Source organism: Pseudomonas spartinae (genome assembly GCF_965197125.1).
Taxonomy (GTDB): domain Bacteria; phylum Pseudomonadota; class Gammaproteobacteria; order Pseudomonadales; family Pseudomonadaceae; genus Aquipseudomonas; species Aquipseudomonas composti_A.
Genome location: NZ_CBDAMB010000017.1, coordinates 1 through 84,905, shown reverse-complemented (window position 1 = coordinate 84,905; position 84,905 = coordinate 1). Strand labels below are relative to the sequence as shown.

The window sequence follows — 84,905 nt, the reverse complement described above, 5'->3', positions numbered from 1 at the left end:
GTTTTTCGAAGAATTTTTTCTTTCTACTCAACAACTTGCGCCTTCGATCAGAACTTCTTCTCTCCAGCGGGAGGCGCATTCTACAGCGTTCAAAACCGCTGTCAACCACCTCTTTCAACCGCTTTCGGTCCATTCGACCGAAGCATCAACAGGACCTGACCAGCACCCTGTCGACCGGTGCGCATTCTACACACCGCCTCCAGCTTTGCAACCCCTCTTTTAAACTTAACTTATTGATTAACAAGAAGTTTTTGAAGAGCTTCATCGCTGAAGTGGCGCGCATTCTACCGCCAGCAGAATGCGCGTCAAGCTTTAATTGCAGTTTTGTTACTCAGCTTTGAGCGTGATGCGCGCAAAGGCCTTCTTGCCCGCCTGACAGACATGGCTCGAACCCACCTTGAACAGGAAGCCGCGATCGACCACTTCACCGTCGACGCGCACACCACCCGAACCCAGCAGGTCACGAGCGACCGCAGCGTTCTTCACCAGACCTGCCTTATTAAGGACAGAAGAGATCGGCATATCTTCAGCAGACGCCAGCTCGACCTCCGGCAGATCCTCCGGCAGCTCGCCATCTTTCATGCGATTGCCAGCGGAGCGGTGTGCATTGGCAGCCGCCTCCTCACCATGGAAACGCGCAACGAGCTCTTCAGCCAGCTTGATCTTGATGTCACGCGGATTCGCACCCTGCTCGACGTCACGTTTGAACTGCTCGATCTCTTCCATGGAACGGAAGCTGAGCAGCTCGAAGTAACGCCACATCAGCGCATCGGGCATGGAGACGAGCTTGTTGTACATCACGCCCGGCGCTTCCTGAATACCGACGTAGTTGCCCAGCGACTTGGACATCTTCTTCACGCCATCGAGACCTTCCAGCAACGGCATGGTGACGATGCACTGAGACTCCTGGCCATAGGCGCGCTGCAGCTCGCGCCCCATCAGCAGGTTGAACTTCTGATCGGTGCCACCCAGCTCGACATCAGCCTTCAGCGCCACGGAGTCGTAGCCCTGCACCAAGGGGTAGAGGAACTCATGAATAGCAATGGGTTGATTGCTGGTGTAGCGCTTGTCGAAGTCATCGCGCTCGAGCATGCGCGCCACCGTGTACTGCGAGGCCAGACGAATGAAGTCAGCCGGTTTCAGCTGATCCATCCAGGTAGAATTGAAGGCGACTTCGGTCTTGGCCGGGTCGAGGATCTTGAAGACCTGCTGTTTATAGGTCTCGGCGTTATCCAGCACCTGCTCGCGAGTCAGCGGCGGACGGGTAGCGCTCTTGCCACTCGGATCACCGATCATCCCGGTGAAGTCACCAATAAGGAAGACCACCTGGTGACCGAGCTCCTGGAACTGGCGCAGTTTATTAATAAGCACGGTGTGACCGAGATGCAGGTCCGGCGCAGTAGGGTCGAAACCCGCCTTGATCCGCAGCGGCTGACCACGCTTGAGCTTTTCGATCAGCTCAGCCTCAACCAGAACCTCTTCCGCACCGCGCTTGATCAGCGCCAGCTGCTCTTCAACCGACTTCATAAAATGACTCGCAATGACCGTATTCAAAAGGGAACCAACCATACAAGAACGCCGACAAATCACAAGTTTTGCTCAGCGTGAGGCAGACCCGGCGTCGATCATCGTCTGCAGGGTTGCCTCAGGGCGGTTTTGGTTATATTTTATACAGTTAGTGCATATTCATCATGCTCTTCTTTTAATTTTCGCCTTTTCACTTCAAAAGCAGCCCTATGACCTCTACATCTAAAGCGCCGCCACTCTATCCAAAATCCCATATTCTGGCAGCGAGCGGCGTTGCCGCGCTGCTTAGCCTGGCTCTGCTGGTGTTTCCTTCGCGTGAAGTCGAAGCGCAGAAGACCTTCCTCGACCTTGATCTGGGCAACGATGCCGAGATGGTCCTGCAGGAAAAGGACGATCTCCGAGCGGGATTGCCAGTCCCAGGTGCCGCCTCGCCATTCGCCGATATCGAGCAAGGCACCGACACCGCCGATAACAGCGCAGAAGACGCTGACGAAGCCTCCTTAGAAACAGCCGACACCACTCCTCCCTCCGATCCCAACCACCACAACATCACGGTCAGTAACGGCGACACGCTTTCTACCGTGTTTGCCAAGGTTGGCCTGAATGCCAACGACCTGCATGAAGCGCTCAATAGCAGCAAAGACGCGAAGCAGTTCAGTCGCCTCAAAGTCGGCCAGGTGCTGGACTTCGAACTGAACGAAGAAGGCAAGCTCAAGAGCCTGCAGAGCAAGCTCAGCGACCTGGAAACCATCCACCTCAGCCGCACCGACAAGGGTTTCGACTTCCAGCGCGACCAGGTCAAGCCGGAAGTGGTGACGGCCTACAGCCGCGGCGTGATCAACAGCTCGCTGTTTCTCTCGGCCAAGCGTGCCGGGCTGTCGCATAACCTGACCATGGAGCTGGCCAACGTATTCGGCTACGACATCGACTTCGCCATGGATATTCGCGAAGGCGACGAGTTCGAAGTCATTTATGAAGAGAAGGTGGTGAACGGCAAACGCGTCGGCACTGGCGACATTCTCTCCGCGCGCTTCACCAACCGCGGCAAGACCTACACCGCCGTGCGCTACACCAGCAAACAAGGCACCACCAGCTACTACAGCGCCGATGGCGAAAGCATGCGCAAGGCCTTCATTCGCACGCCAGTGGACTTCGCTCGTATCAGCTCGCGCTTTTCCACCGGTCGCAAGCACCCGATCCTGAACAAGATCCGCGCGCACAAAGGCGTCGACTATGCAGCTCCGCGCGGCACGCCGATCAAAGCGGCAGGTGATGGACGAGTAATGCTGGCAGGCCGCAATGGTGGTTACGGCAATACCGTGATCATCCAGCATGGTCAGCGCTATCGCACTCTCTACGCACACATGCAGGGCTTTGCCAAAGGTGTTCGTAACGGCGTCAACGTCAAGCAGGGGCAGATCATCGGGTACATCGGCACTACCGGCCTGTCCACCGGACCTCACCTGCACTATGAGTTCCAGGTCAATGGTGTCCACGTCGACCCACTCAGCCAGAAGCTGCCGATGGCAGATCCGATCGCTGCGAGCGAGAAGCAGCGCTTCATGCAGCTCAGCAAACCGCTGATGGCACGTATGGACCAGGAAAAAGCCACCATGCTGGCCGCCAATCAGCAGTAAGCCATGCCTTTCTATATTGGCGTGATGTCCGGTACCAGCCTGGACGGACTGGACATCGCGCTGATCGATCAGGGTCAGCGCCCCAAGCTGATCGCCACACTCTACCGCCCCATGCCAGAACAGCTGCGTTGCGAGCTGCTGGCGCTGTGCGCCTCTGGCGATGACGAGCTGGCTCGGGCGGCCATTGCCGAACAGCATTGGGTCGAGCTGGCTGCGGCCGCTATCAACGAGCTATTGCTGCAACAGAACCTGACCGCACAACAGATTCGCGCCATAGGCAGCCACGGCCAGACCGTGCGCCATGAACCCGCACGCGGCTTCACCATTCAGATCGGCAACCCGGCACTACTGGCCGAGCTCACCGGCATTTGCGTGGTCGGCGATTTTCGTCGTCGCGATGTAGCCGCTGGCGGCCAAGGCGCCCCCTTGGTGCCCGCTTTTCATCATGATCTGTTCGGCAGCAGTCAGCGCCAGGTCGCCGTGCTGAATGTCGGCGGCTTCAGCAACCTCAGCCTGCTGTCCCCCGGACAGGACGTTCTGGGATTCGACAGTGGCCCCGGTAACGTGCTGCTCGATGCCTGGATTCAGCATTGCCAGGGTCTGACCTATGACCGCGACGGCGCCTGGGGCGCCAGCGGCAAGGTGCAGCCCGAGTTGCTGGCGCGACTGCTGAGCGACCCGTTCTTCGCCACTCAGGGCCCGAAAAGTACAGGCCGCGAACTGTTCAACCTCGAGTGGCTGCTTGGCCACCTGCAAGCCCTTCCGGCGCTGCCCAGCGAGGACGTCCAGGCCACGCTGGTCGAGCTCACCGCATGCAGTATCGTCACCGCCTTGCGCAACGCGCAGGCGCATACAGACGTCCTGCTGGTGTGCGGCGGCGGCGCCCATAATGCCTGTCTGATGAAGCGCCTGAGCGAAATGCTGAGTAACACCCAGGTGAGCAGCACCGAGGCTGAAGGCGTAAATCCGGACTGGGTCGAAGCCATGGCTTTCGCCTGGCTGGCCCATTGCGCACTGGAAGGTATTGCCGGCAATCGTCCGAGCGTGACGGGCGCCAGAGGCCTGCGCGTACTCGGCGCCATCTATCCGGCCTAAAGCACTGCGCACAAACGAAAACGCCGCGCATAGTGCGCGGCGTTTCTTGCCAGGCCAGGCCTCAGATCGAGAAGGACGAGCCGCAACCACAGGTGGTGGTGGCGTTGGGGTTCTTGATCACGAAGCGCGAACCTTCCAACCCTTCCTGATAGTCGACCTCGGAGCCCGCCAGGTACTGGAAGCTCATGGCATCGACCACCAGGCTCACACCCTCGCGTTCGACGATGGTGTCATCTTCGGCCACATCCTCATCGAAGGTGAAGCCGTACTGGAAACCCGAGCAACCACCGCCCGTGACGAACACGCGCAGCTTCAGGCGCGGATTACCCTCTTCATCGACCAGATTCTTCACCTTGCTGGCCGCACCTTGGGTGAAGTGCAAGGGGGCAGGGGTGAAGGTTTCGACGCTCATGCTATAACTCCCGGCGCCATGCGCCACACTGCGTTAGCAGGGTCATGAAAACAACCTGCGTGCCTGGCCGTCGACAACGACAGCCTGCTAGACGCGCATTATCCGCTTGCCCTACAAAATTGGTCAACTATTGCTCGACTTCCAGCGCAGCCGGAAGCTCGAGCGGTCGCTCGCCATCCTTGAGGTGGCAGAGACGCCCTTCGATCTGCGCCCCCCTGGCCATTTCCATCAGGCCGTAATGCAGGTTGCCGCGTACCCGCGAACGGGCGCCCAACTCCAGATGACCACTGGCGAACACATCACCATTGACCTCTCCGTCGATCACGATATGGGGGGCACGTATCTCGCCTTCAACTACGCCACCAACACTGACGCGCACCAGCCCCTCGGTGGCCAGCAGATTACCGCTGACCCGACCATCCACCTGCACGGCGCCCTGGAAGCGCATGTCGCCTACCAGCTCGGCACCAGCGGCGATCAGGCTGGTCTTGCCGCTGAAGCGCTGCAAGTCGGGTTTGGTCTTGTCTTTACTCCACATGGGTGGCTATCGCTCCTGTTTTTATCCATTCAAATGTACGGCTCAGCGGCTTGTCGCCCTGGACCTCTGCCTGAACCTTGACCTGGCGCGGCTCGAAGCCATCAGGCAGCTGCAGTTCGCCGAAGCGGCCGGCTCCGGGGAAAGACTGGAAGTGCTTGAAGGAGAAAGGAATGCTGCTCTCGCTCACCTCCTCTGAAAGCGCCGCCAGTTCCAATGTCGCCGGTTTGCCGTTCTGCTGACCTTCCACGGTGATACGCAAGCGCCCCTGCAATGCCTCATCACTGGCACCGACTCGGCTCATCAGCAACTTGTAGCGAAAGCGCTGTGGCACGTCCGTGGCTTGCAGCTCGAAGGTGCGGATGCGCAGGCCCTCGCGACGGCTGGCAGGCGCGAGCACGCCTTTGTAGAAGGCCAGGTCCTGTTGCTGCTTGAAGATCTGTTCCTCCAGCAGCTTGATGGTCTGTCGGTTCTGCTCCATGGCCTGCTGGGTGACCTTGTCGCTACTGCCGACAACGGCCAGGCGCTGGCGCAACAGCTCCAGCTCCTGCTCCTGCTCGGCAACGCGGGTCAGCAGTGCATGTGCCTCCTCGGACGTCTGCTGCGGCTGCGCCTGCGGCCAATACCAACCCAGGGCAAAAGCCAGCGGGATGCACAGCACCAGCAGCAACAGACGCCAGCGGCGCCTGCGCTCGCTACGCGGATCGCTGAGGCGAACCTCCCAGCCCGGTGTCACGGCAACAGGGCCGCGTGCGACAGGCCGAGGCGCTCGTCGAGACCGAAGAGAATGTTCATGTTCTGCACGGCCTGACCAGAGGCGCCCTTGACCAGGTTGTCGATCACCGACAGCACCACGACCAGGTCGCCGCCCTGCGGACGGTGCACGGCGATACGGCATACGTTGCCACCGCGCACGCTACGGGTTTCCGGATGGCTGCCGGCCGGCATCACGTCGACGAAGGGCTCGCCGGCGTAGCGCTTCTCGAACAGCGCCTGCAGATCGACCGAGGTATCGGCCACGCGCGCATAGAGGGTCGCGTGGATGCCGCGAATCATTGGCGTCAGGTGTGGGACGAAGGTCAGGCCGACATCATTGCCCGCTGCCTGGCGCAGCCCCTGGCGAATTTCCGGAAGGTGGCGGTGCCCCTTGACCGAGTACGCCTTCATGCTCTCGCCGGCCTCACAGAACAGCGAGCCGACACTGGCGCCACGGCCAGCGCCGCTGACGCCGCTCTTGCAATCGGCGATCAGGCTACCTGCATCCGCCAACCCGGCCTCGAGCAGCGGGATCAGTCCGAGCTGAGCGGCAGTCGGATAGCAGCCGGGCACGGCGATCAGACGCGCCGTCTTGATCGCCTCGCGATTGACCTCGGGCAGACCATACACCGCCTCGCTCAGCAGCTCGGGCGCGCCGTGCGGCTGGCCGTACCACTTGGCCCACTCCTCGGCGTCCTGCAAGCGGAAGTCGGCGGACAGGTCGATCACTCGCGTTCCCGCAGCCAGCAGCTCGCCGGCCAGGGCATGCGCCACACCGTGCGGAGTGGCGAAGAACACCACATCGCAGGCACCCAGCGTGGCGACATCCGGGACGCTGAAGGCGAGATCCGGATAGTGGCCGCGCAGGTTGGGATACATCTCATCGACGCGCAGGCCGGCTTCGGAGCGGGAAGTGATCACCGTCACCTCTGCCTGCGGATGTTGCGCCAGCAGACGCAGCAGTTCGACACCCGTGTAGCCCGTGCCGCCGACGATACCGACCTTGATCATCACATGCCCCTTTGCAAAAGCCATTGGAAAGCTGCCGATGATAAAGCCGCATCGGCCAAGCTCCAACCACGGAGGTGACGCCAGCCATCAGCAGCCTCTACTATCGAGGCCATTTTTCCGCGTGGGAAGCGAAAATGCTCTATCTCTGGCTCAAGGCTCTGCACATCATCGCCATGGTCTGCTGGTTCGCCGGCCTGTTCTACCTGCCGCGCCTGTTCGTCTATCACGCCATGAGCAGTGACGCGGCCAGCCACGAACGTTTCTGCATCATGGAGCGCAAGCTGTATCGCGGCATCATGATCCCGTCGATGATCGCCACGCTGGGTCTGGGTATCTGGTTGCTCAGCCTCAATTCGGCGTACTACCTCACGCAAGGATGGATGCACGCCAAGCTCACGCTGGTGGTGGCACTGGTGATCTATCACCACCTGTGCGGCGCTCAGCTCAAGCGTTTTGCCCGCGGCGAGAACAGCCGCAGTCACGTGTTCTATCGTTGGTTCAACGAAGCGCCGGTCCTTGCCCTGCTGGGCATCGTCATTCTGGTCGTCGTCCGCCCCTTCTGAGGAGTTCGCCATGTCTCTGCCTGCCCTGCTCGAACAACGCCTGCGTCTGCCCCTGGTGGCTGCACCGATGTTTCTGGTGTCCAACCCGGCGCTGGTCAGCGCCTGCTGCAACAGTGGCATCGTCGGCAGTTTCCCGGCATTGAATCAACGAGACAGTGCCGGCTTCTGCGCCTGGCTCGAAGAGATCGCAGCCAGCCTCACGACTGACGCAGCGCCTTATGCCGTCAATCTGATCGTTCACCACAGCAACCCACGCCTGCAGGCGGACCTGGCCATCTGCGTGGAACGCCGCGTGCCTATCGTCATCACCAGCCTGGGCGCGGTGAAGGAAGTGGTCGACGCCGTACACAGCTATGGCGGCCTGGTGTTCCATGACGTGACCACTCGCCGCCATGCGGAAAAGGCCGCCGAAGCGGGCGTGGACGGCCTGATTGCCGTGGCCGCCGGCGCCGGCGGCCATGCCGGCACCTGGAGCCCTTTTGCGCTGCTGGCGGAAATTCGGCAGTTCTTCGACAAGACCGTGCTGCTGTCCGGCTGCCTCAACCACGGCCATGAGATTCTCGCTGCCCAACTACTCGGAGCCGATCTCGCCTATATGGGTACACGCTTCATCGCCACTACCGAGAACAATGCATCGGCCGACTACAAGGCGATGATTCTCGGTGCCCAGGCCGCCGATATCATCCACACGCCGGCAGTGTCCGGCATCCCCGCGAGCTTCATGCGCCAGAGTCTGGAGCGGGCCGGCTATGACTTGAAGCAGCTGCAGAACAAGGCCGACGTCAACTACGGCGAAAAACTCAAGCCGGTGGACGACGAGGCCAAGGCGTGGAAGACCGTCTGGTCGGCCGGCCAGGGCGTTGGCGGCATCGACGATCTGCCCTCGGTGCAAGAGCTGGTGGCGCGACTCGACCGCGAATACCGCGCCGCGCTGACACGCAGCCAGCAACTGGGACAACGCTGGCCACGATGAAACGCCGTCACCTGCTCGGTCTGGGAGCGCTGGGCCTGCTTGGCGGCTGGGCGCTGCGTCCGCATGACCGGGGGCAGGCACATGACGCCTACTTCGCCGCGCTCAATCGGCAGCTGCAACGCGACAGCGAGGGTGCACCAACCCTGCTGCTCGACCTCGACCGACTCGACGCCAATGCCGACCTGCTGGCGACTCGGCTCGCCGGCCGCCTGCAGCTGCGCCTGGTCGCCAAGTCGCTGGCCAGCACCGGCCTGCTGGAGTACCTGGCCAAGCATCTGCAAACCCAGCGTTTCATGGTCTTCAATCAGCCGCAGCTGGATCACCTGGCAAGAAACTTTCCCCAGGCCGACCTGCTGCTCGGCAAGCCCATGCCGGTCGCGGCGGCGCTGAACTTCTATCGCCAGTTGCCGCACCATTTGGATTTCGCTCCCGGCCGCCAGGTGACCTGGCTGATCGACAGCCAGCAGCGCCTGCTGCACTACGCCGAACTAGCCAAGGCGCTGGGTCGGCCGCTGCGTATCGCACTGGAAATCGACATCGGCCTCGAGCGTGGCGGCTTCGCCACGCCACAGGCTCTGACGCAGGCGCTGCATCAGCTGCGCCAACTGCCGACTCTGCAGCTGCAAGGGCTCATGGGGTATGACGCCCATGTCGCCCACAACCCAATCTGGCAAAGCCAGACCCAGGCATTCAATGAGGCGGATGCACGCTACCGCCAGTTCATCGCTAGCGCGCAGGCATTCACCGGACTCTGGCCGAAGGAAGCGCTGCTCAACGGCGGCGGCAGTCTCACCTACCCGCTGCACGTCCAGCAGAACAGCGCGCTCAATGAAGTCGCCGTCGGCTCTGCACTGCTCCAGCCGGCAGAATTTGACACGCCACTGCTGCAGGCGCATCAGCCGGCGCTATGGATCGCCAGCTCGGTGCTCAAGGCCGTCAAGGGCGCCCTGCCCTACCTGCAGCCGCTACAGCCGGTACTCGAAGCCTGGAATCCCAACCGGCAGAACGCCTACTACCTCTACGGCGGCCGCTGGCCGGCGCAGCCGATTTCCCCCGCAGGGCTCGACTACGACGAGCTATATGGGCGCAGCGCCAATCAGGAACGCCTGATCGGCAGCCGCGGCACGCAACTCAGCACTCAGGACTGGGTATTTCTGCGCCCTGCGCTCAGCGAAGGATTGCTGGGTGATTTCGGCGAAATACGTCTACTACGCCGCGGCCAGCTGGTCGGCCGCTGGAGCACAATAGGCAACGCCTGAAAATGCTCCACCACTGCGCTTCAGGCCGCTTGTATATTGGCCTCGCGGCACTCTAGGCTTACGCTTTGCCTGCTGCTGAACGGGCACTTCACTCACTCCCCTTCCGCCGACAAGGAAGCTCGCATGAATCAACCGCGCTACAAGATAGTGTTCGACGGCCAACTGATGCCCGAGGCCTCGTTGGAAACGGTCAAGACCAACCTGGCCCGCCTGTTCAAGAGCGACCTTGCTCGCATCGACAGCTTGTTCAGCGGAGCCCCGGTGGCACTCAAGCGTGATCTGGGCGAAAGCGAGGCTGAGCAGTATCTGACCGCCTTACAGAAGGCCGGTGCAAAAGTGCGCAAGGAGCTGGACCAGACAGCCAACCTCAGCCTGGTGCCGACCGAGGCTGAAACCGTGCAGGCCGAACAGGCCGCGGCCCCCACCATGACCTGCCCGAAATGCGGCCATGAACAGGCCAAGGCGGCCGAGTGTTCCGCCTGCGGCATCATCATCGAGAAATACCTCGCGCGCCAGGCGCAGCTGACCGAAACCGCGCCCGCGCCAGCCTCCGCCCCAGTTGCGGCTGCGGCATCGCCCTATGCACCGCCGCAGGCCAGCGTCGCCGAGCAGTTACCGCAATACTGCGAACTCAAGGTATTCAGCGTCAACGGCCGCATCGGCCGCGTGCGCTATCTGGGCTGGACCATGGCCATGCTGCTGTGCATGCTGCCACTGATGCTGCTGTTTGCCGGTGCCTCGGCCATGTCCAGTGTTCTGGGCACCCTGATACTGGGCGTCGCGGTGATCGCCATGATCGTGATCGGCGTGTTCATCGGCGTTCAGCGCCTGCACGATATGGGCTGGTCTGGCTGGCTGTGGCTGCTCAATTTCGTGCCATTCGTCGGTAGCGTCTTCGCCCTGCTGATGCTGATCATCCCCGGCACCCAGGGTGTCAACCGTTATGGCCCGCCGCCGCCGCCGAACAGCACTGGCGTCAAGGTACTGGCCTGGTTGTTCTTGCTGGTACCAGTGACCGGCATCGTCGCCGCCATCGCCATTCCTCAGTATCAGGGCTATGTCGAGCGCGCCAGCGAGTATCAGGAGCAGTAATCCCCCGACCATGCGCAGCTATGCACTGATCACCGGCGCCTCCAGCGGCATCGGCCTGGCCCTGGCCGAAGCCCTGGCGCGCCGGGGGCGCAATCTGATCCTGGTGGCGCGCCGACGTGACGCCCTGGAAAGCATTGCCTGCGAACTGGCTCAACGCTTCGGCGTCGAGGTGCTGTTTCGCCTCTGCGACCTGAGCGAGCCGTTGCAGTTATCTGGCCTGCTGCTGGAGCTGGAAGAAGGTCAGTGGCACATCGACCTGCTGGTGAACAACGCCGGCCAGGGTTGCGCCGGCGCCTTCCTCGAACAGGACTGGAGCCGCGAGCAGGAGCAGTTGGAAGTCAATGTACTGGCACTGACCCGCCTGAGCCACGCACTCGGCCAGCGCATGGCCGAGCACGGTGCCGGGCAGATCCTCAACGTCGCCTCGCTTGCCGCCTTCCAGCCAGGCCCCTGGATGAGCAGCTACTACGCCAGCAAGGCCTATGCGCTGCACTTTTCCGAGGGGTTGCGCGAGGAGCTGAAAGGTCGCGGCGTGCGTGTGTCGGTACTCTGCCCGGGGCCGACGCACAGCGCCTTCTTCCGCGCGGCGCAGATGGACGTCACGCGCCTGGCTGGCAGCAAGCTGATGATGAGCGCCGAGGAAGTCGCACTGATCACCGTTCGCGCGCTGGAAAAGAACCGCGCCATCATCATCCCCGGCTGGCGCAATCGCCTGCTGGCCCTGAGTCCGCGCCTGGCACCACGCTGGCTGGTGCGCAAGCTCAGCGCCCGTCTGACCCGCCCCTTTACCGGCGCCTGATCAACCCGCGTTGACCGTTCGCCCATCCGCCCACGCGCGCAACGCAGCCAGACGCTCGGCCATCACCACCGACAGCGGCGCGGTGCCCTGCAGCGCGCGCAGCACCAGCGACTGATCGACCGCCTGCTGCTGCGCCTGACCAGCGTACAGCGCACTGACCACCGCCTGCTCGATCTCAGCTCCGGAATACCCCTCACTGGCCTCTGCCAGTTGCGCCAGATCGAAACCGGCAGGCTCAAGCTCGCGGCGCTGCAGGTGGATACGAAAGATCTCGGCACGCACCTCAGCACTGGGCAGGTCGACGAAGAACAATTCATCGAAACGCCCTTTGCGCACCAGCTCCGGAGGCAGGCGGTCGATGGCGTTGGCCGTGGCGACGACGAACACCGGCGCCTTGCGCTCGGCCATCCAGGTCAGCAGCGTGCCGAGTACGCGCTGGCTGACGCCGCCGTCATGGTCACCGCTGGCCAGGCCCTTCTCCACTTCGTCCATCCACAGCACGCAGGGCGCCATCTGTTCAGCCAGACGCAGCGCCTCGCGCAGGTTGCGCTCGGTCTCGCCAAAGAACTTGTTGTACAGGCAGGCAAAATCCAGACGCAGCAGCGGCAGGCCCCAGAGCCCCGCTACGGCCTTGGCGGCCAGACTCTTGCCGCCGCCCTGCACGCCCACCAGCATTACGCCTTTCGGCGCATCCATCAGCTTGCCTTCGAGAAAACCGGCCTGGCGCTCGCCCAACCAACGCTTGAGATTGACCAGCCCGCCGACTTCGGCAAAACGCGCCGTGTCGTACTCAAAACTGAGCACGCCCTCCAGATCCAGCAGCTGGAACTTGGTCTTGTTCAGCTCGGGGATGTCCTCCTGAGTGATCGCCCCGTCATCGCAAATGACGTTGCGCGCCAGCGCTCGCGCCTCGGCATGACTAAGGCCGCGCAGGTTCTTCACCACCTGCTGCAGCGTCCGGTTGTCGGTGCGTACCCGCGCCCCGCGATTGCCCTCGCTCCAGCGCGTCGCCTCGTCACGCACGATGCTCAGCAGTTCGTCCTCCGACGGCAGCGCGAGACTGAAGCGGGCGGCGAAACGTTGCACTTCGGCCGGCAGCTTGAGCGCATGCGACACCAGCACCAGCGTCGGCTTGTGCGCGGCCTCGCTCATGGCGATTTCCTTGAGCAGGCGCACCAGCCGAGGGTTGTCATCGAGGAAAGGATGCAAGTCGCACATCACGTAGAGGTTCGGCTGCGGATCGGCCTTGATCATGCGCAGCGCCGCCTCCGGCTCCAGGGTTGGCGACTCGTCCACCGGCGCCCCACCGAAGCCCAGGCGCTGCAAACCTTCGGTGACCGACCAGGTATGCAGGCCGAGACCGCGCCTGACTGCCAGACCGGTCAGGGTTTCCAGCACGCGCAATTCATCCCAGGACTCGATGACCACCAGTTTGACCTTGGAATCTAGCACTAGGCCAAGATCATGAATATCGTTCTTCAACACCCGCTCCTTGTGAAGTTTGGCCAGCCAGGCAAGCAGGGTTACCATCCGCGGTTTAGCAGAATCGGGAGCTCACAGCATGGACCGTCTGAACACGCAGATCGTCGCCGGAGGCCTCGCGCCGTGCAAGTGCTGAAAGCGCACCGCGTGACAGTCGCCGCCATTGCCATCACTGCCAGCGTCCTACTGGCGAACCGACCGGCAGTCGCCACCGAGATCATCAGCGATCCGCTGCCCGGCGGCGGCCACGGCCCCGACATGGTGGTTATACCCGCCGGCGAGTTTCGCCTGGGCGATGCCAGCGGTCGCGGCAACGACAACGAGCGCCCACCGCGTACCATCGTCTTCGCCCAACCTTTCGCCATGGGCCGCTACGAAGTCACCTTCGCCGACTGGCAGAAATATGCCGAAGCCAACAAGCTGCCCATGCCTGACAACGAAGGTTGGGGCCTTTCCGCTCAGCGTCCGGTGATCCACGTGTCCTGGCGCGACGCTCACGCCTACGCCCAGTGGCTGTCACGCGAGACTGGCGCGCGTTATCGCCTGCCCACCGAAGCCGAATGGGAATATGCCGCACGCGGCGGCAGCCACAGCTACTACTGGTGGGGCGAGGAACTCGACAGCGATGAACGGGCACCTCGTGCTCATTGCCGTGGTTGCGCCAGCTCACGCCTGCTGCGCAACAAGACGGCGGCCGTCGGTCAGTTTCCGGCCAATGGCTTCGGCCTGTACGACACGGCAGGCAATGTCTGGGAGTGGACGGCCTCGAACTTCACCCAGCACTTCGACGGCAGCGAAACACAGAGCGCCGCCCTGCTCGACAATAGCCCGCGCGTGGTGCGCGGCGGCGCCTGGAACAGCGGCCCGGTCTACCTGCGCAGCAGCATGCGCGACCTCAAGCAACCGCATCATCGCGACTATGCCCTGGGGTTTCGCGTGCTGCGCGAGCTGCCCTGAGCGCGGACGCTCGCGCAACTTTGCAGTAGACTAGGGCGTCGTTCCACCAGGAGGTGCCCCATGGCCAGCGAACGCCAGTATTCCCCCGTCGACCGCCTGCTGCTGCAGGCCGATGCCGCCCTGCGCACCCTGCTGCCCTTCAGCGGCGCCTCGGGTCGTCCCTCGCCCGCCATCGTGCAGAACGAGAGCGAGATGAGCAGTGATGAGTCCCGTCATGTCGCCGGCCTGATGCGCATCAACCACACCGGCGAAGTCTGCGCCCAGGCCCTCTACCAAGGCCAGGCACTGACTGCCAAACTGCCGGAGGTGCGCAGCGCCATGGAGCATGCGGCCGATGAGGAAACCGACCACCTGGCCTGGTGCGAGCAACGCATTCGTGAACTCGGCAGCCACCCGAGCGTACTGAATCCGCTGTTCTACGGCCTATCGTTCGGGGTTGGTGCCGTCGCTGGTCTGGTCAGTGATCGGGTCAGCCTGGGCTTCGTCGCCGCCACCGAAGATCAGGTGTGCAAGCATCTGGACGAGCACCTGGAGCAACTGCCCGAACACGACGCCAAGTCACGCGCCATCCTCGAACAGATGCGCGTCGACGAACAGCAGCATGCCAATAGCGCAATGGCCGCTGGCGGCGTGCGCTTCCCGGCGCCCGTCAAATTTGGCATGACCTTGCTGTCGAAGATCATGACCAAGAGCACCTACCGCATCTGAAACGAACAAGGGCGCCAATCGGCGCCCTTGTCGTCTGCAGCGAAGCTGTTCAGCCCAGCTCGATGATTTCATAATCGTGGCTGATGTCGACACCAGCACGGCCCAGCATGATCGAGGCCGAGCAGTACTTCTCCGCTGAAAGCTCCACCGCGCGCTTGACCTGGGCTTCTTTCAACCCACGCCCCTTGACCACGAAGTGCAGGTGGATCTTGGTGAATACCTTGGGCTCCTCGCCAGCACGCTCGGCGTCGAGGAACACTTCGCAGCTTTCTACCGGCTGGCGGCCCTTGCGCAAAATACTCACTACATCGAAGTTGCTGCAGCCACCAAGCCCGATCAACAACATCTCCATAGGCCGAATGCCGAGGTTACGGCCACCGGCTTCGGGTGGGCCATCCATCACCACGGCATGGCCACTACCGGACTCGCCGAGGAACAGAGCTTCACCGGCCCATTGCACACGCGCTTTCATCGATCTTGGCTCCCAGAGTGGAAAAGGTCCGCAGATTAGCACAGGCGAACTGCAGGCTGATGTGCTCTCAATGGGGTAGAGTTCCCTGTGGTTATGTTACATGGGTCGCAAAAAACCCTCCGGTCATGGCCTGTCTGTTAAGCTGACGCCGGATTGCTGGCACACTTGCTGGATAACAAATAAGAAATTGCCGTTGGACAAAGGCCTTCACTTTTCATATTCGGGACTCGGGCATGGTAGCTATTACCCTCACACCTAAAATCAAGAACCTCGACAAGCTTCTCGCACACTGTCATCGCCGCCGCTACACCGCCAAAAGCACCATCATCTATGCGGGCGATCGCTGCGAAACACTGTTCTTCATCGTCAAAGGCTCGGTCACCATCCTCATCGAAGATGACGACGGCCGGGAAATGATCATTGCCTACCTCAATGCCGGGGACTTCTTCGGCGAGATGGGCCTGTTCGAAAAAGAAGGCACGGAGAAGGAACGCAGTGCCTGGGTGCGAGCCAAGACCGAATGCGAGGTCGCGGAAATCAGCTACACCAAGTTCCGCGAACTGACCCAGCAGGACCCGGACATCCTGTTCGCCCTGGGCAGTCAGATGGCCGAGCGTCTGCGCAATACCACACGCAAGGTCGGCGACCTGGCCTTCCTCGACGTCACCGGTCGCGTTGCGCGCACCCTGCTCGACCTGTGCAAACAGCCGGACGCCATGACTCACCCGGACGGCATGCAGATCAAGATCACCCGTCAGGAAATCGGCCGCATCGTCGGTTGCTCGCGCGAGATGGTCGGTCGCGTACTCAAGTCCCTGGAAGAACAGGGCCTGGTGCATGTCAAAGGCAAGACCATGGTGGTGTTCGGCACGCGCTGAACCAGCCCCACAAAAAAGCCGGCTTGATTGCCGGCTTTTTCATGCGCGTTATTCGGGATCGGTACCGATCACTGCGGGCCGGCCACGCTCGGGAAAGAACAGACGCTGCAATTCGCTGCCCGGACTTTCCGCACGCATGAAGGCTTCACCGACGAGGAAGGCATACACCTCGTTGATTTCCATCAGCTCGACATCGGCGCGATTGAGAATGCCGCTTTCGGTCACCACCATGCGATCACGCGGGATGCGCGGCAGCAGGTCGAGGGTGGTTTCCAGGCTGACATCAAAGGTGTGCAGGTTACGGTTGTTGATGCCCACCAGCGGCGTGTCCAGGGTATTGAGCGCACGTTCCAGCTCATCGCCATCATGCACCTCGACCAGCACGTCGAGGCCGAAATCCTTGGCCACCGAGGCCAGCTCGGCCATGCGCACGTCATCCAGGCAGGAGACGATCAGCAGCACGCAGTCGGCGCCAAGGGCACGAGCTTCGACGATCTGGTACGGATCGACCATGAAATCCTTGCGGATCACCGGCAACGCACAGGCGGCGCGCGCCTGCTGCAGGTACTGATCGGCGCCCTGGAAGAAATCGATGTCGGTCAGCACCGACAGGCAGGTGGCGCCACCTGCCTCGTAACTGCGGGCGATATCGGCGGGGACGAAGTCAGCACGCAGCACGCCCTTGCTCGGCGAGGCCTTCTTGATCTCGGCGATCACCGCCGGCTGCTTGCGTGCCGCCTGCTCCTGCAGCGCGCGGGCAAAACCACGCGGCGCATCGGCACTGCGCGCGGCGGCCTCGACCTCGGCCAGGCTGACCTGAACACGGCGCGCCGCCACTTCCTCGAACTTACGGGCGACGATCTTCTCCAGTACGGTTGGTACGCTCACCCTTCGTTCTCCTGTTTGAATACCGCAGTAAAGGACACCAGCTCTTCCAGCTTCTCGCGCGCCAGGCCGGTGTGCAGGGCATCATGCGCCAGCTGCACGCCTTCGCGCAGGCTGCTGGCATGATCGGCGGCATACAACGCCGCACCGGCGTTGAGCACGATCATGTCGGCGGCCTTCTGACCGTTTTCGGTCTTGCGTCGGCCCAGCGCATCACGGATCAGCTCCAGCGACTGCTCGGCGTTGTCGACGGTCAGACCGATCAGGCTCTGGCTCTTGATGCCGAAGTCCTCCGGCTGGATGCGGTACTCGGAAACCACGCCATTGTTCAGCTCGGCAATGAAGGTCGGCGCGGCCAGGCTGACCTCGTCCAGGCCATCCTGGGCGTGCACCACCAGTACATGCTCGCTGCCCAGGCGCTGCAGCACTTCGACCATGGGACGGCACAGCGCCTGACTGAATACGCCGATCACCTGATGCCTGGCGCCGGCCGGGTTGGTCATCGGGCCGAGCATGTTGAAGATGGTGCGCAAGCCCAGCTCGCGGCGCGGGCCGATGGCATGCTTCATCGCGCCATGATGGGCCGGAGCGAACATGAAACCGACACCCACGCTCTCGACGCAGCGCGCCACCTGCTCGGGCTTGAGCCCCAGGTAGACGCCGGCAGACTCGAGCAGATCGGCACTGCCGCTCTTGCCGGAGACCGCGCGGTTACCGTGCTTGGCCACCTTGCCGCCGGCCGCCGCTACGACGAAGGCCGCCGCAGTGGAGACGTTGAAGATATTCATACCGTCGCCGCCGGTGCCGCAGGTATCGACCAGACGTTCGGCATCGATCACCACAGGCGCGGCCAGCTCGCGCATGACGCTGGCAGCACCGACGATCTCGTCGATGGTCTCGCTCTTCATGCGCATGCCCATGAGGAAAGCACCGATCTGCGCGTCGGTGCACTGGCCGGTCATGATCTCGCGCATCACCGCCTGCATTTCCTCGGTGGTCAGATCGAGCTGAGCGACGATCCGATTGAGGGCTTCCTTGATATTCATGTGCGCACGCCTCCGGTCTGCTTGAGGAAGTTGGCGAACAGTTCGTGGCCCTGCTCGGTGAGGATGGACTCGGGGTGGAACTGCACGCCCTCGACGTTCAGGGTCTTGTGGCGCAGGCCCATGATCTCGTCGACCGAGCCGTCTTCATGCTGGGTCCAGGCGGTGATTTCCAGGCAATCCGGCAGGGTTTCGCGCTTGACCACCAGAGAATGATAGCGGGTCACGGTGAGCGGGTTGTTGAGGCCGACGAACACGCCCTTGTCCTCATGGAACACCGGACTGGTCTTGCCGTGCATCACCTGACGCGCACGCACCACGTCGCCGCCATAGGCCTGGCCGATGCTCTGGTGGCCAAGGCAGACGCCGAGAATCGGCAGCTTGCCGGCAAAATGCAGAATGGCCTCGATGGACACGCCTGCTTCGGTCGGCGTGCAGGGGCCGGGCGAGACAACGATGCGCTCGGGCTTGAGCGCTTCGATCTCGGCGATGCTCAGTTCGTCGTTGCGAACCACATGCACGTCGGCGCCCAGCTCCCCCAGGTACTGCACGACGTTGTAGGTGAAGGAGTCGTAGTTGTCGATCATCAAAAGCATGGTACGGCTCCTTTTATTCCTGGGCCTGGACGGCAGTTTGTTCGGCGAGCGCAACGGCGCGGAACATGGCGCGGCGCTTGTTCAGGGTTTCTTCCCACTCCAGCGCGGGCACCGAGTCGGCGACGATGCCGGCACCGGCCTGCACATGCAGCTCGCCGTCCTTGATCACCGCAGTACGGATGGCGATGGCGGTGTCCATGTTGCCGTTCCAGGCGTAGTAGCCGACCGCGCCGCCATAGACGCCGCGTTTGACCGGTTCCAGTTCGTCGATGATTTCCATGGCGCGGATCTTTGGCGCACCGGACAGGGTGCCGGCCGGCAGGATCGCGCGCAGCGCGTCCATCGCCGACAGCTCAGGCTTGAGCTGACCAGTGACGTTGGAGACGATGTGCATGACGTTGGAATAGCGCTCGATGACCATCTTCTCGGTCAGCTTCACCGAACCGATCTGCGACACGCGCCCGGTGTCGTTGCGGCCCAGGTCGATGAGCATCAGGTGTTCGGCGATTTCCTTGGCGTCGGACAGCAGATCCTCTTCCAGCGCCTTGTCCGCTTCCTCGCTGGCGCCACGCGGGCGCGTACCGGCGATGGGGCGCACGGTGACCAGACCGTCCTCGACACGCACCAGCACCTCCGGTGAACTGCCGACCACATGGAAGTCGCCGAAGTTGAAGAAGTACATGTAAGGCGTCGGATTGATGCAGCGCAGTGCACGGTACAGATCGATCGGCGCAGCCTGGAAGGGAATCGACATGCGCTGGGAGATCACCACCTGCATGCAGTCGCCGGCCAGGATGTAATCCTTGATCGAGCTGACCGCGGCCTCGTAGTCGCCCTGGCTGTAGCTGGAGCGGAACGCCGGCTCCTCGCCCAGCGGCGCGGACAGATCCACCCCCAGGCGCGGAGTGATCGGCTGACGCAGCTTGCGCAGGATTTCACGCAGGCGCGCATGGCCTTGCTCGAAGGCGTCCGCCTGGGCCGGATCGGCGAGAACGATGCCGTGCATCTTGCCGGCCAGGTTGTCGAACACCACCACGGCGTCGGAGACCATCAGCAGGATATCCGGGGTGCCCAGCGCATCGGGATTGACGCCGGCGGCCAGCTTGGGCTCGACGTAACGCACGCTGTCGTAACCGAAGTAACCCACCAGGCCGCCGTTGAAGCGCGGCAGACCGGGGATGGTCGGCACCTTGTAGCGCGCCTTGAACTGCTCGACGAACTCCAGCGGGTCGGCACATTGGTGGCGCTCGACCTCGACGCCGTCGGTGCTGACCACGACGTCATGGCCATGCACGCGCAGCACGGTGCGCGCCGGCAGGCCGATGATCGAATAGCGGCCCCATTTCTCGCCGCCCTGCACGGATTCGAGCAGGTAGGAGTTGGGCGCGTCGGCCAGTTTCAGGTAGATGGACAGCGGCGTGTCGAAATCCACCAGGGTTTCGCAGGCCAGGGGAATGCGGTTATAGCCTTCAGCGGCTAAACGCAGGAATTCTTCATGGGTCATGATCAGCCTCATGGCTCGGGGAAAACGGTCGGGTGCAAACGGGCCGCGCGCAGCGGCAGGACGAGATCAGGCGCGCCAGCGCCAACGGGCCAGGGCCTTGATCACTTTCATCCAGAGTTTGCAGCTAACCACCACGGTGCGATCTCGACAGGCGGGGGAATAAAGAGAGCGGCCAAGGTAGCAGCTACAAGCCAAGCGCTGCAAGCGGGGCAAAGCGATAGCTTGGTGGGAGCGGATCTATCCGCGATCTTCATCGCTGATTTCGCGGATAAATCCGCTCCTACAAACGCACAAAGAGCCCATCGACAGTTGAAGACTGGTCAGAGCAGCTCGGCGAGGCTATCGACCACCAGGTTCGGCTTTTCTTCGACAATCGGCCGGCCATGGTTGTAGCCATAGCTCACCGCAACGCAGGGCACGCCCGCCGCGTGAGCGGCCAGCACGTCGTTGCGCGAGTCGCCGACGAACAGCGACTGACCAGCCTCGACACCTGCCAGGTGCATCACTTGCAGCAACGCCGCCGGGTCAGGTTTCTGCTGCGGCAGGGTGTCGCCACCGATGATCCAGCGGAAATACCCCCCCAGACCGACCTGTTCCAGCAACGGCGCGACGAAGCGCTCCGGCTTGTTGGTCACCACGGCGAGTTCGACAGCCGCAGTGCTGAGAGCCTCAAGCAGTTCGTGCACGCCTGGGTAGAGCGCGGTCAGGCTGTGGCAATCGGCGTAGATATCGAGAAAACGCGCCAGCGCCTGCTCCGTCTCCGCTTCGCCCACCGCCGCGTGATCCAGGCCGCCAGCCAGAGCACGGCGCACCAACACCCGCGCGCCATTACCGACCCAGTCGCGAACCTTCTCGACACCGGCCGGCGCACGCCCCAGCTCGACCAGCATGCGGTCGACGGCCTCGGCCAGATCCGGCACCGAGTCGATCAGCGTGCCGTCGAGATCGAACATCACCAGGCGCGGTAACTCGTCGCCGCACAGCTCGCGCAGCGGTTTCATCCACGCACCTGGGCCAGTTCGGCGCGCATGGCGTCGATCACGGCCTTGTAGTCCGGCTGATTGAAGATCGCCGAGCCGGCGACGAAGGTGTCCGCGCCCGCCTCGGCGATCTCGCGGATGTTCTGCACGTTGACGCCACCGTCGATCTCCAGGCGAATCTCACGACCACTGGCGTCGATCAGCGCGCGGGCCTCGCGCAGCTTGTCGAGGGTGCCGGGGATGAACTTCTGCCCACCAAAACCGGGGTTGACGCTCATCAAGAGGATCATGTCGACCTTGTCCATCACGTACTTGAGCACGTCCAGCGGGGTGGCCGGGTTGAACACCAGGCCAGCCTTGGCGCCGCCGGCCTTGATCAGTTGCAGCGAACGGTCGATGTGCTCGGACGCTTCCGGGTGGAAGGTGATGTAGGAGGCGCCCGCCTCAATGAAGTCGCCGATGATGCGATCCACCGGCTTGACCATCAGGTGCGCGTCGATAGGCGCGGTGATGCCGTACTTGCGCAGCGCCGAGCAGACCATCGGGCCGATGGTCAGGTTGGGCACGTAATGGTTGTCCATGACATCGAAGTGGACGATGTCCGCCCCGGCGGCGAGTACGTTATCCACTTCCTCACCCAGACGGGCGAAGTCGGCGGACAGGATCGACGGGGCGATGGCGAAGGGTTGCATGGCGCACCTCTGAGTGCTTGATCACGGTGGCAGGCATTGTAACGGCTCAGAGGCTATCTGGCAGCGCCGCCTGACGACGGCGCACCAGGACAGGCAAGCCCTGCAGAGTGGGAGGCGCTTCAGCGGCGAGCGTTGGGGGGCTAGCGCCGATAGCAGTCGCGGCCAAAGCCCCTCCCACCGTGAGCCTACGGCCTCAGATACCGCCGAGACAGAGGTATTTGATCTCCAGGTACTCATCCAGCCCGTACTTGGAGCCCTCGCGACCCAGCCCCGAGGCCTTCATGCCGCCAAACGGTGCCACTTCGTTGGAGATCAACCCGGTGTTGATGCCGACCATGCCGTATTCCAGCGCCTCGCCGACGCGGAAGGCGCGGCCCAGATCGCGGGTATAGAAGTAGCCAGCCAGGCCGAACTCGGTGTCGTTGGCCTGGCGCACCACCTCGGCTTCGTCACTGAAGCGAAACAGCGGCGCCAGCGGGCCGAAGGTTTCCTCACGCGCCACACGCATGTCCGGCGTCACGTCGATCAGCACGGTGGGTTCGAAGAAGTTGCCGCCCAGCGCCTGGCCGCCCTGCAGCACCTTGGCGCCTTTATCCAGCGCATCGGCCAGATGCGCCTGCACCTTGGCCACGGCATTGGCGTCGATCAGCGGGCCGGTGGTCACGCCCGCTTCGCTGCCCTGCCCGACCTTCAACCTGGCCACCGCCGCTGCCAGCTTCTCGGCAAAGGCATCGTACACGCCATCCTGCACGTAGATGCGGTTGGCGCAGACGCAGGTCTGCCCGGCATTACGGTACTTGGCGACCATGGCGCCCTCGACCGCCGCGTCCAGGTCGGCGTCGTCGAAGACGATGAACGGCGCATTGCCACCCAGCTCCAGGGACAGCTTCTTCAGCGTCGGCGCACACTGCTCCATCAGCTTGATGCCGACGCCAGTGGAGCCGGTGAAGGACAGCTTGCGCACGATGGGGTTGGCGCACAGCTCGGAGCCGACCTCACGAGAACGCTCGGCATCGGCCGGCAGTACGCTGAACAGCCCGGCAGGAATGCCGGCGCGCTCGGCCAGCACGGCCAGCGCCAGCGCGCTGAACGGCGTCTGCGGCGCCGGTTTGAGCACCATGGCGCAGCCGGCGGCCAATGCCGGGCCGGCCTTACGGGTGATCATCGCCGCCGGGAAATTCCACGGGGTGATCGCTGCTGTCACACCCACCGGTTCCTTGGTCACGATCAGGCGCTTGTCCGGCTGATGACCGGGAATGGTGTCGCCATAGACCCGCTTACCCTCCTCGGCGAACCACTCGATGAAGGACGCGGCATACAGCACCTCGCCCCGCGCCTCGGTCAGCGGCTTGCCCTGCTCGGCGGTCATGATCTGCGCCAGGTCTTCCTGATGGGCGAGCATCAGCTCGTACCAGGTGCGCAAACGCGTGGCGCGCTCCTTGGCGGTCAGCGCACGCCAGGCCGGCTGCGCGGCCTGGGCTGCGTTGATGGCGCGGCGGGTTTCGGCCGCGCCCATGTTCGGCACACAGCCCAGGGATTGACCATTGGCCGGGTTGAAGATTTCCGTGACGCTGCCGTCAGGCGCGTCGCACCACTGGCCGTCGACATAGGCCTGATGGCGCAGCAAATCGGGGTCGATCAGTTTCATGTACAACTCCTGCAGCCGAAGGAGCGCCTCCGGCTGCTCAACTCGAAAGAATCACTCAGCCGGCGGCAGGTCCTTGGTGAAGGTCTGGTCGTTCTCGCCACGGAACATCCGCGCGCCGTAGATCAGCGCACACAGGCCGACGCCGATGGCGAAGGCCCAGCCGGCGCCCTTGATCGCCAGCACCGCACCAATCACTCCGGCGATGCCCAGGTCGCGCTGGCTGCGCGCCTCCATGATGCCCAGGCGTACGCTGACATAGCCCTGGATCAGCAGGGTCAGCGCCAGCGCCACACCGAGAATCGGCTGCAACAGGGTCACCACCGGCAGCAGCAGCAGGCCGGTGTTGGTGCCCCAGCGGAACCAGCCGACACCACCGTAGATGGACTTCATCGCCTTGGCGCCGCCCTTGAAGCGCTCGGTAATCACCACTTGCATGGCCGACCACTGCGGGCCGCACATGGCCACGTCCGGGCCGAAGATGCTCATGAAAGCGTTACGCCCCCCGAAGATCATGTGCGAACGGTTGGGGTTGAAGTCGACCTTCTCGTCACTGCGCACATGATCGGCCTCGGACAGAATCGCCCTGGCGCCGAGCACATCGCCGAACACCACCAGATAGGCGGCCAGCACGGTGGGAATGGCGGTGACGAACATCATCAGCGGCGGCATGCCGAGGCCGAACACGGTGTACTCACGCCACAGGGTGGCGAAGTCCGGCTTGCTGATGCCCCACTCGATGCTCGGCCACGGCGCCTCACCGAAGATCGGTGCGACCACCACGGCCAGCAGGATGATCGGGAAGATGCCCAGCTTGGCGAAGTTCCACCAGAAGCGGCTGCGCTTCTTCAGCTCCTGGAAGTGCATGGAGAACACCAGGTAGAAGGCGATACCGACGGCGATGGAGATGGTCCAGGGGAAGATGTCGAAGCGACCGCCCTCCTTGAACACCGTCACCACCGCACTGAGGCCGGCGCCCATGATGATGCCGGCCTTGAGCGCCGAGGGCACCAGCGACACCACCTTGCGCGCCATGCCCGTCACCCCCAGTCCGATGGAGAACGCCCCCAACATCAACTGGAAGGCAATCAATGCATGGATGCGCTCCTGCCCCTCCGGGAACTGGCTGCAGTAGGCCATCAGCAGCGGAATCGCCGGGGTGATCCAGCCCGGCACCACCGGGTCGCCGAGCAGGTGGTGAGTCAGATACAGCAGGCCATTGAGCATGACCACGGCCAGCGCCACCTCGAAGGGCATGCCGAGGAATTCGGTCATCAGCGGGATAGCCGCCAGGTCCACCGCACACATGAGCAGGCCCTGCATGTAGTCGGAGGCTTCAAAGCGGTAATGAATGAACGGCAGACGCACCTTGAACGGCCCCAGCGGCCAGTAAGGGGCTTCCACACCCAGTTCTTGTTGATGCAGTTCGGACATTTGAGTCACCCAGCTTTATTAGAGTTGTAAGCAGCAAGCCCCGGCATTAGCGGGGCTGTCCATCGGTTGTTGCAGAGAAATCAGTAGGCCGCGCGGTAGATCTGCTCGATGTCGCCGGCAGTCAGGCGACGCGGATTGTTGCGCATCAGGCGGTCGATCTTGCTGGCCTCTTCGGCCATCGCCGGGATGGCGTCCTCGGGCACGCCGAAGCTGCGCATGCCCTTGGGAATGTCGACGCTGGCGCACAGCTCGGCCATGGCCTCGACCGCCTGGTCGGCGGCCGCCTTGTCGCTCAGGCCGTGGGTTTGCACACCCAGGGCGGCGGCGATCTCGGCCATGCGCTCGACGCAAGCCAGTTTGTTCCAGGCCATCACGTAGGGCAGCAGCAAGGCATTGCTGACCCCATGGGCGATGTTGAAGCGCCCGCCCAGCGGATAGGCCAGGGCGTGCACGGCGCCAACGCCGGCATTACCGAAGGCCATGCCGCCCATCAGACTGGCGGTGGCCATGTCCTCGCGTGCGGCCAGATCCGCCGGGTTGGCATAGGCCTTGGGCAGCGCCCTGGCGATCAGCTTGATGGCGCCAATGGCCAGCGCGTCGGTAATCGGCGAGGCATTGACCGACAGGTACGACTCCACCGCATGCACCAGGGCATCGACTCCACTGGCGGCGGTGACGCCACGCGGGCAGGTCAGGGTCATCACCGGGCTGACCAGAGCCACGTCGGGCAGCAGGTAATCGCTGACGATGCCCTTTTTCAGCTGCGCCTGCTTGTCCGACAGGATCGACACGTTGGTCACTTCCGAACCGGTGCCGGCGGTAGTCGGAATGGCAATCAGCGGTGGCCCCTTGCGCTTGACCTGATCGACGCCGAACAGCTCTTCCAGCGCACCATCGTGGCCTGCGTAACCGGCCACGGCCTTGGCGATGTCGATGGCGCTGCCACCGCCCACGCCGATCAGTCCGTCGTGGCCGCCGTCACGGTAGGCCTTGGCGCAGGCTTCAACGATGGCGATTTCCGGCTCCGGCTCGACACCGTCGAAGATGCCATAAGCCCGCTCGCCCAGATGCTTGAGCACGTGATCGACCGTACCGGACTTGATCAGGATGGCGTCGGTGACGATCAGCGGGTTGGTGATATTCAGTCGAGGCAGTTCGACCGCCAGTTGCTCCACGGCGCCCTGGCCGGTCAGCAGCTTATTGGCGATCTTGAATGCGGCAATACTCATCAGCAGGCCCCTTATGCGTTGTTATGCTGAACGGGTTCGGGGCTTGCCATAGCCATTCCTGTGCCAGCTCGCTGAAAGCGGCGTGGCAGAAGGCTTGCGTCGATTTGTCACAGCGCGCTGCGGGCCGCGCTTGATCAGAAAACCAATCAGAACACCCTGATCTGATCCATTTTTCAATCAATCCTGTTCCCAGCGTTTCATCTTCTGCACCAGTGTCGCCTGGCTCAGGCCAAGCACCTTGGCCGCTTCGCGGGTGGTCTTGTACTGCATCAGCGCGCGGCGGATAAGACGCCGTTCGAGGTTTTCCACCTGCTTGCGCAGTGGCAGCAGGTCGTCGCCACCGGCATCACCGCGAGCGACGCGCATTTCCTCCGGCAGGTCGAACAGCTCTATGCGCTCGCCGCTGCTGGTGACCACCAGGCGCTCGACCAGGTTGATCAACTCGCGGATGTTGCCGGGCCAGGCATAGTCGGTCAGGGCGTCGAGCGCCTCCAGCTCCCAGCTCAGCGCCCGGCCATAGCGCTGGTTGAACTCGGCCAGGTAGAAATCCAGCAGCGGCTGAATTTCCTCGGGACGCTCGCGCAAGGCCGGAATGTGGATCGGCACGACGTTGAGCCGGTAGTAGAGGTCGGCGCGAAAACGGCCCTCGGCGACCATCTTGCGCAGGTCGTGATGGGTGGCGGTAATGATGCGCACGTCCACCTCCTTCAACTCCAGCCCACCGACCGGAATGAAGCGGCTCTCCTCGATCACCTTGAGCAGCTTGACCTGCAGCGGCAGCGGCAGATCGCCGATTTCATCGAGAAATACCGTGCCCTGGTGCGCCAGTTCGAGCAAACCACGCTTGCCCTTGCTGCCGGCGCCGGTAAAAGCCCCCGGCACATAACCGAACAGCTCGGCCTCGATCAGGTTCTCCGGCAGCGCCCCACAGTTCAGCGCCAGAAACGGCTGCGCCGCACGCGGACTGCTCTTGTGGATGTAGTGGGCGATCAGGGTCTTGCCGACGCCGGTTTCCCCTTGCAGCAACACCTTCACATCACTGCCGGCGACCTGCCGGGCCTGCATGAACACGCGCCCCGAAGCCGGCTTGTCGGCAACCGGCGAGGCATCGAGCAGATCGTCACGCTGCCCGGCATGCAGCTTGGCCGTGCTGTTGCGCAGCTGTTTCAGCTGCTGCAGCTCGTCGCGTTCATGCTTCATACGCAGCAGCTCGGTCATGTCGCGCACGGTGCTGACCACATAGCGCACCTGGCCATCGGCAGCGAAGATCGGCGTACCGCTGACCAACAGGCGTTTGCCCTGGCTGACGCTCTGCATCAACGACAGCGCCTTGCCTTCCTTGAGCACGCGCAAGGACACCGACTGCGAGATCACGCCCTGCTCCACCAGCGCCTGCATGTGCTGGCCGACCACGTCCTCGGCACGCAACCCGGTCAGGCGCTCATAGGCGCTGTTGACCTTGAGGGTAATGCCGTCGGCATCGGTGATGTAGACGCCGTCATGCAACGCGTCGATCAACTCGCGAAAACCGGGATCATCGAAGTCCATCTGGCCGCCTTGTTACGCCGGTAAAACGGAACATTCTACGCCCAGAAACGAACAAGGCCTCGCTGGTTTCCCGGCGAGGCCCTGATGATGAAGCGGCAGCGATCTATTCCGGCGTCGAGGTACGCAGCTTCTCGCTACGCCCGCGCAGCCACTCCAGGGTCAACAGCAGCAGCACCGAAAAGCCGATCAGCAGCGTGGCGGCGGCGGCGATGGTCGGCGACAGGTTCTCGCGGATGCCGCTGAACATCTGCCGTGGCAGGGTGGCCTGCTCCGGGCCGGCGAGGAACAGGGTCACCACCACTTCATCGAACGAGGTGGCGAAGGCGAACAGTGCGCCGGAAATCACCCCGGGCGCGATCAGCGGCAAGGTCACGCGGCGGAAGGTGGTGATCGGCGAGGCACCGAGGCTGGCGGCAGCGCGCACCAGGTTGTGATTGAAGCCCTGCAGGGTGGCCGACACGGTGATGATGACGAAGGGTACGCCGAGCACGGCATGCACCAGGATCAGCGACAGGTAGCTGTTGCCCAGGCCCAGCGGCGCGAAGAACAGGTAGCTGGCGACACCGATGATCACCACCGGGACGATCATCGGCGAGATCAGCAGGCTCATCACCAGCGCCTTGCCGCGAAATTCGCCACGGGTCAGGCCGATGGCCGCCAGGGTGCCGAAGCCCATAGCCAGCATCGTCGCCGCCGGGGCGATGATCAGGCTGTTCTTCAGCGAGCGCATCCAGTCGGCGGACATGAAGAAGTCCTCGTACCAGCGCAGTGAGAAGCCCTGCAGCGGGTAGACCAGAAAGGTGCCGGAGTTGAACGACAGCGGCACGATCACCAGCACCGGCAGGATCAGAAACAGCAGTACCAAGGCGCAGAAGATACGCAGGCCGTAGTACCAGAGGCGCTCGACAGGTGACATGTAGGGGCTGAGCATGGGTTTTACTCCAGTGAGCGTTTTTAGCTCCCCTCTCCCGCTTGCGGGAGAGGGGTTGGGGGCGCCCGGCGTAGGGGAGAGGGTTTGCTAAACAGCCGCCCTCTCCCGCCCTTCGGGCACCCTCTCCCGCAAGCGGGAGAAGGTCATCAGATGGCCTGCTACGCAGGCGTGTTCTATGGCCGCTTTTAGCCAAGCCTCAGCTTGCTGGCGCCGACCAGCCAGCTGTACACCACATAGAGCACCAGGGTCGCGGCCAGCAGCAGGCCGCCGAGGGCCGTGGCCATGCCCCAGTTGATGGTGGTGTTGGTGTAGAAGGCGACGAAGTAGCTGATCATCTGATCGTTCGGGCTGCCCAGCAGCGCCGGGGTGATGTAGTAGCCGATCGACAGGATGAACACCAACAGGCAACCGGCGCCAACACCGGCCAGGGTCTGCGGGAAGTACACCCGCCAGAAACTGGCGAACGGATGACAGCCGAGCGACACCGCCGCACGCATGTAGCTGGGTGAAATGCCCTTCATCACGCTGTAAATCGGCAGAATCATGAACGGCAGCATGATGTGCACCATGGCCACATACACGCCGCTGCGGTTGAACACCAGTTGCAGCGGCTGCTCGATGATCCCCAGCGACATCAACGCGCCGTTGATCAGCCCTCCCGACTGCAATAGCACGATCCAAGCGGCAACCCGCACCAGAATCGAGGTCCAGAACGGCAGCAGCACCAGAATCATCAACAGGTTGCCGGAACGGGTCGGCAGGTTGGCCAGCAGATAAGCCAGCGGATAGGCCAGTACCAGACAGATGGCGGTAATCACCAGGCTCATCCAGAAGGTGCGGGCAAAAATGTCCAGATAGATGGCCTGATCCGGCGTGGCCTTGGCCAGTTCGCCCAGATCGTCGATGCGGTGATCGAGTGCAGCCAGCAGGTAATACGGCGTCACTGACGAGGCATTGCGGCGGATAACCTGCCAGTAGGCGGGGTCACCCCAGCGCTCGTCCATATCGAGGAAGGCTTCCTGGTAGGAAGTCGGCTCCTCGCGCAACGGCAGCTTGCGTGCGGTGCTGCTGACCAGGCTGCGAAAGCCCGCCAGCTCCATGTTCAGGCGCTTGGACAGATCGCCCAGACTCTGGTTACGCCGCGCTTCGAGCATATCGCTGGCAATCGCCCGGTACGCTGCCTCATCCGGCAGGCCACGGCCATCCCAGGCAGCAATCGCCTCGACGGTGCGCGGCAGGCTGCCAACCACTTCCGGGTTGTCGACGCTGCGCATCAGCAGCGCGCCGATCGGCAGCAGGAAGGTCAGCAGGAGGAACAGCAACAGCGGCAGGATCAGCGCCTTGGATTTCAGGCGATTGAAACGCTCGGCACGAGCCAGTCGCTGCTTCAGGCTCGGCCCGGGCAAATCGTTGGCAGGCAGTACGGCGGCCATGGACAACTCCGCAAGCAAGAAAGAAATTCAGACGGCCCCGCCAGGAGGCGGGGCCGGATAGGCGACTTAGCAGGCCGTTGAAAAACGTAGACGAGGCTGGCTGGCCTAGGAAAAAACAGCCGAAAAAGCGCAGTTTACGTGCTGTAAATGAGCATTTTTAGGCTGTTTTTAACGACGGCCAGGCAACGCAGGTAGTTTTTCAACAGCCTGTTAACGCGCGGCCCAGGCGTTGAAACGCTGCTCCAATTGCTCGCCGTAGTCAGCCCAGAAGGTCACGTCGATGGCCACCTGGTTGGCGATGTTTTCCGGGGTGGTCGGCATCAGGTTCAGACGCTCCGGCGCCAGCAGCTCGATGGCCTTCTTGTTGGCCGGACCGTAGGCGATGTTTTCCGAATAGGTCTTCTGCGCTTCAGGCTTCACCGCATAGGCAATGAACGCCTTGGCCACTTCGGCGTTCTTGGCGCCACGCGGAATGGCCCAGGAATCGAAGTCGTAGATGCCGCCGTTCCACACCACCTGCAGGTTGCTCTCGGCCTGCACTGCCGCGATACGGCCGTTGTAGGCCGAGCTCATGACCACGTCACCGGAGGCGAGGTACTGCGGCGGCTGGGCACCAGCTTCCCACCACTGGATGCTGGGTTTCAGCTCGTCGAGCTTCTTGAACGCGCGATCCTGGCCTTCCTTGGTGGCCAGCACCTTGTACACGTCCTTGACCGGTACGCCGTCGGCCATCAGGGCGAATTCCAGGGTGTACTTGGCGCCCTTGCGCAGACCGCGCTTGCCCGGGAATTTCTGTACATCCCAGAAGTCGGCCCAGCTGGTCGGTGCCGTGCTCAGTTTGTCGGCGTTGTACGCCAGCACCGTGGACCAGACGAAGAAGCCCACGCCGCACGGCTGGATGGCGCCGTCGATAAAGTTGGCCTCGTCGCCGAACTGCGCCGGGTCGAGCTCCTCGAACAGGCCCTCGTCACAGCCACGGGCCAGCTCCGGCGACTCCACCTCGACCAGATCCCAGCTCACACTGCGGGTGTCGACCATGGCTTTGACCTTGGCCATTTCACCGTTGTATTCGCCGCCGATCACCTTGTTGCCGGTGTCCTTCTCGAAGGGTTCGTAGAACGCCTTGACCTGCGCCGCCTTGTTCGCGCCGCCGAAGGAAACCGCTGTCAGATCCACCGCCAGTGCCGGCATGGCACAACTAACGCCCAGGGCCAAGGCCGCGAGCTTCAGGGATTTCGTCATTCTTATCAGCTCCTCTGTGTTACGGGGTAAAGGTGAAGCACTGCGCGAAAGGCTCACTCGACGTGGAGTGGATCCAGCGCGCGGACATGCTCGACAGACCAGCCGAGCGGAACCAGGTCACCAACCGTCAGCGCCGGGTCGAGCTCGGCCACCGGTTGTTTGACGTAGAAATCGGATTGGCCGCAGACCTCCATGCGAATGCGCACGTGGTCGCCCAGGTAGATGAACTCGGCGATGCGCCCGGAGAAACGATTCGGGCAGGCCTCGCTGTGACCGTTCAGGCGAATGCGTTCGGGGCGAATCGACAGGCTCACCTGCTCGCCCACGGCACCGACGTTGACCGCCGTGGCCTTGATTTCCTCGCCACGCGCCAGGCGCACCACGCACTGCTCGCCATCGCGGCTGACCAGCTCGCCAGGCAGGCGGTTGTTCTCGCCGATGAACTGGGCGACGAAGGTGTTGTGCGGGGTTTCGTAAAGCTCGCGCGGCGGGGCGATCTGCTGGATCTCGCCCTGATGGAACACCGCCACGCGGTCGGACATGGTCAGCGCCTCGCCCTGATCGTGGGTCACGTAGACCACGGTCACGCCCAGGCTCTGGTGCAGATGCTTGATCTCCATCTGCATGTGCTCGCGCAACTGCTTGTCCAGCGCACCGAGGGGTTCGTCCATCAGCACCAGCTGCGGCTCGAACACCAGCGCACGGGCCAAGGCCACACGCTGCTGCTGACCACCGGAGAGCTGGCCCGGATAACGGTTGCGGAAGCTGTCGAGCTGCACCATCGACAGCGCACGCTTGACCCGCTCGCTGATGTCGGTGCGCGACATGCCGCGCACGCTCAAGGGGAAGGCCAGGTTCTCCGCCACGGTCATGTGCGGGAACAGCGCGTAGTTCTGGAACACCATGCCGATGTCGCGCTTGTGCGGCGGCAGTTTGTTCAGCGAGCGGCCATCGAGGAGGATTTCGCCCGCGGTGGGCGTCTCGAACCCGGCCAGCATCATCAGGCTGGTGGTCTTGCCGGAACCGGACGGGCCGAGCAGAGTCAGAAACTCACCCTTGCGGATATCCAGGTTGAGGTCTTTGACGATCAGCGTTTCGCCGTCATAGCTCTTCTGCACGCCACGGAAGCTCACCAGTACATCGTTTGCCATCACACCACACCCTTGTTCTTGTCTCAGGCCGATGGCCAAGAGTAGGCCGGCAAGCACGAGTGAAAAATCGGGCGGGATGACAAGCTGATATCAGGCGCGAGGAGAATCTTGTGTAGGGCTCGCCCTACAAATTCCGAGCGATTGCCTCGGTTATCGAAGACACCCCATGGGTAGGGTGGACATCGCTTTTCATGTCCACCGATGCGGATGTACTCGTACCGCAACGGTGGATGAAAAGAGCGTCATCCACCCTGCTGGAACAGCTGGGCGGCATTGCGCTTCAGCCGCAAAGCTCCCGCAGGCAATTCATCGCGGCTGAAGCCGCTCCTACACAAGCTGCCTCAGACCAGACGATGCTCCATGGCGTAGCGCACCAGGTCGGCCACCGAATGCGCACCGAGCTTCTGCATCAGGCGCGCCTTGTGCGTACTCACCGTCTTGTTGCTCACCGCCAGGTGCAGGGCGATATCGTTGACGCCCTCGCCACGTACCAGGCGCTCGAACACCGAGAACTCGCGCTCGGACAGTTGCGCGTGGGGCGGGCGCGAATCGGTCAGGCCGACCTCAAAGACCATGCGGTCGGCCAGCGCCGGGTCGATGTAGCGACCGCCGCTGGCCACCTTGCGGATCGCCGTGATCAGCAGCGCCGGATCGCTGTCCTTGGTCGCGTAGCCGGCGGCACCGGCCTTGAGCGCGCGCGCCGCCATCTGCGCTTCGTCGTGCATGGACAGCACCAGAATCGCAGGGGCGCCGGTCAGCGCACGGATCCGCGGAATGGCTTCCAGACCGTTGACGCCGGGCATGGAGATATCCAGCAGCACAACGTCACAGGGCGTGCGGCGCAGCACGTCGAGCAGTTGCTCGCCATTGCAGGCCTCACCCGCCACCTCGAGATCGCGGGCCATGCCAATCAGTTGCTTGATGCCTTCCCGCACGATGGTGTGGTCTTCGGCCACCAGTACCCGAATCACGCTGCGATCTCCTCATCCAGGGTTATGCGCGCGCACAGGGTAGTGCCCTCGCCCGGCTGGCTGTCAATCTGCAACTGGCCACCGAGCATGAGCATGCGCTCCTGCATGCCGACCAGGCCGAAGGATTGCCCAGGCTTGCGCAGCGCCGGATCGAAGCCCTTGCCATCGTCGGCCACCGACAGACACAGGGCGCCGCCCTCCTGCCAGAGACGCACCTCGACGCTGTGCGCGCCGGCGTGACGCATGACGTTGGTCAGCGCCTCCTGAAGGATGCGGAACAGGCCGATGGCCTGGGCATCGGGCAAACGCGGCAGATGCTCCGGCACCTCCACCAGACAGGGAATCTGCGTGCGTTCCTCGAAGCGGCGCACCTGCCATTCGATGGCCGAGGCAATGCCGGCATCGAGAATCGGCGGGCGTAGCGCCGTGGCGACATCGCGCACCAGCTGGAACAACTGGGCGATCAGGCGCTTCATGCTGGTCAGGCGCTCGTCCAGCTCGGGAATCTGCCCGGCGCAGACCAGCTCGCACATGGCGGTTTCCAGCTTGAGCACGGTCAGCACCTGGCCCAACTCGTCATGTACTTCGCGGGCGATACGCGCCTTCTCTTCCTCGCGTACGCTTTCCAGGTGCGCCGACAGTTCACGCAGACGCCCGCGCGAATCGGCCAGGGCCAGCTCGGCCAGTTTGTTCTCGGTGATGTCCCAGAGAATCCCGTCCCAGACCACCCGGCCATTGCCCAGCGGGCGCGCGGTGGTACGGATATCGGCCCACAGCACCTCCTGGTCGGCGGTGAGGATGCGCCCCTGCCAGTACCAGTCGCTCTCGCCCTGCAGCGCCAGGGTCTGGCTGTTGAGGTAGCTGCTCAGATCCTGCGGATGCACCAGGCTGCGGATACCGCGATCCTCACACTGCAGCTCGCGGGCCGGCCAGCCGACCATCTCCTGGCTGGCTTCGCTGATGTAGGCGAAATTGACCACCGCACCCGGCCCGGCACGTTCCAGACGAAACACCAGACCCGGCACGTTGCCAGCGATGCCCTTGAAGCGTGCCTCGCTCTCCTCCAGCGCGGCGCGGGCGCGGCGGCGCTCGGTGACATCGCTGAGAAACACCACCAGGTACTCGGCCTGGCGATAGCGCAGAAAACTCAGCGAGACGTCAGCCGGCATGCGGCTGCCATCGGCGCGCAGACAGTCCACCTCGAAGCTCGGTGAACCTTCATCCTGCTCACGCACGCGCTTCCACAGGTTGAGCCAGCGGTCCATGTGCAGGCCGGGCTCCAGCTGGCTCAACGGTTTGTCCACCAATTCGCCGCTGGCGTAGCCGAGCATGCGTTCGGCCGCGCGGTTGGCATACCGCAGGTGGCTGTCCCAGTTGACCCAGAGAATGCCCACGGTGCTGTGGTCAATGGAGAACTGGCTCAGGCGCAGCGCCTCGGCGGCCTGCTGGTGACGATCCAGCTCGCCGCGCGCGCCAAGCAGCCCGCGCTCGAGCAGACGGGTCTGCTGGCGCTGCCGATACAGCGCCGTGCCGATGATCAGTAACAGCAGGCAGAGGAACAGTGCCAGGGTCTTCCAGAAGCCGACGAAGTCGGTGGATTGCGGATAACGCAGCGGCATCCAGGTGTCGCGCAGCTCCTCCAGCTCGCGTGCAGGCAGTGCTTGCAGGGCCCGGTCGATAATCCCGGACAACAGCGGCTGATCGCGGCGCGTGGCCAGACGCAGCAGCTGCGGCAAGCCGATATCCCCGACGATGCTCAGGTTGGAGAAGCGCGACTCGCGCAGCAGCAGGCTGAGGCTCGCTTCATCGAGCACCGCATAGCTGACCTCCTGATTCAGCACCAGCAGCAAGGCGGCGCGATCCGAAGGCGTTGCGCGCAAACGCAGGTTGCTATGGGTGCGCGCCAGATATTCGGCCGCCTGGCTCGGTGTGCGCAACGCCACCATCTGCTCCAGCGGCAGCTGGTCGAGATCCACCGCGCCACTGCCACTGCGCTCGCCAACCACCAGATGCGGCACACGCAGATAGGGCATGGAGTAATGCCAGATACGCAGGCCGGCGGGCGTCTGCTGCAGGCCTGGCGCCAGGTCGATCTCGCCAGCGCTGGCGGCTCGCTCCAGCGCCGCCAGGTCTGGATACACACGCCAGTCGGCGGCGACGCCCATGCCTTCGAGCAAACGCTGCATCAGCTCGACATTGGCGCCGGTCAATTGCCGGTTCTGCCCACGCTGCACCCAGGGCGCCTGCTGGATCAGGCCCACGCGCAACTGCGGATGTTGCTTGAGCCAGGCGCGCTGCTCAGCATCGAAAGCCGGACGCAATGGCAGGCGCGCGCTCTCGGCCCAGACGCCGGAGGTAGCCAGTACCAACAGGAAGGAGAGGAAATGGAGAAGGGACTTCATGCACGGTGAATCCGCTGACGCGATCCCCTACCTTACTCCAGTCTTGTGCCAATGCCCTGACAAAAGCGGGGCTCGGCATTGGCAGGCCGTTGAAAAACTACCTGCGCTGGCAATACTGCGTTAAAAAACATCCTGGCGTGCGAGCCCAGGCAAAATGCTCATCCGCAGCTTGTGCACTCCGCTTGTTCGGCTGTCTTTCGGCTCTGCCATCAGTCGCCTACGCTTTTAACGGCCTGTTAGGCTCTGCAGCAGCCCCCAAGGAGCTTCATCGATGCGCCTCAACTCACTCGCACTGTTCGGTTTCTGCCTGGTCTGCGCCGCCACGAGTTGGGCACAGGAGCCGACTCAGGACACTCAGGACACTCAGGGCACTCAGGGCACTGCGCCTGGCGAGGCCGACACACCGTCATCGAACGAACGTGCGCCGCTGCCTGAGCGAAGCGTCAGCGACGCGCTTGCACTGGAGCAACGCCTGGACAAACGCGAGCAGCAGATGCTGCAGGCCGGCACCGAGAGCTTCCTCGCCCTGTGGCTTCCGGCCAACGTTGGCGAGCCCAGTGGCGCGGTGATCCTGGTGCCTGGTGACGTGGAAAACGCCGATGGCGCCGCGGCTGTCGGTCCGTTGCGGCGCAAGCTACCGGACGCTGGCTGGCACAGTCTGAGCCTGACGCTGCCGGACCCCGATGGCGACCCGCTGCCGCTGCGTGATGCCAGCGCCGAAGCTGCAGCTGCGCAAGGTGAACCTGCCACGACCGAGAACGCTCCCGCAGCCGATAGCAGGGCTCCTGCGGCGGACGGCGCACAGCCCACGGACAGCCCGGAGCAACGGCGTCAGGCCCACGTCGAGCGTGTGATGGCGCGCATCGACGCCGCCATTGCCTTCGCCAGCCAGCAGCAGGCCAAGGAAATCGTCCTGCTCGGCCACGGCAGCGGCGCCTACTGGGCCGCGCGCTACCTGAACGAACGCAAGCCCGCGAATGTGCAGAACCTGCTGATGGTGGTGGCCGAACTGCCCGCAGGCTTCGCTCCGCCGCTGGACGAGTTGGTCGCGCAACTGCCGGTGGCCACCGGCGACTTCTTCTACAAGGACCAGGCCACCGATCGCAGCGCAGCCCTGAAACGCCTGCAGGCCAGCAAGCGGGCCAAACTGCCCACTTATATACAGGTGGCGATGAAGGCGCTGCCAGGCAATCTGGATGTCCAGGAAGAGCAGCTCTACCGCCGCATACGTGGCTGGCTGAAACTGCATATACGCGCCGCCGGCAGCTAGCAGGGCAAAAAAAGATCGGCTAGCGCATCCCCCGGCGCTGACGAATCAGCGCATAAGCCTGATGCAGTTGTCGCGTGATATCGGTCGCCTCACGAATGCGCTCAGGTGAAGCGCCTGAACCCGCCAGCTTGTCCGGGTGATGACGACTGAGCAGACGCCGGTAGGCACGCTTGATCTGCTCAGGCTCACTACTTTCGTTCACGCCCAACAACCGCAGCGCCTCCTGGTAACTGCCCCCGGCAGGCGTGGGTTGCTGACTGCGGCGCGGCGCGTATTCGTCACCCAGGCCATCGAGTCGGGCACTGTCCCAACCGAGCCATTTGCCCCAGAGCAGAATCAGCTCATGCTCACTGGCCGACACCCGCCCATCGACCCAGGCCATGCGCCAACAGGCTCGCAGCATGGCATCCGCGCGTTCGCGCTGACGCTGCAGAGGAGCACGCAGATTGTCACGCCCGGTCTTGCCTCGAGCAAAAGCTTCGATGGCGCGCCGCTGAGCTGTGGCGTCCAGCCCAAGTCGCTGCATTTCCGAGCGTGCCTGCTGGATATGGCTCTGCACCACCCGGCCGTCGCTCTTGGCCAGACGCCCCAGCATCAGAAACAGCAGCTCGTCATCCGCCGGCGCAGCACGACCACCCAGACGCTCACGCAGGTTATCCCAACCGTGCAGGCGCAGTCGGCGATCCAGCACCTGGCCGAGCAATCCGCCCAGCAAGGCGCCTGGAATGCTGGCCAGAGCGAGTCCGGCCGCGGCGCCGAGCATAGTGGCCGGCCACAACACCTAGCGAGCCTCCTGCAACAGACGCTCGACCTCGGCCAGGCGCTCGTGGGTACCGACATCGACCCAACAGCCGCCGTAACGCTCACCACTGACCTGACCTGCCGCCATGGCCTCACGCAGCAGCGGCGCCAGCTTGAACGCGCCAGGCGTAGCACCAGCAAAGAGACGCGGATGCAGTACGGCGAGACCGCTGTAGGTCAACCGCTCCCCCGCCTCGTCTGCATCACTCACCTGCCCCTCTGTCACGACGAAGTCGCCCTGTGGGTGATGCGCCGGGTTATCCACCAGCACCAGGTGAGCCAGGCCGGCGAGCGGTCTGCGCAACGCAGCGAAGGGGTAGTCGGTGAAGACGTCGCCATTGACCACCAGAAACGGCTCAGCGCCCAGTAGCGGCAGCGCCTTGAAGATGCCGCCGCCGGTCTCCAGCGGCTCTCCCTCGGGTGAATAGACGATCCGTACGCCAAAGCGCGAACCGTCGCCCAGATGGTCCTCGATCTGCTGGCCCAGCCAGGCGTGGTTGATCACCAGTTCGGTAAATCCCGCCACCGCCAGTGCCCGGATGTGGTACTCGATCAACGGCACGCCGGCCGCCTTCACCAGCGGTTTCGGCGTATGCAGGGTCAGCGGGCGCATGCGCTCACCCTTGCCCGCGGCGAGGATCATCGCCTTCATGCACGCGCCCCCTCATCCATCGCCAGACTGGCCAACAGTTCACCCAGCTCGGCCAACTCCGGTCGGCGAGCCAGCACGGCCTCGATATAAGCGAAGAAACGCGGCACGTCGCCCAGGTACTTGGGCTTGCCATCGCGGTGACAGATGCGCGCGAAGATGCCGATGACCTTGAGGTGGCGCTGCACACCCATAAGGTCGCTGGCGCGCAGAAAGTCCTCGAACGATGGCTGCACCGGGATAGCCGACGCTTTCGCGCGCTGCCAGTAATCCTGCAGCCAATCCTGCACTCGCGCTTCGGGCCAACTGAGAAACGCATCCTTGAACAGGCAGGTGATGTCGTAGGTGACCGGGCCGTTGACCGCGTCCTGGAAATCCAGCACCCCAGGATTAGGCGTGCTCTGCATCAGGTTGCGCGGCATGAAGTCGCGGTGCACCACCACCTTGGGCTGCGCCAGAGCGCTGTCGATCAGCAACTGGCTGATGCGCTGCCAGGCGGCCTCTTGTTCAGGTGTAAAGGTACGCTGCAGATGGCGCTGCACATACCACTCGGGAAACAGCTGCAACTCGCGCCGCAGCAAGGCATCGTCGTAATGCGGCAGCTTGCCATCGAGCGGCAGGCGCTGCTGCTGCAGCAAGGCCTCGATGGCGTCGTCGAATAATTGATCGGCATTGCGCTCGTTTATCACGTCCAGGTAGGTCTGCTGGCCCAGATCATCGAGAATCAGGAAGCCCTGTTGCAGATCGGCAGCCAATACCTGCGGCACATGCACACCTGCACTGGCCAGCAGGGCCGCGATACGAACGAACGGCTCGCAGTTTTCCTGCGGCGGAGGTGCATCCATCAGAATCAGGCTGCGCGCACCCGCCTGCCAGCGAAAATAACGGCGAAAACTGGCGTCACTACTGGCCGCAGTGAGCTCGGCGGCAGGCACCGCCCCCCAGTCGCGCGCGGCGAACAGAAGGGGCAGTTGCTCGGCGAGCCAGGTGTGCAGCTGTTGCAGACGTACATCGTGTTCAGACATCAAGGGGTCTCCGACGGCGCTAGCCGTTGCGCGGGTCATGCTTTATTATCCAGCATCTTTTTCAGCCCATCGAGAGGCGTGCGGCCCCTGGGCCGATAACGCGCAGGAAGCCCGGACTAACAAGATGGCAGTAAAACATCCCGCGTTCCGCAAAAAATTCCCACTGCTGGTTACCGGCAGTTTCCTGGCCTTACAGCCCGTATTCAGCCTACAGTCCTTTGCCGCCGAGCAATATGATTGCCAGGCTTCGCCAACGGGCAGCTGGGCCTGCGCGCCGAAATCAGCGGCCAGCGCCCTGCCTCCGCGCCCGGTGCACAGCCGCGATGCTGTCAGCACGGGCGGTGCCACCAGCGAGGCCGTAGCCAAGCAGGACGCTGTACCGGTGCTGGTTACCGAGAGCAAGGGCCGCGCCCTCGCCTCGCGTAGCCCTGACTACAGTCACCTGGACTGGGTTCCACGCGACAAGTTGACTGCCGCGCAACTGGCCGAGGCCGGTCCGTACTGCGCAGGCGCCTATGTCGAGCCGCTGCGTCCGGGCATGGATGACACCACGCCGCTGGACGAGTCGCCAATGTTCGTTTCTGCCAAGGCCTCGCGCTTCGAGCAGGAAAAGCAGATCGCCACCCTCGCGGGCGACGTCGTGCTGCGTCAATCCGGCATGCAGGTCGAGGCCGACGAGGCCAGCCTGCATCAGACGGAAAACCGTGGCGAGCTGGTCGGCAACGTGCGCCTGCGCGACAAGGGCATGCTGGTAGTCGGCGACCGGGCCGAGCTGCAACTGGACAACGGCGAAGCCAAGATCGACAACGCCGAGTACGTCATGCACCAGGCCCACGTACGCGGCAGCGCGCTCTACGCCAAGCGTGAAGAGACCGCGATCATCCGCCTCAAGGACGGTACCTATACCCGCTGCGAACCCGGTGACAATGCCTGGCACCTGAAGGGCAACAACATCACCCTGAACCCGGCGACCGGTTTCGGCACCGCAACCAACGTGACGCTGCGGGTCAAGGACATTCCGGTGTTCTATACCCCGTACATCTATTTCCCGATCGACGACCGTCGCCAGTCCGGCTTCCTGCCGCCGAGCCTCGGTACGTCGAGCAGCAACGGTTTCTCGCTGCAAACGCCTTACTACTTCAACCTGGCGCCGAACTACGACGCCACGCTGTACCCGACCTATATGGCCAAACGCGGCCTGCTGATGGAAGGCGAGTTCCGCTACCTGACCGAAAGCAGCGAAGGCCAGGTCGGCGGTGCATGGCTGAATGACGAGGACGACGAGCGCAAACTGCAGTCCGAGTACGAAGATCAGCGCTGGATGTACAGCTGGCAGCACAAGCAGGGCCTGAACTCGCGTCTGCTCGCCGAAGTCGACTACACCGATATCAGCGACCCCTATTACTTCCAGGACCTGAATACCGACCTGGGCATCGACAAGCAAACCTACGTCGACCAACGCGGTACCCTGACCTACCGTGGCGACAGCTACACCGCACGCTTGAATCTGCATGCATACAAGCTGGCCAATATCACCGATGTAACGCCATACGACCGTCTGCCGCAGATCACTCTGGACGGCAAACTGCCCTTCAATCCGGGCGGCCTGGACTTCACCTATGGCACCGAATACGTGCGTTTCGATCGCAACCTGCGCTCGGGCTTCTTCGTCGACAAAGACGGTGTGACGGGGCGCCCGCAAGACCTCTGGTACGACGAACGACTGGTCGGCCTGGCAAGAGCCGATGGCGAGCGTCTGCACCTCGAGCCTGGTGTTAGCCTGCCGCTGGACTGGTCCTGGGGCTACATCAAGCCGCAGGTCAAGTACCTGCAGACCAACTACGACCTCAGCCTGGATCAGCAGGGCAAGAACACCCTTCTTGCCGAGCAGGAGTACAAGGGTACGCAGAGTCGTGGCGTCGGCCTGTTCAGCCTCGACAGCGGCCTGTACTTCGACCGCAACACCCAGCTGTTCGGCAAGGACTTCCGTCAGACTCTGGAACCGCGCGCCTTCTACCTCTATGTTCCGGAAGAAGACCAGACCGATATCCCGGTATTCGACACTGGCGAACCGACCTTCAGCTACGCCTCGCTGTGGCGCGAGAACCGCTTCAGCGGCAAAGATCGCATCGGCGACGAGAACAAGTTGTCGCTGGGCGTGACCAGCCGCTGGATCGAGCCGAACGGCTTCGAGCGTCAGCGTTTCAGCATTGGTCAGGCCTTCTACTTCGAAGACCGCAAGGTGCAACTGCCAGGCATCGATTACCGCACCCGCGAGGAAGCCACCGCGGACGTTTCGCCTTATGCGTTGGCGTACCTGTATCGCTTCAACCGCGACTGGCGCTTCTCGTCGACCTTCAACTGGGATCCGGACCAGCACGCCACCCGCTCGGGCAGCGCGATGTTCCACTACCAGCCAGAAGACAACCCGGGCAAGATCGTCAACTTCGGCTATCGCTATCGTAACGACACCGTGCGTTATGACCGTGACAGCGGTACCTGGACCACCAACCCGGACTACGGCAACGCGACCCTGGACAACGGGCAACCGAACCCCAACTACATCAAGAACTACTACAAGATCGACCAGCATGACTTCTCCGTCATCTGGCCGCTGGCTCCGCAGTGGAGCCTGATCTCGCGCTGGCAGTACGACTATGGCCGCAACCGCACGCTCGAAGCCTTCGGTGGTTTCGAATACGACAGTTGCTGCTGGAAGCTGCGCCTGATCAACCGCTACTGGATCGATTACGACGAAGTCAGCCTCGACCCATCGCGCAACGACGAGCCGGACCGCGGCATCTTCCTGCAGATCGTCCTCAAGGGCCTCGGCGGCGTTGTTGGCAACAAGGTGGAAACTTTCCTCGACCAAGGCATTCAAGGTTACCGTGAACGTGAAGACCAAGCTTTCTGATTGCCTGCGCCCCCTGCTGTTGGGCGCAGTCCTGCTGGCGGCAACGGCTCAGGCCCAGGTTCGCCCACTGGATCGCGTCGTGGCCATCGTCGACAACGACGTGGTCATGCAGAGCCAACTCGATGCTCGCCTGCGTGAAGTGCAACAAACCATCGACAAGCGTGGCGGCTCTCTGCCGCCCGAGCATGTACTCAGCCAACAGGTGCTCGAACGCCTGATCATCGAGAACATCCAGCTGCAGATCGGTGAACGCTCCGGCATCCGCATCACCGACGAAGAGCTGAACCAGGCCATGGGCACCATTGCCCAGCGCAACGGCATGAGTCTGGAGCAGTTCCGCGAAGCGCTGGCACGTGACGGCCTGTCCTATGCCGATGCGCGTGACCAGGTTCGCCGCGAGATGATCATCAGCCGCGTGCGCCAGCGTCGTGTGGCCGAGCGCATCCAGGTCACCGACCAGGAAGTGCAGAACTTCCTCGCCTCCGACCTGGGCAAGATGCAGCTGTCGGAAGAGTTCCGCCTGGCCAATATCCTGATTCCGGTTTCCGAGGGGGCATCCTCCAGCGAAATCCAGGCGGCCGACCGTCAGGCGCAGGAGCTGTACCAGCAACTGCAGCAGGGCGCGGACTTCGCTCAACTGGCGGTCTCCCGCTCTGCCAGCGAGAACGCCCTGGAAGGCGGCGAAATGGGCTGGCGCAAAGCCGGTCAGCTGCCGCCGCCGTTCGACACCATGATCAGTCAGCTGAACCCGGGCGAAGTCACCGAGCCAGTGCGTACACCGGGCGGTTTCATCATCCTCAAGCTGATCGAGAAGCGCGGCGGCGATACCCAGGTGCGCGACGAGGTGCATGTACGCCACATCCTGATCAAGCCCAGCGAAATTCGCAGTGAAGCAGAAACCCGCCGATTGGTGGAGCGCCTGTATCAGCGCATTCTAGCCGGGGAAGACTTCGCCGAACTGGCGAAGAATTTCTCCGAAGATCCAGGCTCTGCGCTCAATGGTGGCGACCTGAACTGGATCGACCCGAACGCATTGGTGCCCGAGTTCCGCGAGGTGATGAACAACACCGCCAGCGGCGAGCTGTCCAAACCGTTCAAGAGCCCTTACGGCTGGCATGTGCTGCAGGTTCTGGGACGCCGCGCTACGGACAACAGCGAGGAGTTCCGCAAGCAACAGGCTGCCAATCTACTGCGCAACCGCAAGTACGACGAGGAGCTGCAGGCCTGGCTGCGCCAGATCCGCGACGAAGCCTACGTCGAGACCAAGCTGTAACAGCGTTAATCGCGTAGAGAAGCCCGGCCACAGTGCCGGGCTTTTTCGTTGTTGGCCCGCCAGCGTAAACTGGCCCTCCGCGCCCATACAGACAGAGAACGACCATGACTGCGCAGCAATGCTTTGCCCTCACCCCAGGCGAGCCCGCCGGCATCGGCCCCGATCTCTGCCTGCTGCTGGCTCAGCAGGCCCAGCCCGCGCCTCTGGTCGCCATCGCCAGCCGCCAATTGCTGGCAGAGCGCGCCCAGCAGCTGGGCGTGTCCATCGAGCTGCTCGCGGTCGATGCGCAGCAATGGCCCGAGCGACCTGCAGCGGCAGGCACCCTGTACGTCTGGGATACGCCACTGGCAGCCCAGGTAACCCCAGGCCAACTGAACCCCGCCAACGCCGCTTACGTGCTGGAAACCCTCACCCGCGCGGGTCAGGGCTGCCTGGATGGCAGCTTTGCCGGAATGATCACGGCCCCCGTGCACAAAGGCGTGATCAACGAAGCGGGCATCACCTTCTCCGGCCACACCGAGTTTCTCGCCGAACTGACCCATACCCAGCAAGTGGTGATGATGCTGGCGACCCGTGGCTTGCGCGTGGCACTGGTCACCACACACTTGCCACTGAAAGATGTCGCCGCCGCCATCACCGCCGAGCGTCTGGAACGCGTCACCCGCATCCTGCATGCGGATCTGCAAGACAAATTCGGCATCGCCCAGCCGCGCATTCTGGTCTGCGGGCTCAATCCACACGCAGGCGAAGGCGGCCATCTGGGCCGCGAGGAAATCGAGATCATCGAGCCGACGCTGGAGCGCCTGCGTGCGCAAGGCATGAACCTGATCGGCCCGCTGCCAGCCGACACCCTGTTCACCCCGAAGTATCTGGAACATGCCGATGCCGTATTGGCCATGTACCACGACCAAGGCCTGCCGGTACTCAAGTTCAAGGGCTTCGGCGCCGCGCTGAACGTCACCCTGGGCCTGCCGATCATCCGCACCTCGGTGGACCATGGCACGGCGCTGGATCTGGCCGGCACCGGCAAGGTGGACATCGGCAGCCTGCAGGTCGCACTGGAAACCGCCTACCAGATGGCCGCCAGCCGCAGGCAATGACCCGCTGAGACCAAGGCCCGCGCCCGCGGGGCCATTCGCTGGTAGACTGTGCGACTTTCTTTTTTGCATCCAGCCTCGGGCACCACGCCTCGAGGCGCTGCGCGGAGCCGCACATGTCCGAATACCAACACCGCGCGCGCAAGCGCTTCGGCCAGAACTTCCTGCATGACGCCGGGGTGATCGACCGCATCCTGCGCGCCATTCGCGCCAAGGAAGGCGAGCGCCTGCTGGAGATCGGCCCTGGCCAGGGTGCCCTGACCGAAGGCCTGCTGGGCAGCGGCGCGCAACTCGACGTGATCGAACTCGACCTCGACCTGATCCCGATCCTGCAAGCCAAGTTCGGCAGCAACCCGCGCTTTCAACTCAATCAGGGCGACGCGCTGAAGTTCGACTTCTCCCGTCTCGACGCGGCGCCACGCAGCCTGCGCGTGGTGGGCAACCTGCCCTACAACATCTCCACGCCGCTGATTTTCCACCTGCTGGACAACGCAACGCTGATTCGCGACATGCACTTCATGCTGCAAAAGGAAGTGGTCGAGCGCATGGCAGCAGGCCCGGGCGGCGGCGATTGGGGCCGCCTGTCGATCATGGTGCAGTACCACTGCCGCGTGGAACACCTGTTCAACGTTGGCCCCGGTGCCTTCAACCCGGCGCCGAAGGTCGACTCGGCCATCGTGCGCCTGGTGCCACATGAGACGCTGCCACATCCGGCCAAGGACCACCGCCTGCTCGAACGTGTCGTGCGCGAAGCCTTCAACCAGCGCCGCAAGACCCTGCGCAACACGCTCAAGCAACTGATGCCGGCCGACGCCATCGAGGCAGCGGCTGTCGACGGCAGCCTGCGCCCCGAGCAGCTGGACCTGGCCGCCTTCGTTCGTCTGGCCGATCAACTGGCTCTGCAGCCTTCTGCTGCGCAGGACTAAACTGCAATCACGCCCAACGGATCATTCGCATGTCCGACCCTCGTTATCAGATCGACGTCAGCGTCACCACTCGCTACCTGGCTGCGCAATCGCAGCCGGAGCAGAACCGCTACGCGTTCTCCTACACCGTGACCATCGTCAATAACGGCGAGCTACCGGCCCAGTTGCTGTCGCGTCACTGGATCATCACCGACGGTGACGGTCGCGTGCAGGAAGTCCGCGGCGCTGGCGTAATCGGCCAGCAGCCGCACATTGAGTCCGGCGCCAGCCACACCTACAGCAGCGGCACCGTCATGGCCACCCAGGTCGGCACCATGCAGGGCAGTTACCAGATGCTCGCCGAGGACGGCAAACGCTTCGACGCGACCATCGCGCCGTTCCGCCTGGCAGTACCGGGGGCACTTCACTGATGGCGGTGTACGCCGTCGGCGACCTCCAGGGTTGCCTGAAGCCGCTCAAGTGCCTGCTTGAGCAAGTGTCTTTCGATCCGGCGCATGACCAGCTGTGGCTGGTCGGCGATCTGATCAACCGCGGCCCGCAGTCGCTGGAAACCCTGCGTTTTCTCTACGCCATTCGCCATGCAGTCACCTGCGTGCTGGGCAACCACGACCTGCACCTGCTGGCGGTGGCGCACAACATCGAGCGACTGAAGAAAGGCGATACCCTGCGCGAGATACTCGACGCCCCGGATCGCAACGACCTGCTCGACTGGCTACGCCAGCAGAAACTGGTACACCACGACGCCGAGCGCAAGGTGACCCTGGTGCATGCCGGCATCCCGCCGCAATGGACGCTGAGCAAGGCACTGCGCCGCGCCGCCGAAGTCGAAGAGGCGCTGCGTGACGATGCCCGCCTGCCACTGTTTCTCGATGGCATGTACGGCAACGAACCAGCCAAGTGGAACAAGGAACTGCACGGCGTAACCCGCCTGCGGGTGATCACCAACTATTTCACCCGTATGCGCTTCTGCAAGGCCGATGGCACGCTGGACCTCAAGAGCAAGGAAGGCGTCGGCAGCGCACCGCCCGGCTTCGCCCCCTGGTTCAGCCATCCGCAGCGCAAGATGCGCGGCGAGAAGATCATCTTCGGCCACTGGGCATCGCTGGAAGGCAACTGCGCGGAACCCGGCCTCTATGCACTGGACACCGGCTGCGTGTGGGGCGGTGCGATGACCCTGCTCGACGTCGACAGCGGAGAACTTCGCCGCTGCACCTGTCCCAAGGAATAAGCGCCCGAGGCGCACCCAAGAATCACGCAAAGGCCACGAACATGAGCGAATTCAAGCGAATCTCCCCGCAACAGGCACAAGAGTTGCGCGCCCAGGGCGCCGTGGTGGTCGACATCCGCGACCCCCACAGCTTCGCCAATGGCCATATCAGCGGCTCGCGCCACCTGGACAACCACTCGCTGCACGACTTCATCAGCCATGCCGACCTCGACGCGCCGCTGATCGTCTCCTGCTACCACGGCAACTCCAGCCAGAGCGCGGCGGCCTATCTGGTCGGCCAGGGCTTCTCCGAGGTCTACAGCCTCGACGGCGGCTTCGAGCTGTGGCGCGCTACCTACCCAAGCGAGACCGCGCAAAGTTCCGAAGAATAAATTTGTGCAGGCGGCAAGCCGCGCCCGCTCTGGCCTGCCGCCACTTCCCGACGTACGGTAACATCCAGTTATCGTTGTCCTGCCCTTGACGCTCTGCAGAACGAACTATTCTGTTACTCAGGCCATCCCACTGAAGGTAGAGCCGGCAAACCGGCATCGGGCCATCGGTAACGACTTTTAGGTTTTGGGGGATTCTTCCCGACTCATATCCGAGCCGGGGTTACCCAGCACCTGCACGCACGACCGATCCCGAGCCAGCTTTCAGCATCGAGCGAGGTGAAGTCATGAGCATTTTCAGTCACTTCCAACAACGTTTCGAGGCGACCCGCCAGGAGGAGTACTCGCTGCAGGAGTACCTCGAACTGTGCAAACAGGATCGCAGCGCCTACGCCACTGCGGCCGAACGCCTGCTGATGGCCATTGGCGAACCGGAACTGCTGGACACCTCCAGCGATTCGCGGCTGTCACGCATCTTCTCCAACAAGGTCATCCGCCGTTACCCGGCCTTTGCCGACTTCCATGGCATGGAAGAATGCATCGACCAGATCGTCTCCTACTTCCGTCATGCCGCGCAGGGTCTGGAAGAGAAGAAGCAGATCCTCTATCTGCTCGGCCCGGTAGGCGGCGGCAAATCCTCGCTGGCCGAGAAGCTCAAGCAACTGATGGAGAAGGTGCCCTTCTATGCCATCAAGGGCTCGCCGGTCTTCGAGTCGCCGCTGGGACTGTTCAACGCCACCGAGGACGGCGCGATCCTCGAAGAGGACTACGGCATCCCGCGCCGCTACCTCAGCTCGATCATGTCGCCCTGGGCCACCAAGCGCCTGCAGGAGTTCGGCGGCGACATCAGCCAGTTCCGCGTGGTCAAGCTCTACCCGTCGATCCTCAACCAGATCGCCGTGGCCAAGACCGAGCCGGGCGACGAGAACAACCAGGACATCTCCGCCCTGGTCGGCAAGGTGGATATCCGCAAGCTGGAGGAATACCCGCAGAACGATGCCGACGCCTATAGCTACTCGGGTGCGCTATGCCGGGCCAACCAGGGCCTGATGGAATTCGTCGAGATGTTCAAGGCACCGATCAAGGTGCTGCACCCCTTGCTGACCGCCACCCAGGAAGGCAACTACAACAGCACCGAAGGCCTCGGCGCGATTCCCTACAGCGGCATCCTGCTGGCCCACTCCAACGAATCGGAGTGGCACAGCTTCCGCAACAACAAGAACAACGAGGCGTTCATCGACCGTATCTACATCGTCAAGGTGCCGTACTGCCTGCGCGTGACCGATGAGATCAGGATCTACGACAAGCTGCTCATCAACAGCTCGCTGGCCAAGGCCCATTGCGCGCCCGACACCCTGAAGATGCTCGCCCAGTTCTCCACCCTGTCGCGCCTGAAGGAGCCGGAGAACTCCAACATCTACTCGAAGATGCGCGTCTACGACGGCGAAAACCTCAAGGACACCGACCCGAAAGCCAAGTCGATCCAGGAGTACCGTGACAGCGCCGGCGTCGATGAAGGCATGAACGGTCTGTCGACCCGCTTCGCCTTCAAGATCCTGTCCAAGGTGTTCAACTTCGACCCACACGAAATCGCCGCCAACCCGGTGCACCTGCTCTACGTGCTGGAGCAGCAGATCGAGCAGGAACAGTTCCCCGCCGAGGTCCGCGAGCGCTACCTGCGCTACATCAAGGAATACCTGGCTCCGCGCTACATCGAATTCATCGGCAAGGAAATCCAGACCGCTTACCTGGAGTCCTACAGCGAGTACGGGCAGAACATCTTCGACCGCTACGTGCTGTATGCCGACTTCTGGATTCAGGATCAGGAGTACCGCGACCCGGAAACCGGCGAAATCCTCAACCGCGTGGCGCTCAACGAGGAGCTGGAGAAGATCGAGAAGCCGGCCGGCATCAGCAATCCGAAGGATTTTCGCAACGAGATTGTCAACTTCGTGCTGCGCGCCCGCGCCAACAACAACGGCAAGAACCCAACCTGGCTCAGCTACGAGAAGCTGCGCGTGGTGATCGAGAAGAAAATGTTCTCCAACACCGAGGACCTGCTCCCGGTCATCAGCTTCAACGCCAAAGGCAGCAAGGAGGATCAGCAGAAACACAACGACTTCGTCAAACGCATGGTCGAGCGTGGCTACACCGAGAAGCAGGTGCGCCTGCTGTCGGAGTGGTACCTGCGGGTTCGCAAGTCTCAGTAAGCCCTGTCCGGCGCGCGCGGCGCGCTGGGTCATTCGCTGCCCGCCTGTGTTTACGGGCGGGCTAGGGAGATGTCATGAGCTACGTGATCGACCGGCGCCTCAACGGCAAGAACAAGAGCACGGTGAACCGCCAGCGTTTTTTGCGGCGTTATCGTGAACACATCAAGAAGGCGGTGGAGGACGCCGTCAGCCGACGCTCCATCACCGATATGGAGCACGGCGAGCAGATCAGCATTCCCGGACGCGATATCGACGAGCCGGTGCTGCATCATGGTCGCGGCGGCAAGCAGACCATCGTCCACCCCGGTAACAAGGAGTTCACCACCGGTGAGCGCATTCCGCGCCCGCAAGGCGGTGGCGCGGGGCGTGGCAGCGGCAAGGCGAGCAACTCCGGCGAAGGCATGGACGAGTTCGTGTTCCAGATCACCCAGGAGGAGTTCCTCGACTTCATGTTCGAGGACCTGGAACTGCCCAACCTGGTCAAGCGCCACCTGACCGGGGCAGAAACCTTCAAGACCGTGCGCGCCGGCATCAGCAACGAGGGCAATCCCTCACGCATCAACATCGTCCGCACCCTGCGCTCGGCCCATGCGCGGCGCATCGCCCTATCCGGTTCCAGCCGCGCCAAACTGCGCGAAGCCAAGGCCGAACTGGAACGCCTGCGCAGGGAAGAGCCAGATAACTTCGGCGATATCCAGGCGCTGGTAGAGGAGATCGAACGGCTCAGCGCACGCATTCACCGCGTGCCCTTCCTCGATACCTTCGACCTCAAGTACAACCTGCTGACCAAGCAGCCCAACCCCAGCTCCAAGGCGGTGATGTTCTGCCTGATGGACGTGTCCGGCTCCATGACCCAGGCCACCAAGGATGTGGCCAAGCGCTTCTTCATCCTTCTGTACCTGTTCCTCAAGCGCAACTACGACAAGATCGACGTGGTATTCATCCGCCACCACACCAGTGCCAAGGAAGTGGACGAGGAAGAGTTCTTCTACTCCCGCGAAACCGGCGGCACCATCGTCTCCAGTGCGCTGAAGCTGATGCAGGAAGTGATGGCCGAGCGCTACCCGATCAACGAGTGGAATATCTACGCTGCCCAGGCGTCGGACGGCGACAACTGGAACGACGACTCGCCGGTATGCCGGGATATATTGATCAACCAGATCATGCCGTTCGTGCAGTACTTCACCTACGTCGAGATCACCCCACGTGAGCACCAGGCGCTGTGGTTCGAGTACGAACAGGTGGCCGAGGCCTACGCCGACAGCTTCGCCCAGCAGCAACTGGTGTCCGCCGCGGACATCTACCCGGTATTCCGCGAACTGTTCCAGCGTCGCCTGGTGAGTTAATAACCTGCTCAGGACCTTGCGGGCTAGAGGCATGCAAAGCACGAGCAGGCGAGAAAGCGCAGCAGGTCGTAAATAGGTTCTGAGAGGGCCACGCCATGAGCGCCACCGCCAAGAAACGTCAACCGATCTCCACTGGGTCGGAGTGGACCTTCGACCTGATCCGCCAGTACGACAAGGAAATCGCGCGCATCGCCGAGCGCTATGCGCTGGACACCTATCCCAACCAGATCGAAGTGATCACCGCCGAGCAGATGATGGATGCCTACGCCTCGGTCGGCATGCCGCTGGGCTATCACCACTGGTCGTACGGCAAGCACTTCCTGGCCACCGAAAAAGGCTACAAGCGCGGGCAGATGGGCCTGGCCTACGAGATCGTGATCAACTCCGACCCCTGCATCGCCTACCTGATGGAGGAGAACACCATCTGCATGCAGGCACTGGTGATCGCCCACGCCTGCTACGGCCATAACAGCTTCTTCAAGGGCAACTACCTGTTCCGCACCTGGACCGACGCCAGCTCGATCATCGATTACCTGGTCTTCGCCAAGCAGTACATCATGCAGTGCGAGGAGCGTTACGGTATCGACGCGGTGGAAGAACTGCTGGATTCCTGCCATGCCCTGATGAACTACGGCGTCGACCGCTACAAGCGCCCCTATCCCATCTCCGCCGAGGAAGAGCGGCGGCGCCAGAAGGAGCGCGAGGAGCACCTGCAGAAACAGATCAACGACCTCTGGCGCACCATTCCCAAAAGTACGGACAAGGGCGGCGAGAAGGACAACAAGCGTTTCCCCGCCGAACCGCAGGAAAACATCCTCTACTTCCTGGAAAAACACGCACCCCTGCTCGAGCCCTGGCAGCGCGAAGTGATCCGCATCGTGCGCAAGATCGCCCAGTACTTCTACCCGCAGCGCCAGACCCAGGTGATGAACGAAGGCTGGGCCACCTTCTGGCACTACACCCTGATGAACGACCTGTACGACGAAGGCCTGGTTACCGACGGCTTCATGATGGAGTTCTTGCAGTCGCACACCAGCGTGGTCTACCAGCCACCGTTCGACAGCCCCTATTACAGTGGCATCAACCCCTACGCCCTGGGCTTCGCCATGTACCGCGACATCCGCCGTATCTGCGAGGAACCCACCGAAGAGGACAAACGCTGGTTCCCGGATATCGCCGGCAGTGACTGGCTGACTACGCTCAAATTCGCCATGAACAGCTTCAAGGACGAGAGCTTCATCCTGCAGTTCCTCTCACCCAAGGTGATCCGCGACTTCAAGCTGTTCGGCATCCTGGACGACGATCAGAAGGACGAACTGCTGGTGCCGGCCATTCATGACGAGCCCGGCTACCGCACCATCCGCGAGTTGCTCGCAGCACAGTACAACCTGGGTAACCGCGAGCCCAATGTGCAGATCTGGAACATCGACCGCCGTGGCGACCGCTCGCTGACCCTGCGCCACCAGCAGCACGACCGCAAGCCGCTGGGCGAGTCCACCGGCGAGGTGCTCAAGCACCTGCATCGGCTGTGGGGTTTCGATATCCACCTGGAGGTGTGTCAGGGTGACCAGTTGATCACCACCCAACATGTTCCACCGCGTAGCAACTCGGAGAACGACAGCGAATACCCCCGGCTGGATCTGATCATTCCACCCATTTGATCGGTTGCCGGGTATGGCTGAGGCCATCAGCATCGAGGCAGACTCCGCGAGATGCCGTGCATGCGCCTATTTCTTGTCATTCTCCTGTGCCTGGGGCTGGCCACCTGTACCAGCCATATCCCCCAGGCACGCATCCTCAACCCTGGCGACGCCTCACTCGCCGAGCGTCCCAGTTTCGAGCTGATCGATCCGCAGGCCAGCCTGGAGGGCGAAGCGCCCTTCCCCGAGCGCTATCACCAACTGCCACGCCTGTTGCGTCATGGTCTTTCCACCCGCGGCTATCACGAGAGCCAGCAGCCGCAACTGCGTGTCTATTACTGGCTGGCCGTGCAGGACGGCCCGCTGCTGTTCAAGGCAGACGTTCCACCGCCCAACCCGCTCGGCCCTTATCAGGCCATCCATCGCTTGCGTGACGAGACCGGCACCTTGCGCCTGCGCCTGACCGATCTCGATAGGCGCATCCTCTGGGAAGGGGTGATCAGCACTGGTCTGAGCCCAGCACGCGACAGCGCCGAGCTGCTGGGGCGTGCCGTTCAGGTGCTGACGGAACAGATCCCCCTGGCCAGGCCTTAGCGCGGCGCAACGTGCCGCGATCTTCGGTATCCTCTGCGCTCAGTGGAGGATCAGACATGCAGATCTACAAAGTCGGCGGCGCAGTGCGTGATCGCCTGCTCGGCCGCCCCATCAGCGAAGTGGATTGGGTCGTGGTCGGCGCCAGTGCCGAACAGATGCTGGAACTCGGCTACCGCCCGGTTGGCGCCGATTTCCCGGTATTCCTGCACCCGCAGACGGGCGAGGAGTACGCCCTGGCCCGCACCGAGCGTAAGAGCGGCCGTGGCTATGGTGGCTTCACCTTCCACGCCAGCCCCGACGTCACGCTGGAGCAGGACCTGATCCGCCGCGACCTGACCGTCAATGCCATGGCCGAGGACGATGCAGGCAACCTGATCGATCCCTACGGCGGCCAGCAGGACCTCGCAGCCCGCCTTCTACGCCACGTTTCCCCGGCATTCGCCGAAGACCCGCTGCGTGTTCTGCGTGTCGCCCGCTTCGCCGCGCGTTATGCGCCGCTCGGTTTCAGTGTCGCGCCAGAAACCCTCGAACTGATGCGCCAGCTGGCCGATTCCGGCGAACTGGGCCACCTCACCGCCGAGCGTAGCTGGAAGGAAATATCCCGCGCGCTGATGGAGCCGCGCCCCGAGGTATTCGTCCAGGTGCTGCGCGACTGCGGCGCATTGGCCGCCCTGCTGCCAGAAGTGAACGACCTGTTCGGCGTGCCGCAACCGCAGGCGCATCACCCGGAAGTGGATACCGGGGTGCACGTGCTGAGCGTGCTGCACCAGTGCGCAGAGCACGACCAACCGCTGAACGTGCGCTGGGCGTGCCTGCTGCATGACGTGGGCAAAGGCCTGACGCCAGAGGACGAGTGGCCACGTCATATCGCCCACGAGCACAGAGGGCTTGCCCTGATCCAGGCGGTCAACGAACGCTGCAAGGCACCACGCGACTGCGCCGAACTGGCACTGCTGGTCGGCGAGTTTCACACCCATGGCCACCGCGCCCTGGAGCTACGCCCTTCGACACTCCTGGAGCTACTACAGCGCTTCGACGTGTTCCGCCGCCCGCAACGTTTCGCCGAGTTCGTCGCCGCCTGCGAGATGGATGCACGCGGTCGCCTGGGCCTGGAGCAACGCGAGTACCCACAGGCCGCCTACCTGCTGGGCGCCGCCGAGAGCGCACGCCAGGTACCGGTCAAACCACTACTGGAGAAGGGATTCAAGGGCGCGGAGTTGGGCGAAGCGCTCAATCGCGAGCGTCTGAACGCACTCAAGGCCTACAAGGAACAGCACTCCTCGTAGGAGCGGCTGGGCGGCATTCCGTTTCAGCCGCGATCATCACAGCTCCGCGGCGCGCCTTTTCGTGGGTAAATCCGTTCCTACCGGTCAACGCCAACCCGTAGCCCGGATGCAATCCGGGACATTCCCAGCGCCCGTTCTCCCGGATTGCATCCGGGCTACGACGAGTGCGCCTGCAACAGCTCAGCGGGCGTCAGCTCGGCGCCACGCCACTGGAAGGCTGCCGGCCACAGCTGCTGATCGATCTGCGCAGACGCCCACAACTGCGCGAACGAACGCCCATCGACTGGATGGCATACCTCGGGAGCCAGCAGAGCCAGCGGTCTGAGCACGAAGGCATTCTTGAGAATTTCCGCGCGTGGCAGGATCAGGCCGTTGTAGTTGCCGACCTGCTCGCCATACAGCAGCACGTCGATGTCCAGCGGCAAGCCCTTGCGCTCCGGCGCGTAGCGGCCATTGTCGGCCTCGATGAACTTCAACCGGCGGTCCAGCTCCAGCAACGGCAGCTCCGTCTCACCCACCACAACCAGATTGAAGAAGTTGCCGCTCTTGATGCCCACGGCGTGGCTCTCGAACACCGGCGAGCAGCGCATATCGCTGAGCAACCCGGCCAGCGCATCGAGGCCGGCGACAAGATGAGCCTCGCGCTCGATGTTGCTGCCGAGGCCGAGAAACACCCGAGTCAGAGGCATCCGCGCTCGATCTCCACGCCCACACCACCGCGTGCAGCGGGAACCGCACCAGGCTTGGTCAGTTTCAGGCGCATCCAGGGAATGTTGAATTCTTCCATCAGGGTCTGAACCAGACGCTCGGCGAAGGTTTCGACCAGGATGAACTGCGAATCGGCGGCGAACGCCTGAATACGCGTGGACACACTGGCGTAGTCGAGCGCCAGGTTGAGGTCGTCACCGGCTGCGGCCGGGCGGTTGTCCCAGCCCATCTGCAGGTCCAGGCGCAGGCACTGGCGAATGTCGCGCTCCCAATCGTAGGCGCCGATCACCGTATCGACCTCCAGCCCCTCGATAAATACTCTGTCCACCCGCACTCTCCGCGCCACGACAAGGGCGCTGCACCTCGTTAGAATCGGACCACCCCATGCCTAGGAATGGCCCCCATGTTCTGGCTTCTGGCAATCCTTGCCTACCTGCTCGGTTCGTTGTCCTTCGCCATCCTGCTCAGCCGACTTGCAGGCGGGCCTGATCCGCGCGCCAGCGGCTCGGGCAACCCCGGCGCCACCAACATGCTGCGCGTCGCCGGCAAGAAGCTCGCCGTCATGACGCTGATCGGCGATCTGTTCAAGGGTCTGCTCCCGATCCTGATCGCCAAGCTGCTCGGCCTCAGCCTGCATCAGCAAGCCTGGATCGGCCTGGCAGCCGTCGTTGGCCACCTCTACCCGCTGTACTTCCGCTTTCGCGGCGGCAAGGGCGTAGCCACTGCCGCCGGCATGCTGCTCGGCCTCTATCCACCGGCCGCCTTGCTCGCCCTGACGGCATGGGCCCTGGTGTTCCTGCTCACCCGCACCAGCTCGCTGGCCTCACTGATCGCCACGCCGCTGACGCTCCCCCTGCTGGCCTGGCAGCAACCAGCCGCCTTGCTGCCAGCTTGCGTGCTGACCGCGCTGATCGTCTGGCGCCATCGCCGCAATCTGCGCGATCTGTTCGCCGGTAGCGAACGGCGTTTTTAAGCAACCTGCTGGAAAGAAAATCGTGGCTGAAGCCGCGCCCACAGGGCTTAGGCTCAATATTAAACTGCCGGCAGCGACTCCATCGGCCAGCGCGCCTGCACCTTGATCGCCAGGTCCTCATGCTGCCCGGCCAGTAAACGCTGGCAACCGGCGTAGGCGATCATCGCGCCATTGTCGGTGCAGAAACGCGGCCGCGCATAGAACACCTTGCCCTTCATCTCGCCCAGCATGCGCTCCAGATGCTCGCGCAACGCCTTGTTGGCGCTCACACCGCCAGCGATCACCAGGCTCTTCAGCCCGCTCTGCTTGAGCGCGCGCTTGCACTTGATGGTCAGAGTCTCGACTACTGCCTGCTGGAAGGCCAGCGCGATGTCGCGACGGGCTTGGTCGAGGTCGTCACTGCTGTCGCGGCATTGTTGCCAGGTATTCAGGGCGAATGTCTTCAGGCCGCTGAAGCTGAAATCCAGGCCCGGACGATCGGTCATCGGCCGCGGGAAGACGAAACGCCCCGGCGTGCCCTGCTCGGCCAGCTTGGCGATTTCCGGCCCACCCGGATAATTCAGCCCCATCAGCTTGGCAGTCTTGTCGAAGGCTTCACCGGCGGCGTCGTCCAGCGACTCGCCGAGCAACTGGTACTGACCGATGCCATCGACTCGTACCAGCTGAGTGTGCCCGCCGGACACCAGCAAGGCGACGAACGGAAAGGCTGGTGGCTGCTCTTCCAGCATCGGTGCCAGCAGATGACCTTCCATATGGTGTACGCCAACCGCCGGCACGCCCCAGGCAAAGGCCAGCGCCTGGGCGCAGGACGCACCGACCAGCAGTGCGCCGACCAGCCCGGGGCCCGCCGTGTAGGCCAGCGCGTCGATATCGCTGGCCTGCTTGCCCGCCTCATCCAGCACCTGGCGGATCAGCGGCAACATGCGTTTGACGTGGTCGCGCGAGGCCAGTTCGGGCACTACGCCGCCGTAAACGCGATGCAGGTCGATCTGGCTGAACAGGGCGTCAGCCAGCAGGCCGCGCTCACTGTCATAGAGCGCGACGCCGGTTTCATCGCAGGAGGTTTCCAATCCCAGTACGAGCATGGAGCTTGAGCCTTGATTTGCCGCGTGGAACAAAGGCGCGCATGATAAGCGCCGCCCGGCGGAGCGGCCAGTGCTTTTCGATCAGAGGCCTTTGCATTCCTCGGCTCGAAACGGTAACATCCGCAACCCTTAAAAACCGACGCACCCCGAGCCACATTGCCGGGTACGCGTTAACCCGGTAATTAAAGATAGGTACGACCTGGATGCCAGCCGTCAAAGTTAAAGAGAACGAACCCTTCGACGTAGCCCTGCGTCGTTTCAAGCGCTCCTGCGAAAAAGCCGGTGTACTGGCTGAAGTTCGTAGCCGCGAATTCTACGAAAAACCGACCGCTGAGCGTAAGCGCAAGGCCGCTGCCGCTGTTAAGCGTCACGCCAAGAAAGTGCAGCGCGAGCAGCGCCGCAGCGTTCGCCTGTACTAATACAGTACAAGCAGCGCTCGAATGCCCGGCTTCGGCCGGGCATTGCATTTACAGAACTCCGCTTCGCCAGCCGGCGAATGGTCGGAGTTTTTTGCATTTGTACCAATCCGCTGTCCGGCGCCCGTGCCGAGCAGTATCCTGAGCGCCTATGGCCGGCCTGATTCCGCAATCCTTCATCGATGATCTGCTCAACCGCACCGACATCGTCGATGTGGTGAGTTCGCGCATCCAGCTGAAAAAGACCGGCAAGAACTACAGCGCCTGCTGTCCTTTCCACAAGGAAAAGACCCCCTCCTTCACCGTCAGCCCGGACAAGCAGTTCTACTACTGTTTCGGCTGCGGCGCCGGTGGCAATGCCCTCGGCTTCGTCATGGACCACGATCAACTGGAATTCCCCCAGGCGATCGAGGAACTGGCCAAGCGCGCCGGCATGGACGTACCGCGCGAAGAAAGCGGGCGCGGACACAAACCCCGGCAGCCGGTGGACTCACCGCTCTACCCGCTGCTCAATGCCGCCGCCGAGCACTATCGCCAGGCCCTGAAAAGTCACCCGCAGCGTAAATACGCCGTGGACTACCTCAAGGGCCGCGGCCTGACCGGCGAGATCGCCCGCGACTTCGGCATCGGTTTCGCCCCGCCCGGCTGGGACAACCTGCTCAAGCAACTGGGCGCCGACGCCCTGCAGCAGAAAGTGATGATCGACGCCGGCCTGCTGATCGAGAACGCCGAGAACGGCAGGCGCTACGACCGCTTCCGCGACCGCATCATGTTCCCCATCCGCGACAGCCGCGGCCGGGTGATCGCCTTCGGCGGCCGCGTGCTGGGCGACGACAAGCCCAAGTACCTCAACTCACCGGAAACCCCGGTGTTCCACAAGGGCCAGGAACTCTACGGCCTGTACGAGGCACGCAAGCACAACCGCGATCTCGACGAGATCATGGTGGTCGAAGGCTACATGGACGTCATCGCCCTGGCCCAGCAAGGCCTGCGCAATGCCGTGGCAACCCTGGGCACCGCCACCAGCGAAGAACACCTCAAGCGCCTGTTCCGCATCGTGCCCAGCGTATTGTTCTGCTTCGATGGTGACGCTGCCGGGCGCAATGCCGCCTGGCGCGCCCTGGAGTCCACCCTGTCGAGCCTGCAGGACGGCCGCCGCGCGCGCTTCCTGTTCCTGCCCGACGGCGAGGACCCGGACACCCTGGTGCGCGCCGAGGGCACCGACGCCTTCCGCGCCCGCATCAACCAGCACGCCCAGCCACTGGCCGACTACTTCTTCCAGCAGCTTTGCGAAGAGGCCGACCCGCGCTCACTGGAAGGCAAGGCGCACCTGGTGACCCTGGCCGCACCGCTGATCGACAAGATTCCCGGCAACAACCTGCGCGCCCTGATGCGCCAGCGCCTGAGCGAGATCACCGGCCTGTCCGGCGAAGCCCTGAGCCAGGTCGCCAGCGCTCCGCGCAGCCACGCGCCCGCCCCCACCAGTCAGGCGACCGGCGGCGATTACCCGGATTACGGCGACATTCCCGACAGCGCCTACTACGACAACCTGCCGGACGTCGGCGGTTACGAGCAGCCCGCACCGCCCCAGCAGCACTACGAGCGCAGCAACGAAGGCGGCAAAGGCAACTGGAAAAAAGATGCCAGCGGCAAGTGGAACAACAAAAAGGGCAAGGGCGATTTCGCGCCACGTGCCCCACGCACGGCGGTGAGCGTCGAATCACCACATCTGATCGCCCTACGCACCTTGCTGCACCATCCGCACCTGGCGCAAAAGGTCGAAGATGTCAGCCATTTCGCCGACGAAGACGACACCTATGCCCAGCTTCTCGTGGCCTTGGTCGGCGCACTGCAGAAAGCGCCCAACCTGCGTTCGCTGCAACTGATCGCCCGCTGGCACGGCACCGAACAAGGTCGCTTACTGCGGGCGCTGGCGGAGAAGGAATGGCTGATCCAGGGCGACAACCTTGAACAGCAGTTTTTCGACACCATTACTACACTTGCAAACAGTCAATCGCAGAGGCGGCGTGAAAAGGCGCTCCGCAGCATCATTCATAAAAGCCCCAGCGAGCTCACCGACGAGGAGAAGACATTGCTCAGAGAGCACTACAGCTTGACCTCCTCCCAGAGCAGCAAGTCCCCAACTGGCGCCTAAAGCGCAAGCTGAGGTATAATCCTCGGCTTGTTTTCAGCCCGCCAAGACCTTCAGTGGATAGGGTGTTATGTCCGTAAAAGCGCAGCAGCAATCTCGTATCAAAGAGTTGATCACCCTGGGTCGTGAGCAGAAGTATCTGACTTACGCAGAGGTCAACGACCACCTGCCGGAAGATATTTCCGATCCTGAGCAGGTGGAAGACATCATCCGCATGATCAATGACATGGGGATCCCGGTACACGAGAGTGCTCCGGACGCAGACGCCCTGATGCTGGCCGATGCCGACACCGACGAGGCTGCAGCCGAAGAAGCCGCAGCAGCCCTCGCCGCCGTCGAGACCGATATCGGCCGCACCACTGACCCGGTGCGCATGTACATGCGCGAAATGGGTACCGTGGAACTGCTGACCCGCGAAGGCGAGATCGAAATCGCCAAACGCATCGAGGAAGGCATCCGCGAAGTCATGAGCGCCATCGCTCACTTCCCCGGCACCGTCGACGGCATCCTCGCCGAGTACACCCGCGTCACCACCGAGGGCGGCCGCCTGGCCGAAGTACTCAGTGGCTACATCGACCCGGATGACGGCAACGTGCCTGACGAAGCCGCCGCCCCCGTTCCCGTCAAGGAAGGCGCCGCCGCTGAAGAAAGCGACGACGAAGAAGAGGACGACAGCGGCGACGACGAGGAAGAAGAAGGCGATGGCGGCCCGGACCCGGAAGAAGCGGCTCGCCGTTTCAATGCTGTGGCCGAGCAGCAGGACAAAGTCCAGAAGGCTCTGAAGAAGCATGGTCGTGGCAGCAAGCAGGCCATCGAAGAGCTGGCCGCACTGGCCGAGCTGTTCATGCCGATCAAGCTGGTGCCCAAGCAATACGACGCACTGGTCATTCAGGTCCGCGACGCGCTCGACCGCCTGCGTACGCAAGAACGCGCCATCATGCAGCTGTGCGTACGTGATGCGCGCATGCCGCGTGCCGACTTCCTGCGCCTGTTCCCGGGCAACGAAGTCGACATGGACTGGGCCGGTGATCTGGCCAAGGGCAAGGCCAAGTACGCCGAAGCCCTGGGCAACCTGCAGGCCGACATCAAGCGCTGCCAGCAGAAGCTTGCCGATCTGGAAGCCGAGTGCAGCCTGACCCTGGCCGAGATCAAGGACATCAACCGCCGTATGTCCATCGGTGAGGCAAAAGCTCGCCGCGCCAAGAAGGAAATGGTCGAGGCCAACCTGCGCCTGGTCATCTCCATCGCCAAGAAGTACACCAACCGCGGTCTGCAGTTCCTCGACCTGATCCAGGAAGGCAACATCGGCCTGATGAAGGCGGTGGACAAGTTCGAATACCGTCGCGGCTACAAGTTCTCGACCTACGCCACCTGGTGGATTCGCCAGGCAATCACCCGCTCGATCGCCGACCAGGCGCGCACCATCCGTATTCCGGTGCACATGATCGAGACCATCAACAAGCTCAACCGCATCTCCCGTCAGATGCTGCAGGAAATGGGTCGCGAGCCCACGCCCGAAGAGCTGGGTGAGCGCATGGAAATGCCCGAGGACAAGATCCGCAAGGTATTGAAGATCGCCAAAGAGCCGATCTCCATGGAAACCCCGATTGGCGACGACGAAGATTCGCACCTGGGCGACTTCATCGAGGACAGCACCATGCAGTCCCCGATCGATGTAGCCACGGTCGAGAGCCTCAAGGAAGCCACTCGCGAAGTGCTGGCCGGCCTCACTGCCCGTGAAGCCAAGGTCCTGCGCATGCGCTTCGGTATCGACATGAACACCGACCACACCCTCGAGGAAGTGGGCAAGCAGTTCGATGTCACCCGTGAGCGTATTCGTCAGATCGAAGCCAAGGCGCTACGCAAGCTGCGCCACCCGACGCGAAGCGAGCATCTGCGCTCCTTCCTCGACGAGTGATACCAGAACCCCCGGCCCAGGCCGGGGGTTTTGCTTTGCGGGCAATCGCGGCGCAATGCCGCTCGCACACAATGGCCGCACAGCAAGTGCGATCAAACTGCCATCTGTGCATCGACCGGTCTACACTGCGACGATACTGATCTCGAAACGAGGCCGTTATGCCCCGCTTGCCGGCCATTGTGCTGTTGTGCCTGGCGTACTGGATGACCCCGGCTCTAGCCCTGACACTCAGCGAGGACGAGCGCACCTGGCTGGCAGCTCACCCCCAACTGCGCCTGGGTGTCGATGCTTCCTGGCCCCCCTTCGAATTTCGTGACGAACAGGACAATTATCAGGGCCTGACCGCCGACTATGTCCGGCTGATCGAAGCGCGCCTTGGCGTTGCACTGCAACCCGTCGAGACCAGCAGCTGGAGCGCGATACTGGAGCAGACGCGCAGGGGCCAGATCGACCTGCTTCCCGGGGTGATGTCCACGCCCGAACGCCAGGAATACCTGACCTTCACCCGCCCCTACCTGGACTTTCCCATCATCATCCTGTCCCGCTCCGGCGGGCCGCAGCCCAAGCAGCTCAAAGACCTGTATGGCCTCAAGGTGGCCGTCGTCAAGGACTACGCGCCACACGAGCTGCTGCGCCAGCGACACCCCGACCTCAACCTGCTGCCGCTGCGCAATGTCGCTGCAGCGCTGCAGGCGCTGGCCACCGGCGAGGCCGACGCCATGGTCGGCGACCTCGCCTCCAGCATCTGGAGCCTGCGCCAGCTCAAGCTCGACGGTCTCTACATCAGCGGCGAGACACCCTATCGCTATCAGCTGGCGATGGCCGCTCCACGTGGCGAAGCCACGCTGATCGGCATTCTCGACCGCCTGTTCGCCGAGCTCAGTGCCGAGGAAATCGCCCGTCTGCAGCAGCCCTGGGTTGGCAGCGTGCTGGACCAACGCGCGCTCTGGCATCGGGCCCTGCTCTATGGCCTGCCCGCCCTGCTTGCGCTGCTGGCCGTCATCGCCATCATCCTGCGCATCAACCATCGCCTGAAACGGGAGATGCGCAACCGTGAAGCGCTGGAACAGGAACTGCGCAGCAGCGAGCAGCACTTTCGCGACATGGTCGAAAGCCTCTCGGCCATTACCTGGGAAACCGAGTCCAGCGCACTCACCTACACCTACGTCTCGCCTCACGCGGAAACACTGCTCGGCTACCCTCTGCACGAATGGCTCGAGCCCGGTTTCTGGCAACGCCACCTGCACCCGGACGATTACCAGCACACCCTGCGCAGCTGCCTGGAACAATGCGCGGCCGGCAAGGACCACACCCTGGAATACCGCCTGCTCGCTGCCGATGGGCGCACCGTCTGGGTACGCGACATCGTCACCCTGCTGCAACGTGACGACCGCCAGGTCATACGTGGCCTGATGATCGACATCAGCGATGCCAAGCAGACCGAGCAGGCCCTGCGCCTGTCGGAACAGAAGTTCGCCTCGGTATTCCAGCAGTGCCCGGACATCCTGCTCATCTCCCGCCGAGACGACGGCGTACTGCTGGAGACCAACGCCGCCTTCACCGAACAGACCGGCGTCAGCGCCGAACAGGCCGTCGGCAAGACCGCCACAGAACTCGACCTGTGGGGCGTGCCCGGCATCGGCCCGAGCATGCGCCTGCGCTTGCAGGAAGAAAGCCTGCGCAACCTGGAAATGCCATTCCGCCGCGCCGATGGCAGCCTGTTCACCGGCCTGCTCTCGGCCAGCCCATTCGTCCTCGACAACACCCCGGCACTGGTCGTGGTGGTGCGCGACATCAGCCAGCTCAAGGCCACCCAGCAGCAACTGCAGATATCCGAGGAGAAATTCGCCAAGGCCTTCCATGCCTCGCCTGACGGCCTGCTGATCACCCGCCTGCGCGACGGCATGCTGGTGGAGGCCAACGAAGGATTCAGCCATATCACCGGCTACAGCCTCGACGAGATCGGCAAGCACAGCACCCTCAGCCTAGGTATCTGGGCCGATCCGCAGGACCGTGAACGCCTGGTCCGGCAGATTCGCGAACAGGGCAGTGTGCGCGACATGATCGCCCCGGTACGCAACAAGAGCGGCCAGCTGCGGCTCTGCGAACTCTCGGCGCAGCCGCTGCCCATCGGCGGCGACGAATGCCTGCTGACCATCGCCCGCGACATCACCGACCGCCAGCAGATGCAGGAAGAGCTGCTGCAGGCTGCCACCGTGTTCGAGAGCACCGCCGAAGGCGTGCTGATCACCGACCTCGAACAGCGCATCACCGCGGTCAACCGCGCCTTCACCCAGATCACCGGTTACAGCGAGGCCGAAGCACTCGGCCAACGCCCCACCCTGCTCTCCTCTGGTCAGCACGACAACGCCTTCTACGCCGCCATGTGGCACAGCCTCGCGGCTAACGGTCACTGGCAAGGGGAAATCTGGAACCGACGCAAGAACGGCGAGCTGTATCCCGAATGGCTGACCATCAGCGCCGTGCGCAACAGCGACAACCAGATCACCCACTTCGTCGGCGTGTTCGCCGACATCTCCAGCCTCAAGCACGCCCAGGCGCGCCTCGATCATCAGGCCCACCATGACCCGCTGACCGGCCTGCCCAACCGCCTGCTGTTCGAAACGCGCCTGCGCAGCGCCCTCGATGGCTCGCGCGCGGACGACCAGCTCGGCGCCGTGCTGTTCCTCGACCTCGACCGCTTCAAGCAGATCAACGACAGCCTCGGCCATCCGGTCGGCGACCAGCTGCTCAAGGCCATTGCCGCACGCCTGAAGCTGCAACTGCGCGACATCGACACCGTGGCCCGCCTCGGCGGTGACGAGTTCATCATCCTGCTGCCCGGCCTGGCCCAGCCGCAGGACGCCGAACAGGTCGCGCAGAAACTGCTCGAATGCTTTCGCGCACCGTTCCAGCTCGATGACCACGAGTTCTTCATCAGCGCCAGCATAGGCATCAGCCTCTATCCCAAGGACGGCCTCGACGTCGCCACCCTGGTCAAGAACGCCGATGCCGCCATGTACCAATCCAAGGCCAAGGGGCGCAACCGCAGCGAGCTCTACACCCGTGCGTTGACGTTCGAGGTCAACGAACGCATGGCCATGGAACAGGAGCTGCGCCGCGCCCTGGAGCGCAACGAACTGCACCTGCACTACCAGCCCAAATTCTGCCTGCGCAGCCAGAGCCTGGTGGGTGCCGAGGCGCTGGTACGCTGGCCGCACCCGGTATTCGGCGAAATCCCGCCGGACCGCTTCATTCCCGTAGCGGAAGAAAGCGGGCTGATCCTGCCGCTGGGCGACTGGGTACTGGAAGAAGCCTGCCGCCAGCTGCAGCAATGGCAGGAAAGTGGGCACAACTTCGGCACCCTCTCGGTCAACCTCGCCGGCGCCCAGTTGCACCAGCCGAGCCTGCTGCCGCGCATCAGCGAACTGCTGCAGCGCTACGACCTGGCGCCGGAGCTGCTACAGCTGGAGATCACCGAGAACTTCATCATGAACCAGGCGGGCGAAGCGCTGGACCTCCTCCACCGCCTCAAGCAACTCGGCGTACAACTGGCCATCGACGACTTCGGCACCGGTTACTCTTCGCTCAGCTACCTCAAGCGCCTGCCACTGGATGTGCTGAAAATCGACCAGTCATTCATTCGCGGCCTGCCGGACGACCCGCACGACCTGGCGATCACCCGCGCCATCATCGCCCTGGGCAACAGCATGCAACTGACGGTCATCGCCGAAGGCGTGGAAACCAAGGCGCAGGAGCTGTGCCTGGCCGCCGAAGGCTGCCTGCAGATTCAGGGCTACGTGATCAGCCGCCCACTCTGCGCAGAGGCCTTTACCCGTAAATTTCTCTCGCCCGGTCAAGCCGTTGGCGCTGACGAGAACGCACCGGTATAATCCGCCGGCCTTCTGGGGGCCTATAGCTCAGTTGGTTAGAGCAGAGGACTCATAATCCTTTGGTCCACGGTTCGAGTCCGTGTGGGCCCACCACCTTCAAAGCCGCGCACTGCGCGGCTTTAAGCTTTTTAGGGTTGTGGCATCTGGATCAGCCTATGGTCCAAAGGTACAAAATCGGTACAGTACTGGTTAGCCAGTCTGCCTTTGGAGTCCTTATCTGATGGCAACAATCGTCAAAACCCCTGCCGGCACATGGAAAGCCGTAGTCCGAAAAACGGGCTGGCCGACCAACGCCAAAACCTTCCGCACCAAGCGCGACGCCGAAGACTGGGCACGCCGCACCGAAGACGAAATGGTGCGCGGCGTGTACATCCAGCGCAGCGGCTCCGAGCGCATGACGCTGGAGAAAGCTCTAGAGCGCTACCTGTCCGAGGTGACGCCCAGCAAGAAGCCCACTACGCGCAAAGCCGAAGCCACCAAGGCCAAGCAGTTGATCCAGCACCTGGGCAAGTACTCCATGGCCGCCCTCTCCGCTGAAGTCATCGCCAAATATCGCGACACAAGGCTCGGCACCCTGAGCAAGCGCGGCCTTCCCACCAGCAACAATACCGTGCGGCTTGAACTGGCCCTTCTCAGCCACCTTTTCACGGTAGCTATTCAGGAATGGGGCCTGGGCCTTACCTTCAACCCGGTGTTGAATATCCGCAAGCCGAGCCCTGGAGACGGTCGCGACCGCCGACTGTCCGCTGACGAAGAAAAGCGTCTGCTCGCTGCGGTGAACAACCACAGCAACCCCATGCTGGGCTGGATCGTCCGAATCGCCTTGGAAACGGGCATGAGGTCGTCGGAGATAACCGGCCTACGTTGCCATCAGGTCGACCTGAAAAAGCGCGTGGTGCGACTCGCAGACACCAAGAACGACAGTGCTCGCACCGTTCCCCTTACCAAGCTGGCAACCGAAACATTCAGGGCCGCACTGGAGAACCCCGTTCGCCCCAAAGATTGCAATCTGGTGTTCTTCGGTGAACCGGGAAAGGACGATAAACGTCGCCCCTATGCCTTCACCAAGACCTGGGGGCTGCTGAAGAAGAAGCTCGGGATGCCCGATCTGCGCTTCCACGATCTACGTCATGAGGCGGTCAGCCGTCTGGTCGAAGGTGGCCTATCTGATCAGGAGGTCTCGGCCATCAGCGGCCACAAGTCGATGCAGATGCTTAAGCGCTACACGCACCTGCGTGCTGAAGACCTTGTCAGCAAGCTGGATAAGCTGGAGAGGAAAACGACCAGACGCAGTAGGCAACAGACTGACAACTGATCTGCAGTCATTCGCCTGCAGTTTTCACCGAGCTTACTGAGGGCTTTAATTGACCCAGTTTCGGTCACCAGCCCTCAGGCCTCCTCGCTGCCCGGCTTGTAGAAAAGATCCCAGCTGCTCTGGTGTGTGACGCGAGGGTCTTGTCCTGGGATCGGAGTCAGTTTGAGGCCGAGGGACTTGCCCTCCTCCAACTGCCGCTCCCAGGGCCGGTCAGTGCCTAGCACCCGACCAAGATGCTCAGCACGAGACTCTTCTCGGTGCTCCCATGCTCTGACAAGCTCCTGGTACTCATCGCTGGTTGCCAGTCGATAAGCCACGTCAACCAGATCGCTTCCAACCCAATGCGCCAAGGGAAGCGTCCTCTCTACTGCAGCAAGGCGCGCTTCATCGTTCTCTAGATCGACCTCACCCTCTTCATACAGGCGCTTTGCCAGGGCAATGGCCTTGCTGAAATACGCATCCGCACCAGGCTGCTCCGCATGAAGAAACTCAGGGAAGGTCAACGCCGTTAATGGCGCCACATGACCATTGGCCGCATCGGTCACGCCAGTAACCAGCCAGAACGCATATTTCGGCCACAGGTGGGCAATCGACTCGATCATGGCTGAGGTCGGTTTCTGCTTGCGCGAGAACGCACTACGCCACCGGGCAGACGGAATGCCTGTTAGCTGGGAGAGCTTTTCCCAGAAGCCGCGGCCAGCGTACGGCGGCTGGCTCCACAGGCTGAGTAGCGCTGAGAACGGCCCTTCGTGCCCCTTCAGGCTCTCAAGGTCAGCCGGAGACATCTGCTCCTTCAGAATCAGAATGACGCGGTCTTCAATCGTGCTTGACATCGTAAGCCTTCGATCATAAAAAGGACTAAATGTCTAAAATATGGACATTTAGTATTTTTTAAGGACTCTTACGCCTTTTTCGCGTAATGAGCGCAGTGTATCGCAAGCCATACAAGGAGTCGCAAGATGACAGTCGAAGAAACCCTGCTGAACCGCTACGGAGGCTCACCACTGCTTTCCCTCGAGCAGCTCGCAGAGGTGCTACATCGCAGCAAAAACGGCCTGAGAATCTCCCTGAGCGGCGACAACGAGCTGTCCGCGAAGCTACGCTCGTGCAAGGTCAAGATCGGCCGACGGATCTATTTCAAAACCTCTGCAGTCGCTCGCGTCATCGAAGAAGCCTGACCGCTATGAGCATCAAAGCCATGAACTGGGCATGGGAGCAGCCGCTCCCGCCTGTGCCGAAGCTAGTTCTCATGGCGCTCGCTGATAACGCAGATGATCACGGCTACTGCTGGCCGAAGATGAAGACGATTGCAGCGAAGTGCAGCACTTCGGAGCGCACCGTCCAACGCACTATCAAAACCCTGCTGGCTGCTGGTCTACTCAAGAAGGATGCTCGATTCGATGCCAGCGGCCGGCAGGTTTCTAACGGCTACACACTCGCGTTGACCTACCCCGACAGATTGTCACCCTTGGCTGATGACATCGCCAGGGAGGGTGACACCACTGTCACCCCCGGGGTGACACAGCTATGTCAGGGGGAGGGTGACATAGCTATGTCACCCCTAGAACCACCATATGAACCATCAAATGAATCATCAGTAAGCCGCACGGCAAAACTGACGCAGCTAAGTGCATCGGAGAGTCAACAGGTCGCCCTGCTGATCAGCTCCGCTCCTGCTGATCAACAGGAAGTGATCACCTCCCAGCTTTTGAACGCCCTGGCCAAGGGAGCCATCCGTAGTTCCCCATCACGCTGGTTGAAAGCCGTCATTCGACGGACAGGGAGCCACACGCATCAGCAGAATCCACCAGAGCTTTCTGAAGCGGACTATGTGAAACGTCTGGTTCAAGGCGGGATTTCTTCTGAGGACGCTCAGCGAATTGCCCAGAAGACCTTTAGCCGCCGCACCTTCATCCCACCCGCAACATCAAAAGCGGCATCCCTTGAGCATCAACATGCCACTCATGACCGCCTAATTAAAGAGATTGGCTGAACGGCATGTGTCGCCTTTGCTGTCGCCCTCTCTTAAACCAAGCGTAAGAACCCAGAGCAAGCCGCCGTACAAGCTACAAATGGTTGAATACTGCGGCGTATAACCTGCCCCTCAGGCTTAAATTGAACAGGCACCACCTAAGACTTCTATCTCAGCCAAAGCCCCTTTACACGAAATTATTCAGGTGTAAAATCGCGTTCAACGAAATCAGTGTGAGCGCGTACCATGTCGCAGCCAAGTCGTAAGGCCATTGCTGAGCTGATCATGCAAAACATCTCTCGTGACCTCCTTTTGGGCATCGAGGAAGGCCTGAATGCTGGAGCGACAAGGGCATTCTCAGCTGCCAAAAGTATGCACACGGGCCACGTCAAACACGCGGTCGGCCAAATGCGCGCCTTTCACATGAACGAAGCGTTCAACGACGCCCTGATCGTTGGCGGAGCGAATCCTACTCCGATCAAGGGGAATAGCTTGGTTATTGGGCGGGCAGGCATGTTGACGCTGAGTCGCTTCAACGTATCCTCCCGCACTTGGAACAACGGTCGTCGTAGCGCAATGCGCCGTCAACTTGCCCAGGCAAACCAAGCGATTGAGCAGTTGGTTCAGCCTGGGCTTTTCGCTCCGACACCAATCACCCAGGCGACCGTTTTCTTCGTAGCATCGTTCAGTGGCTCTATGTCGTTCAAACCTGAGACACCTCAAACGATCTACATTGCAGTGCCCGACAAGGATATGAAGTCCTGGATTTTCCAAGAGCCTCTTGAGCGCTTCTGCTCGCGCTACTTCGAAGTCGAAAATCCTGTTCAGCCGGACAGGGCCCAACCCAAGCTCAAACCAGGCGTGGCAGCGGAAACGCGGAAAAATCAGTCATGAGTCGCGGAGTCAACGGGTTCCAATCGGGCCGCCTGAGTCAAGCTCTCGCGGCCCGTCGTCTTCCTCAAGTTCAGCTCGCTGCGATGATCGGTGTTTCGCCAGCGACTGTTAGTAAATGGCGCGCAGGGCTACAGGCCCCGGAAGCTGATGCGCTTGATCGCCTTGCTTCAGTTATCAACGTAAGCCCTGAGTGGTTCACACGACCACTACCGGCAAAAGTGTCTCTGCCTCTGTTCCGAAGCAACGCTTCAGCGCATGTCGGTGCGCGGCAGATGCTAGAAGCGCGGCTAGAATGGGCCCAAGACATCTCGATTGCCCTGGAAGAGTTTGTGGACTTCCCTGAGGTGAAGCTGCCTGTACGACAGTTCAAGTCGCCTGAGCAGATCAGCACCTTGGATATCGAAGAGGCTGCCTGTGAATGTCGAGATCTTTGGGGCTTAGGCCGCCGAGCTATTCCTGACCTTGCGCTGGCCGTTGAAGGGGCGGGAGTAATTCTCGTACGCGAAGAAACTGGTATCGCTCCTATCGAGGGGCTATCCGCGTGGAGTGAAGAACTGCAGAGGCCGATGATTCTGCTATCAGCAGACAAGGCTAACGGATTTCGTAGTCGATTCGATCTGGCTCACGAACTCGGTCATCTAGCACTCCATAAAGGTATAGAACGCTCCACTGACCCAGTTCGGTACAAGCAGATGGAAGATCAGGCACATCGTTTTGCCGGAGCGTTCCTGTTGCCTGCTGAGACCTTTGCGGCAGAGGTGAAAACACCGGTTACCTTGGATAGCTTGCTGCTACTCAAACAGCGCTGGGGCGTCTCAGTCGCAGCAATTATCATGCGCCTGCATGCGCTAGGTATCATCGATAAGGAAGAGAAATCGCTCCTTTTCAAACGACGCTCTGCCCGTTGGGGGGTGAAGTCTGAACCTGGTGACGAGGGCCGCACACCTGAGCAACCCAGGCTTCTCAAGAGAACCATCGAGCTTCTTGCGTCTTCCGGCGTTCTGCCTATTGAGTCCGTATCAAGCTACATCGGCTTGGCTGCATCTGACATCGAGCGCCTGACCGGCCTCAGCGAGGGCTATCTGTCTCAAAGCGGCGTTGTATTGAGCATGACAAAGCTGAAGGCCAGCGTTGTCCGCGATACATCCCTCGCCACTACTGAAGGAAGCGCTACCGTTCTGCCGTTTAATCGACGCTAATGAACAGATGGGCATCCGACTTGATGTGGATGCCTTCTTCTGCCATGCCGCAATTACCCGAATGGCCTCTCCTATTGAGCATGGCTCCTCAGCTCCTTGCATCGTCGAATCTAACCGTAAACCCTACCGCTCCTCCCTCCTAACCAGCTTGTCCGTGACGTATGTAGCGCGACAAGAATGCGATTAGTGTCCCCCACGCCCTCCAGCCTATGTGGAGTACGGTCCCTCTATGCCACAGTTGGTTGCCATCCTGAAACCCTCGGGCTAGAGTGCCCCCGTCGTGGTAAGTCCCACGACCGGGCGTGAGAACCCAGATGTTGTCCAAGGCGCGGTAGCGTCATAGTGCAAAGCCAATGGTTACCCATTGTGCTACTGCATATCTATGGCGGGCCGTGTGAGGCAGGCTTTTGCCTGGCCGGTTCCCTTGGACGCCGGTTTCTCACCCTTGCACGGTCCGCCTCCTATGCTTGTGAGAAGGCTGGTAGGCGGCTCCTTAACCCGTCCAAGGAGCATAAGGAAAATGCGCTACCCCTTTTTTACCCAAGAGCTCCGCCTTGGGCTTCAGGTCTTGCTGTCCACCTCTGATCAGGAGGTGCGCCATGGCTGAGTTCGAATCCTGCGTTGTACCTTTTCCACTGCAGCGAAGCCCGCTGCATGAATCCGAACGCTCTCCCCTACCCGCTGAAGCTGCAGCTGAACTGCGTGGCGTCATGCTCGGCCAGTTGCTGGAACAATTAGCTGAACCAGATGGACTGCAGCCGGAACATCTGCGTGTGCGGATTGCTGCTTACTCAGCTCTGGATCTGCTCGATGAGATGGTCGTGCTCTATCGCCGAGCTCTATCCGAGGCGCGAGGAGGTGCGAGATGAGCAAAGGTGTAATGACCTGCCTTCCACCTCACGACGGCCACCCAGGCGTGGAAATTACCTGGGCCACCGACTGCAAGGAGGCGTTCAATCAGGGCGCAATGCTGGCCCAGAGCTGGCTGGATAATGCTCGCAGTGGTTGGCTCTGGGCAGTCATGATCGCCGAGCGCGACTTACTACCATGCGCGATAGAACGGAGAGCCTTTGAAGTGGGCTTCCTCAGCCGCCTCCATCAGCGCATATGTACTCACAGGTGCAGCGGTCACTGAGATAGGCCATTGATCTAGCCCTATAAAGCAGAGGTACGTAAGCCGGCTATGCCGGCTTACGCTATCCATAGTAGGGCCAAATATGGGCTGATAGCGGCCAAAGTCAGAAAGTCAGCTCAATAAATAGATCCCTATTTGCAAATCCAATTGCGCAGCTACCTTCATTAATCTAGCAACCAATTGAATTTAATCATTTAACAGAGCAATTAAAATCAAGGGAACTATCAATTTTCCTGCCCTACCCCGAAGCAAACTTTATTTAAACAAATAACCAACTCTAATTAACATGTAATTAGCACACGCTCGCCCACGCAGCCATTGCTTATTTTTTAACCACAAAATTACATATCAAAGCCCCCTACATCTCCGCACTATTTTCGTTTATAGTCGCCTCGGGCTTCGGCCCTTATATACTTTGCGGCATCTGCCGCGAGGTGAAACCCCATAAGCATTGGAAGATGACCATGCAAAATTTAATCGGCTATAGGAGCATTGTGTATGAGTGTAGAGGTAGAAAAAGAAAGCGAAGTAGGTAAGCTGGTCCGGGAAGTCGTGGAATCGCACGCTGAGGCGACGCACATCCTTCCCGAAGGCACGAAGCTGTACCGTTGCCAGCCCAGTAGGTACGACGATAACCCGATCAATTATCGGGCAAATTCGGATACCCGCTACGCCGATCCGGACCAAAAGGTCGGCGTATATTACCTGGGCCTAAGCAAGACGGTGGCTGTGGCTGAGAGTTATCAGTCCGGCCAGGGTGTTGATACGCAAGCAGTAAAGCTTTCGACACTTGAGCAAAGCTCCCTTCACGAGCTGGTAACGGTGCGCCCTTTGACGCTGATCGATGTCGGCCCCTTGGCGAATAGGGCTAAGCATCTGAAGCTACGGCATCTGGTTGACGCCAAAGGGCAGGGGAGAGAAGGTTACAAGGAGACGCGCGAGCTGGCTAAGGCATGCATGGAGTTGGGAGAGGATGTTGATGGAGTCCTGTACCCTTCTGCTGTGTATACCAAAAGTGGCTCTATGGCCTCCTGTAACGTAGTTCTCTTTGATGGGAGAATGCCTCAGGTTGAATCTGTTTCCTTCGAAGCCGTTCTGACGGCTAAATTGGAAACTGATGAGCTTGCGAGCGAATTCCTGGCAGCCTCGGGCGTAGTAATCGAGTGAGTAAGGTGAAGCCGGGCCTATCAAGGCCCGGTTTCATTGCCCCATTTCAGTAGAATTGATGAAGTCCCGCTTGATTATCTCAAGCGCGGCCTCATCACTTAGCAACGAATACCGTGGAACTTCATTGCTTGGTTCGCCGGGCTCTGAATAATCCATTTTGCCAATCAGATGCTGGACGAGAAGATTCATAGACTCTAAATCTTCTGGGTCTAAATTTAATTCCGAAATAAGCCTCTTGATTGCTGGATGGACTTTATTGTTTACGATTTGAAATGATGGGTAAAATTTACGACGCTGCTTTGTGTAGGCCAAAATTTGGCCAAGCTTAGTTTTTTGACTGATTGATTGTTTTTTAATATCTAACAACTCACAGACATCAGCCGCATCTAGCAACTCACATCTACTTTTAACTCTCTCAAATGCCGCCTCTCGCATTTTAGCTACGGCAGCTTGCATACGAGTTTCTATGCTTTTCTTTTTGTCTGAGTGAGGTTCCAATTCGGCCTGAGCAACTGCAGCAAATGCTCTCTTGTTATCCATTTTTACAGCTTTCAAAAGTACGTTAAGGGGGACGCGCGACATGCTGTCTTCAAAACGATCGCGCAGCACTGATTTCACTTCTTCAACGTTGTTGAGCTCTTCAATTCTTGCGACAGACATGGGACGACTCCTAGCTCTGACGAATGATGCTTGGGATACAGGCTACCCCTTGAGGCAGCCCCAGTCAAGTTGTCAACTTGTCAAGTTGTCGGATGGCGACCAACGGATCGCAACGACGGGATGGCGGCAGAAAGGTGCGGGCGACTTTGTGCTTGGTCCTGTCGGGCAGGGCAGACGGTTTGGAGTTGCACATATGATCTTGCCGCCGTAACGCCTGGAGATCTGCTTTAGTTGGTCACAGGGCTGACATTCCATAACGCTTCGGGCTCAGCCCTTGTGATCAACGTCGTGTCGATAGGCCAGCCGTTATTGCATCGGCATTGATGCCCGTAGCGCGTGCAACCGAGTGCCGCTAGCGTTGACCTGCCCTCGCCAACCACCCTGCGATGGCAGAGCACCCACTCCCTCAACCTAGTTGCTCAACCCAGCAGTTCAGCATGTACGAAAAGGTGGAGGGCAAGATAAAAGGAGGCGGCACTTGGTTTGCCTGAAAAGCAGTCTGCACGGGGGTTGGAGACGGCACCCAATGAGTGCATTGGCGTGCCGTGCACCGCGCAAACGCCCGCCAGTTCTGGCTTGGGCGCGTGCCTAGTACTCCTCATTGCGATCAACTTGGAGCGCGAAATCTAAGCCTGAAGCCTTGGGCCGATATAGACCCCTGATAACCTGGCCCGGTCAAAACTGAACACGTGCGCATGCGGACTTTCACCGCACCTGCCAACAAGGGGCACTTGGTGATCAGGCCTACCTTCTGCTAACAAAATCCGGCCACCACAGAAGGGACAGTCACTTGAGAAGCGCACGAACCTTGTCCAAGGCCTCTTCTCATCATCACGGTACATTTCGAGTTCGGCAGAATCCTCCTTGAATGAAAGCAACGGAGCCGGTGCCTTTACGACTCGGTTGTCTACCAACTCAACCCATGGTTGATGCACACCACGCCATATGCACCAAGCCAGAAAGCCCACTAAAACGCTGATGACGAGCTGCCGTAGCGTAAGCGCCTGATCAATTGCGGAAAGACTCCATAGCGATGCAAAAACCCAAAGTGACAGAAACCCCATACCAAGCAGCACTGTGAGTAACATCATCACACCGCGCCAACTGCGGTTCTCCAGCACACCGTCGCGGAAAATCAGCCGTAAAAACAGGGCTGGCTTAACCTCACCATTTTCCGTCCTGGTGTAGATGATCTGTCGAAATGCCTGCCTTGTAAGCAAGCCGTCATCATTGTTTTCAATCGGCTTAGTTGTAAGCCAGTAGACTCGCTGGTTACCTGCCCCGCCCTTCGCATCACTACTTGCGATCACTGGTAAATGCTTCAAGCCCATTTGCTCTGCACGTTTCCGAATCGAGTTCATCCGGGAGTCTAGGAATGTTTCCAGCGCGGTGGTTGGCAGCCAACGCGCAGGGTCACGCCCGGCCGCTTTCACTTTCGGGTCGCATATATCTAGCAAGGTCGCGCGGTCAAACGTCTGAGGGTCCTGGTTGCCCTTTTCCAGGGCGTTAATGCTGGCCTCCAGCAAAACTCGGATCACCTTGTAGGCTTTTACATCTGGTGCAGGCGACTGCCGCAGCTCTTCATCCAGACAACGCATTACTTTCAGCACAAACTCTCCCTATGCCCCGAAAATAAAGAGACCTAAGCATCTCCATGAACCCTCCCGAACCCTTTATGTAGGGTTCGGGGGAGGTTTTAACCAGCTCGAATCATGACTCTTGAAGCCGTCTTAACGCCAGAGGCTTAACCCATGAGCATGTTCGTTGCACTCGATCCAAACGGCCAACTGATAACCATTGAAAACGCCATGCGTGGGCTTGCGTGCAATTGCTCATGCGCATGCTGCGGTGAGCCGGTGGTCGCTCGCAAAGGCCTGATCCGTGAGCATCATTTCTCCCACCACTCGAACAAGGAAAGCTGCTTCATCCAACGCGAAAGCCTGCTGCACCTGTACGCCAAAGAAGTCATCCGCAACCAGCTCGGTCTGCAGCTGCCACCTGTGCCTGGTGTCTGGCCGGACAGCGAAGACAAAAGCAGTTGGTGGGATTTCGAAAGGGTGGCAGAGGAGGTCCCACAGCAAGGATTCCAGCCAGATCTGGTCGCCCACCTGAAAGATGGCAGTCAGCTATTCATCGAGGTAGCGGTCACCTCATTCATTGGCGTCGAAAAACTGGAGCGGATCAGAAGCGCCGGCATCAACACCGTCGAGATTAACCTCAGTGAACTATTGCTCAACAAGCAGCCAATTCCCTCAGAAGAGGTGAAAGCCCATATATTGGAGCAGACACGCAACAAATCCTGGATCTTTCCCGAACCGCCCCCATTACCTGCGCACCCGGCAATTGACTGGCAAGCCATTGCAGCCAAGCTCCCTTCAGCTGCCCCCCAAGCCAAATGTACCGAGCACCGCTATACGATTATGGGGATGTGGTTAACCGCCCGAATACTGCCTACAGGCTCAGTTGCCGTGCGTTCCTGGTCATTCAACCCACAAATCACTGAGCTGCTTAAAACCTGGCGAAATGAGCTGGGAGGCGAGTACAACCCCAAGTACAAGAATTGGATTTTCTATCCTCAGTGTCAAAACGAAGTACTGAAGCGCCTTAAAGAATTGAACCAGGAGCACTGATTAGGTATGCCACTAAAGCCAGGCCAGCCCGGTTGAAGATTGGACGGTGAGCCGAATAGCTTGCATTATCGGCTCATCGTGTGAGCCGAATAGGCTCGCTAATCGGCTCATAGATGCCCCCTTATGAATGGCTCGCTATGGATCTGGCAGCACCCCAACTGGCCGCACTTCAGCTGGCAAGGCGAAACGCTTGCCCCGCTGCTGCGCGCTTGCAGTCAGGCTCAGGGGCATTTGTTAGGAATGCTCGGTGCGGTGGGCGGTGACACTGAAGTGCAGAGCAGCCTGGATGCCATGCTGCAGAACATCGTCACCTCTTCAGCCATTGAGGGAGAACAACTGAATGTCGGCTCCGTGCGTTTATCACTGGCGCGGCGCTTGGGGCTGAACGAAGAAGGCCGCATCACCTCTCGCTCCGAAGGACTGGCAGAACTGCTGCTCGATGCTACCCACGCACATCAAGAGCCGCTAGACGAACAGCGACTCTTCACCTGGCACCGCTGGCTATTTCTCAGCGATGACCAACTGCTGGCCAGCCCACTACAAATCGGCGCACTGCGCGGCGAAGAGCCCACTCAGGTGGTTTCCGGTCGCATCGACCAACCGACCGTACATTTCGAAGCGCCTCCGCGAGCAGGACTGGAAGCGCAGCTGGCGGAATTTCTCGCCTGGTTCGAGAGCAGCCGAAGCGATGCCAGTCTTGACCCGTTTCTGCGTGCTGGCATCGCCCATTTCTGGTTCGTTACCCTGCACCCTTTCGATGACGGCAACGGCCGCCTCACGCGCGCCATCACCGATCTTGCATTGGCTCAGGACGAGCAGCAGGCCATTCGCTTCTACGCCATGTCCGCGAGCATCCTCGACGACCGAGTTAGTTACTACCGCATTCTCGAAGCCAGTCAGAAAGGCGGGCTGGATATCACCAAGTGGCTGCAGTGGTTTCTCGCAACCTTGCTTAACAGCCTGGAACAGGCCCTCGCTCGCATCGGCCGCGTGCTGGTCAAGGCGCGCTTCTGGCAGGCACACCGCAGCCAAACCCTATCGGCAGAGCAGATCAAAGTGCTGAACCACCTGCTCGATGGCGGCGAACGCGGTTTCGAAAACGGTATCAGCGCAGCCCAGTACCAAGCTGTGGCCAAGGTTTCCAAAGCCACCGCGACCCGCCACCTGAGCGACCTGCTGGAAAAGGGCTGCATCGAGCGGCTGCCCGGTGGCGGGCGTAGCACCCGTTATCAGATAGCACGCTGAGCTGAGTCCTTCAGTCTCTGGTGCGTCATCGCGCCATAGGACAATGGTCGCGATCCCCCTGAGCCATTGAAAGCAATTAGCCCTTATCCGGATGTGTCAGACATATGGATCTCGGCACATCTGCTCGCCCGTGACACGGGTGGTACCAGTCGAGCAGCTCGGTTTAAGGAAGAAAATGGATTACAGGCCGATAGTCGCCCAGGCCTGGGACATGCTGACCTAGTCCATACCAGCAGCCCTGCTGATCGGTCTTATCAAATCGCCGCGAGCCAAGGGACCGTTCGGTAGACTACTGGTGCGCCTGTTAGCCCATTGGCAGCTAGACAAGCAAACCTGCCGCCTACACAGCGCCCCCTGAACGCGACAGGCGGCACCACGCAGATCGCTGCGATTGCTGAGTTGCTAGATGTGCAAGCACCACGAGGGATTCATACCCAAGTGACTTTGCCATCTCGCAGCCAAAAGTGCGATTTGCAGCCATTTTTTAGCCACACAGATGGGTACAGCGTTGGCCGTCCAAGGGAATCGATGCAGCATGTCCATCTGGGCGTCACATCCTCTGGCAGTGAAAGCTCAATCGTCCTACCGCAACCGCATGGACATTTGAACCCAACGCACCAGTCTTCCGAGCCATCCCTCACAAGAAGTAGAGACCGAAAAGGCAGTTCGCTTGGCAGGACATCCCCTTGCACGATCTGCAATTTTCGAGCGGGGAGTAGTCCGTCTACCCAGCGGTAGAGCACTTTCTTTAAGATCTTGAACATCACACATCACCTGCCAAATCAGCAATCCCGAGAAGCGGCTCAGCAGCGCCAAGCGCAAACCCTGGGTCTGGGGTCTTAGGAAAGTCCTTTTCGGCAGTGAACTCCTGCTCTGCCTCTCTGAACTTGATCAAGGTTCGCGCGTAGTTGCTGTTTGGCTCTTCACGCATCGGAAATGCTCTGGCCAAAAACTCCATTACACATGAGGATGCCGCCAGCATGTTCAGGGATATCACAGCGGGAGCCTCCTCATGGAACCCTCTAATGTATCCATGCTCAATCTGCTGTTGATAGGCCTCAGGACTCGCAGCTAGCAGACTCTCGGCACGAAGCGATTCACCAGTGTAGACCTCACGATCAGCGAGAGATGCACCTCCGGGCTGCACGTAATCTACGCGGCCATAAACGCCTGCGATCATCACTCCCGACTCATCCTTCATTGTAGGAATCAGCACCCCAACATCGAAGAGTGGGATGAGAAAACGACTAGCGATTCGATCAGCGATCATCCTGGCGTATCGCGTATCCACACAGCAGAAGAGAATATCCGCATCAGCTGCCGCTAGTGCTGCCTCACGAGTCCCGATAGATTTAGCAATCGTGCGGGCCACTCCCTTACCGCGCACACGCTCGATGGAACTCGCGAACATTTCCACCTTGGGTGCCGAGGAGGCCGCGTCCTCCAGGGTGCTGTTGAGTATCCGGTTAAGATTGCGTTCCTCAACGCTGTCATGGTCAATCAAGATGACCTCGCCAAAGCCCAAGCGGGTAACTTGCTCTGCCACAACAGAGCCCGTGCCAGAGACGCCGATGACAGCCACACTCAGCTTCGCCAGTGCCTGGGTCATTTCAGACGTAAATGCCATAGGCGCTCCGGACCTATCGTCCAGAACTGTATGGCCTTCAACTCCGTCGAAGTACAACCGTATGTCGTCACCGATTACTGAGACCAGCCGCACATTGGTAGGGCGTTGCGAATCATCGAACGTGCGAGCCACCACCCTACCGTCCGGGATCATGACCCCTGAGCCATGGATGACCTCAACCCCAGAGTAGAGTGATCGCATGGTGATTTGATCGCTTTCATCATCCAGTTCTGAAAAGCCCAAGAAGCCGCCAGGGTGAGAATGGACAAGCATGATTGAAGATTGCGTTTCTTCACTTTGCGCTATAGCAAGATCAAGGTACTCACCAGGCCAATTCAGAAAATCCTTTTCCCTGACGCATGCTTCATGGGGTATCGGAATCACAGATTTCGCGAGCAACTTGGTGCGCTCACCTTCGTATCGTGTGCAGATGAGGATGGCCGCTGCCTCTAAACCGTCCCCCGGGAACAGATGTTCCCGGAGTGCGGCGTGCAGGGCTTCGGTCATTACGAGCGTCGCCCCAGCGTTCATTGACCAACCTCCTTGTGAAGGCATCCCTCGACCAGAGCCAGTTGCGAAATGACGTTATCGGCATGGGGATTCCACGGGACAGTTGTCCGGTGGCGTGACCACCCCTGGAAGCCCAAACCGTCGATCTGAGCCGTCAGTTGCACATTGGGAGGGAGCACACCTGTGGCCAGCGACACATGGGGGTACAGATAGAAGCTGTCCAATGGCTCGACCGGGTAACCTGCCAGGACTTGAATCGCCAGTTGGACATACTGGTGGTTGTAGCCCGCCGGCAGTTCATAGTCGTGGATTACCAAATAGCGCAGGCCATCTGTTCCGATACAGGTTTCCCAGCGCAAACCAAGCTGGTCAAGGTACTGCGTGTCAGTTGGCAGCAAGTTGAAAACACGACGAGGTGCCGTTGCGACTTCACCGTTTCCTACGTCCTTCGGAGTGAAGCGCAGCTTCTCGATACCCGGGGCACTGAGGTCAACGATCACGTCCATACTGGGCAATTCGGAATGGTGCCCCCCAGCTGTGAGGGTAATTTTCCAATGCAGGGATACATCCAGACCAGCTCGCAAGGCGGCCTCACGAACAGTGACCTGTGGCTTGTCGAACTCGAAGGGACGGCCTTGGATCTTAAGCTTCCAGATCGCTTTACGAATGACAAAGCGCTCAACGCCCTCCTCTCCCAGATTGATAACGTCAGCGTCTGCGATGTCGCGATCAGCTTCTTCTTCCAGCTGCTGCACCAGGCGCATGTTCTCAGCTACCTGTGCAAGCTTCCGGATTGTGTGGCCATTAATGATCTTGCATGGCCAATCGAAGCGCTGACCATCGACAGCGAAGAAGTAGGAGCGGTCGGATTCGACAACGATGAAACGGCGCGACGTTGCCGCCAAATTCACGAGCTCGTCCGGGCGAATATCTTCGAATGCACCGGTTGGAAGTGCCTGAAGAATCGTAGGCATCTGATCAGGGAGAAAGCCACCGGCACGGGCAATCTGTGTACCGATCGGCGTTTCGTCGTTGATGGGAACCGGTTTGAACTCAAGATCCAACCCGGCGATGAAAATATGACTCTGAGTGATTTCGTTCATAAGTATCTCCACACGCCTTTTCTCAGGCGTGATTAGGTGCCCTGACGGGTTTCGTGAGCGCGTCAGAGCAACGAGTAGCCTTGACTACCCGATGGCGCATGAAGATACTGAACGTGTGCTTGCATTCTTCATGCACTCGCTGGGGCGCAATTGCAGTTGCGTTTCCCAGCACCTCCGACTCGGTGTTCGATTTATTTCTTTCTTCGCTAGTCCATTCTCTCCCCCCTGATTCTCCTTCTGTCGCAGCGTCTCCGCTCATTCGGACGTTAGGGCTATTCTCATGGTCATGCAGCCAAGCTGATCAATGAGCCTATTAGCCTGCCTATTACACAGAGCCCATTTCAGCAAGCTCTACGTACCTACCTATCGAACGATGACATATCTGAACACCGAACGACGACCTCACTGTGCGCCTGAACCAACCACCCTGTCAACAGGGTTTTTTTTGTTCGGTACAGTGGTAGACTCACCGAACTACCTGGGAGGTGATTACGGTGGCATCAGGCCTTGGAATGAAAATTGGCGCCAGGAGGCGAGAGCTCGGCATGTCTCTGGAGCGCCTGGCGGAGCTAACAGAATCCAGCAAGAGCTACCTGTGGGAGCTTGAGAACCGAGACAAGCCTAATCCATCAATGGACAAGGTGAACAAGATTGCGCTCGCGTTGAATCTCACCCCAGAAGCGCTGCTCGGAAGCGCAACAGAAACGTCTCAAAATGAGGAAACCGACAGCGCTTTCTTCAGGAAATATCAAGCGCTCGATGAAAGCGACAAGAAGCGCCTTCGAAAAATCGTGGACGATTGGTGGGAAGACTGACGATGCGCAAGAACCCAAAAAATGAAGCCAACAAAATCACGAAGGTTCTACGCACTGCTGGATTCGACCACTTTCCGATCAAGGTTAGGGAGGTTGCTCTCGAGTACTCGAAAGCTGTGTGCCCTGAATCGCCTATATCAGCTATAAAGCCGGTACCTATCTCTAACTTTGAAGGCATGCTTAAAAGGAGCCCCAAGGGTGATAAGTGGATCATCGGGGTTAACGAGGATGTGGCTTCATCTGGGCGGATAAATTTCACCATCGCTCATGAGTTCGCTCACTACATTCTCCACCGTGACCTGAAGCAAGATTTCCAATGCCTCCCGAAGGACATGCATACCTGGGATGCACTCGGAAAGAAAATCGAAACGGAGGCAGACATCTTCGCCTCCTATCTCCTGATGCCCGCTGACGATTTTCGAAACCAAGTCTCAGGTCATGAGCTTTCGATAGATTTGCTGAGGCACTGTGCAGACCGGTACAACGTATCTCTCACCGCTGCGGCCCTAAAATGGCGGGAAATTACCCCCGGGCGGGTTGTCGTACTTGCCGCCAAGGATGGTTACCTCGATTGGTCATCTTCGAATGAACGGGCATTCAAAAGCGGAGCGTACTTAGCTACTTCGAAGGAACCTGTCGAAGTGCCAGCGGCATCAGTGCTCACTCGCTCAACTCGATCAGCATCGGGAGACAAGGCGCGAATTGACGCACGAGCTTGGTTCCCGAAAGAGCCCGATGGGATGGAAATCATTGAGTATGCATTTGTGGTGGAGGGGGATGGGTACGGCTACACCTTGGGAATCTTGACGCTGCCTGCACGAGATAGCGAAACGGATGACGAAGAAGACCTACTAGCCCCGCTGACGGGAGAACCTTCATTTCGCTGATAATGGCCTGGTGCGAGTCGTGCGCTGAGCTAGGACGGAATACGACAGCGCGAAGCTTTCAGATGAGTGTCGCAGTTACGATGCAGTTCAGAGTCAAGATGGCTACATTGCTACGCCAGCGAGTACTGCACTTGCTCAGCCGCAGAACAAGCGGATGGCTCAGGAATAGCCGAGTGAATAGCTCTTGCCGTACTTTTGCTCAACAGCCAGCTTCAGCCTGGGACTGCCAGGCCTATGCCTGATCCGCAGCCCGACTAAAATTATCTGCGCAGACATCGCCTGATGAAAAAGTACAACCTGATCTTTCAGCGGTACAAAATACAGTACACTGGCGGTACAGTGCCTAGCTTCTGTCACTTTTGCAAAATTACGCTCAAGCCCAGTAACGACGCTATTTTCAGCTTGTTTTACTTGCACTGAGCTACTCACGGTTTTACTGGCCTTGAGGCGTTTCTAGGTCACTCATAATCCTTTGGTCCACGGTTCGAGTCCGTGTGGGCCCACCATATGAAACAAAGAGTTAGGCCAGCCACCGCGCTGGCCTTTTTCTTTTCCGGCTTCGATAAATATTTTTGGTCACCGTATTGGTCACCACTTCGATATGCCTGCCATTACCCCCACTAGCAGCCCTTAAAGAGCCGTAACGCCCAAGGCCTTCAATTCAGACCCGACGCGCTCTAAGAGCTCATCTGCAGAGGCCTGAGGCTCTGCCTTCATGTAGCACAGGGCCACAAGCGTCATCGGATGCAACTCCAGCACAGAAGCTAATGCATCGATCTTGTCGATGGTCGGGCTATAGATCCCACGCTCCAGAGCACTCAGATACGTCCTGCCACTGACCCCCGCGAAATCCTCCTGGGTCTTCTCCTGCACCGCGCGCGCTTGCTTTAAGGCGGCACCAAACGACTGCTTCAGCTCCATTGATCTACCCCCAACAAAGAAGTAGACAATCGAGCCAAAATGAATCGTATACTGCTACACCGTATACTGTTCATTTAAGTATTCACAGGAACGATGCCTCTAGCGCCGGAGATCAGCCATGCTTCAAGACAACCCAATATCCTTTCGGGATCTCTTCAAAGCCATAACCCAGCATCGAAGCAAATTAGTTCTGCCAGAAGAGCAGGATGCCTTCATCGAGCACGTTGAGCGCTGCTTTGAGAATGAAGCCGGCCTCAGCATCTCGGATCCAAAGATTGAAAAGGGTGGCTATGAACAAAATCTGACCAAGCTGCTCTACGTCTTATCACGATCCCTCGAACCCCAACCACGGGCACCTCAGCAGCGCTTCGAATTCATCTGCGACAGCCTGATTCAGGAAGCTGCTGATAGCGGTGCAGGTGCAACAAGAGCTGATGTAGCAGCGCTTATGAGCGCGTTTGAGTTAGCTGAGCTCAAACGCCAGGAATAAGCCCACGTCACCCTAGGAGCACAGAGCTCACCATGACAACACCATATCAGTTGACCAATCTGCTCTACGGGCCGGGGGACGTTGTGCCTGGCAGCCACATGACTGACGAGGAGGCCCTCGCCTATGCCAGAAAAAACTTCGCATATACGGAGTTCTGCCTAGTTCGAGACTGGATCTGGGTCGCGCTGGATGTCTCGGATGAGCAGCGACTTCACTTGGCAAAGACTCAACGCCAGCCGGTGCTGATCTATGCACATAGCGTGGTCTATGACAGCGCACGTCGGTGGGACGTGGGGGACTTCGTAAGAACTTCGTTCCTGAACCAATTCAAGGAAGGCTTCCAGTTCAAAACACTCAACACCGTATACCTGCTGCTCGGCCCCGGCACACGCAAGCACTCCTCTACTGAAATCGTATCGGCCTTCTTCTGAACGCCTCAATGCGCTTCGTGTTCCTGGGCTGTGCACTTCAGTGTTTGGCGCTGGCCGCTCGATTGCACGGGCTTTTGCTCATAACGCACGCTGAATACCCACCGCCTAGAAACATTCGACTGCGGCTATCGACCAAAAGCCGTTCGCATCTAACCCATGAAAAGTAAGCGTCCAGCCAAGTCACCTTCCGAACTCCAGCATTAAGGGCGATGGTGTCCGCGTATTTTTAAGCGGACGCGATAGCCCTTATCGCCGGGATTCCCATGCGCCAACGAAGCTCTTACCCCAAA

80 protein-coding genes and 1 tRNA gene are annotated in these 84,905 nt (G+C 61.2%); 44 read left to right on the top strand and 37 right to left on the bottom strand.

What is annotated here, in order from left to right:
* A partial coding sequence (locus tag ACN8M7_RS24605; protein WP_490262490.1) for a hypothetical protein occupies nucleotides 1–341 on the top strand: 341 nt, incomplete at its 5' end.
* Here the strand turns inward: ACN8M7_RS24605 and tyrS are convergent.
* Nucleotides 328–1,527 (bottom strand): tyrosine--tRNA ligase, encoded by a 1,200-nt coding sequence (gene tyrS / locus ACN8M7_RS24600; RefSeq protein ID WP_490262489.1) that lies wholly within the window; start codon nucleotides 1,525–1,527, stop codon nucleotides 328–330. The two genes, ACN8M7_RS24605 and tyrS, sit on opposite strands and share 14 nt — an antisense overlap.
* A gap of 209 nt (nucleotides 1,528–1,736) precedes the next feature.
* Between tyrS and ACN8M7_RS24595 the strand changes: the two genes are divergently transcribed.
* Nucleotides 1,737–3,164: a peptidoglycan DD-metalloendopeptidase family protein gene (locus ACN8M7_RS24595; RefSeq protein ID WP_490262488.1), complete on the top strand. Its 1,428-nt coding sequence runs from the start codon at nucleotides 1,737–1,739 to the stop codon at nucleotides 3,162–3,164.
* A gap of 3 nt (nucleotides 3,165–3,167) precedes the next feature.
* Entirely contained in the window at nucleotides 3,168–4,259 is a 1,092-nt protein-coding gene (locus ACN8M7_RS24590) for an anhydro-N-acetylmuramic acid kinase (protein ID WP_490262487.1), read from the top strand.
* 61 nt (nucleotides 4,260–4,320) lie between these two features.
* Here ACN8M7_RS24590 and erpA read toward each other — a convergent pair whose 3' ends face one another.
* From erpA to argC, 4 genes are all read right to left on the bottom strand, one after another.
* A complete protein-coding gene (gene erpA / locus ACN8M7_RS24585; RefSeq protein WP_003463426.1) occupies nucleotides 4,321–4,671 on the bottom strand; it encodes an iron-sulfur cluster insertion protein ErpA in 351 nt (116 codons plus the stop codon).
* 127 nt (nucleotides 4,672–4,798) lie between these two features.
* The gene (locus ACN8M7_RS24580; RefSeq protein WP_490262486.1) at nucleotides 4,799–5,209 is read right to left on the bottom strand and encodes a bactofilin family protein; all 411 of its coding nucleotides are present in this window, start codon (nucleotides 5,207–5,209) and stop codon (nucleotides 4,799–4,801) included.
* On the bottom strand, nucleotides 5,199–5,942 hold the full coding sequence (locus ACN8M7_RS24575) for a DUF6776 family protein (protein WP_490262485.1): 744 nt from the start codon (nucleotides 5,940–5,942) through the stop codon (nucleotides 5,199–5,201). Before ACN8M7_RS24575 ends, ACN8M7_RS24580 begins: the two co-directional genes overlap by 11 nt.
* Nucleotides 5,939–6,973: an N-acetyl-gamma-glutamyl-phosphate reductase gene (gene argC / locus ACN8M7_RS24570; protein WP_061242573.1), complete on the bottom strand. Its 1,035-nt coding sequence runs from the start codon at nucleotides 6,971–6,973 to the stop codon at nucleotides 5,939–5,941. The genes ACN8M7_RS24575 and argC overlap by 4 nt, the downstream gene beginning before the upstream one ends.
* Before the next feature lie 134 nt (nucleotides 6,974–7,107).
* Between argC and hemJ the strand changes: the two genes are divergently transcribed.
* The 5 genes from hemJ to ACN8M7_RS24545 all read left to right on the top strand — a co-directional run bounded on the left by hemJ (nucleotide 7,108) and on the right by ACN8M7_RS24545 (nucleotide 11,659).
* Nucleotides 7,108–7,536, top strand: coding sequence for a protoporphyrinogen oxidase HemJ (hemJ, locus tag ACN8M7_RS24565; RefSeq protein WP_490262484.1), 429 nt, complete (start codon nucleotides 7,108–7,110; stop codon nucleotides 7,534–7,536).
* A gap of 10 nt (nucleotides 7,537–7,546) precedes the next feature.
* Nucleotides 7,547–8,509, top strand: coding sequence for an NAD(P)H-dependent flavin oxidoreductase (locus ACN8M7_RS24560; RefSeq protein ID WP_490262483.1), 963 nt, complete (start codon nucleotides 7,547–7,549; stop codon nucleotides 8,507–8,509).
* Nucleotides 8,506–9,768 carry an alanine racemase gene (locus ACN8M7_RS24555; RefSeq protein WP_490262482.1) on the top strand — a complete coding sequence of 421 codons (1,263 nt, stop codon included), beginning with the start codon at nucleotides 8,506–8,508 and terminating at the stop codon, nucleotides 9,766–9,768. Before ACN8M7_RS24560 ends, ACN8M7_RS24555 begins: the two co-directional genes overlap by 4 nt.
* Nucleotides 9,769–9,891: 123 nt before the next feature.
* On the top strand, nucleotides 9,892–10,860 hold the full coding sequence (locus ACN8M7_RS24550; protein WP_490262481.1) for a DUF805 domain-containing protein: 969 nt from the start codon (nucleotides 9,892–9,894) through the stop codon (nucleotides 10,858–10,860).
* 10 nt (nucleotides 10,861–10,870) lie between these two features.
* Entirely contained in the window at nucleotides 10,871–11,659 is a 789-nt protein-coding gene (locus ACN8M7_RS24545) for an SDR family NAD(P)-dependent oxidoreductase (protein WP_490262480.1), read from the top strand.
* Here ACN8M7_RS24545 and ACN8M7_RS24540 read toward each other — a convergent pair whose 3' ends face one another.
* Nucleotides 11,660–13,141 (bottom strand): AAA family ATPase, encoded by a 1,482-nt coding sequence (locus ACN8M7_RS24540; protein ID WP_490262479.1) that lies wholly within the window; start codon nucleotides 13,139–13,141, stop codon nucleotides 11,660–11,662.
* A gap of 123 nt (nucleotides 13,142–13,264) precedes the next feature.
* Here ACN8M7_RS24540 and ACN8M7_RS24535 point away from each other — a divergent pair, with 123 nt between their 5' ends.
* Both ACN8M7_RS24535 and coq7 read left to right on the top strand, forming a co-directional pair.
* Nucleotides 13,265–14,098 (top strand): formylglycine-generating enzyme family protein, encoded by an 834-nt coding sequence (locus ACN8M7_RS24535; RefSeq protein ID WP_490262478.1) that lies wholly within the window; start codon nucleotides 13,265–13,267, stop codon nucleotides 14,096–14,098.
* A 60-nt stretch (nucleotides 14,099–14,158) separates the two neighbouring features.
* Nucleotides 14,159–14,806: a 2-polyprenyl-3-methyl-6-methoxy-1,4-benzoquinone monooxygenase gene (coq7, locus tag ACN8M7_RS24530; protein ID WP_490262477.1), complete on the top strand. Its 648-nt coding sequence runs from the start codon at nucleotides 14,159–14,161 to the stop codon at nucleotides 14,804–14,806.
* A 49-nt stretch (nucleotides 14,807–14,855) separates the two neighbouring features.
* On the opposite strand, the gene ACN8M7_RS24525 is transcribed toward coq7, so the two are convergent.
* The gene (locus ACN8M7_RS24525) at nucleotides 14,856–15,278 is read right to left on the bottom strand and encodes an OsmC family protein (protein WP_061242591.1); all 423 of its coding nucleotides are present in this window, start codon (nucleotides 15,276–15,278) and stop codon (nucleotides 14,856–14,858) included.
* Between the two features lie 233 nt (nucleotides 15,279–15,511).
* On the opposite strand from ACN8M7_RS24525, the gene crp reads away from it, so the two are divergent.
* On the top strand, nucleotides 15,512–16,156 hold the full coding sequence (gene crp, locus ACN8M7_RS24520; protein WP_037000119.1) for a cAMP-activated global transcriptional regulator CRP: 645 nt from the start codon (nucleotides 15,512–15,514) through the stop codon (nucleotides 16,154–16,156).
* 48 nt (nucleotides 16,157–16,204) lie between these two features.
* On the opposite strand, the gene trpC is transcribed toward crp, so the two are convergent.
* The 16 genes from trpC to ACN8M7_RS24440 form a co-directional block, all read right to left on the bottom strand.
* Nucleotides 16,205–17,044, bottom strand: a complete 840-nt coding sequence (gene trpC, locus ACN8M7_RS24515; protein ID WP_490262476.1) for an indole-3-glycerol phosphate synthase TrpC — start codon at nucleotides 17,042–17,044, stop codon at nucleotides 16,205–16,207.
* Nucleotides 17,041–18,087 (bottom strand): anthranilate phosphoribosyltransferase, encoded by a 1,047-nt coding sequence (trpD, locus tag ACN8M7_RS24510; RefSeq protein WP_490262475.1) that lies wholly within the window; start codon nucleotides 18,085–18,087, stop codon nucleotides 17,041–17,043. Before trpD ends, trpC begins: the two co-directional genes overlap by 4 nt.
* Nucleotides 18,084–18,680, bottom strand: a complete 597-nt coding sequence (locus tag ACN8M7_RS24505; RefSeq protein WP_490262474.1) for an aminodeoxychorismate/anthranilate synthase component II — start codon at nucleotides 18,678–18,680, stop codon at nucleotides 18,084–18,086. Before ACN8M7_RS24505 ends, trpD begins: the two co-directional genes overlap by 4 nt.
* A 13-nt stretch (nucleotides 18,681–18,693) precedes the next feature.
* On the bottom strand, nucleotides 18,694–20,184 hold the full coding sequence (gene trpE / locus ACN8M7_RS24500) for an anthranilate synthase component I (RefSeq protein ID WP_490262473.1): 1,491 nt from the start codon (nucleotides 20,182–20,184) through the stop codon (nucleotides 18,694–18,696).
* A gap of 320 nt (nucleotides 20,185–20,504) precedes the next feature.
* Nucleotides 20,505–21,185, bottom strand: a complete 681-nt coding sequence (locus ACN8M7_RS24495) for a phosphoglycolate phosphatase (protein ID WP_490262472.1) — start codon at nucleotides 21,183–21,185, stop codon at nucleotides 20,505–20,507.
* Nucleotides 21,182–21,856 carry a ribulose-phosphate 3-epimerase gene (gene rpe / locus ACN8M7_RS24490; protein ID WP_013717380.1) on the bottom strand — a complete coding sequence of 225 codons (675 nt, stop codon included), beginning with the start codon at nucleotides 21,854–21,856 and terminating at the stop codon, nucleotides 21,182–21,184. The genes ACN8M7_RS24495 and rpe overlap by 4 nt, the downstream gene beginning before the upstream one ends.
* A 193-nt stretch (nucleotides 21,857–22,049) precedes the next feature.
* Nucleotides 22,050–23,504: an NADP-dependent succinate-semialdehyde dehydrogenase gene (gene gabD, locus ACN8M7_RS24485; protein WP_490262471.1), complete on the bottom strand. Its 1,455-nt coding sequence runs from the start codon at nucleotides 23,502–23,504 to the stop codon at nucleotides 22,050–22,052.
* A 51-nt stretch (nucleotides 23,505–23,555) separates the two neighbouring features.
* Nucleotides 23,556–24,935: a hypothetical protein gene (locus tag ACN8M7_RS24480; RefSeq protein WP_061242606.1), complete on the bottom strand. Its 1,380-nt coding sequence runs from the start codon at nucleotides 24,933–24,935 to the stop codon at nucleotides 23,556–23,558.
* Nucleotides 24,936–25,015: 80 nt separating this feature from the next.
* Nucleotides 25,016–26,164 (bottom strand): iron-containing alcohol dehydrogenase, encoded by a 1,149-nt coding sequence (locus tag ACN8M7_RS24475; RefSeq protein ID WP_490262470.1) that lies wholly within the window; start codon nucleotides 26,162–26,164, stop codon nucleotides 25,016–25,018.
* Between the two features lie 177 nt (nucleotides 26,165–26,341).
* Entirely contained in the window at nucleotides 26,342–27,712 is a 1,371-nt protein-coding gene (locus tag ACN8M7_RS24470) for a sigma-54 interaction domain-containing protein (RefSeq protein ID WP_490262469.1), read from the bottom strand.
* A 103-nt stretch (nucleotides 27,713–27,815) separates the two neighbouring features.
* Complete coding sequence (locus ACN8M7_RS24465; protein WP_061242613.1) at nucleotides 27,816–28,643, bottom strand: ABC transporter permease; 828 nt, start codon at nucleotides 28,641–28,643, stop codon at nucleotides 27,816–27,818.
* A gap of 185 nt (nucleotides 28,644–28,828) precedes the next feature.
* Nucleotides 28,829–30,076: an ABC transporter permease gene (locus ACN8M7_RS24460; RefSeq protein WP_490262468.1), complete on the bottom strand. Its 1,248-nt coding sequence runs from the start codon at nucleotides 30,074–30,076 to the stop codon at nucleotides 28,829–28,831.
* A 210-nt stretch (nucleotides 30,077–30,286) separates the two neighbouring features.
* A complete protein-coding gene (locus tag ACN8M7_RS24455; RefSeq protein WP_490262467.1) occupies nucleotides 30,287–31,318 on the bottom strand; it encodes an ABC transporter substrate-binding protein in 1,032 nt (343 codons plus the stop codon).
* A 53-nt stretch (nucleotides 31,319–31,371) separates the two neighbouring features.
* Entirely contained in the window at nucleotides 31,372–32,469 is a 1,098-nt protein-coding gene (locus ACN8M7_RS24450) for an ABC transporter ATP-binding protein (protein ID WP_490262466.1), read from the bottom strand.
* A 341-nt stretch (nucleotides 32,470–32,810) separates the two neighbouring features.
* Nucleotides 32,811–33,440 carry a response regulator gene (locus ACN8M7_RS24445; protein ID WP_490262465.1) on the bottom strand — a complete coding sequence of 210 codons (630 nt, stop codon included), beginning with the start codon at nucleotides 33,438–33,440 and terminating at the stop codon, nucleotides 32,811–32,813.
* Nucleotides 33,437–35,842 carry a PAS domain-containing sensor histidine kinase gene (locus tag ACN8M7_RS24440; RefSeq protein WP_490262464.1) on the bottom strand — a complete coding sequence of 802 codons (2,406 nt, stop codon included), beginning with the start codon at nucleotides 35,840–35,842 and terminating at the stop codon, nucleotides 33,437–33,439. The genes ACN8M7_RS24445 and ACN8M7_RS24440 overlap by 4 nt, the downstream gene beginning before the upstream one ends.
* A gap of 271 nt (nucleotides 35,843–36,113) precedes the next feature.
* Here ACN8M7_RS24440 and ACN8M7_RS24435 point away from each other — a divergent pair, with 271 nt between their 5' ends.
* Complete coding sequence (locus tag ACN8M7_RS24435) at nucleotides 36,114–37,112, top strand: alpha/beta hydrolase family protein (protein WP_490262463.1); 999 nt, start codon at nucleotides 36,114–36,116, stop codon at nucleotides 37,110–37,112.
* Between the two features lie 19 nt (nucleotides 37,113–37,131).
* On the opposite strand, the gene ACN8M7_RS24430 is transcribed toward ACN8M7_RS24435, so the two are convergent.
* The 3 genes from ACN8M7_RS24430 to ACN8M7_RS24420 are packed head-to-tail and all read right to left on the bottom strand — an operon-like array spanning nucleotide 37,132 to nucleotide 39,587.
* A complete protein-coding gene (locus ACN8M7_RS24430; RefSeq protein WP_490262462.1) occupies nucleotides 37,132–37,893 on the bottom strand; it encodes a DnaJ domain-containing protein in 762 nt (253 codons plus the stop codon).
* Nucleotides 37,894–38,565 carry an N-acetylmuramate alpha-1-phosphate uridylyltransferase MurU gene (gene murU / locus ACN8M7_RS24425; protein ID WP_490262461.1) on the bottom strand — a complete coding sequence of 224 codons (672 nt, stop codon included), beginning with the start codon at nucleotides 38,563–38,565 and terminating at the stop codon, nucleotides 37,894–37,896.
* Entirely contained in the window at nucleotides 38,562–39,587 is a 1,026-nt protein-coding gene (locus ACN8M7_RS24420) for an aminoglycoside phosphotransferase family protein (protein WP_490262460.1), read from the bottom strand. Before ACN8M7_RS24420 ends, murU begins: the two co-directional genes overlap by 4 nt.
* Before the next feature lie 124 nt (nucleotides 39,588–39,711).
* Between ACN8M7_RS24420 and ACN8M7_RS24415 the strand changes: the two genes are divergently transcribed.
* From ACN8M7_RS24415 to ACN8M7_RS24360, 12 genes are all read left to right on the top strand, one after another.
* Nucleotides 39,712–42,501 (top strand): LPS-assembly protein LptD, encoded by a 2,790-nt coding sequence (locus tag ACN8M7_RS24415; protein WP_490262459.1) that lies wholly within the window; start codon nucleotides 39,712–39,714, stop codon nucleotides 42,499–42,501.
* Nucleotides 42,482–43,774: a peptidylprolyl isomerase gene (locus tag ACN8M7_RS24410; protein WP_156458649.1), complete on the top strand. Its 1,293-nt coding sequence runs from the start codon at nucleotides 42,482–42,484 to the stop codon at nucleotides 43,772–43,774. Before ACN8M7_RS24415 ends, ACN8M7_RS24410 begins: the two co-directional genes overlap by 20 nt.
* A gap of 104 nt (nucleotides 43,775–43,878) precedes the next feature.
* On the top strand, nucleotides 43,879–44,874 hold the full coding sequence (gene pdxA / locus ACN8M7_RS24405; protein ID WP_490262458.1) for a 4-hydroxythreonine-4-phosphate dehydrogenase PdxA: 996 nt from the start codon (nucleotides 43,879–43,881) through the stop codon (nucleotides 44,872–44,874).
* 113 nt (nucleotides 44,875–44,987) lie between these two features.
* Complete coding sequence (gene rsmA, locus ACN8M7_RS24400) at nucleotides 44,988–45,797, top strand: 16S rRNA (adenine(1518)-N(6)/adenine(1519)-N(6))-dimethyltransferase RsmA (protein WP_490262457.1); 810 nt, start codon at nucleotides 44,988–44,990, stop codon at nucleotides 45,795–45,797.
* Between the two features lie 29 nt (nucleotides 45,798–45,826).
* A complete protein-coding gene (apaG, locus tag ACN8M7_RS24395; RefSeq protein ID WP_490262456.1) occupies nucleotides 45,827–46,207 on the top strand; it encodes a Co2+/Mg2+ efflux protein ApaG in 381 nt (126 codons plus the stop codon).
* Nucleotides 46,207–47,025, top strand: a complete 819-nt coding sequence (locus tag ACN8M7_RS24390; RefSeq protein WP_490262455.1) for a symmetrical bis(5'-nucleosyl)-tetraphosphatase — start codon at nucleotides 46,207–46,209, stop codon at nucleotides 47,023–47,025. Before apaG ends, ACN8M7_RS24390 begins: the two co-directional genes overlap by 1 nt.
* Before the next feature lie 41 nt (nucleotides 47,026–47,066).
* Complete coding sequence (glpE, locus tag ACN8M7_RS24385) at nucleotides 47,067–47,396, top strand: thiosulfate sulfurtransferase GlpE (RefSeq protein ID WP_061242647.1); 330 nt, start codon at nucleotides 47,067–47,069, stop codon at nucleotides 47,394–47,396.
* Between the two features lie 284 nt (nucleotides 47,397–47,680).
* On the top strand, nucleotides 47,681–49,603 hold the full coding sequence (locus tag ACN8M7_RS24380) for a PrkA family serine protein kinase (protein WP_061242649.1): 1,923 nt from the start codon (nucleotides 47,681–47,683) through the stop codon (nucleotides 49,601–49,603).
* 74 nt (nucleotides 49,604–49,677) lie between these two features.
* Nucleotides 49,678–50,949: a YeaH/YhbH family protein gene (locus ACN8M7_RS24375; RefSeq protein ID WP_061242651.1), complete on the top strand. Its 1,272-nt coding sequence runs from the start codon at nucleotides 49,678–49,680 to the stop codon at nucleotides 50,947–50,949.
* Nucleotides 50,950–51,044: 95 nt separating this feature from the next.
* A complete protein-coding gene (locus ACN8M7_RS24370; protein ID WP_490262454.1) occupies nucleotides 51,045–52,610 on the top strand; it encodes a SpoVR family protein in 1,566 nt (521 codons plus the stop codon).
* Nucleotides 52,611–52,670: 60 nt separating this feature from the next.
* Nucleotides 52,671–53,183, top strand: coding sequence for a DUF4136 domain-containing protein (locus ACN8M7_RS24365; RefSeq protein WP_490262453.1), 513 nt, complete (start codon nucleotides 52,671–52,673; stop codon nucleotides 53,181–53,183).
* 56 nt (nucleotides 53,184–53,239) lie between these two features.
* Nucleotides 53,240–54,469, top strand: coding sequence for a multifunctional CCA addition/repair protein (locus tag ACN8M7_RS24360; RefSeq protein WP_490262452.1), 1,230 nt, complete (start codon nucleotides 53,240–53,242; stop codon nucleotides 54,467–54,469).
* 155 nt (nucleotides 54,470–54,624) lie between these two features.
* On the opposite strand, the gene folK is transcribed toward ACN8M7_RS24360, so the two are convergent.
* Together folK and folB are read right to left on the bottom strand one after the other, a co-directional pair.
* The gene (folK, locus tag ACN8M7_RS24355; protein ID WP_490262451.1) at nucleotides 54,625–55,158 is read right to left on the bottom strand and encodes a 2-amino-4-hydroxy-6-hydroxymethyldihydropteridine diphosphokinase; all 534 of its coding nucleotides are present in this window, start codon (nucleotides 55,156–55,158) and stop codon (nucleotides 54,625–54,627) included.
* Nucleotides 55,149–55,505 (bottom strand): dihydroneopterin aldolase, encoded by a 357-nt coding sequence (gene folB, locus ACN8M7_RS24350; RefSeq protein WP_061242659.1) that lies wholly within the window; start codon nucleotides 55,503–55,505, stop codon nucleotides 55,149–55,151. Before folB ends, folK begins: the two co-directional genes overlap by 10 nt.
* Nucleotides 55,506–55,580: 75 nt before the next feature.
* On the opposite strand from folB, the gene plsY reads away from it, so the two are divergent.
* On the top strand, nucleotides 55,581–56,150 hold the full coding sequence (plsY, locus tag ACN8M7_RS24345; RefSeq protein ID WP_061242661.1) for a glycerol-3-phosphate 1-O-acyltransferase PlsY: 570 nt from the start codon (nucleotides 55,581–55,583) through the stop codon (nucleotides 56,148–56,150).
* Nucleotides 56,151–56,209: 59 nt separating this feature from the next.
* Here the strand turns inward: plsY and tsaD are convergent, their stop codons facing one another.
* A complete protein-coding gene (gene tsaD / locus ACN8M7_RS24340; protein WP_490262450.1) occupies nucleotides 56,210–57,235 on the bottom strand; it encodes a tRNA (adenosine(37)-N6)-threonylcarbamoyltransferase complex transferase subunit TsaD in 1,026 nt (341 codons plus the stop codon).
* Nucleotides 57,236–57,438: 203 nt separating this feature from the next.
* On the opposite strand from tsaD, the gene rpsU reads away from it, so the two are divergent.
* The 6 genes from rpsU to ACN8M7_RS24310 all read left to right on the top strand — a co-directional run bounded on the left by rpsU (nucleotide 57,439) and on the right by ACN8M7_RS24310 (nucleotide 66,929).
* Entirely contained in the window at nucleotides 57,439–57,654 is a 216-nt protein-coding gene (gene rpsU / locus ACN8M7_RS24335; protein WP_003290642.1) for a 30S ribosomal protein S21, read from the top strand.
* A 148-nt stretch (nucleotides 57,655–57,802) separates the two neighbouring features.
* Nucleotides 57,803–59,806 (top strand): DNA primase, encoded by a 2,004-nt coding sequence (gene dnaG / locus ACN8M7_RS24330; RefSeq protein ID WP_490262449.1) that lies wholly within the window; start codon nucleotides 57,803–57,805, stop codon nucleotides 59,804–59,806.
* Nucleotides 59,807–59,873: 67 nt separating this feature from the next.
* Entirely contained in the window at nucleotides 59,874–61,721 is a 1,848-nt protein-coding gene (gene rpoD, locus ACN8M7_RS24325) for an RNA polymerase sigma factor RpoD (protein ID WP_061242668.1), read from the top strand.
* Nucleotides 61,722–61,879: 158 nt separating this feature from the next.
* Entirely contained in the window at nucleotides 61,880–65,614 is a 3,735-nt protein-coding gene (locus tag ACN8M7_RS24320) for an EAL domain-containing protein (protein WP_490262448.1), read from the top strand.
* A gap of 16 nt (nucleotides 65,615–65,630) precedes the next feature.
* Nucleotides 65,631–65,707 (top strand) — tRNA-Ile (locus ACN8M7_RS24315).
* A 127-nt stretch (nucleotides 65,708–65,834) separates the two neighbouring features.
* Nucleotides 65,835–66,929, top strand: coding sequence for a tyrosine-type recombinase/integrase (locus ACN8M7_RS24310; protein WP_396465970.1), 1,095 nt, complete (start codon nucleotides 65,835–65,837; stop codon nucleotides 66,927–66,929).
* Between the two features lie 74 nt (nucleotides 66,930–67,003).
* Here ACN8M7_RS24310 and ACN8M7_RS24305 read toward each other — a convergent pair whose 3' ends face one another.
* Nucleotides 67,004–67,762, bottom strand: a complete 759-nt coding sequence (locus ACN8M7_RS24305; RefSeq protein WP_490262447.1) for a hypothetical protein — start codon at nucleotides 67,760–67,762, stop codon at nucleotides 67,004–67,006.
* Between the two features lie 126 nt (nucleotides 67,763–67,888).
* On the opposite strand from ACN8M7_RS24305, the gene ACN8M7_RS24300 reads away from it, so the two are divergent.
* The 7 genes from ACN8M7_RS24300 to ACN8M7_RS24270 all read left to right on the top strand — a co-directional run bounded on the left by ACN8M7_RS24300 (nucleotide 67,889) and on the right by ACN8M7_RS24270 (nucleotide 73,296).
* On the top strand, nucleotides 67,889–68,107 hold the full coding sequence (locus ACN8M7_RS24300) for a plasmid-related protein (RefSeq protein ID WP_096825472.1): 219 nt from the start codon (nucleotides 67,889–67,891) through the stop codon (nucleotides 68,105–68,107).
* A 5-nt stretch (nucleotides 68,108–68,112) separates the two neighbouring features.
* Nucleotides 68,113–68,922, top strand: coding sequence for a helix-turn-helix domain-containing protein (locus ACN8M7_RS24295; RefSeq protein ID WP_490262446.1), 810 nt, complete (start codon nucleotides 68,113–68,115; stop codon nucleotides 68,920–68,922).
* A 225-nt stretch (nucleotides 68,923–69,147) separates the two neighbouring features.
* Nucleotides 69,148–69,795, top strand: coding sequence for a hypothetical protein (locus ACN8M7_RS24290; RefSeq protein WP_490262445.1), 648 nt, complete (start codon nucleotides 69,148–69,150; stop codon nucleotides 69,793–69,795).
* Nucleotides 69,792–70,994 carry an XRE family transcriptional regulator gene (locus ACN8M7_RS24285; RefSeq protein WP_490262444.1) on the top strand — a complete coding sequence of 401 codons (1,203 nt, stop codon included), beginning with the start codon at nucleotides 69,792–69,794 and terminating at the stop codon, nucleotides 70,992–70,994. The genes ACN8M7_RS24290 and ACN8M7_RS24285 overlap by 4 nt, the downstream gene beginning before the upstream one ends.
* 599 nt (nucleotides 70,995–71,593) lie before the next feature.
* Nucleotides 71,594–71,863 (top strand): hypothetical protein, encoded by a 270-nt coding sequence (locus tag ACN8M7_RS24280; protein WP_490262443.1) that lies wholly within the window; start codon nucleotides 71,594–71,596, stop codon nucleotides 71,861–71,863.
* Complete coding sequence (locus ACN8M7_RS24275) at nucleotides 71,860–72,129, top strand: LasR-specific antiactivator QslA (RefSeq protein ID WP_490262442.1); 270 nt, start codon at nucleotides 71,860–71,862, stop codon at nucleotides 72,127–72,129. Before ACN8M7_RS24280 ends, ACN8M7_RS24275 begins: the two co-directional genes overlap by 4 nt.
* 498 nt (nucleotides 72,130–72,627) lie before the next feature.
* Complete coding sequence (locus tag ACN8M7_RS24270) at nucleotides 72,628–73,296, top strand: RES family NAD+ phosphorylase (RefSeq protein ID WP_490262441.1); 669 nt, start codon at nucleotides 72,628–72,630, stop codon at nucleotides 73,294–73,296.
* A 33-nt stretch (nucleotides 73,297–73,329) separates the two neighbouring features.
* Here the strand turns inward: ACN8M7_RS24270 and ACN8M7_RS24265 are convergent, their stop codons facing one another.
* Nucleotides 73,330–73,956 carry a hypothetical protein gene (locus tag ACN8M7_RS24265; protein ID WP_490262440.1) on the bottom strand — a complete coding sequence of 209 codons (627 nt, stop codon included), beginning with the start codon at nucleotides 73,954–73,956 and terminating at the stop codon, nucleotides 73,330–73,332.
* 626 nt (nucleotides 73,957–74,582) lie between these two features.
* Complete coding sequence (locus tag ACN8M7_RS24260; RefSeq protein WP_490262439.1) at nucleotides 74,583–75,566, bottom strand: hypothetical protein; 984 nt, start codon at nucleotides 75,564–75,566, stop codon at nucleotides 74,583–74,585.
* A 141-nt stretch (nucleotides 75,567–75,707) separates the two neighbouring features.
* Here ACN8M7_RS24260 and ACN8M7_RS24255 point away from each other — a divergent pair, with 141 nt between their 5' ends.
* Together ACN8M7_RS24255 and ACN8M7_RS24250 are read left to right on the top strand one after the other, a co-directional pair.
* The gene (locus tag ACN8M7_RS24255; RefSeq protein ID WP_490262438.1) at nucleotides 75,708–76,586 is read left to right on the top strand and encodes a competence protein CoiA family protein; all 879 of its coding nucleotides are present in this window, start codon (nucleotides 75,708–75,710) and stop codon (nucleotides 76,584–76,586) included.
* A gap of 123 nt (nucleotides 76,587–76,709) precedes the next feature.
* Complete coding sequence (locus ACN8M7_RS24250) at nucleotides 76,710–77,831, top strand: Fic family protein (protein ID WP_490262437.1); 1,122 nt, start codon at nucleotides 76,710–76,712, stop codon at nucleotides 77,829–77,831.
* A 428-nt stretch (nucleotides 77,832–78,259) separates the two neighbouring features.
* On the opposite strand, the gene ACN8M7_RS24245 is transcribed toward ACN8M7_RS24250, so the two are convergent.
* Genes ACN8M7_RS24245 through ACN8M7_RS24235 form a run of 3 tightly spaced genes read right to left on the bottom strand, consistent with a single transcriptional unit; the run spans nucleotide 78,260 to nucleotide 81,071 of the window.
* Nucleotides 78,260–78,595, bottom strand: a complete 336-nt coding sequence (locus ACN8M7_RS24245) for a ubiquitination-like system serine protease family protein (RefSeq protein WP_490262436.1) — start codon at nucleotides 78,593–78,595, stop codon at nucleotides 78,260–78,262.
* The gene (locus tag ACN8M7_RS24240; RefSeq protein ID WP_490262435.1) at nucleotides 78,595–79,965 is read right to left on the bottom strand and encodes a ThiF family adenylyltransferase; all 1,371 of its coding nucleotides are present in this window, start codon (nucleotides 79,963–79,965) and stop codon (nucleotides 78,595–78,597) included. Before ACN8M7_RS24240 ends, ACN8M7_RS24245 begins: the two co-directional genes overlap by 1 nt.
* 20 nt (nucleotides 79,966–79,985) lie before the next feature.
* Nucleotides 79,986–81,071: a multiubiquitin domain-containing protein gene (locus ACN8M7_RS24235; RefSeq protein WP_490262434.1), complete on the bottom strand. Its 1,086-nt coding sequence runs from the start codon at nucleotides 81,069–81,071 to the stop codon at nucleotides 79,986–79,988.
* A 512-nt stretch (nucleotides 81,072–81,583) separates the two neighbouring features.
* Between ACN8M7_RS24235 and ACN8M7_RS24230 the strand changes: the two genes are divergently transcribed.
* On the top strand, nucleotides 81,584–81,886 hold the full coding sequence (locus ACN8M7_RS24230; RefSeq protein WP_177342772.1) for a helix-turn-helix domain-containing protein: 303 nt from the start codon (nucleotides 81,584–81,586) through the stop codon (nucleotides 81,884–81,886).
* Nucleotides 81,887–81,888: 2 nt separating this feature from the next.
* Nucleotides 81,889–82,773 carry an ImmA/IrrE family metallo-endopeptidase gene (locus ACN8M7_RS24225; protein WP_490262433.1) on the top strand — a complete coding sequence of 295 codons (885 nt, stop codon included), beginning with the start codon at nucleotides 81,889–81,891 and terminating at the stop codon, nucleotides 82,771–82,773.
* Nucleotides 82,774–82,932: 159 nt separating this feature from the next.
* Here ACN8M7_RS24225 and ACN8M7_RS24220 read toward each other — a convergent pair whose 3' ends face one another.
* On the bottom strand, nucleotides 82,933–83,190 hold the full coding sequence (locus tag ACN8M7_RS24220; protein WP_490262432.1) for a hypothetical protein: 258 nt from the start codon (nucleotides 83,188–83,190) through the stop codon (nucleotides 82,933–82,935).
* A gap of 213 nt (nucleotides 83,191–83,403) precedes the next feature.
* The gene (locus tag ACN8M7_RS24215; protein ID WP_490262431.1) at nucleotides 83,404–83,694 is read right to left on the bottom strand and encodes a helix-turn-helix domain-containing protein; all 291 of its coding nucleotides are present in this window, start codon (nucleotides 83,692–83,694) and stop codon (nucleotides 83,404–83,406) included.
* A gap of 118 nt (nucleotides 83,695–83,812) precedes the next feature.
* On the opposite strand from ACN8M7_RS24215, the gene ACN8M7_RS24210 reads away from it, so the two are divergent.
* Complete coding sequence (locus ACN8M7_RS24210; RefSeq protein WP_490262430.1) at nucleotides 83,813–84,184, top strand: hypothetical protein; 372 nt, start codon at nucleotides 83,813–83,815, stop codon at nucleotides 84,182–84,184.
* 32 nt (nucleotides 84,185–84,216) lie between these two features.
* A complete protein-coding gene (locus tag ACN8M7_RS24205) occupies nucleotides 84,217–84,615 on the top strand; it encodes a DUF6957 family protein (protein ID WP_490262429.1) in 399 nt (132 codons plus the stop codon).
* Nucleotides 84,616–84,905 lie beyond the last annotated feature (290 nt).

What these genes read in the sequence shown, in the direction of transcription:
- tyrS (WP_490262489.1), bottom strand. Translation starts at nt 1,527, where the DNA reads ATGAAGTCGGTTGAAGAGCAGCTGGCGCTGATCAAGCGCGGTGCGGAA.
- ACN8M7_RS24595 (WP_490262488.1), top strand. Translation starts at nt 1,737, where the DNA reads ATGACCTCTACATCTAAAGCGCCGCCACTCTATCCAAAATCCCATATT.
- ACN8M7_RS24590 (WP_490262487.1), top strand. Translation starts at nt 3,168, where the DNA reads ATGCCTTTCTATATTGGCGTGATGTCCGGTACCAGCCTGGACGGACTG.
- erpA (WP_003463426.1), bottom strand. Translation starts at nt 4,671, where the DNA reads ATGAGCGTCGAAACCTTCACCCCTGCCCCCTTGCACTTCACCCAAGGT.
- ACN8M7_RS24580 (WP_490262486.1), bottom strand. Translation starts at nt 5,209, where the DNA reads ATGTGGAGTAAAGACAAGACCAAACCCGACTTGCAGCGCTTCAGCGGC.
- argC (WP_061242573.1), bottom strand. Translation starts at nt 6,973, where the DNA reads ATGATCAAGGTCGGTATCGTCGGCGGCACGGGCTACACGGGTGTCGAA.
- hemJ (WP_490262484.1), top strand. Translation starts at nt 7,108, where the DNA reads ATGCTCTATCTCTGGCTCAAGGCTCTGCACATCATCGCCATGGTCTGC.
- ACN8M7_RS24560 (WP_490262483.1), top strand. Translation starts at nt 7,547, where the DNA reads ATGTCTCTGCCTGCCCTGCTCGAACAACGCCTGCGTCTGCCCCTGGTG.
- ACN8M7_RS24555 (WP_490262482.1), top strand. Translation starts at nt 8,506, where the DNA reads ATGAAACGCCGTCACCTGCTCGGTCTGGGAGCGCTGGGCCTGCTTGGC.
- ACN8M7_RS24550 (WP_490262481.1), top strand. Translation starts at nt 9,892, where the DNA reads ATGAATCAACCGCGCTACAAGATAGTGTTCGACGGCCAACTGATGCCC.
- ACN8M7_RS24545 (WP_490262480.1), top strand. Translation starts at nt 10,871, where the DNA reads ATGCGCAGCTATGCACTGATCACCGGCGCCTCCAGCGGCATCGGCCTG.
- coq7 (WP_490262477.1), top strand. Translation starts at nt 14,159, where the DNA reads ATGGCCAGCGAACGCCAGTATTCCCCCGTCGACCGCCTGCTGCTGCAG.
- ACN8M7_RS24525 (WP_061242591.1), bottom strand. Translation starts at nt 15,278, where the DNA reads ATGAAAGCGCGTGTGCAATGGGCCGGTGAAGCTCTGTTCCTCGGCGAG.
- crp (WP_037000119.1), top strand. Translation starts at nt 15,512, where the DNA reads ATGGTAGCTATTACCCTCACACCTAAAATCAAGAACCTCGACAAGCTT.
- trpD (WP_490262475.1), bottom strand. Translation starts at nt 18,087, where the DNA reads ATGAATATCAAGGAAGCCCTCAATCGGATCGTCGCTCAGCTCGATCTG.
- ACN8M7_RS24505 (WP_490262474.1), bottom strand. Translation starts at nt 18,680, where the DNA reads ATGCTTTTGATGATCGACAACTACGACTCCTTCACCTACAACGTCGTG.
- trpE (WP_490262473.1), bottom strand. Translation starts at nt 20,184, where the DNA reads ATGACCCATGAAGAATTCCTGCGTTTAGCCGCTGAAGGCTATAACCGC.
- ACN8M7_RS24495 (WP_490262472.1), bottom strand. Translation starts at nt 21,185, where the DNA reads ATGAAACCGCTGCGCGAGCTGTGCGGCGACGAGTTACCGCGCCTGGTG.
- rpe (WP_013717380.1), bottom strand. Translation starts at nt 21,856, where the DNA reads ATGCAACCCTTCGCCATCGCCCCGTCGATCCTGTCCGCCGACTTCGCC.
- gabD (WP_490262471.1), bottom strand. Translation starts at nt 23,504, where the DNA reads ATGAAACTGATCGACCCCGATTTGCTGCGCCATCAGGCCTATGTCGAC.
- ACN8M7_RS24480 (WP_061242606.1), bottom strand. Translation starts at nt 24,935, where the DNA reads ATGTCCGAACTGCATCAACAAGAACTGGGTGTGGAAGCCCCTTACTGG.
- ACN8M7_RS24475 (WP_490262470.1), bottom strand. Translation starts at nt 26,164, where the DNA reads ATGAGTATTGCCGCATTCAAGATCGCCAATAAGCTGCTGACCGGCCAG.
- ACN8M7_RS24470 (WP_490262469.1), bottom strand. Translation starts at nt 27,712, where the DNA reads ATGGACTTCGATGATCCCGGTTTTCGCGAGTTGATCGACGCGTTGCAT.
- ACN8M7_RS24465 (WP_061242613.1), bottom strand. Translation starts at nt 28,643, where the DNA reads ATGCTCAGCCCCTACATGTCACCTGTCGAGCGCCTCTGGTACTACGGC.
- ACN8M7_RS24460 (WP_490262468.1), bottom strand. Translation starts at nt 30,076, where the DNA reads ATGGCCGCCGTACTGCCTGCCAACGATTTGCCCGGGCCGAGCCTGAAG.
- ACN8M7_RS24455 (WP_490262467.1), bottom strand. Translation starts at nt 31,318, where the DNA reads ATGACGAAATCCCTGAAGCTCGCGGCCTTGGCCCTGGGCGTTAGTTGT.
- ACN8M7_RS24450 (WP_490262466.1), bottom strand. Translation starts at nt 32,469, where the DNA reads ATGGCAAACGATGTACTGGTGAGCTTCCGTGGCGTGCAGAAGAGCTAT.
- ACN8M7_RS24440 (WP_490262464.1), bottom strand. Translation starts at nt 35,842, where the DNA reads ATGAAGTCCCTTCTCCATTTCCTCTCCTTCCTGTTGGTACTGGCTACC.
- ACN8M7_RS24435 (WP_490262463.1), top strand. Translation starts at nt 36,114, where the DNA reads ATGCGCCTCAACTCACTCGCACTGTTCGGTTTCTGCCTGGTCTGCGCC.
- murU (WP_490262461.1), bottom strand. Translation starts at nt 38,565, where the DNA reads ATGAAGGCGATGATCCTCGCCGCGGGCAAGGGTGAGCGCATGCGCCCG.
- ACN8M7_RS24420 (WP_490262460.1), bottom strand. Translation starts at nt 39,587, where the DNA reads ATGTCTGAACACGATGTACGTCTGCAACAGCTGCACACCTGGCTCGCC.
- ACN8M7_RS24415 (WP_490262459.1), top strand. Translation starts at nt 39,712, where the DNA reads ATGGCAGTAAAACATCCCGCGTTCCGCAAAAAATTCCCACTGCTGGTT.
- pdxA (WP_490262458.1), top strand. Translation starts at nt 43,879, where the DNA reads ATGACTGCGCAGCAATGCTTTGCCCTCACCCCAGGCGAGCCCGCCGGC.
- rsmA (WP_490262457.1), top strand. Translation starts at nt 44,988, where the DNA reads ATGTCCGAATACCAACACCGCGCGCGCAAGCGCTTCGGCCAGAACTTC.
- apaG (WP_490262456.1), top strand. Translation starts at nt 45,827, where the DNA reads ATGTCCGACCCTCGTTATCAGATCGACGTCAGCGTCACCACTCGCTAC.
- ACN8M7_RS24390 (WP_490262455.1), top strand. Translation starts at nt 46,207, where the DNA reads ATGGCGGTGTACGCCGTCGGCGACCTCCAGGGTTGCCTGAAGCCGCTC.
- glpE (WP_061242647.1), top strand. Translation starts at nt 47,067, where the DNA reads ATGAGCGAATTCAAGCGAATCTCCCCGCAACAGGCACAAGAGTTGCGC.
- ACN8M7_RS24380 (WP_061242649.1), top strand. Translation starts at nt 47,681, where the DNA reads ATGAGCATTTTCAGTCACTTCCAACAACGTTTCGAGGCGACCCGCCAG.
- ACN8M7_RS24375 (WP_061242651.1), top strand. Translation starts at nt 49,678, where the DNA reads ATGAGCTACGTGATCGACCGGCGCCTCAACGGCAAGAACAAGAGCACG.
- ACN8M7_RS24370 (WP_490262454.1), top strand. Translation starts at nt 51,045, where the DNA reads ATGAGCGCCACCGCCAAGAAACGTCAACCGATCTCCACTGGGTCGGAG.
- ACN8M7_RS24365 (WP_490262453.1), top strand. Translation starts at nt 52,671, where the DNA reads ATGCGCCTATTTCTTGTCATTCTCCTGTGCCTGGGGCTGGCCACCTGT.
- ACN8M7_RS24360 (WP_490262452.1), top strand. Translation starts at nt 53,240, where the DNA reads ATGCAGATCTACAAAGTCGGCGGCGCAGTGCGTGATCGCCTGCTCGGC.
- folK (WP_490262451.1), bottom strand. Translation starts at nt 55,158, where the DNA reads ATGCCTCTGACTCGGGTGTTTCTCGGCCTCGGCAGCAACATCGAGCGC.
- plsY (WP_061242661.1), top strand. Translation starts at nt 55,581, where the DNA reads ATGTTCTGGCTTCTGGCAATCCTTGCCTACCTGCTCGGTTCGTTGTCC.
- tsaD (WP_490262450.1), bottom strand. Translation starts at nt 57,235, where the DNA reads ATGCTCGTACTGGGATTGGAAACCTCCTGCGATGAAACCGGCGTCGCG.
- rpsU (WP_003290642.1), top strand. Translation starts at nt 57,439, where the DNA reads ATGCCAGCCGTCAAAGTTAAAGAGAACGAACCCTTCGACGTAGCCCTG.
- dnaG (WP_490262449.1), top strand. Translation starts at nt 57,803, where the DNA reads ATGGCCGGCCTGATTCCGCAATCCTTCATCGATGATCTGCTCAACCGC.
- rpoD (WP_061242668.1), top strand. Translation starts at nt 59,874, where the DNA reads ATGTCCGTAAAAGCGCAGCAGCAATCTCGTATCAAAGAGTTGATCACC.
- ACN8M7_RS24320 (WP_490262448.1), top strand. Translation starts at nt 61,880, where the DNA reads ATGCCCCGCTTGCCGGCCATTGTGCTGTTGTGCCTGGCGTACTGGATG.
- ACN8M7_RS24310 (WP_396465970.1), top strand. Translation starts at nt 65,835, where the DNA reads ATGGCAACAATCGTCAAAACCCCTGCCGGCACATGGAAAGCCGTAGTC.
- ACN8M7_RS24305 (WP_490262447.1), bottom strand. Translation starts at nt 67,762, where the DNA reads ATGTCAAGCACGATTGAAGACCGCGTCATTCTGATTCTGAAGGAGCAG.
- ACN8M7_RS24300 (WP_096825472.1), top strand. Translation starts at nt 67,889, where the DNA reads ATGACAGTCGAAGAAACCCTGCTGAACCGCTACGGAGGCTCACCACTG.
- ACN8M7_RS24295 (WP_490262446.1), top strand. Translation starts at nt 68,113, where the DNA reads ATGAGCATCAAAGCCATGAACTGGGCATGGGAGCAGCCGCTCCCGCCT.
- ACN8M7_RS24290 (WP_490262445.1), top strand. Translation starts at nt 69,148, where the DNA reads ATGTCGCAGCCAAGTCGTAAGGCCATTGCTGAGCTGATCATGCAAAAC.
- ACN8M7_RS24285 (WP_490262444.1), top strand. Translation starts at nt 69,792, where the DNA reads ATGAGTCGCGGAGTCAACGGGTTCCAATCGGGCCGCCTGAGTCAAGCT.
- ACN8M7_RS24280 (WP_490262443.1), top strand. Translation starts at nt 71,594, where the DNA reads ATGGCTGAGTTCGAATCCTGCGTTGTACCTTTTCCACTGCAGCGAAGC.
- ACN8M7_RS24275 (WP_490262442.1), top strand. Translation starts at nt 71,860, where the DNA reads ATGAGCAAAGGTGTAATGACCTGCCTTCCACCTCACGACGGCCACCCA.
- ACN8M7_RS24270 (WP_490262441.1), top strand. Translation starts at nt 72,628, where the DNA reads ATGAGTGTAGAGGTAGAAAAAGAAAGCGAAGTAGGTAAGCTGGTCCGG.
- ACN8M7_RS24265 (WP_490262440.1), bottom strand. Translation starts at nt 73,956, where the DNA reads ATGTCTGTCGCAAGAATTGAAGAGCTCAACAACGTTGAAGAAGTGAAA.
- ACN8M7_RS24255 (WP_490262438.1), top strand. Translation starts at nt 75,708, where the DNA reads ATGAGCATGTTCGTTGCACTCGATCCAAACGGCCAACTGATAACCATT.
- ACN8M7_RS24250 (WP_490262437.1), top strand. Translation starts at nt 76,710, where the DNA reads ATGAATGGCTCGCTATGGATCTGGCAGCACCCCAACTGGCCGCACTTC.
- ACN8M7_RS24245 (WP_490262436.1), bottom strand. Translation starts at nt 78,595, where the DNA reads ATGTTCAAGATCTTAAAGAAAGTGCTCTACCGCTGGGTAGACGGACTA.
- ACN8M7_RS24240 (WP_490262435.1), bottom strand. Translation starts at nt 79,965, where the DNA reads ATGACCGAAGCCCTGCACGCCGCACTCCGGGAACATCTGTTCCCGGGG.
- ACN8M7_RS24235 (WP_490262434.1), bottom strand. Translation starts at nt 81,071, where the DNA reads ATGAACGAAATCACTCAGAGTCATATTTTCATCGCCGGGTTGGATCTT.
- ACN8M7_RS24230 (WP_177342772.1), top strand. Translation starts at nt 81,584, where the DNA reads ATGAAAATTGGCGCCAGGAGGCGAGAGCTCGGCATGTCTCTGGAGCGC.
- ACN8M7_RS24225 (WP_490262433.1), top strand. Translation starts at nt 81,889, where the DNA reads ATGCGCAAGAACCCAAAAAATGAAGCCAACAAAATCACGAAGGTTCTA.
- ACN8M7_RS24215 (WP_490262431.1), bottom strand. Translation starts at nt 83,694, where the DNA reads ATGGAGCTGAAGCAGTCGTTTGGTGCCGCCTTAAAGCAAGCGCGCGCG.
- ACN8M7_RS24210 (WP_490262430.1), top strand. Translation starts at nt 83,813, where the DNA reads ATGCTTCAAGACAACCCAATATCCTTTCGGGATCTCTTCAAAGCCATA.
- ACN8M7_RS24205 (WP_490262429.1), top strand. Translation starts at nt 84,217, where the DNA reads ATGACAACACCATATCAGTTGACCAATCTGCTCTACGGGCCGGGGGAC.